The organism is Rhizobium sp. KNZ2-6A, assembly GCF_056755475.1.
In genome coordinates this window covers 114,037-223,814 of sequence record NZ_JBNDIC010000001.1, presented here as the reverse complement: position 1 = coordinate 223,814, position 109,778 = coordinate 114,037, and the positions used below count along the sequence as shown (strand labels likewise).

General features: G+C 60.8%; 115 protein-coding genes, 1 other RNA gene and 2 pseudogenes (2 of these 118 only partly in view). 52 read left to right on the top strand and 66 right to left on the bottom strand.

Features of this window, described 5'->3' with window-relative positions; genetic code table 11:
• From mnmA to ACPYOP_RS01045, 7 genes are all read right to left on the bottom strand, one after another.
• Nucleotides 1–878, bottom strand: the 5' portion of a protein-coding gene (gene mnmA / locus ACPYOP_RS01075) for a tRNA 2-thiouridine(34) synthase MnmA (RefSeq protein ID WP_481408534.1). It extends 322 nt beyond the left edge of the window; 878 of the gene's 1,200 nt are visible here — the first part of the coding sequence; the start codon lies at nt 876–878; its stop codon lies off the left edge, out of view.
• Between the two features lie 272 nt (nt 879–1,150).
• The gene (locus ACPYOP_RS01070; RefSeq protein WP_481408533.1) at nt 1,151–1,819 is read right to left on the bottom strand and encodes a CDP-alcohol phosphatidyltransferase family protein; all 669 of its coding nucleotides are present in this window, start codon (nt 1,817–1,819) and stop codon (nt 1,151–1,153) included.
• Between the two features lie 6 nt (nt 1,820–1,825).
• Nucleotides 1,826–2,227, bottom strand: a complete 402-nt coding sequence (locus ACPYOP_RS01065; protein WP_481408532.1) for a hypothetical protein — start codon at nt 2,225–2,227, stop codon at nt 1,826–1,828.
• Nucleotides 2,224–3,174 carry a phosphatidate cytidylyltransferase gene (locus ACPYOP_RS01060; RefSeq protein WP_481408531.1) on the bottom strand — a complete coding sequence of 317 codons (951 nt, stop codon included), beginning with the start codon at nt 3,172–3,174 and terminating at the stop codon, nt 2,224–2,226. Before ACPYOP_RS01060 ends, ACPYOP_RS01065 begins: the two co-directional genes overlap by 4 nt.
• Before the next feature lie 2 nt (nt 3,175–3,176).
• A complete protein-coding gene (locus ACPYOP_RS01055; RefSeq protein WP_481408619.1) occupies nt 3,177–3,824 on the bottom strand; it encodes a lysophospholipid acyltransferase family protein in 648 nt (215 codons plus the stop codon).
• A 206-nt stretch (nt 3,825–4,030) separates the two neighbouring features.
• Nucleotides 4,031–5,626 carry a phosphoglycerate dehydrogenase gene (serA, locus tag ACPYOP_RS01050; RefSeq protein WP_481408530.1) on the bottom strand — a complete coding sequence of 532 codons (1,596 nt, stop codon included), beginning with the start codon at nt 5,624–5,626 and terminating at the stop codon, nt 4,031–4,033.
• A 143-nt stretch (nt 5,627–5,769) separates the two neighbouring features.
• Complete coding sequence (locus ACPYOP_RS01045; RefSeq protein ID WP_481408529.1) at nt 5,770–6,948, bottom strand: phosphoserine transaminase; 1,179 nt, start codon at nt 6,946–6,948, stop codon at nt 5,770–5,772.
• A 265-nt stretch (nt 6,949–7,213) separates the two neighbouring features.
• Between ACPYOP_RS01045 and ACPYOP_RS01040 the strand changes: the two genes are divergently transcribed.
• Nucleotides 7,214–7,999 carry a glycosyltransferase family 25 protein gene (locus ACPYOP_RS01040; protein ID WP_481408528.1) on the top strand — a complete coding sequence of 262 codons (786 nt, stop codon included), beginning with the start codon at nt 7,214–7,216 and terminating at the stop codon, nt 7,997–7,999.
• A 110-nt stretch (nt 8,000–8,109) separates the two neighbouring features.
• Here the strand turns inward: ACPYOP_RS01040 and ACPYOP_RS01035 are convergent, their stop codons facing one another.
• Together ACPYOP_RS01035 and ACPYOP_RS01030 are read right to left on the bottom strand one after the other, a co-directional pair.
• Nucleotides 8,110–8,949, bottom strand: a complete 840-nt coding sequence (locus ACPYOP_RS01035; RefSeq protein WP_481408527.1) for an outer membrane protein — start codon at nt 8,947–8,949, stop codon at nt 8,110–8,112.
• A gap of 241 nt (nt 8,950–9,190) precedes the next feature.
• On the bottom strand, nt 9,191–10,039 hold the full coding sequence (locus ACPYOP_RS01030; RefSeq protein WP_481408526.1) for an outer membrane protein: 849 nt from the start codon (nt 10,037–10,039) through the stop codon (nt 9,191–9,193).
• 318 nt (nt 10,040–10,357) lie between these two features.
• On the opposite strand from ACPYOP_RS01030, the gene ACPYOP_RS01025 reads away from it, so the two are divergent.
• Nucleotides 10,358–10,912: an SH3 domain-containing protein gene (locus ACPYOP_RS01025; RefSeq protein ID WP_481408525.1), complete on the top strand. Its 555-nt coding sequence runs from the start codon at nt 10,358–10,360 to the stop codon at nt 10,910–10,912.
• A gap of 82 nt (nt 10,913–10,994) precedes the next feature.
• Here the strand turns inward: ACPYOP_RS01025 and glmM are convergent, their stop codons facing one another.
• The 11 genes from glmM to ybgC form a co-directional block, all read right to left on the bottom strand.
• Entirely contained in the window at nt 10,995–12,347 is a 1,353-nt protein-coding gene (gene glmM, locus ACPYOP_RS01020; protein WP_481408524.1) for a phosphoglucosamine mutase, read from the bottom strand.
• A 370-nt stretch (nt 12,348–12,717) separates the two neighbouring features.
• Nucleotides 12,718–14,661: an ATP-dependent zinc metalloprotease FtsH gene (gene ftsH / locus ACPYOP_RS01015; protein ID WP_481408523.1), complete on the bottom strand. Its 1,944-nt coding sequence runs from the start codon at nt 14,659–14,661 to the stop codon at nt 12,718–12,720.
• A 116-nt stretch (nt 14,662–14,777) separates the two neighbouring features.
• The gene (gene tilS / locus ACPYOP_RS01010; protein WP_481408522.1) at nt 14,778–16,109 is read right to left on the bottom strand and encodes a tRNA lysidine(34) synthetase TilS; all 1,332 of its coding nucleotides are present in this window, start codon (nt 16,107–16,109) and stop codon (nt 14,778–14,780) included.
• Nucleotides 16,110–16,114: 5 nt separating this feature from the next.
• Nucleotides 16,115–17,131: a tol-pal system protein YbgF gene (ybgF, locus tag ACPYOP_RS01005; protein WP_481408521.1), complete on the bottom strand. Its 1,017-nt coding sequence runs from the start codon at nt 17,129–17,131 to the stop codon at nt 16,115–16,117.
• 159 nt (nt 17,132–17,290) lie between these two features.
• Nucleotides 17,291–17,824 (bottom strand): peptidoglycan-associated lipoprotein Pal, encoded by a 534-nt coding sequence (pal, locus tag ACPYOP_RS01000; protein WP_120664904.1) that lies wholly within the window; start codon nt 17,822–17,824, stop codon nt 17,291–17,293.
• A gap of 152 nt (nt 17,825–17,976) precedes the next feature.
• Nucleotides 17,977–19,281 (bottom strand): Tol-Pal system beta propeller repeat protein TolB, encoded by a 1,305-nt coding sequence (tolB, locus tag ACPYOP_RS00995; protein WP_481408520.1) that lies wholly within the window; start codon nt 19,279–19,281, stop codon nt 17,977–17,979.
• A gap of 28 nt (nt 19,282–19,309) precedes the next feature.
• Nucleotides 19,310–19,741, bottom strand: a complete 432-nt coding sequence (locus tag ACPYOP_RS00990) for a hypothetical protein (protein WP_481408519.1) — start codon at nt 19,739–19,741, stop codon at nt 19,310–19,312.
• Complete coding sequence (locus ACPYOP_RS00985; RefSeq protein ID WP_481408518.1) at nt 19,741–20,982, bottom strand: hypothetical protein; 1,242 nt, start codon at nt 20,980–20,982, stop codon at nt 19,741–19,743. The genes ACPYOP_RS00990 and ACPYOP_RS00985 overlap by 1 nt, the downstream gene beginning before the upstream one ends.
• A gap of 9 nt (nt 20,983–20,991) precedes the next feature.
• Nucleotides 20,992–21,450 (bottom strand): protein TolR, encoded by a 459-nt coding sequence (gene tolR, locus ACPYOP_RS00980; protein WP_481408517.1) that lies wholly within the window; start codon nt 21,448–21,450, stop codon nt 20,992–20,994.
• Nucleotides 21,451–21,476: 26 nt separating this feature from the next.
• The gene (gene tolQ, locus ACPYOP_RS00975) at nt 21,477–22,196 is read right to left on the bottom strand and encodes a protein TolQ (protein WP_481408516.1); all 720 of its coding nucleotides are present in this window, start codon (nt 22,194–22,196) and stop codon (nt 21,477–21,479) included.
• Nucleotides 22,197–22,612: 416 nt separating this feature from the next.
• Nucleotides 22,613–23,068, bottom strand: a complete 456-nt coding sequence (gene ybgC / locus ACPYOP_RS00970; protein WP_481408515.1) for a tol-pal system-associated acyl-CoA thioesterase — start codon at nt 23,066–23,068, stop codon at nt 22,613–22,615.
• 136 nt (nt 23,069–23,204) lie between these two features.
• On the opposite strand from ybgC, the gene ACPYOP_RS00965 reads away from it, so the two are divergent.
• Genes ACPYOP_RS00965 through ACPYOP_RS00955 form a run of 3 tightly spaced genes read left to right on the top strand, consistent with a single transcriptional unit; the run spans nt 23,205 to nt 26,238 of the window.
• Nucleotides 23,205–24,425 (top strand): NAD-dependent epimerase/dehydratase family protein, encoded by a 1,221-nt coding sequence (locus ACPYOP_RS00965; RefSeq protein WP_481408514.1) that lies wholly within the window; start codon nt 23,205–23,207, stop codon nt 24,423–24,425.
• Nucleotides 24,425–25,288, top strand: coding sequence for a glycosyltransferase (locus ACPYOP_RS00960; RefSeq protein WP_481408618.1), 864 nt, complete (start codon nt 24,425–24,427; stop codon nt 25,286–25,288). The genes ACPYOP_RS00965 and ACPYOP_RS00960 overlap by 1 nt, the downstream gene beginning before the upstream one ends.
• Nucleotides 25,285–26,238 carry an NAD-dependent epimerase/dehydratase family protein gene (locus ACPYOP_RS00955; protein WP_481408513.1) on the top strand — a complete coding sequence of 318 codons (954 nt, stop codon included), beginning with the start codon at nt 25,285–25,287 and terminating at the stop codon, nt 26,236–26,238. The genes ACPYOP_RS00960 and ACPYOP_RS00955 overlap by 4 nt, the downstream gene beginning before the upstream one ends.
• Here the strand turns inward: ACPYOP_RS00955 and ACPYOP_RS00950 are convergent.
• The 8 genes from ACPYOP_RS00950 to ruvC all read right to left on the bottom strand — a co-directional run bounded on the left by ACPYOP_RS00950 (nt 26,183) and on the right by ruvC (nt 31,183).
• Nucleotides 26,183–26,746: a DinB family protein gene (locus tag ACPYOP_RS00950; RefSeq protein ID WP_481408512.1), complete on the bottom strand. Its 564-nt coding sequence runs from the start codon at nt 26,744–26,746 to the stop codon at nt 26,183–26,185. The two genes, ACPYOP_RS00955 and ACPYOP_RS00950, sit on opposite strands and share 56 nt — an antisense overlap.
• Nucleotides 26,747–26,755: 9 nt before the next feature.
• Nucleotides 26,756–27,265 carry an NUDIX hydrolase gene (locus ACPYOP_RS00945; RefSeq protein WP_481408511.1) on the bottom strand — a complete coding sequence of 170 codons (510 nt, stop codon included), beginning with the start codon at nt 27,263–27,265 and terminating at the stop codon, nt 26,756–26,758.
• A 6-nt stretch (nt 27,266–27,271) separates the two neighbouring features.
• Nucleotides 27,272–28,174, bottom strand: coding sequence for a metallophosphoesterase (locus ACPYOP_RS00940; RefSeq protein ID WP_481408510.1), 903 nt, complete (start codon nt 28,172–28,174; stop codon nt 27,272–27,274).
• Nucleotides 28,175–29,215, bottom strand: coding sequence for a Holliday junction branch migration DNA helicase RuvB (gene ruvB, locus ACPYOP_RS00935; protein ID WP_481408509.1), 1,041 nt, complete (start codon nt 29,213–29,215; stop codon nt 28,175–28,177).
• A gap of 100 nt (nt 29,216–29,315) precedes the next feature.
• Nucleotides 29,316–29,930, bottom strand: a complete 615-nt coding sequence (gene ruvA, locus ACPYOP_RS00930; protein ID WP_481408508.1) for a Holliday junction branch migration protein RuvA — start codon at nt 29,928–29,930, stop codon at nt 29,316–29,318.
• Between the two features lie 12 nt (nt 29,931–29,942).
• Nucleotides 29,943–30,356, bottom strand: a complete 414-nt coding sequence (locus tag ACPYOP_RS00925) for a type II toxin-antitoxin system VapC family toxin (RefSeq protein WP_481408507.1) — start codon at nt 30,354–30,356, stop codon at nt 29,943–29,945.
• A 2-nt stretch (nt 30,357–30,358) separates the two neighbouring features.
• Complete coding sequence (locus ACPYOP_RS00920; protein WP_004117336.1) at nt 30,359–30,610, bottom strand: AbrB/MazE/SpoVT family DNA-binding domain-containing protein; 252 nt, start codon at nt 30,608–30,610, stop codon at nt 30,359–30,361.
• Nucleotides 30,611–30,670: 60 nt separating this feature from the next.
• A complete protein-coding gene (ruvC, locus tag ACPYOP_RS00915) occupies nt 30,671–31,183 on the bottom strand; it encodes a crossover junction endodeoxyribonuclease RuvC (RefSeq protein WP_481408506.1) in 513 nt (170 codons plus the stop codon).
• Between the two features lie 189 nt (nt 31,184–31,372).
• Here ruvC and ACPYOP_RS00910 point away from each other — a divergent pair, with 189 nt between their 5' ends.
• On the top strand, nt 31,373–32,371 hold the full coding sequence (locus ACPYOP_RS00910) for an LLM class flavin-dependent oxidoreductase (protein WP_481408617.1): 999 nt from the start codon (nt 31,373–31,375) through the stop codon (nt 32,369–32,371).
• A gap of 68 nt (nt 32,372–32,439) precedes the next feature.
• Here ACPYOP_RS00910 and ACPYOP_RS00905 read toward each other — a convergent pair whose 3' ends face one another.
• The 3 genes from ACPYOP_RS00905 to ACPYOP_RS00895 all read right to left on the bottom strand — a co-directional run bounded on the left by ACPYOP_RS00905 (nt 32,440) and on the right by ACPYOP_RS00895 (nt 34,441).
• Nucleotides 32,440–32,877, bottom strand: a complete 438-nt coding sequence (locus ACPYOP_RS00905; RefSeq protein WP_481408505.1) for a DoxX family protein — start codon at nt 32,875–32,877, stop codon at nt 32,440–32,442.
• Nucleotides 32,878–32,979: 102 nt separating this feature from the next.
• Nucleotides 32,980–33,441, bottom strand: a complete 462-nt coding sequence (locus tag ACPYOP_RS00900; protein WP_481408504.1) for a tetratricopeptide repeat protein — start codon at nt 33,439–33,441, stop codon at nt 32,980–32,982.
• 25 nt (nt 33,442–33,466) lie between these two features.
• Nucleotides 33,467–34,441, bottom strand: a complete 975-nt coding sequence (locus ACPYOP_RS00895; protein WP_481408503.1) for an MBL fold metallo-hydrolase — start codon at nt 34,439–34,441, stop codon at nt 33,467–33,469.
• Nucleotides 34,442–34,765: 324 nt separating this feature from the next.
• On the opposite strand from ACPYOP_RS00895, the gene ACPYOP_RS00890 reads away from it, so the two are divergent.
• A complete protein-coding gene (locus ACPYOP_RS00890) occupies nt 34,766–35,539 on the top strand; it encodes a sigma-70 family RNA polymerase sigma factor (protein ID WP_481408502.1) in 774 nt (257 codons plus the stop codon).
• Complete coding sequence (locus ACPYOP_RS00885) at nt 35,536–36,330, top strand: anti-sigma factor family protein (protein WP_481408501.1); 795 nt, start codon at nt 35,536–35,538, stop codon at nt 36,328–36,330. Before ACPYOP_RS00890 ends, ACPYOP_RS00885 begins: the two co-directional genes overlap by 4 nt.
• Nucleotides 36,331–36,384: 54 nt before the next feature.
• Here ACPYOP_RS00885 and ACPYOP_RS00880 read toward each other — a convergent pair whose 3' ends face one another.
• From ACPYOP_RS00880 to ACPYOP_RS00845, 8 genes are all read right to left on the bottom strand, one after another.
• Nucleotides 36,385–37,131, bottom strand: coding sequence for a YebC/PmpR family DNA-binding transcriptional regulator (locus ACPYOP_RS00880; protein WP_481408500.1), 747 nt, complete (start codon nt 37,129–37,131; stop codon nt 36,385–36,387).
• Between the two features lie 135 nt (nt 37,132–37,266).
• On the bottom strand, nt 37,267–38,112 hold the full coding sequence (locus ACPYOP_RS00875; RefSeq protein ID WP_481408499.1) for an MBL fold metallo-hydrolase: 846 nt from the start codon (nt 38,110–38,112) through the stop codon (nt 37,267–37,269).
• Nucleotides 38,113–38,237: 125 nt separating this feature from the next.
• Nucleotides 38,238–39,062 (bottom strand): TIGR00282 family metallophosphoesterase, encoded by an 825-nt coding sequence (locus ACPYOP_RS00870; protein ID WP_481408498.1) that lies wholly within the window; start codon nt 39,060–39,062, stop codon nt 38,238–38,240.
• A 3-nt stretch (nt 39,063–39,065) separates the two neighbouring features.
• Nucleotides 39,066–39,653, bottom strand: coding sequence for a 5-formyltetrahydrofolate cyclo-ligase (locus ACPYOP_RS00865; protein WP_481408497.1), 588 nt, complete (start codon nt 39,651–39,653; stop codon nt 39,066–39,068).
• A gap of 104 nt (nt 39,654–39,757) precedes the next feature.
• On the bottom strand, nt 39,758–40,432 hold the full coding sequence (locus tag ACPYOP_RS00860; RefSeq protein WP_481408496.1) for an HAD family hydrolase: 675 nt from the start codon (nt 40,430–40,432) through the stop codon (nt 39,758–39,760).
• 197 nt (nt 40,433–40,629) lie between these two features.
• Complete coding sequence (locus ACPYOP_RS00855; protein WP_481408495.1) at nt 40,630–42,027, bottom strand: virulence factor; 1,398 nt, start codon at nt 42,025–42,027, stop codon at nt 40,630–40,632.
• Entirely contained in the window at nt 42,024–44,633 is a 2,610-nt protein-coding gene (gene mprF / locus ACPYOP_RS00850) for a bifunctional lysylphosphatidylglycerol flippase/synthetase MprF (protein ID WP_481408494.1), read from the bottom strand. The genes ACPYOP_RS00855 and mprF overlap by 4 nt, the downstream gene beginning before the upstream one ends.
• Before the next feature lie 466 nt (nt 44,634–45,099).
• Nucleotides 45,100–45,582, bottom strand: coding sequence for an SRPBCC domain-containing protein (locus ACPYOP_RS00845; protein ID WP_481408493.1), 483 nt, complete (start codon nt 45,580–45,582; stop codon nt 45,100–45,102).
• Nucleotides 45,583–45,655: 73 nt separating this feature from the next.
• On the opposite strand from ACPYOP_RS00845, the gene ACPYOP_RS00840 reads away from it, so the two are divergent.
• Nucleotides 45,656–45,979, top strand: a complete 324-nt coding sequence (locus ACPYOP_RS00840) for an ArsR/SmtB family transcription factor (protein ID WP_481408492.1) — start codon at nt 45,656–45,658, stop codon at nt 45,977–45,979.
• A 37-nt stretch (nt 45,980–46,016) separates the two neighbouring features.
• On the opposite strand, the gene ACPYOP_RS00835 is transcribed toward ACPYOP_RS00840, so the two are convergent.
• Complete coding sequence (locus ACPYOP_RS00835; RefSeq protein ID WP_481408491.1) at nt 46,017–46,880, bottom strand: helix-turn-helix transcriptional regulator; 864 nt, start codon at nt 46,878–46,880, stop codon at nt 46,017–46,019.
• A 100-nt stretch (nt 46,881–46,980) separates the two neighbouring features.
• Between ACPYOP_RS00835 and ACPYOP_RS00830 the strand changes: the two genes are divergently transcribed.
• Genes ACPYOP_RS00830 through ACPYOP_RS00820 form a run of 3 tightly spaced genes read left to right on the top strand, consistent with a single transcriptional unit; the run spans nt 46,981 to nt 48,889 of the window.
• Complete coding sequence (locus tag ACPYOP_RS00830; RefSeq protein ID WP_481408490.1) at nt 46,981–47,793, top strand: SDR family NAD(P)-dependent oxidoreductase; 813 nt, start codon at nt 46,981–46,983, stop codon at nt 47,791–47,793.
• 45 nt (nt 47,794–47,838) lie between these two features.
• A complete protein-coding gene (locus tag ACPYOP_RS00825) occupies nt 47,839–48,555 on the top strand; it encodes an SDR family oxidoreductase (protein ID WP_481408489.1) in 717 nt (238 codons plus the stop codon).
• A 31-nt stretch (nt 48,556–48,586) separates the two neighbouring features.
• Nucleotides 48,587–48,889 carry a CBS domain-containing protein gene (locus tag ACPYOP_RS00820; RefSeq protein ID WP_481408488.1) on the top strand — a complete coding sequence of 101 codons (303 nt, stop codon included), beginning with the start codon at nt 48,587–48,589 and terminating at the stop codon, nt 48,887–48,889.
• A 92-nt stretch (nt 48,890–48,981) separates the two neighbouring features.
• Here ACPYOP_RS00820 and ssrS read toward each other — a convergent pair.
• From ssrS to ACPYOP_RS00805, 3 genes are all read right to left on the bottom strand, one after another.
• A non-coding RNA gene (gene ssrS / locus ACPYOP_RS00815) (6S RNA) lies at nt 48,982–49,140 on the bottom strand.
• 66 nt (nt 49,141–49,206) lie between these two features.
• Complete coding sequence (locus ACPYOP_RS00810; RefSeq protein WP_120664939.1) at nt 49,207–49,584, bottom strand: cell division protein ZapA; 378 nt, start codon at nt 49,582–49,584, stop codon at nt 49,207–49,209.
• A 47-nt stretch (nt 49,585–49,631) separates the two neighbouring features.
• Nucleotides 49,632–49,907 carry a DUF4164 domain-containing protein gene (locus tag ACPYOP_RS00805; protein ID WP_015341018.1) on the bottom strand — a complete coding sequence of 92 codons (276 nt, stop codon included), beginning with the start codon at nt 49,905–49,907 and terminating at the stop codon, nt 49,632–49,634.
• A gap of 401 nt (nt 49,908–50,308) precedes the next feature.
• Here ACPYOP_RS00805 and tkt point away from each other — a divergent pair, with 401 nt between their 5' ends.
• The 6 genes from tkt to ACPYOP_RS00775 all read left to right on the top strand — a co-directional run bounded on the left by tkt (nt 50,309) and on the right by ACPYOP_RS00775 (nt 58,894).
• A complete protein-coding gene (gene tkt / locus ACPYOP_RS00800; protein WP_481408487.1) occupies nt 50,309–52,291 on the top strand; it encodes a transketolase in 1,983 nt (660 codons plus the stop codon).
• Nucleotides 52,292–52,355: 64 nt separating this feature from the next.
• Nucleotides 52,356–53,366, top strand: coding sequence for a type I glyceraldehyde-3-phosphate dehydrogenase (gene gap / locus ACPYOP_RS00795; RefSeq protein ID WP_481408486.1), 1,011 nt, complete (start codon nt 52,356–52,358; stop codon nt 53,364–53,366).
• A gap of 2 nt (nt 53,367–53,368) precedes the next feature.
• A complete protein-coding gene (locus tag ACPYOP_RS00790; RefSeq protein ID WP_481408485.1) occupies nt 53,369–53,953 on the top strand; it encodes a putative glycolipid-binding domain-containing protein in 585 nt (194 codons plus the stop codon).
• A gap of 577 nt (nt 53,954–54,530) precedes the next feature.
• Complete coding sequence (locus ACPYOP_RS00785; RefSeq protein ID WP_481408484.1) at nt 54,531–56,381, top strand: potassium/proton antiporter; 1,851 nt, start codon at nt 54,531–54,533, stop codon at nt 56,379–56,381.
• Between the two features lie 72 nt (nt 56,382–56,453).
• A complete protein-coding gene (locus ACPYOP_RS00780; protein WP_481408483.1) occupies nt 56,454–57,656 on the top strand; it encodes a phosphoglycerate kinase in 1,203 nt (400 codons plus the stop codon).
• Nucleotides 57,657–57,868: 212 nt separating this feature from the next.
• Nucleotides 57,869–58,894: a class I fructose-bisphosphate aldolase gene (locus ACPYOP_RS00775; protein ID WP_481408482.1), complete on the top strand. Its 1,026-nt coding sequence runs from the start codon at nt 57,869–57,871 to the stop codon at nt 58,892–58,894.
• Between the two features lie 185 nt (nt 58,895–59,079).
• Here the strand turns inward: ACPYOP_RS00775 and ACPYOP_RS00770 are convergent, their stop codons facing one another.
• Nucleotides 59,080–59,889 (bottom strand): SDR family NAD(P)-dependent oxidoreductase, encoded by an 810-nt coding sequence (locus ACPYOP_RS00770; protein WP_481408481.1) that lies wholly within the window; start codon nt 59,887–59,889, stop codon nt 59,080–59,082.
• 47 nt (nt 59,890–59,936) lie between these two features.
• On the opposite strand from ACPYOP_RS00770, the gene ACPYOP_RS00765 reads away from it, so the two are divergent.
• Together ACPYOP_RS00765 and ACPYOP_RS00760 are read left to right on the top strand one after the other, a co-directional pair.
• Entirely contained in the window at nt 59,937–60,317 is a 381-nt protein-coding gene (locus ACPYOP_RS00765; RefSeq protein WP_481408616.1) for a winged helix-turn-helix transcriptional regulator, read from the top strand.
• A gap of 134 nt (nt 60,318–60,451) precedes the next feature.
• Nucleotides 60,452–61,369: a PhzF family phenazine biosynthesis protein gene (locus tag ACPYOP_RS00760; RefSeq protein WP_481408480.1), complete on the top strand. Its 918-nt coding sequence runs from the start codon at nt 60,452–60,454 to the stop codon at nt 61,367–61,369.
• Between the two features lie 48 nt (nt 61,370–61,417).
• Here ACPYOP_RS00760 and ACPYOP_RS00755 read toward each other — a convergent pair whose 3' ends face one another.
• Nucleotides 61,418–61,579, bottom strand: coding sequence for a hypothetical protein (locus ACPYOP_RS00755; RefSeq protein ID WP_168838220.1), 162 nt, complete (start codon nt 61,577–61,579; stop codon nt 61,418–61,420).
• A gap of 226 nt (nt 61,580–61,805) precedes the next feature.
• Between ACPYOP_RS00755 and ACPYOP_RS00750 the strand changes: the two genes are divergently transcribed.
• The 4 genes from ACPYOP_RS00750 (at nt 61,806) to ACPYOP_RS00735 (ending at nt 66,414) form a co-directional block, all read left to right on the top strand.
• Complete coding sequence (locus ACPYOP_RS00750) at nt 61,806–63,080, top strand: MFS transporter (protein WP_481408479.1); 1,275 nt, start codon at nt 61,806–61,808, stop codon at nt 63,078–63,080.
• Nucleotides 63,081–63,108: 28 nt separating this feature from the next.
• Nucleotides 63,109–63,300, top strand: coding sequence for a DUF1192 domain-containing protein (locus ACPYOP_RS00745; protein WP_149634381.1), 192 nt, complete (start codon nt 63,109–63,111; stop codon nt 63,298–63,300).
• A gap of 385 nt (nt 63,301–63,685) precedes the next feature.
• The gene (gene rcdA, locus ACPYOP_RS00740; RefSeq protein WP_481408478.1) at nt 63,686–64,201 is read left to right on the top strand and encodes a protease adaptor protein RcdA; all 516 of its coding nucleotides are present in this window, start codon (nt 63,686–63,688) and stop codon (nt 64,199–64,201) included.
• 275 nt (nt 64,202–64,476) lie between these two features.
• Nucleotides 64,477–66,414, top strand: a complete 1,938-nt coding sequence (locus ACPYOP_RS00735; RefSeq protein WP_481408477.1) for a GTP-binding protein — start codon at nt 64,477–64,479, stop codon at nt 66,412–66,414.
• Nucleotides 66,415–66,491: 77 nt separating this feature from the next.
• Here ACPYOP_RS00735 and rpmE read toward each other — a convergent pair whose 3' ends face one another.
• The gene (gene rpmE / locus ACPYOP_RS00730) at nt 66,492–66,713 is read right to left on the bottom strand and encodes a 50S ribosomal protein L31 (RefSeq protein WP_034503571.1); all 222 of its coding nucleotides are present in this window, start codon (nt 66,711–66,713) and stop codon (nt 66,492–66,494) included.
• 174 nt (nt 66,714–66,887) lie between these two features.
• On the opposite strand from rpmE, the gene ACPYOP_RS00725 reads away from it, so the two are divergent.
• The 4 genes from ACPYOP_RS00725 (at nt 66,888) to ACPYOP_RS00710 (ending at nt 70,846) form a co-directional block, all read left to right on the top strand.
• Nucleotides 66,888–68,708 (top strand): ABC transporter transmembrane domain-containing protein, encoded by a 1,821-nt coding sequence (locus tag ACPYOP_RS00725; RefSeq protein ID WP_481408615.1) that lies wholly within the window; start codon nt 66,888–66,890, stop codon nt 68,706–68,708.
• 109 nt (nt 68,709–68,817) lie between these two features.
• Nucleotides 68,818–69,006, top strand: coding sequence for a YegP family protein (locus tag ACPYOP_RS00720; RefSeq protein WP_481408476.1), 189 nt, complete (start codon nt 68,818–68,820; stop codon nt 69,004–69,006).
• Nucleotides 69,007–69,254: 248 nt separating this feature from the next.
• A complete protein-coding gene (locus ACPYOP_RS00715) occupies nt 69,255–69,593 on the top strand; it encodes a YciI family protein (RefSeq protein WP_481408475.1) in 339 nt (112 codons plus the stop codon).
• Nucleotides 69,594–69,598: 5 nt separating this feature from the next.
• Complete coding sequence (locus ACPYOP_RS00710; RefSeq protein WP_481408474.1) at nt 69,599–70,846, top strand: RNA polymerase sigma factor; 1,248 nt, start codon at nt 69,599–69,601, stop codon at nt 70,844–70,846.
• A gap of 4 nt (nt 70,847–70,850) precedes the next feature.
• Here ACPYOP_RS00710 and ACPYOP_RS00705 read toward each other — a convergent pair whose 3' ends face one another.
• The 5 genes from ACPYOP_RS00705 to ACPYOP_RS00685 all read right to left on the bottom strand — a co-directional run bounded on the left by ACPYOP_RS00705 (nt 70,851) and on the right by ACPYOP_RS00685 (nt 75,959).
• The gene (locus ACPYOP_RS00705) at nt 70,851–71,882 is read right to left on the bottom strand and encodes a peptidoglycan -binding protein (RefSeq protein ID WP_481408473.1); all 1,032 of its coding nucleotides are present in this window, start codon (nt 71,880–71,882) and stop codon (nt 70,851–70,853) included.
• Nucleotides 71,883–71,885: 3 nt separating this feature from the next.
• Nucleotides 71,886–72,929, bottom strand: a complete 1,044-nt coding sequence (locus ACPYOP_RS00700) for a flagellar motor protein MotA (protein WP_481408472.1) — start codon at nt 72,927–72,929, stop codon at nt 71,886–71,888.
• 135 nt (nt 72,930–73,064) lie between these two features.
• Complete coding sequence (locus tag ACPYOP_RS00695; RefSeq protein ID WP_481408471.1) at nt 73,065–73,865, bottom strand: inositol monophosphatase family protein; 801 nt, start codon at nt 73,863–73,865, stop codon at nt 73,065–73,067.
• A gap of 195 nt (nt 73,866–74,060) precedes the next feature.
• The gene (locus ACPYOP_RS00690) at nt 74,061–75,299 is read right to left on the bottom strand and encodes a tetratricopeptide repeat protein (RefSeq protein WP_481408470.1); all 1,239 of its coding nucleotides are present in this window, start codon (nt 75,297–75,299) and stop codon (nt 74,061–74,063) included.
• Nucleotides 75,300–75,308: 9 nt separating this feature from the next.
• Entirely contained in the window at nt 75,309–75,959 is a 651-nt protein-coding gene (locus ACPYOP_RS00685) for a thiamine phosphate synthase (RefSeq protein WP_481408469.1), read from the bottom strand.
• A gap of 325 nt (nt 75,960–76,284) precedes the next feature.
• Between ACPYOP_RS00685 and ACPYOP_RS00680 the strand changes: the two genes are divergently transcribed.
• Nucleotides 76,285–76,545 (top strand): ArsR/SmtB family transcription factor, encoded by a 261-nt coding sequence (locus ACPYOP_RS00680; protein WP_034476040.1) that lies wholly within the window; start codon nt 76,285–76,287, stop codon nt 76,543–76,545.
• A gap of 170 nt (nt 76,546–76,715) precedes the next feature.
• On the opposite strand, the gene ACPYOP_RS00675 is transcribed toward ACPYOP_RS00680, so the two are convergent.
• Nucleotides 76,716–76,889, bottom strand: coding sequence for a YdcH family protein (locus tag ACPYOP_RS00675; protein WP_481408468.1), 174 nt, complete (start codon nt 76,887–76,889; stop codon nt 76,716–76,718).
• Between the two features lie 231 nt (nt 76,890–77,120).
• Between ACPYOP_RS00675 and ACPYOP_RS00670 the strand changes: the two genes are divergently transcribed.
• From ACPYOP_RS00670 to ACPYOP_RS00645, 6 genes are all read left to right on the top strand, one after another.
• The gene (locus ACPYOP_RS00670; RefSeq protein ID WP_068400531.1) at nt 77,121–77,324 is read left to right on the top strand and encodes a YdcH family protein; all 204 of its coding nucleotides are present in this window, start codon (nt 77,121–77,123) and stop codon (nt 77,322–77,324) included.
• Nucleotides 77,325–77,343: 19 nt separating this feature from the next.
• A complete protein-coding gene (purE, locus tag ACPYOP_RS00665) occupies nt 77,344–77,838 on the top strand; it encodes a 5-(carboxyamino)imidazole ribonucleotide mutase (protein ID WP_481408614.1) in 495 nt (164 codons plus the stop codon).
• Nucleotides 77,835–78,893, top strand: coding sequence for a 5-(carboxyamino)imidazole ribonucleotide synthase (locus tag ACPYOP_RS00660; RefSeq protein ID WP_481408467.1), 1,059 nt, complete (start codon nt 77,835–77,837; stop codon nt 78,891–78,893). Before purE ends, ACPYOP_RS00660 begins: the two co-directional genes overlap by 4 nt.
• Nucleotides 78,894–79,045: 152 nt before the next feature.
• Nucleotides 79,046–79,171: a type B 50S ribosomal protein L36 gene (gene ykgO / locus ACPYOP_RS00655; protein ID WP_003582204.1), complete on the top strand. Its 126-nt coding sequence runs from the start codon at nt 79,046–79,048 to the stop codon at nt 79,169–79,171.
• 89 nt (nt 79,172–79,260) lie between these two features.
• A complete protein-coding gene (locus ACPYOP_RS00650) occupies nt 79,261–79,890 on the top strand; it encodes a hypothetical protein (RefSeq protein ID WP_481408466.1) in 630 nt (209 codons plus the stop codon).
• 124 nt (nt 79,891–80,014) lie between these two features.
• Complete coding sequence (locus ACPYOP_RS00645; RefSeq protein ID WP_481408465.1) at nt 80,015–81,064, top strand: alpha/beta fold hydrolase; 1,050 nt, start codon at nt 80,015–80,017, stop codon at nt 81,062–81,064.
• Here ACPYOP_RS00645 and ACPYOP_RS00640 read toward each other — a convergent pair.
• Nucleotides 81,043–81,984 (bottom strand): LysR substrate-binding domain-containing protein, encoded by a 942-nt coding sequence (locus ACPYOP_RS00640; protein WP_481408464.1) that lies wholly within the window; start codon nt 81,982–81,984, stop codon nt 81,043–81,045. The genes ACPYOP_RS00645 and ACPYOP_RS00640 overlap by 22 nt on opposite strands.
• A gap of 110 nt (nt 81,985–82,094) precedes the next feature.
• Here ACPYOP_RS00640 and ACPYOP_RS00635 point away from each other — a divergent pair, with 110 nt between their 5' ends.
• From ACPYOP_RS00635 to ACPYOP_RS00620, 4 genes are all read left to right on the top strand, one after another.
• The gene (locus ACPYOP_RS00635; protein ID WP_481408463.1) at nt 82,095–82,487 is read left to right on the top strand and encodes a tautomerase family protein; all 393 of its coding nucleotides are present in this window, start codon (nt 82,095–82,097) and stop codon (nt 82,485–82,487) included.
• Nucleotides 82,488–82,492: 5 nt separating this feature from the next.
• Nucleotides 82,493–82,888: a cupin domain-containing protein gene (locus ACPYOP_RS00630; protein WP_481408462.1), complete on the top strand. Its 396-nt coding sequence runs from the start codon at nt 82,493–82,495 to the stop codon at nt 82,886–82,888.
• A 3-nt stretch (nt 82,889–82,891) separates the two neighbouring features.
• A complete protein-coding gene (locus ACPYOP_RS00625) occupies nt 82,892–83,464 on the top strand; it encodes a DUF4865 family protein (protein WP_481408461.1) in 573 nt (190 codons plus the stop codon).
• An 89-nt stretch (nt 83,465–83,553) separates the two neighbouring features.
• Nucleotides 83,554–84,525, top strand: a complete 972-nt coding sequence (locus ACPYOP_RS00620; protein WP_481408460.1) for a threonine ammonia-lyase — start codon at nt 83,554–83,556, stop codon at nt 84,523–84,525.
• Nucleotides 84,526–84,527: 2 nt separating this feature from the next.
• On the opposite strand, the gene ACPYOP_RS00615 is transcribed toward ACPYOP_RS00620, so the two are convergent.
• From ACPYOP_RS00615 to ACPYOP_RS00600, 4 genes are all read right to left on the bottom strand, one after another.
• Entirely contained in the window at nt 84,528–85,163 is a 636-nt protein-coding gene (locus tag ACPYOP_RS00615; RefSeq protein ID WP_481408459.1) for a LysE family translocator, read from the bottom strand.
• Nucleotides 85,164–85,478: 315 nt separating this feature from the next.
• Nucleotides 85,479–86,360, bottom strand: a complete 882-nt coding sequence (locus tag ACPYOP_RS00610; RefSeq protein WP_481408458.1) for an NAD(P)-dependent oxidoreductase — start codon at nt 86,358–86,360, stop codon at nt 85,479–85,481.
• A gap of 128 nt (nt 86,361–86,488) precedes the next feature.
• Nucleotides 86,489–87,928 carry a pyruvate kinase gene (pyk, locus tag ACPYOP_RS00605; protein ID WP_481408457.1) on the bottom strand — a complete coding sequence of 480 codons (1,440 nt, stop codon included), beginning with the start codon at nt 87,926–87,928 and terminating at the stop codon, nt 86,489–86,491.
• The gene (locus ACPYOP_RS00600; RefSeq protein WP_481408456.1) at nt 87,928–88,416 is read right to left on the bottom strand and encodes a DUF1036 domain-containing protein; all 489 of its coding nucleotides are present in this window, start codon (nt 88,414–88,416) and stop codon (nt 87,928–87,930) included. The genes pyk and ACPYOP_RS00600 overlap by 1 nt, the downstream gene beginning before the upstream one ends.
• A 204-nt stretch (nt 88,417–88,620) precedes the next feature.
• Between ACPYOP_RS00600 and ACPYOP_RS00595 the strand changes: the two genes are divergently transcribed.
• The 3 genes from ACPYOP_RS00595 (at nt 88,621) to ACPYOP_RS00585 (ending at nt 90,172) form a co-directional block, all read left to right on the top strand.
• Nucleotides 88,621–89,415: an N-formylglutamate amidohydrolase gene (locus tag ACPYOP_RS00595; RefSeq protein ID WP_481408455.1), complete on the top strand. Its 795-nt coding sequence runs from the start codon at nt 88,621–88,623 to the stop codon at nt 89,413–89,415.
• 28 nt (nt 89,416–89,443) lie between these two features.
• Nucleotides 89,444–89,749, top strand: a complete 306-nt coding sequence (locus ACPYOP_RS00590; RefSeq protein ID WP_481408454.1) for a DUF1244 domain-containing protein — start codon at nt 89,444–89,446, stop codon at nt 89,747–89,749.
• Between the two features lie 171 nt (nt 89,750–89,920).
• On the top strand, nt 89,921–90,172 hold the full coding sequence (locus ACPYOP_RS00585) for a DUF2312 domain-containing protein (protein WP_015341059.1): 252 nt from the start codon (nt 89,921–89,923) through the stop codon (nt 90,170–90,172).
• Between the two features lie 68 nt (nt 90,173–90,240).
• On the opposite strand, the gene ACPYOP_RS00580 is transcribed toward ACPYOP_RS00585, so the two are convergent.
• From ACPYOP_RS00580 to ACPYOP_RS00570, 3 genes are all read right to left on the bottom strand, one after another.
• Complete coding sequence (locus ACPYOP_RS00580; protein ID WP_481408453.1) at nt 90,241–91,293, bottom strand: NAD(P)H-dependent flavin oxidoreductase; 1,053 nt, start codon at nt 91,291–91,293, stop codon at nt 90,241–90,243.
• A gap of 283 nt (nt 91,294–91,576) precedes the next feature.
• Nucleotides 91,577–92,674: a branched-chain amino acid aminotransferase gene (locus ACPYOP_RS00575; protein WP_481408452.1), complete on the bottom strand. Its 1,098-nt coding sequence runs from the start codon at nt 92,672–92,674 to the stop codon at nt 91,577–91,579.
• 190 nt (nt 92,675–92,864) lie between these two features.
• Entirely contained in the window at nt 92,865–94,127 is a 1,263-nt protein-coding gene (locus ACPYOP_RS00570) for a flavin monoamine oxidase family protein (protein ID WP_481408451.1), read from the bottom strand.
• A gap of 333 nt (nt 94,128–94,460) precedes the next feature.
• On the opposite strand from ACPYOP_RS00570, the gene ACPYOP_RS00565 reads away from it, so the two are divergent.
• Both ACPYOP_RS00565 and ACPYOP_RS00560 read left to right on the top strand, forming a co-directional pair.
• Nucleotides 94,461–94,730 carry a hypothetical protein gene (locus ACPYOP_RS00565; RefSeq protein WP_481408450.1) on the top strand — a complete coding sequence of 90 codons (270 nt, stop codon included), beginning with the start codon at nt 94,461–94,463 and terminating at the stop codon, nt 94,728–94,730.
• A 114-nt stretch (nt 94,731–94,844) separates the two neighbouring features.
• A complete protein-coding gene (locus ACPYOP_RS00560; RefSeq protein WP_481408449.1) occupies nt 94,845–95,810 on the top strand; it encodes an IS481 family transposase in 966 nt (321 codons plus the stop codon).
• 8 nt (nt 95,811–95,818) lie between these two features.
• On the opposite strand, the gene ACPYOP_RS00555 is transcribed toward ACPYOP_RS00560, so the two are convergent.
• From ACPYOP_RS00555 to ACPYOP_RS00530, 6 genes and pseudogenes are all read right to left on the bottom strand, one after another.
• Nucleotides 95,819–96,520 carry a polysaccharide deacetylase family protein gene (locus ACPYOP_RS00555; protein WP_481408448.1) on the bottom strand — a complete coding sequence of 234 codons (702 nt, stop codon included), beginning with the start codon at nt 96,518–96,520 and terminating at the stop codon, nt 95,819–95,821.
• Nucleotides 96,521–96,530: 10 nt separating this feature from the next.
• A complete protein-coding gene (locus ACPYOP_RS00550) occupies nt 96,531–97,373 on the bottom strand; it encodes a glycosyltransferase family 25 protein (RefSeq protein ID WP_481408447.1) in 843 nt (280 codons plus the stop codon).
• Nucleotides 97,374–97,492: 119 nt separating this feature from the next.
• Nucleotides 97,493–98,110 (bottom strand): hypothetical protein, encoded by a 618-nt coding sequence (locus ACPYOP_RS00545; protein ID WP_481408446.1) that lies wholly within the window; start codon nt 98,108–98,110, stop codon nt 97,493–97,495.
• A 216-nt stretch (nt 98,111–98,326) separates the two neighbouring features.
• A complete protein-coding gene (locus ACPYOP_RS00540) occupies nt 98,327–100,279 on the bottom strand; it encodes a peptidoglycan L,D-endopeptidase MepK (protein WP_481408445.1) in 1,953 nt (650 codons plus the stop codon).
• A 175-nt stretch (nt 100,280–100,454) separates the two neighbouring features.
• Nucleotides 100,455–100,667, bottom strand: a pseudogene (locus ACPYOP_RS00535) (helix-turn-helix domain-containing protein); the annotation flags it as partial.
• A gap of 116 nt (nt 100,668–100,783) precedes the next feature.
• Nucleotides 100,784–102,035, bottom strand: a pseudogene (locus ACPYOP_RS00530) (sigma-54-dependent transcriptional regulator); the annotation flags it as partial.
• Nucleotides 102,036–102,255: 220 nt separating this feature from the next.
• On the opposite strand from ACPYOP_RS00530, the gene ACPYOP_RS00525 reads away from it, so the two are divergent.
• The 8 genes from ACPYOP_RS00525 to ACPYOP_RS00490 form a co-directional block, all read left to right on the top strand.
• A complete protein-coding gene (locus ACPYOP_RS00525) occupies nt 102,256–104,100 on the top strand; it encodes a M3 family oligoendopeptidase (protein ID WP_481408444.1) in 1,845 nt (614 codons plus the stop codon).
• Nucleotides 104,101–104,189: 89 nt separating this feature from the next.
• Nucleotides 104,190–105,350, top strand: a complete 1,161-nt coding sequence (locus ACPYOP_RS00520; RefSeq protein WP_481408443.1) for an aminodeoxychorismate synthase component I — start codon at nt 104,190–104,192, stop codon at nt 105,348–105,350.
• The gene (locus ACPYOP_RS00515; RefSeq protein ID WP_481408442.1) at nt 105,335–105,976 is read left to right on the top strand and encodes an aminotransferase class IV family protein; all 642 of its coding nucleotides are present in this window, start codon (nt 105,335–105,337) and stop codon (nt 105,974–105,976) included. Before ACPYOP_RS00520 ends, ACPYOP_RS00515 begins: the two co-directional genes overlap by 16 nt.
• Nucleotides 105,977–105,980: 4 nt before the next feature.
• Complete coding sequence (locus ACPYOP_RS00510; protein WP_120664992.1) at nt 105,981–106,265, top strand: YciI family protein; 285 nt, start codon at nt 105,981–105,983, stop codon at nt 106,263–106,265.
• A 262-nt stretch (nt 106,266–106,527) separates the two neighbouring features.
• A complete protein-coding gene (locus ACPYOP_RS00505; RefSeq protein ID WP_481408441.1) occupies nt 106,528–107,979 on the top strand; it encodes a homospermidine synthase in 1,452 nt (483 codons plus the stop codon).
• 180 nt (nt 107,980–108,159) lie between these two features.
• Nucleotides 108,160–108,546, top strand: a complete 387-nt coding sequence (gene omp10 / locus ACPYOP_RS00500; protein ID WP_481408440.1) for an outer membrane lipoprotein Omp10 — start codon at nt 108,160–108,162, stop codon at nt 108,544–108,546.
• Nucleotides 108,547–108,574: 28 nt separating this feature from the next.
• The gene (locus ACPYOP_RS00495) at nt 108,575–108,901 is read left to right on the top strand and encodes a hypothetical protein (RefSeq protein ID WP_481408439.1); all 327 of its coding nucleotides are present in this window, start codon (nt 108,575–108,577) and stop codon (nt 108,899–108,901) included.
• Between the two features lie 147 nt (nt 108,902–109,048).
• Nucleotides 109,049–109,778 carry the beginning of a 5'-nucleotidase C-terminal domain-containing protein gene (locus ACPYOP_RS00490; RefSeq protein WP_481408438.1) on the top strand. Its footprint extends 1,385 nt past the window's final position, so the window shows 730 of its 2,115 coding nt (coding positions 1–730); its start codon is at nt 109,049–109,051; its stop codon lies beyond the right edge, outside the window.

Below are 109,778 nucleotides of genomic sequence, written 5' to 3'. Positions count from 1 at the left end.
TGCGTTTCCAGCGCCTCCTTCGGGCCGACGATGACGCGGCGCGAGCGGGCGTCGAGATAGACGACATAGAGTGGCTCGCCTGTGGCAACACCGATGCCACGGCGCTGGCCGATCGTATAATGCAGGATGCCCTCGTGCTGGCCGAGCACGCGGCCGTCGAGATGGACGATCTCGCCGGCGAGCGCCGCATTTGGCTTCAGCTTGGCGATCACGTCGGAATACTTGCCCTGCGGCACGAAACAGATGTCCTGGCTGTCAGCCTTCTTGGCGACGACGAGGCCCATTTCCTCGGCCAGCGCCCTCGTCTCCGACTTCGGCATGCCACCGAGCGGAAAGCGCAGATAGTCGATCTGCTCCTGCGTCGTCGCGAAGAGGAAATAGCTCTGGTCGCGGTCGGCATCGGCAGGGCGATAGAGGGCGCGGCGATTTGGGTGCTCTGCGGATGGATTGGGACGCGAGCGGATGTAATGGCCGGTCGCCAGCGCATCGGCGCCGAGCTCCTTGGCGGTCAGCAGAAGATCGGCGAACTTGACCGTCTGGTTGCAGGCAACGCAGGGGATCGGCGTTTCGCCGGCCACATAACTCTCGGCGAAAGGATTGATGACGGTCTCGCGGAAGCGCTTTTCGTAATCGAGCACGTAATGCGGGATGCCGAGGGTTTCGCAGACACGGCGTGCATCGTCGATATCCTGGCCGGCGCAACAGGAGCCGGCGCGATGCACGGCAGCGCCATGATCGTAGAGCTGCAGCGTGATGCCGAGCACATCATAACCCTGCCGCTTCAAAATGCCGGCGACGACGGAGCTGTCGACACCGCCCGACATGGCGACGACGACACGGGTATCTTCCGGCCTCTTGTCAAAATCCAGTGTATTCACGGTCGTTGCCGCCAGTCTTGAACGATCTTCGATGCTGCCGAGCGGGTGACTTTTCTTCGAAACGTCGTCACGCTCTCATTATTTGATTTCGCATGATCTGATCCAAAAACCGCTGCACACTTTTTGGGATCATACTTCTTAACCGCCGGATGCCATGCAAAAGCGGCGAATTTTCATGCGGGGCAATGGGCCACGCTCTCCGCAGCCCGCCTATTTCTGCAGGGATATAGAAAGGATCGCTATCCGGCGCAAGGGGTCGGCAAAAGTGCGAATCATCCCTTGGCCCTCAAATGCAGGATCAAATTGCGGCTGCGCCGCAGGACTGTCACCGCCGATCCGGCGGCAACGACCCAAAGCGCGATCGTCAAAATCCAATTGCCGCCGCTCCAAAAAGCTTCGACAATGGAGAGGAGCGCGGCACCCGTGGCGACCGCCATGCGATGCTGCTTGGCCATAGGCCCGCCGAAATCGCTGGGATTGCCGGTGGCGCGTCCGAGTTCACGGACATAGGCCGTCAGCACAGCAAAAGCGGCGGCGGCCCAGCCGAGGCCCGGCATTGCGATGCCGTAGCCGATGCCGGCAAAGATGAGGATATCGGCGACACGATCCGGGAATTCGTTCCAGAACGGCCCGTCGGCCTCGCCCTTCCCGCCCTCGACCGCCACCATGCCGTCAAACAGGTTGCAGAGCAGGCGCAGCTGGCAGAACAAGGCTGCCAGGATCAGCAGGACCACACGCATTCCGGCACTACCTGCGGTGCCGGAGAGCCAGAACGAGGCCCCCGCCAGCGCTGCCATCAGCATGCTTGCCTGCGATATCCGGTTCGGCGTCACCGAAAGCGCGGTCATGCGCCGCGCCAGCGTCTGCGCCCATCGCGTGTTGCGGCTCGCCAGCGGCCGCCTGTCGCCAGTTCCCTTGCCTGCCTGGCCCTCGCCTGTCATGGCCCCTCACCCCTCATGATCTCGCAGCCTTCCGCCTGATATCGAATAATTGTAGATCGCCGCATAGCTGGAGGAGACCAGCAGCGGCACGGCGATGGTCTTCAGGATCTCCGGTGTACCGCTCAGCGCGTGGATGACGATCAGGATGGTCGCGGAGCCCAGACAGGCGATCAGCGGCGGCGCCCAAAGGCGCGCAAAGCCGCTGAACCGCCTCGACAAAGCCTCGACCACGGATTTCAGGAACAGCGTCAGACAACCCGAAAGCACGCCTTGCACGAAGCCTGATATCAAAGGGCGCGGCATCGGGTGCATGCGATTGGCGAAAACGGCCCAGCTGCCCATGGCAAGGAATGCGAAAAGCACATGCACGATACTGCTGCCGGCAAGCGCTTTCAGCTTCCCGCTCATGACAGCGACCACCAGAAGCGCACGAGATGGAAGAAGATCGGCGCGGAAAAGACGACCGAGTCCAGCCGGTCGATCAGCCCGCCATGCCCCTCGATGAGATGGCCCCAATCCTTGACGCCGCGATCCCGCTTGATCGCCGACATCACGAGCCCGCCGAAAAAGCCCATGATCGTGATGACGAAGGCGAGCAAGCCGGCCTGCCGCGGCGTGAACGGCGTCACCCACCAGAGCGCCGCCCCGATCAACGAAGCACTGATCACGCCGCCGACAAAGCCCTCCACCGTCTTCGACGGCGAAAGCCGCGGCGCGATCTTGGTTTTCCCGAAAAGCTTGCCCCAGACATATTGCAGGACATCGCTGAGCTGCACGACGATCACCAGAAAGGCGATCAGCAGCACGTTGCGGCCTTCATAGCCGGGAATATGCAGGGTCAGCAGCGCCGGCACATGCGAGGCGCAGAAGACACAGATCATCAGCGCCCATTGCACCTCGGCGATGCGCACCAGAAACCGCTCGGTATCGCCGCGCAATACCGCGATGATCGGCATGAAAAGGAAGGCGTAGACGGGGATGAAGATCGAATAGATGCCGTATTCCTCGGCCCAGAGCAGGTAATATTGCACCGGCAAGGCCACGAAGAAGGCCGCGGCGACCGCCCAGTGATCCGCCCGCTTCGTGTTGATCAGCGTCACGAATTCGCGCAGTGCCGCAAAGGAGCAGAAGGCGAAAAGCAGGATGACGCCGGCGCGGCCAGCCACAAAAGCGATGCCGATCAGCACCACCATCACCCACCAGGCCTTGATGCGCGCATTCAGGTTTTCGATTGCGGCGTTCGATCCGTCGGGCGACAGGCGCTGTTCCAGCACATAGCCGATGATGGAGGCAACGATCAGGACGCCGAAAATGCCGAGAACAAGATGGATCAGATCGGCGCTTGCCGCACTCATGCTCAATCTCCCGCCCGCTTCGGCGCCAGCGCCAGCAACGCTGCTTCAGCTCTCGCCAGGAACTGCGCCTTCTCCTCGGCCTCGCCGATATGCAGCGCCTCGCCGAAGGTAACGGTACAGATCAGCGGAATAGGCACGAACTCGCCCTTCGGCATGACGCGATTGAGATTGTCGATCCAGACAGGAATGAGATCGATATCCGGACGTGCCTGGGCAAGATGGAAAAGCCCGCTCTTGAACGGCTGCAGCGGCTGCTCGGTCAGATTACGGGTGCCCTCCGGAAACAGGATCAGCGAAGAACCGGCATCGAGCGCCTGGGTCATCTGCGTGACCGGATCCTCCTTGCGCGCCTCGCGATCCCGCTCGATCAGTACGGCATTGAAAACGTCGCGGCCGATGAAGCTGTTCAGCGGCGATTTCAGCCAATAATCGGCACCCGCCACGGGGCGCACGCGCCGGCGCAATCGCGGCGGTAGGACAGTCCAGATCAGAATGAAATCGCCATGGCTGGAATGATTGGCGAAATAGACGCAGCGGCGGGTTTGCATGCCGCTCTCGGGCCAGATCGCCCGGACGGCGGTGATGGCCCGCGCAAACAATACGATCGCCACGGAAGCGGGTTTGGCCAGCCACTCGATCGGCGTGCCCATCCCTTCCCCGAAAATATTCTTCCGCAATGCCTCCATGACAAAGAAATAGGCGCGTTTCATCGGCCTCGATAGTCCACAGGCTGACCTTATCCACAACCCTTGCAATCATGAAGGAAGCCCCGCGCAACTTGCCTCGCGCCGGGCTTCCGGATTGGCTCTTGGGAGGAGCGAAGTATGTGGCTGCCGCCCTTTGAAGGCGGACAGGTTCAGTCGACGGCAAACACCAGCGGCTTTGCCTGACGGATCGCCTGATGCGCCGTCAGCTTGGCAAGCACGTCATCGCTGAGCGGGCCGTCGACATAGAGCAATGCGATGGCATCGCCGCCCTGCTTGTCGCGTCCGAGCTGGAAGTTGGCGATGTTGACGCCGGCCGAGCCGAGCGTCGTGCCGATGAAGCCGATCATGCCGGGAACGTCGGTGTTGGCGATATAGATCATGTGGTTGCCGACATCGGCGTCAAGATTGATGCCCTTGATCTGGATGAAGCGCGGCTTGCCATCCGAGAAGACGGTGCCTGCAACGGAGCGCGTCATGCTGTCGGTGGTCACCGTCAGCTTGATGTAGCCGTCATAGACGCCGGTCTTGTCGCGCTTGACTTCGGCGAGCACGATGCCCTTTTCCTTGATCATGATCGGCGCCGAAACCATGTTGACGTCGGCAACCTGATTGCGGATCAGGCCGGCAAGCAGCGCGCTCGTCAAAGCCTTGGTGTTCATGTTGGCGGTGACGCCATCATAAAGGATCTCGATCTCCTTGATCGGATCGTCCGTAACCTGGCCGACAAAGGCGCCGAGAACATCGGCAAGCTTGATGAACGGCTTCAGGATCGGCGCTTCCTCGGCGGTGATCGAGGGCATGTTGATGGCATTCGAGACAGCGCCCTTTACGAGATAGTCCGCCATCTGCTCTGCGACCTGCAGGGCGACGTTTTCCTGCGCTTCCGTTGTGGAGGCGCCGAGATGCGGCGTGCAGACGACGTTCGGCAGGCCGAAGAGCGGGCTTTCCTTGGCGGGCTCGACTTCGAAGACGTCGAAGGCGGCGCCGGCGACATGACCAGACTTGATGGCGGCGGCAAGGGCTGCCTCATCGACCAGGCCGCCACGGGCGCAGTTGATGATACGCACGCCCTGCTTCATCTTGGCGATCGCGCTCGCGTCGATGATGTTGCGGGTCTTGTCGGTCAGCGGCACGTGCAGCGTGATGAAATCGGCGCGGGCGAAAAGCTCGTCGAGCTCGACCTTGGTCACGCCCATTTCCTCGGCGCGCTCCTTGGAGAGGAACGGGTCATAGGCAACGACGTGCATCTTCAGGCCGATGGCGCGGGCAATCACGATGGAGCCGATATTGCCGGCACCGATGATGCCGAGCGTCTTGCCGGTGATTTCGACACCCATGAACTTCGACTTTTCCCACTTGCCGGCCTGGGTCGAGGCATCGGCAGACGGAAGCTGGCGGGCGACGGCAAACATCAGCGCGATGGCATGCTCGGCGGTCGTGATCGAGTTGCCGAACGGCGTGTTCATGACGATGATACCGCGGCGCGAGGCGGCCGGAATATCGACATTGTCGACACCGATGCCGGCGCGGCCGACGACCTTGAGGTTCTTGGCCCCTTCGATGATCTTCTCGGTCACCTTGGTGGCGGAACGGATGGCAAGGCCATCATAATTACCGATGATTTCGAACAGCTTGTCCTTGTCCTTGCCAAGCTGCGGCTGGAAATCGACTTCGACGCCGCGATCGCGGAAGATCTGGACGGCGGTTTCCGACAGTTCGTCGGATACGAGAACGCGAGGTGCCATTGAGGCCTCCTGAAAAGGGTCAGCTACGACGAGCAATCCGGGAAAGGTACGAAACGGCTTTCCGTATGGAATTGCGTGAAAACAACGAGAATTTCGGGATGCTGGGCTCCGCCTTTTCGGCGGAGCCATGAACGCTCAAAGCCTCAGGCAGCAGCCTGGGAGAGCGTCGCCTTCTGCGTTTCGAAAGCCCAGGCAAGCCAGGGCATCAGCTTCTGCATGTCGGAAGCTTCGATCGTTGCACCTGCCCAGATGCGCAGGCCTGACGGCGCATCGCGGTAATGGCCGACGTCATAGGCGACGCCTTCCTTCTCAAGCAGTGCAACCAGGCCCTTGGCGAAATTCGCCTGGCCATCGGCATCGAGAGCGACGATATCCTTGTCGACGATCTTCAGGCACACGGAGGTGTTGGATTCCGTCTCCGCCTTGACGGCGAGATTGGCGATCCAGCCGTTGGCGGCAACGAAGTCATGGATGACCTTGGCATTGGCATCGGCACGGCCGACCAGCGCCTTGAGACCGCCGAGGTCCTTGGCCCAGAGGAGAGCGTCGATATAGTCTTCGACGCAGAGCATCGAAGGCGTGTTGATCGTCTCGCCGGTAAAGATGCCTTCGATCAGCTTGCCGCCGCTGGTCATGCGGAAAATCTTCGGCAGCGGCCAGGCCGGCTGATAGGTCGTCAGGCGCTCGACGGCGCGCGGCGACAGGATGATGATGCCATGCGCGCCCTCGCCGCCCAGAACCTTCTGCCAGGAGAAGGTGACGACGTCGAGCTTGGCAAAATCGAGGTTCTGAGCGAAGGCGGCCGAGGTGGCGTCGCAGATCGTCAGGCCCTTGCGGTCGGCGGGAATGAAATCGGCGTTCGGAACGCGGACGCCCGAGGTGGTGCCGTTCCAGGTGAAGACCACATCGCGGTCGAAATCGACAGCGGAAAGATCGGGCAGCTCGCCGTAGCCGGCTTCAAGCTTGCGGACGTCCTTGAGCTTCAGCTGCTTGACGACATCGGTAACCCAGCCTGCACCGAAGCTTTCCCAGGCGAGCATGTCGACGCCGCGTTCGCCGAGCAGCGACCAAAGCGCCATCTCGACGGCGCCGGTATCGGAAGCCGGCACGATGCCGATGCGGTAATCCGCCGGCACTTCCAGAATTTCGCGGGTGAGATCAATGGCCTGCTTCAGCTTTACCTTGCCGACCTTCGCGCGGTGCGAACGGCCAAGGGCCGCATCGGAAAGAGCATTAAGTGTCCAACCTGGACGCTTCGAGCATGGACCAGAAGAGAAATGAGTATTATTCGGACGGATGTCCGGCTTGGCGAGCTTAGTCATGATGCTATCCTCTCAGATAGAAAGCTCCTCGTTGGGGAGGAGTGTCCCGCCGCCGGGTATATGAGAAGCCGAGCGCAAGCGCAATAGTAAAATTTGCGGATGGCGCTCGATCACAGAGTCGTGCGAAAAGTTTGATGGTGCGTAAGTTCCGCACAATGAAATTCAGCCAAATTTGGCCATAGAAAAACTGGTTTTTATGCCGAAGCACAATCATATAAGGCTTGGCGCCCCCCGGTCGCGCCGATAGAAATAACAAGTGTGCTCAATGTCACTAACTGCGCTCGCCGAAACCCCGTTCATGCCAGCACAGACCGTGCCGGTCTATCTGATCAATATAGATCGCGCGACGGAGAGGTTGGCGGAGATCCGACGGCAGAGCGATGAATTCGGCTTCCGATTCGAACGCATCGACGGCGTCGACGGCGCCCTCATCCCGCGCGACCAATGGACCGATGTGGACCATGATCGTTTCCAGCGCCGCCACGGCCGGACTATCCTGCCCGGTGAATATGGCTGCTATCGCAGCCACCTTTTGGCACTGCGTCGGTTTCTTGCGAGCGACGACGCAATGGCCATCATCATCGAGGACGATGTCGCGCTGGACGCCGATTTCCTGGCGCGCGCCATAGCCGCAAAGGATGCCGCCCCCACCGCCGACCTGATCAAGCTCGTCAACCACCGCTGGAACGGCTTCCGTGCCACGATGCGCAGCCGGAAGGGAGACATCGTCGGTCGCTGCCTTTTCGGCCCACAGGGTTCGACGGCCTGCTATCTCGTCACGCGCCGCGGCGCCGAGAAAATCGTCAAATCGCTGGCGATCATGTCGTTGCCTTGGGACGTAGCCGTCGAGCGGGGCTGGGACATGCAGATCTCGATCTTCAGCACACGCGCCAATATCGCCGGCTTCAGCCGATTGCAGCGAACCACCATGATCGGCTGGCGCCGCGATTATCGCGCTGCCAAGTCTTCCGCGTGGCGGCGCATACCCGCCCACATCTTCCGTACCTTGGATTTCTTTCGCCGTATCAACTACGTGCTGACGACGCCATAGGGCAATTCCAGGAAAAATGCGCAGCGATTTTCCGCCCGGAATTGCCAGGAAATAAAGAAATAGGGCGACTCAGGGATTCCGTGAAAAGCTGAACCGCTCTGACCTCGAGCCTACCAGGTCGTGATCCTGAGCCCGATGCGGATTTCGTGGCGCGAGAGCGCGCCGTCACGGCCCATCGTGCCGCCCGCAGCCGAATCGGCGGCGGAAGAGCCGAACATGTCTCCGCCGGCGACGTGGGAGAAGCGATAACCAAGGTCGACCTTGATATTCGGCGCGACTTCATAGGCGACGCCCGCCATCAGCGCATAGGTCATGCGCCAGTCGCTGTCGCCCGGATAGCGCGCGCTGACCGAAGCCGCGCCACCGCAGCCGGAAGCACCGTCCACGCAGGAGCCGACGGCATTGACGCTGCTCCACGAGACGCGCGTCGCGCCCAGACCCGCACCGACATAGGGCGTAAAGCCGGCAAGCGTTCCGAGATCGACGTAGCCGTTGACCATCAGGCTACCGGCCCTGAAGGAGGAATGCGCCCTTGTGGAGCAACCGGTGCCCGCGGCGCCGCCAAAGCAGGACGAATTGCTGGAGACACGGCCGTCGAAATCGCCGCTGAAGAAATCTCCCGTGACATCGGCGCGAAACAGGTCGTTGAATTGATAGCCGACACCCAGGCCGCCGGAGAAATCGCCGCCGAAGCGGCTGGAATCGAAGCGGCTCGAACTGTAGTCGCCACCGGCTGGATCGTAAGCGCGGAATCTTGTGTTGCTGCGGCTGGCATTGACGGCATAACCGACATCACCGCGGACATACCATCCCTTCGCATCCTTGACGCTGACCTCGGGGACGCTGACCTCGGGCACCTTGATTTCCGGCGGCGTATCGCCCGCAAGAGCAACGCCCGCCGATGCGCCTGCCATCGCTGCAGCCAGCGCCAAAGCGTCAAAACGGATCATTACCCCTCGCCTTCCATCCTCGGGCGAATGCCCGCGCGTCGAATCGGTCGGCCCTCGCTTCCCTGCAAGCCCAGCAGAGAAGAAACCCTGCGGAAAAGCCGCCATTCTCATTTCATTAACCATAGGGAATTCATGGTTAATGAAGCTTTAAAGCGTGGAAGAATTGCTTAACGGGGGAGAGAAAAGAAAAAACCGCCCGGCGGAAACCGGACGGCTTTTCAAAGACTTGCGCGAACTACGCTTATTTGTAGACCGGCTGAGGCGGAATATCGGCCGGTGGCATGTAGCTTGCCGTCTCGCAGCCGCCGAAGGTGTAACGGGCACCGATGCGGGCTTCGTGCAGGTTCAGGCCCTTGTCGTAGCCGGGGCCGCCATTTTCAGCGAAACCGAACATGTCGCCGCCCTGGATATGACGATAGCGATAGCCGACATCGGCCTTGAGATTGCAGCTCAGATCGATGGAGGTACCAGCCATCAGCGCGTAGGTGAAGCGCCAGCTGCCGCGGCCGTTATGCGTAACCGACCCATCGCAGGAGTCCGGATTGGCGTCCGAGCAGGACGTGTTCTTCAGATTGCTCCACTTGACGTAGGTGCCGCCGAGACCACCACCGACATAGGGCGTGAAGATGCCGTAGGTGCCGAGATCGACATAAGCGTTGGCAAGCAAGCTGAAGGCCGTCAAGGATGCCACGTCGCGGGACGTTGCCGGAACGGAGGTGAAGTCCGGACCGCAGCCGCCGCAATTGCCTTTTGTCGAACCCTTGAAGTCGGACTTGAAGAGATAGTCGAACGTCAAGTCCGTGCGCAGGTAGTTGTTGATCTGATAACCGACACCGCCGCCGAGTGTGAAGTTGTCGCCGAGCGTTCCCCTATCGAAATCGACCAGGCTTGAGTTGGAGCCCTGGAAATAGTTGGCGCCGCGCAGCTTCGTGAAGGCATAGCCGACATCGCCGCGCAGGTACCAGCCGCTGGATTGGGCGACGGTCACCTCCGGCGCCGGCTGGACCGGTTCCGGTGTATAGAGATCAGCGGAAAAGGCCGACGTGCCGACAAGCAAAGTGGCAAGTGCTCCTATTATGGATTTCATCATCGCTTTGGCTCCAAATTTCTTGCCTTGGCACAGCAGATGCTTGCCAATCGAAAAGACATGACAGGGATAATGATGAAAATGAGTTAAAACCTGATTAACTACGAATATTTACCCTGTTTATTCAGAGACTATACTTTATTTAATATATTAGAAATTGATGATTTTACAATAAAGAGAATGAGATGCGGCCGTTTCACCTCCTCCCTTCTTCGTGAGGACATGCATCCCGGGCGCCGTAGAGCCCCGGATTTTTAAAGAATTGGCAAGAATAGCGCCATTACAGTGCGATGGCCGGGAAGCTAACTCAGGAGGAAGTCTTTGACTTGCCATCGGAAAATATGGGCCTGCCTGGGGCTCTTTATCCTCTTCCTGAGCCAGGCTGCTCTGGCCGGCGCGATGCCGATAAAGCCAGTCGCGGCCACCGCATGGAACAAGGGTCGTGAAACGGGATTGCCGATCCCTCGCTATGTTTCGCTGAGAACTCAAAAGGCACGCATGCGCGTGGGGCCATCGACCATCTACACAACCAAATGGATCTATACGAAACCCGGCCTGCCCCTGGAGATCATCGACGAATATGGCCATTGGCGGCAGGTCCGCGACGACGCCGGGGTCACCGGCTGGATGCATAGCGCCCTGCTCTCCGGCACTCGCACGGCACTGATCGCACCCTGGCTAAGCAAGAATGCCATGCTGCGCGCAGACCCCAATCCGGCCGCTCGGGCAGTTGCGGAGCTGCAGCCCCGCGTCCTGGTTTCGCTGCAATCCTGTAGCGGAACCTGGTGCCGTGTTTCGGTAAAGAACCATACGGCAAGAGGCTATGTCAGGCAGGAAAAACTCTGGGGCGCCTATCCCGGCGAAATGTTCCAGTAAGCCGCCCTGGCCTCACCGGCGGAAAACAAAATGGCCGCCTCGATGAGACGGCCACAGATTTGAAGATCCGGTATTTCCAGCCTCAGGCTGCCGAGCGGACGCTCGAAATCACGTCGATCAATCCGCCGACGATACGCTCGATCTGGCCGCGATCGTCGCCTTCCGCCATGACCCGGATCAGGGGCTCAGTGCCGGAAGGGCGGATGACCAGGCGGCCGTTGCGGGCAAGTTCGCTTTCCGCATCGGCGATTGCCTGCCGCACCTGAATGTCCTCCAGGGGCTTGCCGCCGGCAATGCGAACATTGCGCAGCAGCTGCGGCACGGGCTCGAAACGCCGGCAGACTTCGCTGACGGGCTTGCCGGTGCGTTTCACCGAGGCAAGGATCTGCAGAGCGGCCACGAGCCCATCGCCCGTCGTGCCATAATCGGACAGCACGATATGGCCCGATTGCTCGCCGCCGACATTGTAATTGTGCTGACGCATATGCTCGACGACATAGCGGTCGCCGACGGCAGTGCGGGCGAGCGACATGCCGCGCTCTTCCAGGAAACGCTCAAGGCCGAGATTGGACATGACGGTCGCCACGATGCCGTTGCCGCGCAGCGTCTGGCTATCGGCCCAGCTCTCCGCGATGGCAGCCATCAGCTGGTCGCCATCGATGATCGTGCCGGTCTCGTCGACGATGATGACGCGGTCGGCGTCACCGTCCAGCGCGATGCCGATATCGGCGCGCACTTCATCCACCTTCTTCTGCAGGGCGACAGGGCTGGTGGAGCCGCAATTCAGGTTGATATTCATACCGTTCGGCTCGTTACCGATGGTCACGACGTCGGCGCCGAGTTCCCAAAGGGCGGCCGGGGCAACCTTGTAGGCGGCGCCGTTGGCGCAGTCGATGGCGATGCGCAGGCCTTGCAGCGTGACGTCACGCGGCAGCGTGCGCTTGGCATGCTCGATATAGCGGTCATGCACGCCATCGATACGCTTGGCGCGGCCGATATTCTCAGCCTTGGCAAGATGCTCGGTCATGTCCTTGTCGAGCAGATCCTCGATCTTCATTTCAAGATCGTCGGACAGCTTGTAGCCGTCCGGCCCGAAAAGCTTGATGCCGTTGTCTTCGTAAGGGTTGTGCGAAGCGGAAATCATGACGCCGATGTCGGCACGCAGCGAACGCGTCAGCATGGCGACGGCAGGCGTCGGAATGGGACCGAGAACGAAGGCATCGACGCCGGCCGCGGTGAAGCCCGCCACCATTGCGTTTTCCAGCATATAGCCGGAAAGGCGTGTGTCCTTGCCGATGACGACGCGGTGACGGTGACTACCACGATGGAAGATCGTGCCGGCGGCGATACCCACGCGCATGGCAAGATCCGGCGTCATCGGATAGATGTTGGATTGACCGCGAATTCCGTCAGTTCCGAAATAGCGACGTTTCATATGCACTCCTGTCGTTGCTGCATCTTCGCGAGACATGCAGCGGCATCGGAAACACTGCTCTGAATCCAGAGACGCTTCGAGCATCGATGCCTGTGGCTCTTGCCACAGATTGTAAAACTCGGCACTTAAATTACCGAGACCGCCTATTACAACGCGTTACCATTAATAAGCACTAAAAAACCGCATTAGGTGGAGACGGACAATATTCCAATTCACAACATAAACTGCCCATATTACTTCCCCGCCTACGACGATTGTGTATCGCCGGGCTGCTCTAGCAGCGTCACCCTTGCCATACCGAAAGCAAAAGGCCAGCTCCCTTCTCAAGGCGCTGGCCTTTCGCATATCGAGATATAAGCACCTCGTTCCGTCAGCGCGGCTGCGGTTCGAAGCCGCCTTCCGGCTCGTCACCCTTAGCACCGAGCGAACCATCCTTCTTGGCGCCGGTCTTCGGAACGGCCGAGCCGCGGCTCGGCGGCGTGTCGTCGCCGAGGTCGCGCGCGGGCTTTTCACCGCGGATGAGCGCCTTGATCTCCTCGCCGGTCAGCGTCTCGTATTCGAGCAGGCCTTCCGCCAGGGTCACGAACTCATCGTGCTTCGAAGTGAGGATATCCTTGGCTTCACGATAGGCTTCATCGATCAGGCGGCGCACCTCGTTATCGATCTTCTGCGCCGTGGCTTCCGACACATTTTTCGACTGCGAAACGGAGTGACCGAGGAAGACTTCCTGCTGGTTCTCGCCGTAGGCGACCTGTCCGAGTTCATCGGAGAAGCCCCACTGGGTCACCATCGCACGGGCAAGCTTGGTCGCCTGCTCGATATCGGAAGATGCGCCCGAGGTGATATTCTCCTTGCCGAAGGTCAGTTCCTCGGCAACGCGGCCGCCCATCATGATGCAGAGGCGCGAGACCATCCACTTGTAGCTCATCGAGTAGCGATCGCCCTCGGGGAGCTGCATGACCATGCCGAGTGCACGGCCGCGCGGAATGATGGTTGCCTTGTGCAGGGGATCGGCGATGGCGACATTGAGCGCGGTAATGGCGTGACCGGCTTCGTGGTAGGCGGTGAGCTTCTTTTCCGCCTCGGTCATTGCCGAAGAGCGGCGCTCGGCGCCCATCATGATCTTGTCCTTGGCGTCTTCGAATTCCTGCATGGTGACCAGGCGCTTGTTGCGGCGGGCGGCCATCAGGGCGGCTTCGTTGACGAGGTTCATCAGATCGGCACCGGAGAAGCCGGGCGTACCGCGTGCCAGAACCTTGAGATCGACGTTCGGAGCCAGCGGAACGTTGCGGGCATGCACTTTGAGGATGCGCTCGCGGCCGACGATATCCGGGTTCGGCACCACGACCTGGCGGTCGAAACGGCCCGGACGCAGCAGCGCCGGGTCGAGAACGTCAGGACGGTTGGTGGCGGCGATCAGGATAATGCCTTCATTGGCCTCGAAGCCGTCCATCTCGACCAGCAACTGGTTGAGCGTCTGTTCGCGCTCATCGTTACCGCCGCCGAGACCGGCGCCGCGATGGCGACCGACGGCGTCGATTTCGTCGATGAAGATGATGCAGGGCGCATTCTTCTTCGCCTGCTCGAACATATCGCGCACACGGCTTGCGCCGACGCCAACGAACATTTCGACGAAATCGGAACCGGAGATGGTGAAGAACGGCACATTGGCTTCGCCGGCAATGGCGCGCGCCAGAAGCGTCTTACCCGTACCGGGAGGTCCCACAAGCAGAACGCCGCGCGGAATACGGCCGCCGAGGCGCTGGAACTTCTGCGGATCGCGCAGGAACTCGACGATTTCCTCCAGATCCTGCTTGGCTTCGTCAACACCGGCGACGTCATCGAAGGTGACGCGGCCATGCGCTTCCGTCAAAAGTTTGGCTTTGGACTTGCCGAAGCCCATCGCGCCGCGCGAGCCTCCCTGCATCTGCCGCATGAAGAACAGCCAGACGCCGAGGATCAGGAGCATCGGCAGCAGCGTGCCGAGATAGCTCAGGAAGCTCGAGGAACCGTCCGATTCCGGACGGGCGGCAACGGTGACGTTCTTGGACTGCAGGCGTTCAAGCAGGCTGTCATCGATGACCGGAGCGTAGGTCTGGAAGGCCGAACTGCCTTCGACATAGCTGCCGATGATGCGGTTGCCCGTAACGGTCACGTCGCGGACGCGGCCGGAATCAACTTCCCGAAGGAACTGCGAATACGGAACTTCCCTGGAGCCTGTTTGTGCCGGCGCGTTCTGGAACATGCTGAACAGAGCAATCAGTAGCAAGGCTATGATTGCCCACAGAGCGAAATTACGAAAATTAGGGTTCATCGAACTCCCCAGCACTGAAACTTCCGCCGCTTAAGCGACGGCATTACTTGATCCCTAACATAGGGTTGCGCCAAGCCGTTGCCAAGGCAAACCGCATCGCCGCATGTTTTTTCCGTCTATAGGACCGAAAGCGGCGGCCGCATATAGGCTTCACGGCCAAAAGCGATTGAGAGCCGATCTGCGAATGTGAGGTCGAATCGTGTCAAAAAGCGGTCGAAAGGCGCAAGATAGGGCACGACCGCAACCGACGCTGCCTTTGTCCCCGCTTCCGTCGCAATCAGCGGCATCGCTGCGCCGGCGCGCTGCACGGCCCCTTTCGGCAGATTCGATGGAAAAATCGTTATATTCTCCATTCCGGCGGCGCGCACGTTGACGAGCGCCCGGCCCAAATTGCTGATCTCGAAGCGGCCATCCCAATTGGCCTTTTTGCCTGGTGGAACCGATATCGGTGCGATATTGCGGCTTTCCCGCATGAGGTAAAGCCCATCGCGGCGCAGGTCGAAGACCACGCCGCCAGCCGTGCGCCGGCCGGGATTCCCGCCGTTCACAAATTCGAGAACACGCTCCATTTGCGCACGTCCCGGCGCGTAAGCCCTGCCACCGAAGACGGCGGCAAGGTAGGACAGGGCATAGGTGACGACGGCTTTGTCCACCGAAAGGCCGGATCGATCGATAACACAAAGCGCATTCGCATGGATGGTGACGTGTTCGTCCAGCCATGCGGCCGCTTTCCCGGACAGTGCGGCGCGGCCGGCACCGCCATCCCCCGAGAGCGATCCCGCCGGATCCGCTTCAAGTTCCATGCGCGTACGCACGCGCTCGTATCTCATATCCGCGTTGCTGGGGTCATCGAGCCAGGATATGCCGCGCATCGTGAGCCAGGCTCTGATGTCCATCCGCCGACAGGTGAGAAATGGCCTGACAATCCAGATGCGCCGGTCAAACAACACCGCATCGGCGATGCCGGTGCTAGGACCGTCCACCTCCTCCAGCCGGCGCTTGCCGCGCATGACCATGGTCTCGCGCTGATCATCCATGGTGTGTGCCGTGACGATGATATTGGCCGAAATCTCCTCGGCGAGACCGGCGAGCAATTCATAGCGGGCCTCGCGCGCCGCGGCCATAATGCCGGTTGCAGGCTTTTCACCCTGCCAGCGACGGGTAAAATGGGAAATGCCGCGCGACGCGCAGAGTGCTGCGACCTCTCGCGCTTCGTCCGCCGCGGCGGCACGCAAGCCATGGTCGATGGTCGCGGCGCTCAGGGTGATATCTCTGCGGGAATAGGATTTCAGCCGCTCGTCCAGGGCAATCAGAAGCCCGATGGAATCGCTGCCGCCGGAAACGGCAACCAGAATGTGAGCAGGCGTCGATAAGGACTGTAGGAATTCCGTCGCGGCGGCTTCTGGCATGAGGGCTGTGGCACCGCCGGTCACAGCGTCAGTAGACATGGCGGTCAGCAGGCAAGCCGCTTCTCTTCGCTGGCGACCTTGCCGGTCACGGCTTTCGAGGCCTTCGGGTAGCGCTTGGTCACTTCGCGAAGCGTGGCGCAGGCCGTGTCCTTGTTATCAAGGGCGGCAAGCGACATGCCGAGCTTCAGGAGCATTTCGGGTGCCTTCTCGGAGCTGCTATATTTCTGATGCGCATTGAGGAAGGTTTTGGCGGCATCATTATACTTGCCCTGCGAGTAGAGCGCCTCTCCGAGCCAGAAATTCGCATCCGCAGCCCGCGCGCTGCTCGGATAGCTGTCGAGATATTGGCGGAATTCCTGTTCGGCCACGCTGTAGTCGCCCGACAGGACATGGCCGTAGGCAGCCTTATATTGATCGCCTTCATTGCCGAGGGAAGCGGTCTGCGTTCCCGAGCCGGCACTCGGCGGCGCGCCCGAGCCATTGCTGGCCCCCGACATGGAGGAGCCGACCTGTTTGCCGCCCGGGTCGAACTGGATCGAACCAAGCTGGCTCGGCGGCTTGCCCGCGCCGCTCCCCTGTTGGGAAGCGACATCATTGTTCTGCGAATCACCGATGACGCCGGCAATATCATCCTGCTGCTGGCCGCCGGAGCCCGACGCGGGAACATCGGCCTCGCTCTTCTTCATCGCACCGCCCGCGGCCGGAGCACTGCCGCCGCGCTTTTCGAGCTGCTGGAAGCGGAATTCGTTGTCTTCCTGCGCCTTGCGGATCTGTTCCTGCATCTGCAACAGCTGATAGCTCATTTCCTCGACGCGACCGTTCAGCTGGCGCATCTGGTCTTCGAGCCGCTGCAGGCGAACTTCGGCATCACTGTTTTGAACATTGACGACCGGTGCCTGGCCGTATTGCGCTTGTCTCTGATACGCATTGCTGGAAGCCGACTGCGCGGAAGCATCGCGGCCTCCGAGGTGGATTCCAAACAGCGACAAGGCAGAAGCATCGCGCTCACTACCTGCAAAGGCAGCGAGACAAAGCATGCTCGCCACGACAAGTTTTCTCATATGGATCGTCCTGTCTCATTGATTCTTCGGGCCAAGGGCTCGAACAGGAGATTTTTACAATTGCTCTCAAAAAGCAACGGAGTTCGGCCAAAGTGTGGTCAAAAAAGTAAAGGCGGCCGGGAGGCCGCCTTTACTCATTCTCGACTGGCTTTTGACCTATCAGGAACCGGCGCCGTTGAGCACGGTGACAGCGCGGCGGTTCTGCGACCAGCAGGAAATGTCGTCGCAGGTCGCGACCGGACGTTCCTTGCCGTAGGAGATCGTCTTCATGCGCTTGGCCGGAACGCCGCGCGAAGCGAGATAGTCACGGGTAGCGGCTGCGCGGCGGGCACCGAGTGCCAGGTTGTATTCGCGCGTGCCGCGCTCGTCGGCGTGGCCTTCGACGGTGATCGCGTAGTTCGGATAGCGAGCGAGCCACTGAGCCTGACGGTCGAGCGTCTGGCCGGCGTCCGAACGGATCGAGGTGCTGTCGGTGTCGAAGAAGATGCGATCGCCGACATTGACCGTGAAGTCCTGCGGCGAACCCGGAGTTGCATTGCCGGCACCGTTCAGGCCGAGACCGTTGGCATCGTTCGGCAGGCCCTTCTTGGAAGCGCAGCCAGCCAGAGAAAGGCCAACGAAAAGCGCGATCATGATCGGGTTGCGGGCGAGGTTCTGCATGTGGCCAACGGCCGGGGTTGCGATGCGGCTCATGGCCGGTCTCTCCTTAAGTCTCTATCAGGGTTGCCAGACTGTAACCGGGTTCGGTTAATGCGATTTCAACAAATATGGTTAATGATGTCCTAAAATCGTCCCGAAAGGGTCCACTCACAGGACTTTGCGGCGATAAAGTGGCGAGCCCTTCACTACTCGAGAAGCGGCGACCATGCCGGGTCGGAAGCGAAGCCAGGCGTCGGGATCTTCTGTTCGTTATAGCCGGTCAGGTCGATCGAATAGAGCTGCGGGCCGCCGGAGCCGGCGGGCTGGCGGAAGAACATGATGACGCGGCCGTTCGGTGCCCAGGTCGGGCCTTCGTTATGGAAGCCCGTGGTCAGCAGGCGTTCCCCCGAACCGTCCGTCTTCATGACGCCGATGGAGAAGCTTCCGCCGGACTGCTTGGTGAAGGCGATGAGATCGCCGCGCGGCGACCAGACCGGCGTGGAGTACGAACCGTCACCGAAGGAAATGCGGCGCTGGTTGGAGCCGTCGGCACCCATTACGTAGATCTGCGGCTTTCCGCCGCGGTCGCTTTCGAAGGCGACTTGCGAGCCGTCGGGCGAATAGGACGGCGAAGTGTCGATCGCGGCCGTCGAGGTCAGGCGCGTCGTCGTGCGAGAACGCAGGTCCATCGTATAAATGTTGGCATTGCCTTCCTGCTGCAGGCTCATGATGACACGCTGGCCATCCGGCGAGAAGCGCGGCGAGAAGGTCATGCCGGGGAAGTTGCCGACCAGTTCGCGCTGGCCCGTCTGCAGCTGCAGCAGATAGACGCGCGGCTGCTGATTGGCGAAGGACATGTAGGTCACTTCCTGCCGGTTCGGCGAGAACCGCGGCGTCAGCACCAGATCGCTGCCGTCGGTCAGCATGCGCACATTGGCGCCATCCTGGTCCATGATGCCGAGCTGCGTCTTGCGGGCCGTCTTCGGGCCGCTTTCGGCGACGAAAACGACGCGGGTATCGAAATAGCCCTTCTCGCCGGTGATCTTCTGATAGATTGCATCGGCAATGATATGGGCGACGCGGCGCCAGTTATCCGGCTGGGCGAAAAACTGCTGGCCGATCATCTGGCTGTTGCCGAACGTGTCCCACAGGCGGAACTCGGCACGAAGGCGACCACCTTCCTGCGTCACGCGGCCAGTCACCAAAGCCTGGGCATTGATCGAGGTCCAGTCCTGGAAGCGCGGGGTCGAATCCGGATTGGTGATCTTCTCGATGAAGGCCTGCTTGTTGATCGGCGCGAACAGACCAGAGCGCTGCAGGTCGGCGGCGATCACGCCCGAGATCTGCGGGCCGAGCGTATCATTCGACAGAAGGTCGGTGATAGCGATCGGCATCGGCTGGACGTTGCCCTTGTTGATGTTGAGCTCGACCACGGCATAGGCCGGAGTAGCGAACGCTGCGGTCAGACCTGCCAGCACCAGCAGGAGACGAACGAGGGAGTTTCTGATCATATGTGCCAAGCCTTTCAGCATTAATTCGTCAGATAGCCGGGTCGAAGTTGATGGTAACTTCTTTCCAGTCGTCATATTGATCTGTTGGCAGGTTCTTGAACGGGGTAGCCGGAAGCACGGCTCGCATCGCGCTTGCCGCCATGGCTTGCTGCGTCGCCTTGGGGCCGCCGGTCACGGTAACCTTCGGCTCGCCCACAATCTCTCCGCTTCGGCTGAGCTTGAGATGCACCCGGACGCGGACATCTCTCGCTCCCTCCAGGCCCGGAACCATGTTCCAATTCTTCGCGATATCTTCGCGCAGGCTGTTCGTAGCCAATTTTTCATGCGGTTGCGCGGCGGCAGGGGCAGTGGCGTTCGACGCGTGTGTCAACTTGGGAACCGTCAGCATCATCCCCAAGGCCATAAGCAGGCTGAGGCCAATGTGCGGACAGTGATTTGTCATAGACTGCAATCCCAGCATCACAGCCCCAAGTCTCTCGGATCGAAGTTGAGCACCAGCTCGTTCCAACCATCCGCGCCGTCGTATTTATCCGGTGGCAACAATCCTCCGGCGTTCACTTCCTTTTGCAAATCGGTTCGGCTCTTTAACACCGCACGCTCGGCCGCACCCCTTAGGGCTTGCTGTGTCGTGGCCGGCCCACCGCTGACGGAGACTTCCGGTGCGCCGACAATCTGGCCTGACTTGTCGAGACGAACATGAACCTTGATCGTGACATCGCTTGCCCCTTCCATGCCGGGGACAACATTCCAGTTCTTACCAATCAGATCGCGCAAACCGTCCTTTTGGCTCTGACTGAGCTTGCCGCCGCCAAGCGATTTCATGCCGCCGCGCGAGGCAACCTGCGCATCCGCGCCGGCCGAGGCCGGCTTCGATGAACGCGCCGCACCGCCCTTCGACGATGTGTTGTTCAGCATCGCCGAGATGTCATCAGCGTTGAAATCGCTGGCGGGCGACTTGGCTCCCTTGGGCGTCTCGCGCTTCTTGTCAGCGTCCTTCTTGCCGTCGTCGGCCGACGTTGTCTTGCTCGTGCTCTGCGTCGTCGTTTTGTCCGTCGGCTTGGCGTCGGCGACCTTCACGTCCGGCTTCGGCGCCGGCTTGACTTCCGGCTTCTGCTCGGCGGTCTTCGGCGGCGTCGGCTGCGGCTTGATATCCGGCACAGGAATATTGTTCGGCACCGGAATTTCGGCCTGCTGGGTCGGCTGTTCGGTCGGCGTCGCATCGGCCTTCGGGGTCGGCGGTGTGACGTCCGGCTTCGGCGTTGGGGTCACGTCCGGCTTCTGCTGCGGAATGGCGGCCACTTCCTTCGGGGCGGCCTCGGTTTCCTTCTGCTCGATCGTCTTGACGTCGTTCGGCCGCGGATCGTCCTGCGGAACGGGCGCGTCGACCTTCTTCGGCGCTAACGCCGCCGTATCGCTCTCCGGCCGTTGGATCGGCACCACAGGGTTCTTGATATCGACTTTGTTCTCGCCGACATTCTGGGCGTTGGCGACCTGATCCTGCTTCGTGGTCTGCTTGCGCGAGACGTGGTCCGTCACCGGCGCCTTCTTCTCGCCCTGCTGGAGCTGGTCGGCAGTCACGATATCGACATCCATCGCCGTGCTTTCCGGCGTCTCCAGCGGCGCCGGCGCACTCAGTGTCACCATGGCGCCGATCAGCACCAGGATATGAATGACAGCTGATGTAGCAATACTGCGCTTCATGTCGGTTCGTCAGTGATCCGTTACTTGCTGCGTGACCAGGCCGATATTCTTGTAACCGGCTTCCTGAATGCGTGACATAACGTCGGCGATAACACCGTAAGGCGCTTTCGCATCGCCCTTTACGAAGATGCGTTCGCTATAGCCGGTGGTGGCGATCGCCTTCAGCTTGTCCGCGATTTCGGCGGCCTGGATCTGCGATTCGCCGATGAACACCTGCCCATCGGCCTTGATCGAGATCGTGATGGGCTGGGTCTGGGCGTTCAATGCACCGGCCTGCGTCTGCGGCAGGTCGATCGGCACGCCAGATGTCATCATCGGCGCGGCCACCATGAAGATGATCAGCAGCACAAGCATGACGTCGACCAGCGGCGTCACGTTGATCTCCGAGATCGGGCCGCCCCGGCCGCCGCCGCGACGACCGCCACGGCGTCCACCGCCGCCGCCATTTCCTCCAACAGACATTCCCATGCGAATACTCCGGTTCTGTCCGCGATTTACTGCGCTGCCTGACGCGGCTGCAGCTTCTCATCGATCTGGCGCGAAAGGATGGCGGAGAATTCGTCCGCGAAACCTTCCATGCGACCCGAGAGCTTGCCGGCATCGCCAGAGAACTTGTTGTAGGCGATAACGGCCGGGATAGCGGCGACCAGGCCGATGGCGGTCGCCAGCAGCGCTTCGGCGATACCGGGCGCAACAACCGCAAGGTTGGTCGACTTCGAACCGGCGATCGCCTGGAATGAGGTCATGATACCGACGACCGTACCGAAAAGACCGATGAACGGACCGGCGGAACCGATGGTTGCGAGTGAGCCGAGACGGGCGGTCAGATGTTCCGATTCGCGCGCCAGCGTCACGTCCATGGCGCGGTCGATACGCATCTGCAGGCCGATCGGCGAGCGGGCGCCGCGCTCGAAGGACTTCTTCCATTCGCGCATGGCGGCGACGAAGATGGCGCCGAGGCCGGTATTGTTGCGCTCCGAAAGCGTTCGGTACAGCTCTTCGAGCGACTGGCCCGACCAGAAGACCTGCTCGAAATGATCGAACTGCCGGCGCGCTCGCGCATAGCTCAGATATTTGTCGATGACGATCGCCCAGGTCCATACGGACGCTGCCAGCAAGCCGATCATGACGAGCTTGACGACCAAGCCCGCCTGCATGAAGAGCGACCAGAGCGTGATGTCCGGTGTGGCCGCCGCCAGTGCTACTTGTTCCATTGATCCAAAATCCCCGAATCCAAACGCCCGGCGCTAGACCGGGCGGCTAAAAGTGATCTCACAAGAATTGTTTGGCAGCCGCCGCTGAACGCCCTGGTCAAGCCTTCCAAGCTTACAACTGCCTTCTTGCCGTCAAATTTGGTCAAAGGAAGGCGTGCACCGCACAAACTCCGACATAACCAGTAAGACACTATTATGGTTAAAAGAATGTTAGCGTCGAAACATGAAGGATTTAACGGCGGCGAAGGTTATTCTAGCTCCAGGGAAGAACTGACCGGATGAAACCGGCGGCAAACGCAGACAAAGCTTGCGCGGCGAATTCCTTCACATAAAACTCAAGTTATTGCAAGCAGCCTGTTTTCAATCATGCTATATTTGCTCCCCCCGTCTGGCGCGGGAACACGCCAAATCCTTTGCTAGCCAGCGCTTTCCGATGCCGCCAGCATCTGCGCGGCGAGCTTTTCCGGCAAACGGCGCGGGCGCCCCTTTGCGTTGATCACGGCGATGATGACCTTGGCGGCGATCAGCAACGTATCGCCGCGTCGTATCTCCTGGGACAGCACCATCTTGGCGCCGCCGGCCTTTTCCGTGACCGTGCGGATCGTCAGCACGTCATCCATGCGCGCCGGCCCCTTGAAATCGATCTCCATGCGGTGAACGACGAAAACCAGCCCTTCCTCGTCGGCACTCAGAAGCTCGCGCTGTTCCACACCGAGGCAGCGCAGATAGTCCGTGCGCCCACGCTCGAGGAAATGCAGATAGCGCGCGTGATAGACGAGGCCGGAAAAATCCGTATCTTCGTAATAGACTCGCTGCATCAGCCGGTGGCTTCCGGCTTCCAGTTCCCCAGCAATCAGAAAGGGGCTGTTCATCGTTGCCGCATCTCCTTGAATGTCCGGCATCTCTTTGGCCGAAGTTCTGCCATCAAGCAAGCTTTGAACAATTGTCATAGACTCCGACTATCCGGAATGGTGCCGGCTAGCGGATCGGCGCAGAAGGAAAAATCTCATGAAAATAGCGGTTATGGGCGGCGACGGATTCATCGGTTGGCCAACCTCGCTCCATCTCTCCGACGCCGGCCATGAGATCCACATCCTCGATAATCTTTCCCGCCGCTGGATCGATACCGAACTCGGCGTGCAATCGCTGACGCCGATGGATTCGATCCAGGAACGCACCCGCATCTGGCACGCCGAAACCGGCCGCCGCATCCATTTCAATCTCATCGATCTCGCCAAGGACTACGAGCTTCTGAAGAAGTGGCTGGCCGAGCACCGCCCCGACGCGATCGTGCATTTCGCCGAACAGCGCGCCGCCCCTTATTCGATGAAGAGCGACCGCCACAAGAATTACACGGTCAACAACAACGTCAACGCCACGCACAATCTTCTCAACGCGCTTGTCGAGCTCAATCTCGACGCGCATCTCGTGCATCTCGGCACGATGGGCGTCTATGGCTATTCCACGGTGGGTGCTGCCATCCCCGAAGGCTATCTGCCCGTCGGCATCGATACGACCGACGGTCGCACCGTCAGCCAGGAGATCCTTTACCCCGCCAATCCCGGCTCGATCTACCATATGACCAAGTGCCTGGATCAGCTTCTCTTCCAGTTCTACGCCAAGAACGACGGCCTCAGGATCACCGACCTGCATCAGGGCATCGTCTGGGGCACCCACACGGAGCAGACGCGCCGGCATGAGCAGCTGATCAACCGTTTCGATTACGACGGTGACTATGGCACGGTGCTGAACCGCTTCCTCATCCAGGCGGCGATCGGCTATCCCCTGACGGTACATGGCACCGGCGGCCAGACCCGCGCTTTCATCCATATCCAGGACTCCGTGCGCTGCATCGAGCTGGCGCTGAAGAATCCGCCGGCCCGCGGCGCTCGCGTGGAAATCTTCAACCAGATGACGGAAACGCATCGCGTCCGCGACCTCGCCGACATGATCGCCAGGATGAGCGGCGCGGAAGTCGTCCGTCTGCCCAACCCACGCAAGGAAGCGCCCGAGAACGACCTGACCGTCAAGAACGACAAATTCCTCGATCTCGGCCTGGCGCCGATCACGCTCGAAGCCGGTCTTCTCAGCGAAATCGTCGACGTCGCCAGGAAATATGCTTATCGCGTCGATCGATCGCGCGTTCCGGCCATCTCCGCCTGGACCAAGGATCTTGCCGCGACGGTCAACCATGATCCCGAGGGCAAGAGGTTGAAATCCGTGTCATGATGCTCGGAAGCGAAATGCTGCAGGGCTTGCGGCCTCACAGCCGCCCCCGTGCCGGGCAAGCATTCGTGACGCTGATCACCAATGCCGATTACGCCATGGGCGCGGTGGCCTTGGCGCGCTCCATCGTTCGCAGCGGCACGAAGGCCGATATCGTCGTGCTCCATATAGCGGGAGTCGATGAAGACGACCTTGCTCCACTGTCAGCGCTCGACTGCCGGCTGGTTGCGGTCGAGCATCTTCCGCTTTCGGATGCCTTCAATGAGCGGCATGCCCGCGGCAATCTTCACACAGCGGCTCCCTTCACCAAGGGCCGCAAGCCCTCCTTCCACACGCCGCTCGATAATTTCTGCAAGCTGCGGCTCTGGCAGCTGATCGAATACGACACCTGCGTCTTCATCGATGCCGACGCGCTGGTGCTGAGGAATGTCGACCGGCTCTTCGACTATCCGGAATTTTCCGCCGCGCCGAATGTCTACGAGAGCCTTGCCGATTTCCACCGGCTGAATTCGGGCGTCTTCGTCGCCAAGCCTTCGCTTGCGACCTTCAGGCATATGCTGGAGAGCCTCGACCGCCCAGACGTCTTCTGGCGTCGCACGGACCAGACCTTTCTTGAGACCTTTTTCCCGGATTGGCACGGCCTGCCTGTATTCATGAACATGCTGCAATATGTCTGGTTCAGCATGCCCGCGCTCTGGGATTGGAACAGCATCTCGATCCTGCATTATCAGTATGAGAAGCCGTGGGAGGAAAACCATCCCAAGGCGGAACAGCTGAAACCGCTGATCGACCTGTGGCACAGCTTCCATACCGGCCGAAACATGCCCGATATCGCCACGCTCGCAAATCCAAGAGCGGCGGCATGAAAGTCCTGATTTCAGGCGGAACGGGTCTCGTTGGCCGATACATCGCCGAAGAGCTGCTGTCGGCCGGATACAAGGTTGCAATCGGCGGGCGCAACGCGCCGCCAGCCGGTCTCTTTTCGCAACCCGTCTCCTTCGTCCCCTTGAGCCTTGATCCAACGGAAAATCAGAGTGGCGCTTTTGACGACGCCTATTTCTTCGTGCATGCGGCCTTCAGCCATGTCGCCGGCAAATATCGCGGCGGCGAGGGGGAAGATCCAAAAGGCTTTCGCCGTTTCAATCTCGACGGCTCGGTCAAGCTTTTCGAAACCGCCAGAAAGGCCGGTATTCGCCGCTGCATCTTTCTTTCCTCCCGCGCTGTCTATGGCGATGGAATTTCCAAAGAGGAATTAACGGAGGCGACAAGGCCGATGCCGAACACGCTCTACGGCGAGGTGAAGCGCGACGCCGAACACGCGCTGTTTTCCCTGTCCTCGCCCGGCTTTGCGACCACGAGCCTCAGAGCGACAGGCATCTATGGCGACCTGCGACCGAACAAATGGGACGGACTGTTCGACGATTACCTGAACGACAAGCCGGTTCCTTCACGCGCCGGAACCGAAGTTCATGGCCGCGATCTCGGCCGCGCCATCCGGCTCTTGTTGGAGACGGAAGCGGGCCGGATTGATGGCGAGGCCTTCAATCTCTCGGATATTTTGACCGATACGCGCGAAATCCTGGGGCATCTTCAAAGCGCAACGGGCTGTCCCCACGCACTACCGGCGCCTGCGCCACAAGGTACTGTCAACGCCATGGATGCGTCGAAGATCTGCGCGCTCGGATGGCGAGGCGGCGGGAAGGCCTTGCTTCAGCAAACGATCGAAACGCTGGCGAAGACCATGCCGCCACAGGTCGGCCTCAGCGCATCAGCTTCGTTTCATCCCAACCAAGTGCTGCCAATTCCTCGCCCCTGAACCGCGCATCGTCGGCGACGATGAACTCGTCGAGCTGCGGCGGCGCGACGCTGGTTCCGGCCAGCATGGCATGGACCTGCCCACGATGATGCGTCTGATGCTGGAACAGATGGTTCAGCACATCGTCCGCCCTCTCCCGCTGGATACGGCCGCCGCGTTGGATATCGATGATCCGCATCGCGGTCTCCGGCGTCAACGACTCACAGAAGGTCACCAGCCGGCGATCGACATCCGACTGCTGCCGGCTCAACTCGTCCAGCCGGTCGTACGGCTCCTCGATGTCAAAAGCCTTCAGGCCCAGAGTGCCGCCTTCCAGCGCGTCGACATAGAACCAATCGACCGTCAGGATATGATTGAGGGTCGCCTTGATCGATGGAAAGAAACTGACCCGATCGGCTTCGAATTCGCCCGGCTGCAATGCCGCGCAGGCACGATGCAGGCGGACATTCGCCAAGGCATTGTTATAGCCAAGCTTGCGAAAGCTGCGAATCGGATCGAAAGCGGCCATCAAATCCCCCTAAGCCTTGTCGAGATCACCGTCCCGCCAGACCAGATGGCGGGAGGTCAGCGGCAGGTTTTCGATTTGCTCGGCGATGAAATAGGGCGGGATGTCGAGCGCCACCAGCGCCTCTCGCGTCGCCCGCACCCATTTGAATTCCAGATCGTTGTCGCCATCTTGAATGCGATGCACGATGTTCTTTGGATCGAACGGAAATTCGGTGGGAATATCCATCAGATAGTAGAGGCCGAGCTCATGCCAGTCGAGCTGCTCGTAATGGAAGAAATTCTCGACCGACCAGAGCAGGCGCCCGACCGTAACCTCAACGCCAATCTCCTCGATCATCTCCCGCCGCAACGTCTCCTCCGAAGTCTCGCCGATCTCCGCGCGGCCGCCGGGAAAAGTCCAGAAGTGTTCGTGCACGGCGCGATGCACCAAGACATAGCCGTCTCGAAACCCGAGGCCGGCAACGCGCATCTGGAAGCGCGCGCGACCGGCATTCAATCTGATGTGTTTGCGTTTCGGCATGTTTCCTTATCCCACATCGATCACGACGATTTCAGGCGGAACGCCGAGGCGAACCGGCGCGATGGAGCAGCCGAGGCCGCCTGAAACGATGATATGCCGCTCCTCCTCGACGATATGGCCATAAACATACCGGTCGCCATAGCGCGAGGGCGAATAGGGCGACCAGCCGAAAATCCTCACCTGTCCGCCATGCGTATGTCCCGACAGGGTAAGCGAAACGCGCTGGGGAACGGCGGGAAAAATGTCGGGTTCATGGGCAAGAAGGATCACGGGCGCATCGTCGCCGACCTGCGCCAGCGTGCCGCCGAGATCGTCGAGTCCCCTGGTGAAAGGACGCTTCCAACGCATGCTCCGGCGCAGCGCCAGCTGATCTTCGACGCCGGCAAGCCAGAAGCCTTGCCCGTCCTTCTCCAGGCGCGCCGCGCGGTTGGAATAGACCTCGATGCCGACAGCTTCCAATGCCCGATGGCTGAATGTCGGCCCACGGCCGGTTCTTTGCGCGCTCGAATCATGCCACCAATCATGATTGCCGACGATGGCGTGAACGCCGAGCGGCGCCTGCAGCTTTTCCAGTTCTGCCGCCCATAGGCGGTGATCGACCCGGGCGGTAATGAGATCGGTTCCCGACGTATAATCGCCGAGCAACAAAATAATGTCGCCGCCGAGTTGGTTTGCACGGTCACAGATGGAAGCGATGCGCTCGGCGCTCATCCAGGGTTCGCAGGCATGAAAATCGGCAAGCGCCACGATCCTGAGCTTCAGCCCCGGCGCCCATCCCGGAGGGACCAAGGCGTAGCGGGTGACATTGAGACGGACGACCGGCTCATACCCGAGGGCATATCCCCCAAGTGCCATCAATCCGAATATGCTGCCGCCGAAAAGCTTCAAAAAGGCACGACGGCCAAGCATTCAATCGTCCTCCCGGAACAACCCGAACTGCGCGGCCTCCAGATCCTTGGGTGGCTGCATGCCGAGATGTTTCCAGGCAATCGCGGTCAAAACACGGCCGCGCGGCGTGCGCTGAATGAACCCCTGCTGGATCATGTAGGGCTCGATAATATCCTCGATCGCATCGCGCGGCTCGGAAAGACCGGCGGCAATGGTTTCGATGCCGACGGGACCGCCGCCGAAATTGACGGCGATCATGTTGAGATAGCGCTTGTCGAGTTGGTCGAAGCCGACATTGTCGACCAGAAGCCGCGTCAGCGCCTCGTCGGCAATCTCGCGCGTCACCGCTTCGGCCTTGGCGACCTCGGCGAAATCGCGCACGCGGCGCAGAAGGCGACCGGCGATACGCGGCGTACCGCGTGCACGGCGCGCTATTTCGCGCGCGCCCTCATCCGTCATGCCGAGGCCCATCAGCCTCGCACCACGCCGGACGATCAGCTCCAGTTCCTCGACCGTATAGAAACTCAGCCGCACCGGGATGCCGAAGCGGTCGCGCAGCGGCGTCGTCAGCAGGCCGAGACGCGTCGTGGCGGCAACCAGCGTGAACTTGGCGAGATCGATCTTGACCGAACGCGCCGCCGGTCCCTCGCCGATGATCAGATCGAGCTGAAAATCCTCCATCGCCGGATAGAGGATTTCCTCGACGGCCGGATTGAGACGATGGATTTCGTCGATGAAGAGCACGTCGCGCTCCTCGAGGTTGGTCAGCAGCGCCGCAAGATCGCCCGCCTTGGCGATGACCGGTCCTGAGGTCGAGCGGAAATTGACCCCGAGTTCCTTCGCCATGATCTGCGCGAGCGTCGTCTTGCCGAGGCCGGGCGGACCGACGAACAGCACATGGTCCAGCGCCTCTCCGCGCCCCTTGGCCGCTTCGATAAAGACCTTCAGGTTGGCGCGCGCTTCCGCTTGTCCGGTGAATTCGTCCAGCGATTGCGGCCTGAGCGTCACATCGATGTCTTCGCCCCGCTTTTCCGGCGATATCAGACGTGCGGCTTCACTCATGTCAGAAGTTCCATTCCCGGTATGCGTTTTGCGGCTCCTGCGCCGAAGCTCGATCTCTCGAATTTGCGACAATAGTCAGGATTGCGGAAGGTGCAAAGCCTCACCGCGATAGTTCCTTGAGGCCGAGCCGGATCAGCTTGGCGCTGTCGGCGTCCTCGCCGGCCGCCTTCATCGCAGCTGCAACGGCATTGGCCGCCTGATCGCGGGAATAGCCGAGATTGGTGAGCGCGGAGACGGCATCGGCAACGGGTGCGGAGGCAACCCCTTCTCCCAACTCCTGCTTGAGCCCGATATTGATCGCATCGCCGGCCAGGGCCGGCGCCTTGTTCTTGAGTTCGGTCACGATCCGCATGGCGACCTTCGGGCCGACGCCGGGAGCCCGTGAAACGGCTGTGCGATCCTGCAAGGCAATCGCATTGGCAAGCTCGGCAGGCGTCAGCGTCGAGAGCAGCGCCAGCGCCACTTTCGCACCGACACCCTGAACGGTCTGCACGATGTTGAACCATTCGCGTTCCATGGCTGTCACGAAACCAAAGAGCCGTATCTGGTCCTCGCGGACGTAGGTTTCGATGAAGACAACGCAGGCCTCGCCGACGGAGCCGAGCTTCGACAGCGTGCGCGCCGAACAATAGGCGACATAGCAGACGCCATGGACGTCCACGAGCACATAGTCCTCGCCGATCTCTTCGATTGTGCCTTTCAGCTTGCCGATCATGGGTGATGTCCGTCAGGGATGGGTTTCGGGAGTAATGAGGTCGAGCGAGGGAAAGTAGGCACGGTAGCCCTTGGGATCTCGCGTCAACATGGAATAGCCGCGCACCGCAGCGTGCGCGCCGATCAGAAAATCAGGAAGAATGCGCTCTCTCCCGCCGCCAGCCTGACGATAAACTCTGAAAGCCGCCGCTGCGGCAAATGCGGCTGACCAGGGCAGGCTTTCACGGCGGAATTCGCTTTGCGGCAGTAGCTCGTCCACTTGATCCATACTGCCATAACGCACCGAGAATTCCGCGTAGATAATGGGGTTGATGACAACAGGCCCTCGCTTGAAAGCGGAGAAAACCTGGCCACTGGACCAACCATGCCAAGCTGAACCAGGTATCGCCAGATCAACCAACACATTCGTGTCGACGATGGTGACCATGATTACCGGTCACGCGTCATCGACATCAGCGCTTCGGCGTCGATATCCTGATCGCCGGTGCCTTCCAGGCGCTTGAGAGTGGCCATGAACCGATCGAGCCGCTGCCGATCCTCGATTTCCCGCTTACCATTCTTGGGCGAAACGACCAGCTTTCCATCCTCGACGGAAAATATGACTTCGCTGTTGAGCTCTATGCCCGCCAACTCGCGCAAGTCACGAGGAATGGTCACCTGTCCTTTGGATGTCACACGCATTCCTGCTCTCCAATCCTACGGTAAGAATTATCATTACCGCAAGAACAAGTCAAGAACAAACTACCCTGCCATTGCTGCCTGCCGCAGCCGGCTGGCGCCGCGGTTATGGGCATGGCAGATGGCGATAGCAAGCGCATCGGCCGCGTCGTTGCCCTTGAACTCGGCCTTGGGCATCAGGATCTTCAGCATCATGTGAATCTGCTGCTTCTCGCCATGGCCGACGCCGATGACGGCCTTCTTGACGGCATTCGGCGCATATTCCGATACCGGCAGGCCGGCGCGGGCCGGTACCAGCATGACGACGCCGCGCGCCTGTCCGAGCTTCAGCGTCGCCACCGCATCCTTGTTGACGAAGGTCTGTTCGACGGCCGCCTCATCCGGCTGATAGCTGTGAACGATATCGGCAAGCCCATCATGCAGCTGGCAAAGGCGGGACGCGAGATCCATCTCGCCATCCGACGTCACGGTTCCCGAGGCAACGAAGCGCAGGGAATTGCCAAGCGTATCGATGATACCCCAGCCGGTGCGGCGCAAGCCCGGATCGATGCCGATGATGCGAATCGTATTCTGCATGGGTCAACCTATCTTTCAGGCCTGACATGTGCCAGCAAAATGTGAACAAAACAAAAACAAGACACAGTTTGCGTGTCTGGGCGCTACGCCGAAAACATCGTGACGAAATTGCGGCATGGGGTTTGGAATGAGGCGTCGGCACTCCTACATGTGCAAGCGACCCTCCCTTCCACCACGCAGGTTCTTGCCATGGTTCCCTTTTCCATCCTCGATCTTTCGCCCGTTGCCGAAGGCAGCACGATCCGCCAGTCCTTCGACAGTTCGAAGCGCATGGCGCAGAAGGCGGAAGAGCTAGGCTACAACCGATTCTGGCTCGCCGAGCATCACGGCATGCCGGGCGTCGCCAGCGCCGCGACATCGGTCGTCATCGGCCATGTCGGCGCGGCAACCTCGCGCATCCGCATCGGTTCGGGCGGCGTCATGCTGCCGAACCATTCGCCGCTCGTGATTGCCGAGCAGTTCGGCACGCTGGAAGCCCTGTTTCCCGGCCGCGTCGATCTCGGCCTCGGCCGCGCGCCAGGCACGGACATGCGCACCGCACAGGCCCTGCGCCGCAATATCGAGGCCGGCGCGCAAAGCTTCCCCAATGATATCGTCGAGCTGCAGCATCTCTTCAGCCCCGCCGACGAGAACCAGATCATTCTGGCCGTTCCCGGTCATGGTGCCAACATCCCCATCTGGCTCCTTGGCTCCAGCCTCTACAGCGCCCATCTCGCCGCCATGCTCGGCCTTCCCTATGCTTTCGCCTCACATTTCGCGCCGGAAGCGTTGATGGATGCCATCGCCATCTACCGCGAGCGCTTCACGCCATCGGCCACGCTCGACAGGCCCTATGTCATGGTCGGCGTGATGGGCGCGGTGGCGGAGACGGACGAGGAGGCGCAATACCACTTCACCTCGGCACAGCAGCAGTTCGTCAATCTCCGCCGCAATGCGCGCGGTCCCTTCCCGCGCCCGCGTAGTGATATGGACGATTTCTGGACGCCGATGGAAAAGCTGAACGTGGAAAATACGCTGCGCTACGCCGTGGTCGGTTCGCCGGCAACAGCCGAAACGAAGCTCTCGCAATTCATCAAGGACACCGAGGCCGACGAGGTCATCATTTCGATGCCGATTCATGACATCGAGGCGCGCTTGAAATCGGTCGAGCTGTTCGCGGCGCTTCCTAGCTTTCAAAAAGTGTCCTGATTTTCGGGAAAAGCAGATTATCCGGTGAACCGATTTCGTATGTCCAGCTCACCGGGTGACCGACGGACTCAAGCCACGAGCCTCGTCTTCCAATGACGCCGGATGAGCATGTCGAGCGACAGCTTGCCGGCGCCGGCGACGATCAGCGCGAACATGCCGCCGGAGATCGCCAAATCCTTTTCGAAATGCAGCAGCTCGTTATGGCTGGCGAAGTTCGTGTGAAAGAGCATCGCCGTCAGCAGGCAGAACAGGCCAAGGCCGAATGCGGCCAACCTGGTCATCAGGCCAAGCGCAATGGCAAGGCCGGAGCCAAGCTGCAGCACGATGGTTGCAATCGCGATGGGGGCAGTGACGCCAAGCCTGGCCATGGCATCCAAGGCATTGTCGAAATTGCTGGCAAGTTCGATGCCCTCTTCCAGGAAGAGCAGCGACAGTAGTATGCGGCCGAACAGCAATGCCATATCGGTCATGTTCACAAGAACGGCACTCTCCTCTTCGAATTCCATGACCTATCTCCTTCCCGTCAAGTTCCATAGGTTTCCGATCCTATCCGGCGGCATCCCAACGACTTGATCGAATGGAATGCCGCCGGATCGGTTGAGGCCGAGTTAGTTGGTTGCCTTGGCTCCAATCGCTTTGGTCAGGTCCTCAAGCTCTTCGCAGCCCGCCGGGCAGAGCTTTGTGAGTGCGGCAAGCTGCTCGCGAGCCTTGGGCATGTCGCCGGTCTCGACATAGAGTTCGCCGAGGTATTCATGCGCGCCCTTGTGATCCGGCTGCAGTTCCAGGGCCTTGGTGTAGTAGGTCAGCGATGTCTTGAAATCGCCTGTTTTGCGCAGGGTGAAGCCCATCAGATTGTAGACATCGGCCTGCTGGTGCTCTTCGGCGATGTCACGAAGCTCGGCGAGCGCGCCTGTATAATCCTTCGCATCGATCTTGGTGCGCACCGACGTCAAATCCGGCGCATCGGTCGATTCCATATTGTCGACGGCGAAGGCGATGCTTGCCGTTGCGGCCGGCAGTATGGTGACGGCGCATAGGCCGGCGATCCCGAAAATAGCATTTCTGAACATGGTTCTTGCTCCTCTGTTTGGCCGCTCAGGCCTGGATGGTGGGGGCGAAGCCGTAGGCATTGCCGTCCTTGACGAAGGTTCCGGAGCCCGGGAATGGGAAATGGGAGCCGCAAATCCTGATCTTGTCGGTAATGACGCGATCGATCAGCTTGCGGCGGGTGGCAACTGCCATCGGCCCGTCCTGGTCGTAAGCGCCTTGCCAATCCGGATGCGGAGCGAGCAGCGCCGGCACATACATGATGTCGGCCGAGACCATCAGCTGCTCGCTGCCGCCATCGATGAGGAAGACCGAATGGCCCGGCGTATGGCCGTATGCGACCAGCATGTGCACGCCGGGCGCCACTTCGGCATTGTCGTCGACCAGCTTCCAGTTCTTCCATGTCGGGAAGACGGAGGCGATGCGTCGGCCCGCTTCCTTGCGGCCCTCCGCCAGCTTGTCGACGCGGCCGGGATCGGTCCACCAATCGTATTCGGCCGCGTTGACGATCAGTTCGGCATTCGGGAAGACGGCCGCATTCGTTCCCTTTTCCATCAGGCCCCAGATATGGTCCGGATGGAAATGCGAGATCATGATCGTATCGATCTTCCGATAGTCGATACCGGCGGCGGCCATGTTGGCAGGCAGATGCGTGGCATTGGTCTGCCACTGTCCGACACCGGAGCCGGCATCCATCATGATCTTCCGCCCACCGATATCGAGAACGACGACGGTCAGCGGAATGGGCATGAAGTCCGTTGTCAGGCCGGCCTTGGAGAGTGCTTCCTTGGTATCGTCGACCGAAGCGTTCTTGATGAAGGCCGGATCATGCGGCTTGCGCCAGATACCGTCATAAACGGCCGTGACTTCGATCGAACCGACCTTGTATTTGTAGAAACCGACCGTCGGTTCCAGCGGCGTTGCGGCAAAGGCTTGCGGGATGAATTCGAGCTTCGATGACAGCCCGAAGGCTGCCGCAGCTGCAGCCGTGCCGAGCACGACGCGGCGGGTCATAGCAAACATCGCAATATCTCCTCAGGGTTATGGCCTTTCGGGCCAGGCGGAGGTCGCAAGCCATCGCGGCCATCCACTGAGGAAGAAGATCGGAGGGCACGGGTACTTATTCCCCGCCGTACGAAGATTTCATGCAAGCGACTGAAATTCATTGATTATTATTGCGAGCGCGAATTTAGAGGGCGGGATCGCGGCCAGCCGTGTTGCGCATCTTCGATTTTTTCCATGCTGTCGGGAATAAAACCCGCGCGAGCGCGATCTATCCTTTCAGGCAACATTGCAAGCGCCCTATCCGAGGCATACAGTCGGCAGCGGCGTTTTGCGGGGATCACGATGACAGACGCCCGAATAACGAGTTCGATGACGCTCGGCGACGAGTTCCACGCATGGAGCTGGCGCCCGCCGCGGCACACAGCGATCGGCCGGCTGGCGCAGCTTCTGAACCGCCTGCTCACTTTCATTGCAGCATCGAAAACAGGCAGGCGCGTCGTCCTGATGACGGCGGCGGAATCATCGGCACATTCCGTGCGCTTGCCGCGCGCGATCTCCTCTCCCGACGAGACCATGCGCCGCTTCCAGCACACGATCATCCCGCATCTGGACGCCGCCTATAATTTCGCGCGCTTCCTAAGCCGGGACGCCGATGCCGCGCAGGATATCGTGCAGGAGGCATATCTTCGCGCCTATCGCGGCTTCGGCGGCTTTCGGGATGGCGATGCGCGCGCCTGGACCTTCACCATAGTCCGCAACTGTTACCATGCCTGGTTGCAGGAGGGCCGGCGCAAGGCCAGTTACGAACAGCCGATGACCGATGAAAGAGACCCGGAAGACAGCTCGCCCTCGCCCGATCCTGCCTCCGAAGAGGACACGCCGGAGGCGGCCTTCATCCGCAAGACGGAAACACAGCGGGTGCGCGAGGTCATCAACAGGCTGCCCGATGCGATGCGCGAAGTCCTGGTCCTGCGTGAACTGGAGGATCTTTCCTATAAGGAGATCGCCGAGATCATCGATGCGCCGATCGGCACCGTCATGTCGCGCCTTGCCCGCGCCCGCCGCGACTTCGGCGAGCTCTGGCGCAGCCTCGACGAAAAAGAGACGGCACGATGAGCGGCGGGAAGCACAATGATCACCGCGAGTGGGCGGACCTGCTGCATGGCTTCATCGACGGCGAACTGGACGCAGCCAATGCCGCCCGTTTCGAGGCGCATCTGGCGACTTGCCCGGAATGCGCCGACGAGATGGAGAATGCCCTGATGGTCAAGCGCCTGTCCGCACGCGTGGGCGTAAAATGGGAAGCGCCTGATGCCGTCCATGCCCGCGTGCAGGCGGCGCTTTCGCTGGAACAGGCCATGGCGGCCACCCACCAGATCGAAAGCCCATGGCAACGCTTCTGGCGGCTCATCCGCGAATGGAGCTTCGTGCCGTCGATTGCCGTCCTTGCCGCAAGCCTCATGCTCGTGCTCGTGCTGAACCTGCCGCAGCAGAGTCAGTCGATCGAGGACCAGCTTCTTGCAAGCCATGTGCGCTCGATGCTCGCCGACCATCTGACCGACGTGCTGACCTCCGACCAGCACACGGTCAAACCGTGGTTCAACGGCAAGATCGATTTCTCCCCGCCCGTAGTCGATCTGGCGGCACAAGGCTTCCCTCTCGTCGGCGGCAGGGTGGATTATCTCGATGGCCGGGTGGTGGCGGCGCTAATCTATCGCCGGCACGGCCATGTCATCAATCTTTTCATCTGGCCGGGCGCTGCGGGAGCTAAAACCAATGCCGAGAAGGAGGGCTATAATTTCGTCGAATGGCATGCCGACGGGCTGGTCTTTTGGGCTGTCTCCGATGTCGCCGCGCCGGATCTCGCCACCTTCCGCGACGATTTTATCCGCGCGACAGCCCCATAACGCAAAAAGCCGGCCACATCGCTGCAGCCGGCTTTTCTGAATGATCAGAAGGGATCAGGCCGAGAGCTTGGCCAGCACTTCTTCCGAGACTTCGAAGTTCGAATAGACATTCTGAACGTCGTCGTCGTCTTCGAGGCTGTCGATGAGCTTCATCAGCGACTGGGCTTTTTCTTCGTCGACCGGCACGTTGTTCTGCGCGCGCCAGATCGCCTTGACCGTTTCGGCTTCGCCGAGCGTCGCTTCGAGCGCCTTTGCAACTTCGCCGAGGGATTCGAAGGCGCAGATGATCACATGGCCTTCTTCGTCACTCTCGACGTCGTCGGCACCGGCTTCGATCGCCGCTTCCATGACTTTGTCGGCATCGCCCGCAGTCGGCTTGTAGGTGATTTCGCCGACGTGATCGAAGGAGAAGGACACAGAACCGGTTTCGCCGAGCGCGCCACCGGCCTTGGTAAAGATGGAGCGGACGTTGGACGCCGTACGGTTACGGTTGTCGGTCAGTGCTTCGACGATGATCGCCGTACCACCGGGGCCATAGCCCTCATAGCGGACTGCATCGTAATTCTCGGTATCGGCGCCGGAGGCCTTCTTGATGGCGCGATCGATATTGTCCTTCGGCATCGACTGGGCCTTGGCGTTCTGGATCGCCAGGCGCAGACTCGCGTTCATCGTCGGGTCAGGCAAGCCCGACTTGGCGGCGACGGTGATTTCACGCGCCAGCTTCGAGAACATTTTCGAACGCACCGAGTCCTGACGGCCCTTCCGGTGCATGATGTTTTTAAACTGTGAATGGCCAGCCATGGCACCCCTGTTCACGTCTTTTGTTGGAAATGGCCCGCCTTATAAGAGCGAAGCGGCCTTCATTCAAGCAAAAAGCCGGATAATGGGGATGGAGCACGCCGCATATCAAGACGATCGCCGCGGCGGCCGTGGCGATCAAAGCCCCTTGAGCACATAGATCAAGGGCTTGCGCGGCAAGGTCTTCACCGACACCGTGACACTTGGCGTCGGGGCATAGCCGACATCGAATTCCGGACCGAAAAGCGCCAGGAACTGATCGATCGGCGGACCCCAGCGATGCATGGGCAGGATGAGCGACGAACGCAGCCGCTTGACCACCCGGCTCATGCTGTCGGCCCCCATGGTCAGACCGCCGTCGACCGGCACCATCACGACATCGAGCCGGCCGATCTCGGCATATTGCTGATCGGTGAGCTCGAAATGCAGATGTCCGAGATGGCCGATGCACAGGCCCGCCACCTCAAAGATGAAGATCGAATTGCCGTTGGCTTCGACGCCGCCACCGCCCCAGGAGCGGATGTCGGTGACGACATTGCGGATCAGCGTGTCGCCGACGGTCATATGGATCTTCGCCGGCTCTCCGGGCACATCGCTCCATCCATGCAATATATATTTGATCGCCGGATCGGGCGTAGACGTGTAGTGCGTTATATGCGCCTTGTTCATCGTCACGACTTCGGGCGTATAGGGCGGCGGATAGGCGCCGCTATAGTCCGTGGCGATGGAAACGCCGCCGGGCGTTTCGATGAAGAGCGTCGCGTGGCCAAGGAACGTGATCTTCACATCACCATTGACGGAATCATTGGCAAACGTCGGACCGGGCGGAGAAAAGCTGGCGAATGTTGCCTGGGGAAGGGATTGCGCGATCGCCCGGCATTGGCTGGGCTGCGGACGGGTCGGCTTTTGCTGGGCATCCGCTGTGCCCATGCCAAAGAATATCATCAGGAAGAACGCGGCAAGGACAGGAAATCGCGGCATCATGCCATCCCCTCAAGCCAGACATTGGCGGAAGGATGCGGCATGACCCGAAACAGGTCCAGCAACAATCAGACGCGATTGCTCACAATCGCGTCATCGCATGATGATGATGAATTATCGTGCAGCGATCAGCGCCAGAAGTCCGGAATGGTCTCCGCAAGCCGTGGGCCGAGCCGCAGCGGCGCGATCTTCTCCGCCAATCCCGTCGCGTCGGAAATCTCGACGCCGACGCCGCAGATGGTCGCCGGGCCGGACGCCGCCTCGAAGCGACCCTTCGGCATCTTCGAGATGAAGCGGTTCAGCGGCTCTTCCTTCTCCATGCCAAGCGAGGAATCATAGTCACCGCACATGCCGGCATCCGACATATAGGCCGTGCCGCCATTCAGGATCTGCGCATCCGCGGTCGGCACATGCGTATGGGTGCCGACGACGAAGCTGGCGCGGCCATCGACGAAATGGCCGAAGCACTGCTTCTCGCTCGTCGCCTCCGCATGGAAATCGAAGACGATCGCATCGGCCTGTTCCTTCAGCGGACAGGCATCGAGAATGGCTTCAGCCGATTTGAAGGGATCGTCCAGCTCCGGATGCATGAAGACGTGGCCCATGATGTTGGCAACGAGGACGCGCGCGCCATTGCGGGCATAATAGAGACCGGAGCCGCGACCGGGCGTGCCGGCCGGATAATTGGCGGGACGCAGGAACTGGTCGTGGCGCTCGGAGAATACGACAGCTTCTTTCTGGTCCCAGACATGATTGCCCGTCGTCACGACATCGGCGCCGGCATTGATCGTTTCGAGGAAGATATCCTCGGTGATGCCGAAGCCGCCGGCGGCATTCTCGCCGTTGACGATGACGAAATCGAGCTTCAGGTCGGATACGAGCCCCGGCAGGCGTTCCCACACCGCGCTTCGTCCCGTCTTGCCGACCATGTCACCCAGAAAAAGCAGCCGCATTCGCTATCCAATCACTTCCGAAACGAAATTGAGTCCGCTCTCGGTCAAAATCGCGTCCAGACGGACATCATGCGGCTCAGCCGGTACTGATGGCACTTCTTGGCAATCGAATGCAATGCCGATCAGCTGGGGATTCAAGCCTTTTTGGTGCAAGCGGTCAATCGCGCGGTCGTAGTGGCCCGCCCCATAACCAATGCGGTGACCGCTTCCGTCGAAGGCTGAAAGCGGCACGAGCATGACATCGGGATCAAGCACCGCCGCATCGGGGCCAGGGCCGAACGTCCCAAATCCGACCGGAACCAGCGGCGCTCCCGCAACGAGCTCCCTGAAGACGATCGTACTGCGGTCGAGGATGACGGGCACGCAAAGCCGCGCGCCCCGCTCCCGCAGCCGCGCCATCAGCGGCCTTATATCCACTTCGGAGCGGATCGGCAGGAAGCCGGAGACAACCCTTCCCGGTTCGACATCGATGACGTCGCCGCCATGGGCAAGCATGGCAAGGCCCTTTTCGATACGCTCATCGGCCGGGATGGCATCGCGCGCCGCCAGGCATTCGTTGCGATATCGGGCTTTCAGCTCTTTAGGGGTCATCGGATCCTAGCGAAATTCATGAGATCACGAAAACATAATGAGCCGGCGGCCTATTGCAATGCGCGAAAGCGACATGCAAGCCCGCCGGCGATTGCGCGATGATATCAATCCTTATGAAGGATCGACATCAAGCCGTCGCCGGCGACGTGTGCCCTGACGTTTTCATAATTCTGCAGCATCGTGTGATTGGTCTCGATCGGATGCGAATGCGTGGCGGTGATAACAAGCACATCGGCACCCGCCGCCTCGCCCGCCTTGACACCGGCCAAGACGTCTTCAAACACTAGGCATTCCGAGGGGCTGAGGCCAAGGCGCTGCGCGCCGAGGATATAGCCCTGCGGATCAGGCTTGCCGACCTTCACGTCCTCGGCCGTGACGATGAAGCGCGGCACTGGGATCCCGGCAGCATCCAGCCGCGCCAGCGCCAGCCGATAGGGCGACGAAGTGACAATCGCCCAGCGCTCCGGCGGCAGTGACGCGAGGAAATCGACGGCGCCCGGCAGCGCGACGACACCTTCGACATCGGCAATCTCGGCCTCGGTGATCTTCAGCGCCTCCGCGACGGGATCGACGCCAGGCAGATTCAATTGGCCAATCGTATCAACACCGCGCTTGCCGTGCATGGTCGGCATGAATTTCTCGACATCAAGACCCTGAGCGCGCGCCCAATTGCCCCAGACGCGCTCGGCGGCCGCGATCGAATTGATGATCGTGCCGTCCATGTCGAACAGGAAACCGGAATAGGTCTTGGTGAAGGCGGAAGACGATGCGGCGGACAAGGATGGACCTTTCTGGATGTGACGGCGAGCGGCGGCGTGAAATCACCGCTCATGCAATGTGCCCCCTCCCGACTACCGGCAGCCGCGGCAAGAAGCAAATGAATGCTGCGCCGGGCGTCCAGGAAAAGGCATCTGCCTGCGGTAACGGGAAGACAGGAAAGGAGGCGCGGCAAGCAAGGATGCCGTTGCCATGAATACTATTCGCCAAGACGGCTCTTCAGGCCATTGATGATATGGTTCGCCAGGGCCTCGTAGTCGTCGTCGAAATGATGGCCGCCATCCATGGCGATGACTTCGGCGCCGGTGCCCTTCAGCACCGGGCATGCGACATCCTCGTCATCGTCCTTGCCGTAGACGCACTGCACCATCTTCGGGTTGACGGACTTGAGATCATTGACCGGATCGCCGCCCTTGCCCGCGCTCGAAGCGCCAAGCCAACCCATGACCGAGATCACATAGTCGACCTTTTGCGACAGCGACAGCAGCGACATCTGGACGATCTTGTCCTTCTCGGCCTGCTTCAGGCGGTTATAGCTCGCCGGCAATACATCGGCGCCGAAGGAATAGCCCACCAGTACCACATGTTTGACCTTGAAGCGCTTGGTATAGAAATCGATGATCCGGGCCAGGTCGTCGGCCGTCTGCTGCGGATCGCGCTCCGACCAGAAATAGTGCAGGGAATCGACGCCCACGACCGGGATGCCCTGATCCTGCAGGTAGCTGCCGACTTCCTTGTCGATATCGCGCCAACCGCCGTCGCCCGAATAGACGATCGCAAGCGTATCCTCGGTCGGCGTCGCTTCCATGACGTCAAGGGGAAGGCCCAGCGGCGACTTGGAGCTGTCGATCGACTTCATCAGGTCGGCGAGCGAAGCATCGAGCGCCGCATAGGTATCGGCACTGTCGGAATCCGTCGACTGGACGTCGGGATGTTCCTTCTGGATCTCCTCGACATGGTCGCGCCCGTCCTTTGGCGCGTTCGGCGTGAAGGTCACGAGGATCGGATTGGGCAACGCACCTTCCTGCAGGCCCAAGGAGACCATATCGCCATCGGTCTTCTTTTCGGCCGGCGTGCAGAGCTCCTGCTTCAGACCGATACCGGCTGTCGGATCGACCGCCAGCGTGCCGGCGACCGTCGCATCCGGCGTCTGAGCGGCAATGGTCAGCGCCATGGCGCCACCCGCGCCGACGCCGGCAATGATGGGCAGCTGATAGGTGCTGTCGGCGAACGAGCGCTGCACCTGCTGGCTCAGCGATTCCAGATCCGAGACGATGTAGATGCAACCGTCGTTCTGTTTGACATCGTATTTGTTGAGCGAGGCCAAAAAGGACGGATAGTCGATGCCGATGACCAGCGTGCCGTTGGCGACGAGTTTATCGGCGACTGCCTTTTCCTTCTCGCTCCAGCCGGCGAGGTCGGAGATCAGAATGACTTCGCTCGTCACCTTGCCTTGTGGACGCATGATATGCGGCGCCGGAATCATGCCCAGATCATATTTGGCGTCGTCGGCTTCGGCTCGTGCCGGGCCTGACACCAGAACACCCAGCGACACCATGCCCGCGAAAGCCAACGACATTGCGTATTTCAAGATCATTTCCTCACGACCCCCTTAAGTCCGCCTCCGATGAGGAATGTGGCATCCATCAACGCGATCATTGGACTGACACCTCCAGAAACAGCCAGATAGCGCGGCTGCCATTCGGGATGGAACTTGGATTTGAAGGCACGAAGCCCCTTGAAGTTGTAGAAGCGCTCGCCATGCTCGAAGACGGTCCCTCCGACCCTATCCCAAACCGGCGCCGATTCCCGTCTGGACATTCCCGACAGCGGCGCCATGCCCAGGTTGAAACGCAGAAAGCCCTGTTCCTTGAGGTATTCGAGAATCTGCACGAACAGAAAGTCCATCGAACCCTTCGGGGCATCGGGCGAAAAACGCATCAGGTCGACGGACCCCTCCTCCTTGGTCTCCGTCATCAGGATATTCGCAAAAGCGACGATCTTACCATCCTTCTTCAACACGCCGACGGGCTGCGAGCACACATAATCCGGATCGAACGCGCCAAGCGAAAAGCTCTTTTCCTTGGCATTGTGATCGGCCAGCCACGTGTCCGACACATGGGCAAGCTCATCCAGGGCTGCAGGTATATCTTGAAGCTCGATAACGGCAAATTCTAGTCCGTCGCGAACCGCGCGGCTCGCGGTCTGCCTGAGGTTGGCCCATTTGCCGCCCTTCAGCTCGAAATTGGCAAGGTTGACCACGGCCAATTCGCCGAGCTTGAAGGCGCGCAAACCGGCATCCGCGCAATAGGACAGAAGCGCCGGCGAAATCTGGTAGAACACCGAACGGCATCCTGCGGCGCGCGCAGCCTCGACGAAGCGCCAGATGAGGTCGGGGAGCGCCTGGCGCGGGCCGACCGGATCGAACAGCGCGATCCAGGAGCGGCCCTGCTTGCCGTACATGATGAAGGCATCGCCCTTTTCCGAGAACATGATGCTCTTGTCGCCCATGCGCACCAGATTGGCGTCGGCGACACCTTGCTTGCGGACGATTTCGACTGCGCGCGTCACCGCATCGTCGGTCACAGGCTCCAGCCGCTTTGTCGCGGGACGCAACAGGCTGAAGATCGCGATCGCCGAGGACAGGATCGAAATGCCAAGGGCTGCGCGAAGGCCGCGCGGCGCCTCGTCGGCAAACTCGAACTGCCACCAGAGTTCGTTGCTGTATCCGACATCGCGATAGACGAAAAACAGAACCACGACAGCGCCGATGCAGACGACCGCAATCGCCGTCAGCCATCCGGCGGTAAGCGTCTGGTTGAGCAGCGAAGCCGGCCGCTTGAACAGGCGGCGGCTGACGACAAGGCTGAAAACGAAGAAGGCGAGCAACCCGGCTTCGACGATGGCGATCGCCTTGAGCAGCGAGAAGAACAGCGCCAGCAGCGCCGAAAAGGTCGAGACCCACCAGGCACCGTCGAGACGCTGGCTGAGACCGCGCGCCGCGACGATGATCGCAAGGCCGAGAAGGCTCGACAGGAAATGCGCGCTTTCGACCAATGACAGCGGCAGGTAGCTGGAAAGCACGATCAGGTTCTGGTCCGGCGTCGGCGTCACGCTCGAAAAGACCAGCATCATGCCGAGCAGTAAGGCAAAAGCGGACAGCAGCTGCGGCATGAGACGGGCGCCAATGCGGCGCATGCTCGAAGCCACGGGATGATCGACGAAACGGCGCAGCTCCGCCACGGAGATCGCGGCAATCGCGATGACCAATGGGATGACGTTGTAGATGACGCGATAAAGGACCAGCGAACTCAGAACCGCATCCGCGTTCACCGAGCTGCCGAGCCAGGCGATGATGATCGTTTCGAAGATGCCGAAGCCGGCCGGGACATGGCTGAGCACGCCAAGACCGACGGCAATCGCATAGATGGCGAAGAAGCCCGGCCAGCCGATCGACGATTCCGGCAGCAGCACGTAGAGCACCGAGGCCGATGCGGCGATATCGAAGGCGGTAACGAGAAATTGCCGCGACCAAGTCCGCGAATCCGGCAGACGGACGGCGACCGGCCCGATGCGCACCTCGCGACCGTTGCGGCCGGCATAGACGACGAAGGCGAGTGCGGCGAGGATGGCAATGGCGACCAGCCGCAGCCACAATCCATTGACATTGATCAGCGGGCCGATCTCATCGGCGATAACAAGCAAGGCAATCGCACCGACGGCGGCCAGCCCAAGACCGAAGGCGAGCGTGACGAAGGCGATGACGCGGGTGATGTCATCGGGCGACAGGCCGAGCCGGGTATAGGCGCGGTAACGGATCGCACCCGCGCTGAGCGCCCCGAAGCCGGCCGTATTGCCGACGGCATAGGCACTGAAGGAAGTCAGCGCCACATGTGGGAACGGCAACCGCTTGCCGATATAGTCAAGCGCGTTCTGGTCGTAGAAGATCAGGGAAGCGAAGCTCAGGCCGGTGAACAGCAGCGCGAGCAGCACCGAAGAGATCTTCGTTGTCGTCAGGGCGTGTACGACGTCGTCATAGCGCACTTCATTGGTCAGGTCGTAGATCGCATAGGCGGCGATACAGAAGACGGCGACGGTGAGAACGGCGACGATCAGCGCGCGATAGCGGTTCAACAAGCCGACGAAACCGCCACGCTCTTCCAATTCCTCATCGGCATTTTCCAGATCGATTGGGCTCGACATGTTCTACCTGTTTATAGTGACCTTCGTCGGTCCCGATCGTTGGTGATGTTCAGTAACACCGACGATGCGTCTTCGTGTTACCGCATACACTTCTTTCGACAGGCCCGTTGTGACGCGCGCTCCCATCGTTCTGAATTTAGGCAATTTTGGCGCAGACCCCGTTCCACCACCAATGAATCTGTTATTATTTAAAGGATTTTGTCATTCACCCGGCTTTTGAGCTTATCCACACACAAAAGTGATCTTCCCACTCCCCTGATATTGCTCCCTATCAGGAATCCGCGACGCGGTCACCTGCCGGCGCCGCCGTTCACTCGGCGTTGCCTCGCACCCCAGGGGGACCGTCCAAGCCGGGTCGTTGGGAAAGACTTCTGCGAGGCAGCATCCGCAAGGCAAAATGAAACCGGCTGCCGGCACGGGTTGGTGCGGGCAGCCGGAAGCATGTTTTGGCGATATCGGAATTCCTTCAACGATCCGGCGCTTCCGCCGGCTCGCCGCGCATCTCGCTCAGGAAGAAGCCTTCGCGCAGGTTGATACCATATTCGACAAAGGCCTTCATGCAGCAAAGCATCTGCGTCCAGCCCTCGCAATTCAGATAGGTGCTGCGACGCCCGGCTTCGTCTTCGCGCCAGCCGGACTCCTCGATGACGACAAGCGTACCGCCATCGTCCAAGGCATCGAACGTCATCTCGACTTTCGTCCTGTAACGGACGCCATCCTCACCGGTACCGCCCTCCCAATGAAAGACGATGCGCTTGTTCTCCTCCACTTCATTGACTTCGACGGGAGCATTCTTCCACCAGATGACGGTGGTTCCCGCCACAAGTGGCGCGCTGGCGCCGCCGACGGTGGTGAAATAGCTCGAAAGCTTCTTCGGATTGACGACCGCATCGAAGACTTCGTCGACTTTGCGGCCGATCCGTCCTGAAATCTGAACGTTCAATGCCATGACATCTCCCCCGTTATCTATCTGTCGTGATCGCTCCATTGCGAGCAGCTCTATTATGTTATAAAAATATAACATGTCAAACGAATCGGATAGCGATCTCACCTTCAAGGCACTCGCCCATCGTCGCCGGCGCGAAATTCTGGATATGCTCAAGGATGCGCCGCGAACGACGGGCATGCTCTGCGATGCCTTCACGGATATGGACCGCTGCACTGTCATGCAGCATCTGAAAGTGCTGGAGGAGGCAGACCTCGTGATCGCCAAGAAGGACGGACGCGAGCGCTGGAACCATCTGAACAGCCTGCCGATCAAGCAGATCCACGATCGCTGGATCAGCGCTTATGCCGGCCACGCGCTCACTATCCTCGACCGGCTGAAATGCGATCTGGAAGGTTGAAAAGCAAAGTAATGGCTGCGGCCGACGGAAGCCGGGCTTATGTCGAGCCAACTCGGCGCAACAATTGCTCCAGCCTGTCGCTCGTTCCATCCTCGTCTAGCGGGGTATAGACCACCAGCTTCATATCGGCCCGATCCATGACGGCAAGCGCGGTATATTCGAATGTCATGAGGCCACCTTCAGGATGGCGCAGGCGTTTGTGACCGGTCAGCGGCCGCGACACGTCCTGCCTCGGCCACCAGGCGCGAAATTCCGGACTTGCCTGCGTCAAACCGGTGATCAGCCGCTCGAAATCCGGATCACCGGCATAACGAGCGCTGTCGGCACGAAACATCGCTAGCGAATTTGCCGCCACGATCTCCCAATCGACCAATAGCTGCCGATGGGCGGGATCGGTGAAGACCCGATGGATGCTGTTGCGCGCATCGCCCTGCAACCGACCATAATCTCCGAATATCGCGACTGCCGCTGCGTTCCAGGCCAGTACGTCCCAGCGCCGGCCGAGAACATAGGCGGGTTGACCTTTAAGGCTCGCAAGCATGCGCAGCAACGCGTCAGGCACATCCTCGGGTCCGTGCGAGGGAACCTCCGCCGACGGCCGGTCGCTCAGCGTAAAGAGATGCCGCCGCTCGGCCGGATCGAGACGCAGCGCGTCGGCCAAAGCCGAAAGAACCTCTGCCGAGGCACGCACATCCCTGCCCTGCTCCAGCCATGTGTACCAGGTGGTGCCGACGCCGGCGAGCAGCGCCACCTCCTCGCGCCTGAGCCCCGGCGTGCGGCGTCGAAACCCCACCGGAAGCCCGACGCTTGCCGGGGTCAATTTTTCTCGGCGGGAGCGCAGGAAGGCAGCGAATTCGCGGCGCCGGGCTTCGAGAATGGTCTGGTTCTGATTGATGGTCATCGCCCATCATAGCAGGATTAATACCAGGATAAAGTCGGAACTGTTTGTCGCCTCCGCAAGCTGCCAAAGTATCGGGCGTAAGCTATAGGAGGCTGTTGCGATGGACATGAGCGGTAAGACGATCCTGATCACGGGCTCGACCGATGGCGTCGGAAGGCGGGTTGCCGAAAGACTGGCGGAGATGGGTGCCACGGTGCTGGTCCACGGCCGCAACCGGGCGCGGGCCGAAGAGGTGGTCTCCGGCATTCGCGAGATAGGCGGCAATGCGGCCATTTATCTCGCCGACCTCTCTTCGCTGGACGAGGTCCGCGCACTTGCCGATGCTGTCGAACGCGACCATGAGCGCCTTGACGTCCTGATCAACAATGCCGGCATCGGCACCAGCGGCGTAGGACGCCAGGAGAGCCGCGATGGGCATGAACTGCGCTTTGCGGTGAACTATCTCGCCGGCTTTCTTCTGACGCGCCGGCTCCTGCCGCTGCTGAAGGCAAGCGCTCCCGCCCACATCGTCAATGTTTCATCGGTCGGCCAGCAGGCGATCGACTTCTCCGATGTCATGTTGACGCGCGGCTATAACGGCGTGCGCGCCTATTGCCAGAGCAAACTGGCGCAGATCATGTTCACCTTCGATCTCGCCGAGGAGCTTGCCGGCTCCGGCGTCACCGCCAACTGCCTGCACCCGGCGACCTATATGGACACGACCATGGTACGTCAGGCTGGCGTTGCGCCGATAAGCTCCGTCGAGCAAGGGGCCGATGCCATCCTCAATCTGGCCGCCGGCACCGCCCTGGAGGGGCGCACCGGCCTCTATTATGACGGACTGCGGCCATCGCGCGCCTCTGCCCAAGCCTATGACGCAACTGCGCGACAACGCCTGCGGACACTCAGCCAAAGCCTTACCCACCTCGCCTAAGCGTTAGCCTTCCCACAACTTCCTTACCCAGAAAGGAGACAACCCATGTCGTCCCAACACGCAGTTATTGTCGGCGGTTCATCCGGCATCGGCCTTGCGACCGCCGCCCATCTTCTCGAAAAAGGATACCGCGTCACGATCACGGGTCGTGACCCGGCGAAACTTCAGGCAGCCGCACAGAGCCTGAATGGCGATGTCACCGCCACCGTCATGGATGCGGCCGACTTTACCGGCCCTGCCAAAGCCTTCCAGGCAATCGGACCGCTAGATCATCTCGTCCTGGCACTGGGCGGCGGAAATGGGGCCGGTCCCTTCGCCACCGTCGATCTCGCCGATGTCAGAAAAGGTTTCGAGCAGAAGACGCTGGCGCATTTCGCCTGTGCCCAGGCTTGCCTTCCCCATCTTTCGAAACAGGGGAGCATCACCTTCGTCTCCGCCGTCTCGGCACAAGCGGCCATGCCAGGAACCGCGGGACTCGGCGCCATCAATGCCGCCATTGCCGCTTTGGCACCGATCCTCGCCGTCGAACTCAAGCCCATCCGGGTGAACTGCGTTTCCCCAGGGGTCATCGACACGCCCTGGTGGGATTTCCTATCCGCGGAGCAGAAAGAGCCGACCTTTGCCAGCTTCGCAGCGCGCACGCCGGTCGGCCGCGTCGGCAGCCCACGCGAGATTGCAGAAGCCATCGCCTTCCTGATCGGCAACGGCTTTACCAGCGGCCACACGCTGATCTGCGACGGCGGTATCCGCCTCGGCCAGTAATCCCCAGCACCATCGCCGGCCAACACCGGCGATGGTGCTTTCAGCCATTGCGGGCATCGGCCTGATCTCGCACGCCGACGCCCTGCGCTGGCAGAGCAAACCAGACCTGATGGATCAATCGCTCTACGACGTGATCTCAGATACGTCGCTCCCGGTCGCGCATGCCGACGATACTGTGGGACGCGTCGCCGATATCATGATCCAGTCCGATACCGGACGCGTTCCCGTCGTCGAGCCGCAGACTGGCCGCCTCGTAGGTCTCATTGCCCGCAAGGATCTGCTGCGTCTGCGCAGCGCGACGAACCGAGCCGAACTCGAGCGTGGTGTTACCTGAGATCGAAAGGTTAAGGGGAGGAGGAGTGGCGTCAGCGCGGCGCCTTCCTTGGCCATCAGCCGGGAAATTGGCGATCAGCCGGAGAAATTTGAGAGCGATCCACGACGACCGATGGATGTTTACGATCCTGGGTGCCTACAAACGTAGGTGGGCACCGTGTGTCCAGGCCCACAGGCCTAGTCAGGGACAGCTCCCTTTGGATCGAGTATGGCCCCAGGGATTGTGGTTCCTGTCGGGAAGCGCAGACCGCCCAAGCTATATAGAGCGAATTACGCCATCGCACCAGAGGTCCGCAGCTGGCATCCGCAGAAATAAACTTAAGCCTGCTCGGCGCCCGGTCGCTCCAGAAGCTTCTCGGTAATACCGTGAATGCGCATCGTCACCTCATCGATGACGCTTGCGAGCGTTTCCTCCGCGCGCGCATTGGCGGCCACGGTCGTATCCCGGCTGCTGGTCAGCGTTTCCAGCTCGGCCTCCAGCGAAGACACGCGCCGCGTCAATTCGCTCACCTCGTCCATGATCATGATGCCGGCCATGACGGTTACCCGGAGATCGCCGATTTCGCCGAACTGGCTCTTCAAATGCATGACATAGCGGTCGAAGCGATTGGCGAGATCCGTCAGATGGTCTTCCTGCCCCTCTTCGCAGGCCATCCGGTAGGCTTTGCCGTCGATCGTTACCGTTACTTGCGCCATTCGACTTTCCGATCACTGCCGCGCCGCGACGGCTGCCTCCCGAGGGATCAGCGGTCCAGCACGGCTCTTATGGTTTCCATCGCCGTAACCAGCCGGCGCGACACTTCACGATTGACCTCCTCGAGCCGGTTCGCACGGAACTCGGCCTGGTCCAATTCCTGGGCAAGGCGCGAACGATCGGCGTGAACCCTGCGGACCTCGCCTTCGATATCGCTTTGCGCCCGTTCCCGCTCGAACCGTCCATCGACGGCGCTCTCCAAAGTCGAGAGTGCCTGGCGCAATTGGGCGAGCGCCGCGTCCACCGTTTTGCCTGAAGGTGTCATACCCTTCGCTTCTCCGCGCAAGGCCCGAATCAAAACATCCGGCCACTTGTCTGATTTCGCAACAATATTCAACTCGGCAACAGCACGTCAATAAAGGCTGTCATGTGGCACCCCCCCTATTCTGTGGATGAATGCCGCCTTTTCCGGCCGCACAGGCCTTGTCGCACGATTGTCGTCTTTTGTAAAAGTGAACGGGCAAATGTTAAAAAATTGCCGCAGGAGGGTCGGATTGAGCCCTCGATTTGTTGACTTGCGCGCCCCAACTGCTATGTCTCAGCCGCCTGAGGCGACGTTGGAAATGACGTTCGGAAGAGCGTCGCCTTTCACCCGCCTTTCAACCGATGGCCCTCCTTCCCAAGCGTGTGGCCATCCCCCGAACCCGGAACATTGCGGAAAAACCCATGAACTCTCGCGAACAACACGACCGGATGGCGAATGCGATCCGTTTCCTTGCCATGGATGCTGTCGAGAAGGCCAATTCCGGTCACCCCGGTTTGCCGATGGGGATGGCCGATGTCGCCACCGTTCTCTTTGGCAAATATCTGCGCTTCGATCCGAAGAACCCCCATTGGCCAGACCGCGACCGCTTCGTGCTCTCGGCCGGCCATGGCTCGATGCTGCTGTATTCGGTTCTGTATCTGACCGGCTATCCGGACATGACGGTCGATGAGCTCCAGCGCTTCCGCCAGCTCAGCTCCAAGACCGCGGGCCATCCGGAATATGGTCATGCCACCGGCATCGAAACCACGACCGGCCCACTCGGCCAGGGCATTGCCAATGCCGTCGGCATGGCGATCGCCGAACGCAAGCTGCGCGAGGAATTCGGTGCCGACCTGCAGGATCACTACACCTATGCCATGTGCGGCGACGGCTGCCTGATGGAAGGCATCAGCCATGAGGCGATCGCGCTTGCCGGCCACCTCAAGCTCAACAAGCTGATCCTGTTCTGGGACAACAACTCCATCACCATCGACGGCGCCGTCTCGCTTTCGGATTCGACCGATCAGGTCGCCCGCTTCAAGGCCGTTCACTGGAACACGATCGAAGTCGACGGTCACGACCAGGCCGCCATCAGCGCCGCCATCGAAGCCGCCCACCAGTCCGACCGCCCGACGCTGATCGCCTGCAAGACGATCATCGGCTTTGGCGCTCCGAACAAGCAGGGCACCCACAAGGTCCACGGCTCGCCGCTCGGTGCCGAGGAAATCGCCGCGACCCGCGTCGCGCTCGACTGGCCCTACGAGCCCTTCGTCATCCCGAACGACATCCTCGGTGAATGGCGCGCCGCCGGCGAACGCTCCATCGGCACCCGCGAAGCCTGGGAAGGCCGCCTTGCCGCCGCCGACACAGCCAGGAAGGCCGAATTCAGCCGCCGCTTCGCCCATGAGCTGCCCGCCGGCTTCGACGCCGCCATCAGCGACTACAAGAGGAAGCTTGCCGAAACCAAGCCGACGGTTGCCACCCGCAAGGCATCGGAAGATGCGCTCGAAGTCATCAACGGCTTCCTGCCGGAAACGCTCGGCGGCTCCGCCGACCTGACGCCGTCGAACAACACCAAGACCAGCCAGATGAAGTCGATCACCCCGACCGATTTCTCCGGCCGCTACATGCACTGGGGTATCCGCGAACACGGCATGGCCGCTGCCATGAACGGCATCGCCCTGCATGGCGGTCTCATCCCCTACAGCGGCGGCTTCCTGATCTTCTCGGATTATTGCCGCCCGCCGCTGCGCCTCGCCGCCCTGATGGGCATCCGCGCCATCCACGTCCTGACGCATGATTCCATCGGCGTCGGCGAAGACGGCCCGACCCACCAGCCGGTCGAACAGGTCGCCAGCCTGCGCGCCATCCCGAACTTCCAGCTGTTCCGCCCGGCGGACGCAACGGAAACGGCAGAATGCTGGCAGATCGCCATCAAGACGACGAACCGCCCGTCCGGTCTCGCGCTGACCCGCCAGAACCTGCAGGCCGCTCGCACGGAATACAGCGAGAAGAACCTCTGCGAACTCGGCGCCTACACGCTGGCCGGCAATGCCGACGCCAAGGTGACGATCTTCGCTTCGGGCTCCGAAGTCGAACTCGCCGTCGCTGCCCGCGCGGTCCTAGAAGGTAAGGGCGTTTCCACGCGCGTCGTTTCCGTTCCCTGCACCGAACTCTTCTTCGAGCAGCCGGACGCCTACCGCAAGGACGTCATCGGCAACTCGCCGGTCAAGGTTGCCGTCGAAGCCGGCGTTCGCGAAGGCTGGGATGCCTTCATCGGGCCGGAAGGCGCCTTTATCGGCATGAAGAGCTTCGGCGCTTCCGCTCCGTACAAGGACGTCTACAAGCACTTCGGCATCACGACGGAGGCCGTTGTCGCCGCCGCTGAGGCAAAGCTTTCCTGAGGGCGCTGACAAGCGCTCTCAAATCCAATAGATAAACACCCTGAGTGAACGGGAGTGAATTTCAATGACTGTAAAAGTTGCTATCAACGGCTTTGGCCGCATCGGCCGTAACGTCCTGCGCGCAATCGTCGAATCCGGCCGCACCGATATCGAAGTCGTCGCCATCAACGACCTCGGCCCGGTCGAGACCAATGCCCACCTGCTGCGTTACGATTCCATCCACGGTCGCTTCCCGGCCGAAGTGAAGGTCGAGGGAGACACGATCATCGTTGGCGGCGGCAAGCCGATCAAGGTCACGGCGATCAAGGACCCGGCAACCCTGCCGCACCGCGATCTCGGCGTCGACATCGCCATGGAATGCACCGGCATCTTCACGTCTCGCGACAAGGCTGCCGCTCACCTGACGGCCGGTGCCAAGCGCGTCATCGTTTCGGCTCCCGCTGACGGCGCCGACCTGACCGTCGTCTTCGGCGTCAACCACGACCAGCTCACCAAGGAGCACCTGGTCATTTCCAATGCTTCCTGCACCACGAACTGCCTGGTGCCGGTGGTCAAGGTTCTTGACGACGCCGTCGGCATCGATCACGGCTTCATGACGACGATCCACTCCTACACCGGTGACCAGCCGACGCTCGACACCATGCACAAGGACCTGTACCGCGCCCGCGCCGCAGCCCTGTCCATGATCCCGACCTCGACGGGCGCCGCAAAGGCCGTTGGTCTCGTTCTGCCGCACCTGAAGGGCAAGCTCGACGGCACGTCGATCCGCGTTCCGACCCCGAACGTCTCGGTTGTCGACTTCAAGTTCGTGGCCAAGAAGGCAACGACGGTCGGCGAAATCAACGAAGCCATCAAGGCTGCATCGAACGGCAAGCTGAAGGGCATCCTCGGCTACACCGACGAGCCGCTGGTTTCCCGCGACTTCAACCATGACAGCCACTCGTCGATCTTCGCGACCGACCAGACCAAGGTCATGGAAGGCAGCTTCGTGCGTGTCCTGTCCTGGTACGACAATGAATGGGGCTTTTCCAGCCGCATGTCCGACACTGCCGTCGCACTTGCCAAGCTGATCTGATCATGGCGTTCCGCCCGCTCCTTCCGACGACAGTCCGCTGGCGTCCCATGGAAGGAGACGGGCTGGAACACCTGACGATCGCCCCTATCGACAATGCCGGCGCCGCGGCCATCCGCGCCGCCGGCATTATTATTGGCGGACGCGGCGGCACGCCCTACGGCGTTTCCTACCGCATCGACTGTTCCGCCGATTGGGCGGTTCTTTCCTTCTCCATCGAAACCACCGATGGACGCCGTCTCGCACTGAACTCGGACGGCAAGGGACATTGGTGCACCGGGGACGGCGTGGCCCTGCCGCAATTCGATGGCTGCATCGATATCGATCTCTACGGCTCGCCTTTTACCAACAGCCTGCCGATACGCCGGCTCGAGATGACGCCGGAAATCGGAACCGCCAGGCTCTCCATGCTCTATATCCCGTTCGACACCTTCGAGCCGGTGCGCGACGGTCAGCACTACACCTGCATCGCGCCGCAGAAACTTTATCGCTACGCCGCCGAAGACCGGGATTTCACCGTCGATCTTCCGGTCGACGAGGATGGGCTGGTGATCGACTATCCGACCTATTTCAAACGCGTGGATGTTTGAGCTGCAGCCTCGGTATCGATACCCTTGTTCATTCGGCGAGCAACGAGCATGGATCCTCGGGTCGAGCCCGAGGATGACGTGGCTTAAGGGTAGGCCAAAGACACATAGCGACTTTGGATATGCATTTCGCTGATCAACTGCGTGGTGACAGTGAAAACCTGTCTAAGAAAACTATCGTTTGCCCGTAGGCCTACCCAATACACCGTCATCCTCGGGCTCGACCCGAGGATCCACGCACAAGCCTTTCGGCGTGTCTCTAAAGCGTCGTGAGCACTAATCGCAATTGCCCTTCAAAACGCCGCAATCTTTGCCCTCCCTGCCCTGCTATGGTCCAGATTTACCAATAAATTTTGGGTGGGAAGTCTCCCAGGGCATTCCAAGCCGCTTCGCCGTTCTGGCAAAAGCGCATCACACCATGACGTCGCAGTCGTCAGAGCGGGCTTCAGTCGTAAAGCTCTCCTCTGAATAAGGCCATATTTGCCAATATGGCCGGCAAGACTGCATGATGGGATGACGAAGGGATTTCCGCATTCCGGGCTTTTGGCCCAGCAGCGGCGCAGGGAAAGGGGAAGACAAGGTGGAGGCATTTTACGTCATCGTGCTGGTCAGCACGGTCCTTGTTCTCATTGCGGCCTTTTCCAGCCTCCTCGCCTTCCGCTTTGGCGCGCCCTTGCTGCTGCTTTTCCTGATGATCGGGCTTGCCGCCGGCACCGACGGGCTCGGCATCGAATTCTCCAATAATTATCTCGCCTATATTCTCGGCTCGCTGGCCCTTGCCATCATCCTTTTCGATTCCGGCTACGGCACGCCGATCCAGGCCTTCAAGCTTGCCGCGGCACCGGCGCTGACCATCGCCTCCGTCGGCGTCATCGTCACGGCGGCGCTGTTCGGCCTTGCCGCCACCTGGCTGCTCGGCTTTACTTGGCTGCAGGGCCTTCTGCTCGGCTCGATCGTCGCCTCGACGGACGCCGCGGCCGTCTTTTTCCTGCTGCGCATCGGCGGCATCAATATCCGCGACAAGGTGCGCTCGACGCTGGAAGTCGAATCCGGCACCAACGACCCGATGGCGATCTTCCTGACGCTCGCCTTGGTCGAGCTGCTGGCAAGCGGCGAAGGCTACGCCGGCATCAACCTCGCCATGCTCGCCACCTTCATCCAGCAGATGGGGCTTGGCGTCATCCTTGGCCTGCTCGGCGGCATGATGATCGTGCTCATCGTCAGCCGGCTGGAAACCGATCGCGGCCTGACGCCGATCTTCGTGCTGGCGCTGGCGCTCCTCGTCTTCTCCTTCACCGGCGCCGTCGGCGGCAGCGGCTTCCTGGCCGTCTATGTCGCCGGCATCTATGCCGGCAATCGCAAGATGCCGGCCTCCGCTTCGATCAAGCGCTTCCAGGACGGCATGACCTGGCTTGCGCAGATCATCATGTTCCTCGTCCTCGGCCTGCTCGCCACGCCATCGCAATTCCCGGCCATCGCCATTCCCGCCGTGGCATTGGCGCTTTTCCTGATCTTCATTGCCCGACCGATCGCCGTGTGGCTCTGCCTGCTGCCCTTCGATTACACCCAGCGCGAAACCGGCTTCGTCGCCTGGGTCGGCCTGCGCGGCGCGGTCTCCATCCTGCTTGCCATTATGCCCATCCTCGGCAACCTGCAGGCCGGCCAGACCTATTTCAACGTCGCCTTCATCGTCGTGCTGGTGTCGCTGCTCGTTCAGGGCTGGACCATCAAGCCGATGGCGCGCCGCCTCGGCCTCATCGTTCCCCCGCGCATGGGAGCGATCGACAAGGTCGAGGTCGACCTGCCCGGCACGGTCAACCACGAACTTCTTTCCTATCGCGTCGTGAAGGATAGTCCGGTTCTGCGCGGCGAGCGCATACCGCGCTGGGCTATGCCTTCGCTCGTCGTGCGCGACGGCAAGTCCATGCGCTATCAATATGCCGGCCGCCTGCGCGAGAGCGATATCGTCTATCTTTTCATCTCGCCCAATTATTCACGGCTTCTCGACCGGCTTTTCGCCAGCCGCGCGCCCGTCGATCCCGATGACGCCGAATTCTTCGGCGCCTTCTCGATCTCGCCGCTGCGCCCCGCCGCCGATCTCGATGCGGCCTATGGGCCTGGCCTTCTGAGCGAACAGGAGAAGGGGCTCACCATCGCCGAACTCATGCGCCATCGCCTGGGCGGCAAGGCCGATTATGCGGATCGCGTTCGCCTGGGTGAGATCATTCTCATCGTCCGTGATCTCGACGAGAACGACCATATCCAGTCGGTCGGCATGTCGCTCGAAGCGGTCGAGCCGCCCGTCATCCTTCCGATCTTCATCAATCTCCACGATATTTTTAAGAGCATTCGCGCTCACCTGCAAAAGCGCCGGGAACACCCGGAGGACGGCGTTTCAAACGATTCAAATGCCGGAAAAAACGACGCCTGAATGGCCTTGCGTCTCCGATCATCCGTAGTATGGTCGGCGCACTTTTCGCCACCATCAACATTGGATCCTCCCATGGCAGCCTTCAAAACTCTCGACGATCTCACCGACATCACGGGCAAGCGCGTGCTCGTGCGCGTCGACCTCAACGTGCCGGTCAAGGATGGCAAGGTCACCGATGCGACCCGCATCGAACGTGTCGCCCCGACGATTCTCGAACTGTCTGAAAAGGGCGCCAAGGTCATCCTGCTTGCCCATTTCGGCCGCCCGAAGGAGGGCCCCTCCCCGGACCTTTCGCTCGGTCTTATCGTGCCCGCCGTGGAAGAAGTTCTGGACCATGCCGTTCTCTTCGCCTCCGACTGCATTGGCGCTCCGGCGGCTGACGCCGTTGCCAAGATGAACAACGGCGACATCCTGCTGCTGGAAAACACCCGCTTCCACAAGGAAGAGGAAAAGAACGACGCAGCCTTCACCAAGGCGCTCGCCGCCAATGGCGATATCTACGTCAACGACGCCTTCTCGGCCGCCCACCGAGCGCATTCCTCGACTGAAGGCCTCGCCCACCTGCTGCCGGCCTATGCAGGCCGCACGATGCAGGCGGAGCTCGAAGCCCTGGAGAAGGGTCTCGGCAATCCGATCCGCCCGGTCGTCGCCATCGTCGGCGGCGCCAAGGTTTCCACCAAGATCGACCTCCTAATGAACCTGGTGAAGAAGGTCGACGCGCTTGTGATCGGCGGCGGCATGGCCAACACCTTCCTCGCCGCGCGTGGCACCAATGTCGGCAAGTCGCTCTGCGAACACGATCTCGCCGACACCGCCAAGCAGATCATGATCGAAGCCGCGGCAGCCGGCTGCGCGATCGTCCTGCCGGAAGACGGCGTCATCGCCCGCGAATTCAAGGCCGGCGCTGATAACGAGGTAGTGGCGATCGAGGCCATCCCGGCCGATGCCATGGTGCTCGATGTCGGCCCGAAGTCGGTCGAGGCCATCAACGCCTGGATCGGCCGCGCCACGACGCTGGTCTGGAACGGCCCGCTCGGAGCCTTCGAAATCGCTCCCTTCGATGCCGCCACCGTCGCGGTCGCCAAATATGCGGCCGAATGCACCAAAACCGGCAAGCTGACCTCGGTCGCCGGCGGCGGCGATACTGTCTCGGCGCTCAACCACGCCGGTGTGACCGATGACTTCACCTATGTCTCGACGGCCGGCGGCGCCTTCCTCGAATGGATGGAAGGCAAGGTCTTGCCGGGCGTCGCTGTCCTGCAGTCTGCCAAGTAAACCGCTTCTGCGCCATGAATGATAAAAGCCGCGAAAGCCAAGACTTTCGCGGCTTTTCCATGAGTGCTAGGATGACATCCCAAACATTCAAACGGTTGAAATCATTTCAATCGTTTCAATTAGTTAGCCTGCCATTTCCCTCCTTCTACACTTCTGTTATCGCCGATCTATATTGATCCTGTCGCCGACTGAAATCGCCTTGGAGAAACAAAATGAGCGAACGAATTGAAGACATTGCCGTAAAGATGGTTGCTGGTGGCAAGGGCCTCCTGGCGGCGGACGAATCTACCGCCACGAACAAGAAGCGCTTCGACACCATCTCTCTCGTATCAACGGAAGAGAGCCGCCGCGACTATCGCGAGATGCTCTTCCGCTCCGACGACGCCATGAAGAAGTACATCTCCGGCGTCATCCTCTATGAGGAAACCCTCTTCCAGAAGGCTGCGGATGGCACTCCCTTCGTCGACATCATCAGGGCTGCAGACAGCATTCCCGGCATCAAGGTCGATGTCGGCGCCAAGCCTTTGGCTGGCTTCCCCGGCGAAACCATCACCGAAGGCCTCGACGGCCTCGCCGATCGCCTGGCGAAATATTATGAAGCCGGCGCCCGCTTCGCCAAGTGGCGCGGCGTAATCGCCATTTCCGACACGCTGCCGACCTATGGCGCCGTCAAGGCCAATGCCCACGCACTCGCCCGTTATGCCGCCCTTTGCCAGCAGGCCAAGATCGTCCCGATCGTCGAGCCGGAAGTGCTGATGGATGGTGAGCCCGGCACGCAGAGCCTCGACCGCAGCGAGGAAGTCACCCGCTGGACGCTGCAGATCGTCTTCCAGGAACTGGCGGAAGCCCGTGTCAAGCTCGAAGGCATGATCCTGAAGCCGAGCATGGTCATCGACGGCAAGAAGGCCCGCAAGGCTTCCGTCGAACAGGTTGCCGAGCGCACCGTCAAGGTTCTGAAGGAAACCGTTCCTTCCGCCGTGCCGGGCATCGCCTTCCTCTCCGGCGGCCAGTCGACCGAAGAAGCGACCGCGCACCTCTCCGCCATCAACTCCGGCTACGATCTGCCCTGGCACGTGACCTTCTCCTATGGCCGCGCCCTGCAGGACAGCGCGCTGAAGGCATGGGGCGGCAAGGCCGAAAACGTCGCCGCCGGCCAGCGCGCCTTCACCCATCGCGCCGAGATGAACTATCTCGCCGCAAAGGGCAGCTGGACGAAGGACAGCGAAAAGGCTGCTTGATTTCAGATAGTGGTTCGAATGGACAGAGCCCCGGTCGCGATGTGACCGGGGCTTTTTGCTTTTGCGCGATGCATATACGCCTGGAAAGCCCCTCATCCGGTCTTCCGGGCTTGTCGAAGGGATCCCCGGAAGCATTCCGCGGCGTGCGCCTTCGGCACGTTGCAGCCATCTCCAACAAACTCTTCCTAGATGGTCGGCAACATTCCACCATCGAGCCTCAGATTGACACCGGTTATATACGCGGCCCGCGGACTGACGAGGAAGGAAACAGCATCGGCTATTTCCTCCAGGGTTCCCACGCGGCCTGCGGGCACCTGGGTGAACATCGGAAGCACGGCCTGTTCGATCGTCTCCCACGGAGCGTCTTTCGCAAGTCCTTGCTCCACCGCAACCTCGCGAAACCGCGCGTCCAGCCTGGCGCTATGTATCGTGCCGGGCGATACCGTATTGACTGTGACCCCATCGACCGCGACCGCTTTCGCCATGGAGACGGTCATTGCGTTCATGGCGGCCTTGCAGGCGGAGTAATCCGGCCTCGAGGCGGGCGGCATCAAACCGGCCAGGCTGGAAATGTTGACGACCCGTCCCCACTTGGCTTGCCGCATTCTCGGCAGCAGCAGGGTCGTTACTCTGACGGCAGCGAGAACGTTGCGGTCGTAGGCGGACATCCATGAGGCGGGGCGACTGCTCGTCCAATCCTCCGCGTCACCTGAGCCGCCGGCATTGTTGATCACGATGTCTATCGGACCGGCAAGCGCTTGTGCCTCCTCGACAAGCCGGCGCACGTCGTCATCGATCGTGAGGTCCCCGACAACGGTGTGGGCGCGTCCTCCTTCGGCGATGATGTCTTGGGCGACCCGCTCCGTCTGTGTCCTGTCGCGGCCGTGGACGACGGCGACCGCCTTCTCACGAGCAAGCCCTCTGGCGATCGCTCCTCCTATGCCCTTGCTGCTTCCGGTGACAAGCGCTGTCTTCCCGTCCAGTTTCAAATCCATTGTCCGGTACCCATTTTGAAGTCGATACCGCACAAAAGGACAGAACGATGATCGAGACAATTACGCACTTTAAAGTGCCTGCGGAACGCGAAGACCGGTCCGTATGCCTTGGTCCGGACGGATCCGTGGCGCATGTCACCAGGATGCTTCGAATGATCAGCGGACGCTGGAAGCTTCCGATCCTGTTCCGCCTCTTTGCCGGGCCATCGATGCGCACCTCGCAATTGAAACGGGACATGCCGGGCATTTCTCAGAAGATGCTCACGCAACATTTGCGGGAACTTGAGAATGACGGCCTTGTCGAAAGGCGGGACTTTGGCGAGCAGCCGCCCCGCGTCGAGTATCAGCTTACCGACGCCGGACGAGGGCTCATGCCTGTCCTAATGGCCGCAAGGGAATTTTCGATACGTCATATCGTTGAAAGTTAGTTCCCCACCTGCGTTCGGATTTTATTCGAATTATGAGGACGACCTGAACTTGTCACCGGCACAAGTTCTCGCTTCAAGCCATGGTCGGGCAGCGTCTATATCCTGACAGTCCTATGAAAACATCAGGAGCCGCCATGAACACCGTCGCTTATGTCACCGTCGACGTCTTCACATCGGAGCGCTTTGTCGGCAATCCGCTGGCCGTGATCCCCGATGCCCGTGGCCTCGATAGCGGCGCGATGCAGAAGATCGCAGCCGAGTTTTGTTTTTCGGAAACGACCTTCGTGCTGCCGCCGGAAAGCCCTGATCACACTGCGCGCGTCCGCATCTTCACGCCGACGGCCGAAATCCCCTTTGCCGGCCATCCCAATGTCGGCACCGCTTTCGTTCTCGGGCAACAGCGGGAAATCTTCGGGAAAACCGCAGGCGACAGGCTGATCTTCGAAGAAGATGCCGGCTTGGTCGAGGTAACGTTGCTGCGCAAGGATGGCGCCGTCACCAGCGCAAGCATACGCGCGCCGGCAAGCCTGACGATCGGCGAAACAATTGCCGACGAATTGATTGCGCGTTGCGTCCAGATCGAGCCGCAAACGATCCGCAAAACCACGCATGCCCCGAGCTTCGCCTCCGTTGGCCTGCCCTTTGCCTTTGCGGAGCTGGACAGCCTAGAGGCGCTTGGAAAGGCAAGACCGAACGCGGCGGTTTTTGCCGAAGCGGCCGCGCGCCACAAAGAGGACAAGACCGGCTTTTCGCTCTTTCTCTACGTGCGCTCCGCCGAAAATCCGTGGCATATCCGCGCCCGCATGTTTGCGCCACTCGACAACGTGACGGAAGACCCCGCCACCGGCAGCGCCTCCGCGGCCCTCGGCGCTTATCTGACTTCGCTGCTGCCGGCACAGGATGCGGAAGTGAAAATCACCATCGAGCAGGGCGTGGAGATGGGAAGGCGCAGCCTCATCGGCGTCGAGGTCAGGAAAACTGCCGGCACGGTAAATGAAGTCTTGCTGTCGGGCAGCAGCGTCTCCGTCATGCGCGGAGAGATCCGACTTTAGGAAGCGGCGCATGCCGGGGCTGAAGCCCCGGATCCAGCCTGAAATATGCTAAAACGCCTCGTTGATGACCAGCGCCACCGTCCAGATGGCAAAGGCGAAGATGGCGATCTTCCAGAAATCAGCCCGGCGCTTCAATCCCGGCAAGCCCAGAGGCTTGATGATATGCACCGCCATGGCGAGCAGAAGCAGCACCGCTATGGCTTTTGTCACGCTCTTTTTCCCCATTTTCGCAAGAGTGAGAGCCGCCGCGACCAAAAACCGCTGCATAGCTTTCGCGTTCATGCTGTAATCGCCACAGGACGGACATCTTTCCGCGCCAACAGACTGTTTCTACAGGCCGATAGCGGCAATCCGGGACACAATCAATAGCGAAAACAGGCAGGGCGGAATCCTGTCTTATCGGTTCCTTAAGCGGAGCCGCATGAAGGTGGGGAGCATGAAAAGAAATATTTTGCCCGTACTCGCCCTGCTGTTCGGCACGCTCTTCCTCTTCACGGGAAACGGCCTGCATAGTCTGCTGCTGCCGGTACGCGGCACGGCCGAAGGCTACGCGACCACGACGCTCGGCCTGCTCGGCACGACCTGGGCCACCGGCTTCGTGCTCGGCTGCCTGACCGCGCCGAAACTGGTGAGACGCATCGGCCATGTCCGTGCCTTTTCGGGCTTCATCTCCGTCATCGCCATCATCGCACTGCTGACCGGCATTATCGTCGACCCGATCTGGTGGGTGGCGCTGCGCGCCGTCACCGGCTTCTGCACGGCCGGCACCTCGATGATCATCGAGAGCTGGCTCAACGAACGCGCCACCAATGAGAGCCGCGGCGCGATCTTCTCGCTCTATATCGGCATCACCCTCATCGGCGCCGTTGCCGGCCAGATGATGGTGCCGTTCGCCGATATCCACACGCCCATCCTCTTCATGATGTGCGGCATCTGCTATTGCGTCGCCATGCTGCCGACGACACTATCGACTGCCGCCTCCCCGCAGCCGCTCAAGGCCGTCAGCCTCGACTTGAAGGCGCTTTACCGCAATTCGCCGGTCGCCTCGATCGGCATCCTGCTCGTCGGCATCGCCAACGGCGCCTATGGCACGCTCGGCGCCGTCTTCGGCGCCAATGCCGGCCTTTCCCAAAGCAATATCGCGCTGATGATGAGCTTGACCATCTTTGCGGGCGCCGTCATGCAGCTGCCGGCAGGCCGCCTTTCCGATCGCATCGACCGCCGCTACGTGCTGGCGGGCATGGCCGCTGTCGCAGCGCTCGACGGCCTGCTGCTCTTCCTGGTGCAGCCCGGCAATCCCGCCTTCCTTATCGGCATGGTAGTGATCTATGGCGCGGTCGCCAACACCCTCTATCCGATCGCGGTTGCCCATGCCAACGACTTCGCCGCGCCGGAGGATTTCGTCAAGGTTTCCGGCGGCCTGCTGCTGCTCTATGGGATCGGCACCATCATCGGCCCGACGCTCGGCGGACCGGTCATGTCCTCCATCGGCCCCTACTCGCTGTTCTTCGTGACGGCCATCGCCCACGTCTTGATCACGGCCTATTCGATCTTCCGCAGCCGCATGCGCGCCGCCAAGCCGGCGGGCGATCGCGACGCCTATACGACCATGCCTTCAGCCAATGCACAGATGATCACGCCCGAGAGTATGACGCTCGCGCGGAGCGAGACTTCAAAAAAGGACGATATAACTGTAAATTACGGCACCTGATCCCCCAAAAGGGAAAGGAGGAGCCGAAATGAGCCTATTCGACGATGATCGTCCGCAGCAGCCGTCAGCCCATGAAATCGGCAGCGATCTGTCGCTGCTATCCGTGGACGAGCTGAAAAACCGCATAGCATTGCTCCAGGGCGAGATTGCCCGGCTGCAAGAGGAAATCGAAACCAAGGCATCCGGACGCAAGGCGGCGGAGAGCCTCTTCCGTTTCTGATGAGCTTGTTCCAACGCAGTTGGCGGTAGCCCAAAATCCGGCCGGCGCAGGCCGGATCAAGGCATGCTCAACCGAATATTAAGCTTTACGACATATTACTATGATCATCCAGATTCGCTCTGGACTCAGACAGTTCCTCCACTTGGCGAATTGGTCTGATTTTTCTCCCTGTTTTACCTTGAGAGCCGCTTTTGCGGCTCTTCTTTTTTCATCCTGTAACACCGCCTCCACCGAAACTGTGGAGATTAACCCTTTCTTAAGAATGGCCTTGCGGATTTCAGTTAAAACCAGCATCCTAAAGTCATAAAAGCGGATGCCGAAAGCTCTTAGGGACTTGACCGGCTTTTCCTGAACAAAAGTGTTGCGTGAAGCAGGGATTTATTCGATGTCGGAACTTGGGTTGAACACGATCAGCTTCGCTGGCCATGCCGCATCGTCGGCGCAGTTCAGGACGCTCTATTCTGAAGGCATGTCGCTGGTCGAGGAAACCGCAGGCTATCTCGACGGCCAGGGCCGTGCTGCCTCCAAGGTTCTGCCGCGCATGGCTTCCGTGCTCTATGCCGCCGAATCCATGCGGCTGACGACCCGCCTCATGCAGATGGCATCCTGGCTGCTGTTGCAGCGCGCCGTCAACAATGGCGAAATGTCGCGCGACCAGGTGCTGGCCGAGAAGAACAAGGTCCGTCTCGACGGCTTCAACGTCGATCGCAGCGCTCCGGGCTGGAGCGATCTGCCGGAAGCTTTCCGCGATCTGGTCGAGCGCTCGCTGCGCCTGCAGAACCGCGTCGCCCTGCTCGACCGCGAGATCTATCGCCCGACGGAGGCCGCCATCGTTCCGGACAACCAGAACAGCGTCAAGGCACAGCTGACCCTGCTGCAGACGGCCTTCGGCAGCAACTGAGCCGCAACCTATCGGCAACGAATTTGAACCGGTCGCGCCTGGCGCGGCCGGTTTCGTTTTGGCAGCCATCCACCGCTTCGAAGGATCTCACGCGAAGTTAAGCCCAGAGTAGAAACCGCGCAGAGCTTGACGGATTCCGCGAAACATCTGTAAAAAGAGCGCCTGCCTCTCAAACGGGAGACGGGCAAGCCGAAAACGAATCCGCGTGGAGGACCCAATGCGCCGACTCACTTCTCACGAAAATCAAATCCGAAATTCTGAGAAGATGATGGACCATGCGCACATTGAATCTGGGCATTCTCGCCCATGTAGACGCGGGCAAGACTAGCCTTACGGAACGACTCCTTTTCGACACCGGTGTTATCGACAGGCTCGGCAGCGTCGACGCCGGCAATACGCAGACCGATAGCCTCGACCTCGAAAGACAACGCGGCATCACCATCGCTGCGGCGGTGGTTTCCTTTACCATCGGCGATGTGGCGGTGAACCTCATCGACACGCCAGGCCACCCGGACTTCATCGCAGAGATCGAACGGGTGCTGCAATTGCTTGATGCCGCCGTAGTCGTCGTTTCGGCGGTCGAGGGCGTGCAGCCGCAGACCCGCGTACTCGTCCGGGCATTGCGACGCCTCGATATCCCCTTCGTATTCTTCATCAACAAGATCGATCGCCTCGGCGCGCGTTACGATGACGTTCTCGAGGATATCGCGACCCAGCTGGCAGTTCGCCCGGTTGAGATGTCAGATGTCAGCGATGCCGGCAGCAGGCTCGCCACCGTGGAAGCCGCCAATATCGGAAGCGATCCCCATTTCTCGCGCCTATGCGAGTTGCTTGCAGTCAATGATGAAGCGCTGCTGGCCGATTACGTGCTTCATCCGGAGCGCCTGACGAGACAAAGACTGGAGCGCGCCCTTGTCGCCCAGGTAGCAAAGTCTCTGATCCATCCGGCATTTGCCGGTGCGGCGACACGCGGCCTTGGCATCTCTGCCTTGATCTCGGCGATCGAGACCCTGCTGCCCAGCCGGCGCCCCGATCCTGATGATCCGGTCTCCGGAAAAATCTTCAAGATCGAACGCGGATGGGGCGGCGAGAAGCTCGCCTATCTCTATCTGGCGTCAGGCACGGTCGGAGTTCGTGACGATCTCGAACTCCCGAACGGCTTGGCAAAGATCAGCAGCCTTCAGCTCTTCCGTGATGGTCGGGCAGACAAGGTCACGCAGATCAGCGCCGGGCAGATCGCCAAGGTCGGCGGGCTCGCGAATGCCCGCATCGGCCATTGGGTCGGCACCGAGACGTCACTCGGCACCCTTCGCCACTTTGCGCCGCCCACCTTGGAGACCCGCATCCGCCCGATGCGCCCCTCCGAAAACGCAGCGCTCTGGCTGACCCTTGGCCAGCTCGCCGAGCAGGATCCACTCATCAACCTGCGCGCCAACGAGGAAACCGGCGACATATACGTCTCGCTCTATGGCGAAGTGCAGAAGGAGGTCATCCAGGCAACGTTGTCGAGCGAGTTCGGCCTGGATGTCGTCTTCGAGGAAAGCACCGTCATCTACGTCGAGAGGCTGGTCGGAACCGGGAACGGACTGGAGCTGATATTCAAGGAGCCCAATCCGTTTCTCGCAACGGTCGGATTGCGCGTCGCGCCACGGCCGGAAGGCGCCGGCAACAGCTTCGCCCTGGAGGTGGACGTCGGCCAGATGCCCGCAAGCTTTTATCGAGCGGTCGAGGAAGCTACTTTCGAAACGCTGAAGGAAGGACTTTTCGGATGGCAGGTCATCGATTGCCACGTCGCCATGACATCGGCGCGGCAGAGTTCTCCGGCCACAACGGCGGTGGACTTCCGCAAGCTGACGCCGCTGGTGCTGGCATCGGCGCTTTCGTCCGCACGCACGATTCTCTGCGAGCCCATCGAGCATTTTCACATCGAGATACCGGCAACGGCGCTCACCGGCGTGCATAGCCTGCTGGCAAAATCCGGCGCATCGATGAAGAAATCGATGATCGACGGTGGGCTGGCGCGGCTGGAAGGCACGGTGGCGTCGTCGATGATCCAGAATATTCAGAGGCAGCTGCCCGGATTGTCGGGCGGAGCGGGCGCCTTGGATCACGCCTTCGACCACTATGCGCCACTATCAGGCCCGCCGCACTTGCGGGAGCGCGCCGGCGTAAACCCATTCGATCGCGCTGATTATCTGCGGTGCGTGCGATGAGGCCGCCGGTGCCATGCGCCGAACACAAAAAAGCCCGGCGAAACCGGGCTCTTTTCAAACGGCAAATCGCAGAGCGATTAGATGCCGAGACCGCCGAAGCGCTTGTTGAACTTCGAAACGCGGCCGGCACGGTCCATCATCTGCTGGTTGCCGCCCGTCCAAGCCGGATGGGACTTGGAGTCGATTTCGAGGTTCATGACAGCGCCTTCAGAACCCCAGGTCGAGCGGGTTTCATATTCGGTGCCGTCGGTCATGACTACCTTGATCGTGTGGTAGTCGGGATGAATGTTGGCCTTCATAACAATCTTCCTGTCATGCCAGGGTCCATTTGTCGCAAGCCATTGCGGCAACCGAACCGATTGAATAAATGAAGCCGCAGTCCGTTAAAGGCCACGGCTTCCAATTAAGATGGCGTGCCTATACATGAAGGCAGCGGCGATAACAAGGGGCGAAACGTCGAGTCCCTTGCTGATATGGGGATTGGAGACGACTTGTCAGAAACTGGCCAGGCAGAGGAAAAGAAAAACCGTTCAATCCGTCCCCTTGGACGACTGACGCCATATCTCAGGCGATATCGTGGCATGGTGTCCGGAGCGCTTGTCTCGCTCGTCCTCGCAGCCGTCACCTCGCTCGCCCTTCCCGTCGCCGTCCGCCGTATGATCGACCATGGCTTCGATGAGGCCGACCGCGGATTGGTCGACAGCTATTTCATCGCGATCATGGGCATGGCCCTGGTGCTCGCCGCGGCGAGCGCGCTGCGCTACTATTTCGTCATCTCCATCGGCGAGCGTATCGTCTCCGACATGCGCCGCGAGGTCTTCGACCACGTCACGCGGCTGTCGCCCTCCTTTTTCGACGTCAATCAGTCCGGTGAAATCGTCTCGCGGCTGACGGCCGACACGACTCAGATCAAATCCGCTGTCGGCGCTACCGCCTCCGTCGCGTTGCGCAACCTCATCCTCTGTCTCGGCGCCGTGATCATGATGATCGTGACCAGCCCGAAGCTTTCCAGCATCGTCCTGATCGCCATCCCGATCATCGTGCTGCCGCTGGTCAGCTTCGGCCGTTCCGTGCGCAAGCGATCGCGTGCCGCGCAGGATACTTTGGCGCAGGCATCCGCCTATGCCAATGAGACCATCGCGGCCAACCGCACCATACAGGCCTATAATGGCGAGATCGCCGCTTCCCAGCGCTACGGCAACGCGGTCGAGGATGCCTATCAGGCGGCGCGCGCGGCAATCAAATCCCGCTCGCTGCTAACGGGCTTCGCCATTGCCATGATCTTCGGCAGCATCGTCGCCGTTCTCTGGGTGGGTGCGCAGAATGTGCTCGCCGGCACCATGTCGGCCGGCACGCTCGGCCAGTTTCTGCTCTATTCCGTCATCGCCGGCTCCTCGCTCGGTTCCCTGTCGGAAGTCTGGGGCGAGCTGTCGCAGGCCGCGGGTGCGGCCGACCGCCTGGGCGAACTGCTTGCCGAGGTTTCGCCGATAGCCGCTCCGGCCAATCCCCTGCCTTTGCCGCAGCCGCCGCAAGGCCGCGTGGAATTCACCGACGTCCACTTCTCCTATCCGTCGCGGCCCGGAAGATCGGCGCTGCATGGGCTCTCCTTCTCGGTGAAGCCGGGCGAGACGGTCGCGATCGTCGGGGCTTCCGGCGCCGGCAAGAGCACCATTTTTTCACTGCTGCTGCGCTTCTATGATCCGCAGAAGGGCGGTGTCGCCATAGATGGCGTCGACGCTCGCGATGTTCTGCCGGACGCCTTGCGCGAGCGCATCGCCATCGTACCCCAGGATACGACGATCTTCGCCGCCTCCATCCATGACAATATCGCCTTCGGCCGCCCGGATGCCTCTCGCGAGGACGTGCGCGCCGCCGCCATCGCGGCACAGGCGGACGAATTCGTCTCGCGCCTGGAACAGGGATATGACACGCAAGTCGGCGAGCGCGGCGTAACACTCTCCGGCGGCCAGCGGCAACGCATCGCGATCGCCCGTGCCATCCTGAAGAACGCGCCGATCCTGCTGCTCGACGAGGCAACCTCCGCCCTCGATGCGGAAAGCGAAACCCTGGTGCAGAAGGCCCTGGAAGGCCTCATGGAAACACGCACCACCCTCGTCATCGCCCATCGTCTGGCAACCGTGCTGAAGGCCGACCGCATTCTGGTGCTCGATCAGGGCCGTATCGTCGAGGAAGGCACGCATCAGAGCCTGATCCGCCACGGCGGCATCTATGCGAAGCTCGCCCGCCTGCAGTTCGATGCCGGCATAGAGGAGCACATGCTTATCGCGAAATAGTGTGTGCAGTGTTCTGTTGCCGCGAATACAACCATATGGAAATAACTTTGAAGTTGCGCTAGATTTTCCGCGTTATCCCGCGCTGACGCGATTCTAGGAGACGTGAACCATGTATAAATTTGAAGTCTACAAGGACAAGGCCGGCGAGTTTCGCTTCCGCTTCAAAGCCTCGAACGGCGAAACCATGTTCGGTTCCGAAGGCTACAAGGCGAAGGCTTCGGCTCTGCACGCCATCGAATCGATCAAGGCTCATGTCGGCGGCGCAGCCATCGACGACCAAACCACCGCAACCGCCTGAGGCTTCGCGTCAAGCATCCGCTGTAAAGCCATCTGCGGCCGGCTGCCCTTGGGCATGCCGGCCGTTTTGATTTTTCGGCGAAGAATTTCAAAAAATCTTTTCGCGCGTGTCGAATTCGCCCGGGCCCGCGGCTCATTATATCGAAGCGGCAGGAAGCCGTTTTGCCAGCGGTGTTGTATATTCCGGCATTCAGCTTTGTGGGTTACGCCGTCCGGCCATCGTCAAACTGCAAATGGGAGACTTATCTCATGCAATATGCTTTGATCATCCGTGAATCAGCCGAGGATTTTCAGCGTCGCGCCGATCCAACCTATAAGAACGGCTGGATCGCCTACACGCAGGCGCTTGTCCAGGCCGGCATCATGACCGGGGGCGCGGGATTGACCGCGCCGGAGACAGCAACGGTCGTCCGTCGCCAGGGCGAAGACCACGAGGTAAAGGACGGTCCCTTCCCTGATGGCAAGGAGCAGCTTGGCGGCTTCTATCTGATCGACGTGCCGGATCTCGATGCCGCGCTGGAATGGGCCTTGCGCATTCCGATCTCCCAGCAAGGCTCGGTCGAGATAAGGCCGCGATTGCAGATGTAGCCATCATGGCATTGGATGCCCGACGCGCTGCCGAGCAGGCGGCACGTCAATCCTACGGCAAGCTGATTGCTTTTCTCGCCGCGCGTTTCCGCGACGTGCCGGCGGCCGAGGATGCTTTGTCCGATGCGATCGCGGCAGCGTTGAGTACCTGGCCGGAACGCGGCATCCCCGACAATCCGGAAGCTTGGCTGCTGGTTGCAGCCAAGCGCAACCTCCTTCGCCGGGTCAGGCACGAGAATGTCAGGGCCGGAGCGCGCGACAGGATCATGATGGCCTTCGAAGAAGCGGAGGAACGCATGAACGCAGGCAATCCCACCTTTCCGGATGAGCGCTTGAAGCTTCTCTTCGTCTGCGCCCATCCGGCTTTGGATCGCTCGGCTCACACACCGCTGATGCTGCAATCCGTACTGGCCGTCGATGCAGCAACCATAGCCAAGGCCTTCCTCGTTTCGCCGCAAGCCATGGGCCAGCGGCTGGTGCGGGCAAAAATCAAGATTCGCGAGGCGCATATCCCGTTTATCGTTCCGGACCGGTCCGTGTTGCCGGACCGATTGGAAAGCGTGCTCTCGGCGATATATGCCGCCTATGGCCTCGGCTGGGACGGGGTCGACGGAGAGATCGGCAAGCAAAGATCCCTAGCGGATGAGGCCATCTGGCTCGGCCGCACTCTGCTTGCGACCCTGCCCCAGGAGCCGGAGGCCATGGGCTTGTTGTCACTCATGCTCTACAGCCAGTCCCGTCGTGATGCGCGGCGCGACGCGAATGGACGATATGTCCCTCTCGACCAGCAGGAAATGGCCCTTTGGGATGCCGAAATGATCGTCGAGGCCGACAATCTGCTGCGAAAGGCCGGTGCATTCGGGCGTTTCGGTCCGTTCCAGTGCCAGGCCGCGATCCAGTCCGTGCATGCCGACCGGCGACGCTCCGGCGCGACCGACTGGGCCGCACTGGCCAAGCTCTATGAAGCGCTTGTGATGATGAAGCCGACAGCCGGCGCGCGCGTCAGCTACGCGGCGGTGACGGGCAAAGTGAAAGGTCCAGCCGCAGGGCTGGCTCTCCTTGACCGGATAGCCGAGCGCGAGATCGTCAACTATCAGCCTTATTGGGCCGTGCGCGCCCATCTACTGACCGAAGCTGGAGATACGGAAAACGCCTCCAGTGCCTACCGGACCGCGATCGGCCTCAGTGACAGCGAAGCCGTGCGGCAATTCCTGCAGGCACGCCTAGACAATATCGCATCGCCGGGGCGATGACCGCTTATTTTTCCGTCAGCTTCAGCTCGATGCGCCGGTTGGTGGCACGAGCATCTGGCGTATCGCCGGGTGCGATCGGCTGGAATTCGCCGAAGCCGGCTGCAACAAGCCTGTCGGCGGGAACGCCTTGCGAGATCAGGAACTTGACGACTGCGATGGCGCGCGCCGACGACAGCGCCCAGTTGTCCGGATAGCGGCCACTGCCCGAAAGCGGCACATTGTCCGTATGGCCATCGACGCGCAGCACCCAATTGATCTCGGGCGGGATTTCCTTGGAAAGATCGATGAGAGCCGCAGCGAGCTTGGTCATCTCAGTCTGACCGGCCGGATTGAGATCGGCCGCTCCCGACGGGAACAGCACTTCCGACTGGAATACGAAACGGTCGCCGACGATGCGGATATTGTCACGATCGGAGAGGATTTCGCGCAAGCGGCCGAAGAAATCCGAGCGGTAGCGGTTCAGCTCCTGCACGCGCTGCGCCAGCGCCACGTTCAGCCGCCGCCCAAGATCGGCGATCTTCACCTGCGACGACTGATCCTTGGCCTCGGAAGCCTGGAGTGCTACCTCCACGGCCGCGATCTGGCTGCGCAGCGCGGCAATCTGCTGATTGAGGAGATCGACTTGGGTAAGAGCCCGCGCACTCACCTGCTTCTGCTCGTCGAGCTGCTGCGACAACGTACCGGCCCGCTGCTCGGCGGCCTGGCTGCTGCCTGAACCCGCGGCAAGCAGAGACTGCAGGCGCGAACGTTCGCTTTCCGCCGATGAAAGAGAGGCCTGCAGATTGGCGACGGTATCTTCCAGATCCTGCTTGCCGTTCTTTTCGAGCGCCAGTTGCTCCACCAGATCGTTGATGCGGCTGTTGAGGCGGTTGAGCACCTCGTCACGCCCGGAGATTTCACGGCTGAGGATGAATTGGCCGACGACGAAGACCGTCAGCAGGAACATGATCGCCATCAGCAGCGTGGAGAGCGCATCGACGAAGCCGGGCCAATAGTCGACGCTTCTCTGGTGGCGTCGGTTGCGGGCGAGCGCCATGGCTTACTTGCTCCCGGTCTTCTCGGTATGGCCGATGCGGTCGGCAAGGCGGTCGAGCGTGCGGCGCATCGATTTCGCCTCTTCCTGCTGCGCCTCGATCCAGTCGCGCAGCATCTGCTGTTCGTTGCGCATGTTCTTGACCAGGCCCTGAATGCCCTCGGCGAGATTGGCCATGGCGGTTACCGAGCGCTGACCGCCGCCTTCCTCGGCGATCTTGCGCAGATAGTCCGACAGCGCCCGCACATCCTCCGAGGAGGCACCGGCCGCGCCTTCGATGACGGGGGCGATATCGGAGCCGACATCGGTAACCGACGAGAGCCAGTTTTCGAGCTCGGTATAGAAACGGTTCTGCGCGCGGCCGGCCTGCAGGTCGAGGAAGCCGAGGATCAGTGAGCCGGAAAGGCCGAGCAGCGACGACGAGAAGGCCGTGCCCATGCCGACCAGCGGGCCGGAAAGCCCGCTCTTCAGGGCGCTCAGAATATCGCCGCTGCCGCCGGTGCCGGCATCGAGGCCCTGGATGACGTCGTTGATCGAGCCGATGGTGCCGATCAGACCCCAGAATGTGCCGAGCAGACCCAGAAAGACCAGCAGGCCGATGAGATAGCGCGAGGTATCGCGCGATTCGTCGAGGCGCGTGGCGATCGAATCGAGAATGGAGCGCAGTGTGGCGGTGGAGAGCTGCATCGCGCGGCGGTTGCCGAGCAGCGCCCGCATCGGTGCGAGAAGCCGCGGATTGCGGCCGACTTTGTCCGCATTGCCGACGGCGCGGAAATGATTGAACCAGCGAACCTCCGGCCTCAGCATCAGCACATGATTGAAGACCAGCAGGATGCCGACGGCCAGAACGCCCAGGATCAAGCCGTTAAGGCCGGGATTGTGCAGGAAGGCGACCTGAGCTTGACGGAAGAGGATGGCCACGATGAAGCCGACGATGATCAGGAAAAGAACCATCGTCCAGAAGAAGGCCATCGGGCTTGAGAGCTTGTAGGTGTAATTGCCCGATACGTTGTCGGTCGATCCCAGGTCCGACAGATTCACATTTTCCATCACACGCTCCGCCACCGCATTTTCCGCAGGCGGAGACTAGAGCAACATTGTGCCGAATTGAAGAGACGGAAAGCACAAAACAGTCCGTTGGCAACAGACTGTTTTGTCATTCGAAAAAGCGAACGGGGGAACGGCTTACTTCGTCGGGATCGGACGCTTGACCACTTCGGCGAGCGCCTTCTGGATGTGCTCGTTGCCGCAGATGATCGAACTGGTGCCGAGCATGTCGTTACCGCCATGGAAATCCGAGACGAAACCGCCGGCTTCACGGATCAGCAGAATGCCCGCCGCGACATCCCAGGGCGAAAGGCCGGTTTCCCAGAAACCGTCGAAACGGCCGGCGGCGACATAGGCAAGATCGAGCGATGCGGAGCCGAGGCGGCGCACGCCGGCGACTTCGCCCATGACGTGGCGCAGCTCCACCAGAAACTTGCCGTGATTGCCGCGGCCGAGATGCGGAATGCCGCAGCCGATGACGCTGTCCGACAGCACGCGGCGCGAAGCGACGCGCAGGCGACGGTCATTAAGGAATGCGCCGCCGCCGCGTTCGGTCGTATAGAGTTCGTCGGTCGCCGGATTGAAGATGACGCCGGCAACGATCTCGTCGTTGCGCTCGAGCGCGATCGAAACCGCGAACATCGGAATGCCGTGCAGGAAGTTGGTGGTGCCGTCGAGCGGATCGACGATCCAGCGATGCGCGCCATCCGTGCCCTTGACCTCTTCGCCTTCCTCGCCGAGGAAACCGTAGGTCGGACGCGCCTTCATCAGCTCGTCGCGGATGATCTTCTGCGCCTTCAGATCCGCCTGGCTGACGAAATCGCCCGGCCCCTTCACCGAAACCTGCAGGTTCTGCACTTCGCCGAAATCGCGGCTGAGCGACTTGCCTGCCTTGAGGGCAGCCTGAACCATGACATTGAGAAGAGCAGAACGGGCCATCGGGTTTCCTTGGATAATGCAGAATGCGCTGACCGGGCGGCCCGAAAGCAGGCCCCGACGGAGCGGGAGCGTCAGCGGAAATAAAGATTGGCGGCCTCAAGACCATAAAATCGGGGGAATTTCAAGTGGTGAGGCTATGGCACGCGCAAACTCACCTCACATCAGGCCCGCTGCGGCTGGTTTCGACCTCGGCTGCTACCGCGCGCGACGATACTTGTTCGCGGCGTCGATGGCCGCTTTCTGCTGAAAGTCCTCGATGCCCTGATAGAAATCCTCAAGCTCCGCATCCTTCAGACCGGCGCGGCGGGAAATAACATACCAGGTGGCCGCAGCCACCGGATCCTGCTTCGTACCGATGGCGTTGATATAAAGGTGCGCCAGCTTGTTCTGGGCGACGACATTGCCGCGAAAGGCGGCGACCCGCATCCAGTTGAAGCCGTTTTCCAGATCCTTGCCGCCACCAATGCCGTTGATGAGCCAGAGGCCCATATCGAGCTGCGCGGTGTCGAAGCCTGAATTGGCGGCGCGCGACAGCCACTCGCGCGCGCGGGCCTTCTTCTCCGGCGGCAGGTCTGGAAGGTTGAGATAGAGCTGCGAGACGGCATATTGCGCGTCGGCGATACCCTGCTGGGCGGATTTCTCATAATAGGGAAGCGCCATTTGCAGGCCCTTCGCGCCGGGATTTTCGGCCGTCAGCATCTGTGCCACATTGAATTCGGCCGAAGCCTGCCCGGCTTCGGCAGCCTTCCTCATCCATTCATCCGCCTTCTTCTGATCGCGGGGCACGTCGCGGCCTTCCATCAGGATCAAGGCGTATTTGAACATCGAGGTCGCATCACCGCCATCGGCAGCCTTGCTATACCAGAAAGCAGCGTCCTTGGTGTCGCGCTTGACGCCCAATCCCTGCGACATCAGCTCGGCAATGAGGGTCTGCGCGGCGGGATCACCGAGCTGCGCTCGCGGCAGCGCTCTCTGAAAGGCGGTCAGATAATAGCCGCGCTGAAAGGCGCCGTAGGCGTCGTCGACCTTGCCCTTGAAGGGCTTTTCCGGCGGCAGGGCGGGCAGATTGGCACCCATGCGCTCGAAGACGCCGACGCCTTCCGAGGGCTTGATGTCGCCGTCGGCCTTCGGCTCGCTACCCGGCTGGATCTTCTCGGTCTTGAAGGTGCCGGCATCGGCACCCAAGGGCCGCGTCACGATGCTTTCGTTGGTCGCCGGCGCATCCGGCACGGAGGATGCGTCATCGGACTGCGCCTGATCATCGGCCTGAACCTTGTCATCGGGCCGCGCCCCCTTCTCCGCCGGCGCCTTAACACCCGGCAACGACGTAGCGCCATTATCCGATTGCGCTGCAGCCAGCAGTGGAAATATCGTCAGCCCGGCCGTGAGCGCGACAAGAAAAGGTTTATGGCGGAATCGAGGCTTTGACGACATGAACCGCTATCAATCCTCAAACCGTGGCGCTTTTTCGTCCAGAAGCGCATTCACTTGCGCAACGATGGACGGAGCCGCTGCGGAGTCGGCAAAAACCGCTGTGCGCAACGCCACGAACTCTGCACCCGTCAAGGCCACTTCGAGCGCCGATTGCGGATCAGTGCCACCCATGACGATACAGGGGATTTCGACCATCGAGGCCCACCATTCGCCGAGCGCCAGGTTCTTCGGATGCGCCTCCGGCTTGATGTCGCCATCCAGCTTGCCGAAAAAGATATAATCCGGTCGCAACTCGCCAACCTCCAGCGCGCCGTGCCTGTCGGCAGCGCTTCCGCCGACGATCAGCTTCGGCACGAATTTTTCGACGGCTTCGGTAAGCTCGGTAATATTTCCGGCAATGTGCAGCCCGTCGGCCTTGGCCCTGCCCGCTACTCGGCTGTCGCCGGCAATCAATGCCGCGGCGCCTGCCGCCTGTACCACGGGCACCAGCTTTTCCGCATGTCTTTGGAAGGTGCCATCATCCAGCCCGTATTGGGGAATGATCACCGAGGCGACATCCCCGCCCCTCAGCGCATCGGCCACGACCTTCGCCTGCTGTTCGATATCGGCGATATCGGGAACGATGAGAACAAGGCGGCAACGATCTTCGGGCGCGGTCATGCGGGCTTCCATGGTTTCGGCTTCCATCGTCAGCGATGGCGCACCGGTTCGATAGTCGTGAGTAAATCCGTTAGCTCTTTCTGACAAGGGGCAGCGGCTGAAACGGCGATCCGTGGCGTAAATCCGGACATTCTCGGCGCCGCTGGAGCATGTCGCGCAAAAGTGTGCAGCGGTTTTACGAAAACCACATGCGAAAAATCAAGAATCTAAAGCGCACAGAGCGAATCTGAAAGATCGCGACGCGCTTTAGTAAGCCTATCGCGCAATATATCATGCAGCGCACAATTAACTTGCCGCCCTTTGGTGTTTGACGTAGCTTTCCGCCATGTCGACCATGGACCCTTTCGCAGCCATCGCGGATCCGAACCGGCGCTATCTGCTGGAGGAATTACGCCGCGCACCCAAAACGGTCAACGAACTGGCGCAGGGCCTGCCGATCAGCCGCCCGGCGGTTTCGCAGCATTTGAAAGCGCTGCTCGACAGCAATCTCGTTTCCGTCACCAATGAAGGTACGAAACGCATATATGCAGTCAACAGCCGCGGTTTCGACAAGCTGAATTTATGGCTGGATCAGTTCTGGTCCTGAAATCCTTGGCTTTCGCGGCTTCAGGAAAATTGCGCCAACTTCTACCTCAAACGCTATGATGTTGGCGCATCCGTTTTGACGGAAATGCTCATCGATCCTGGCTGGGAAATTTTCGATCTGCCTCTGTTGCCCCCAAGATCGATGGCTTCTTGAACTTTAAAACCGTTATGTCAGTGAACTGACGAACGCAGACGTTGGATTTCGTCCTTGACGCGCAGTTTCCTGCGTTTGATGTCGGCTATTTCCGTATCATTCATAGAGGGAGATGACAGTGCCACATGCAGCGCCTCCTCGAGCGCGACATGTTTCTTTTCGAGCGATTCAAGATGAGCTTGAACAGTCATATGACCCTTCCTTCCTCTTTGAGAGCCCTGACCATCCATTCGCCAAGGCTCTAGGTGTCAACCCTCCCACTGTGCCATAATATCGAGGCTTTGTCGAAGGCGAAAACGTGGCCTATAGGCGGCAAATTCGTGATGAAGGATAACTTCCCGTTATCGCCATTTGGTGATAGGAGCTTGCGGGATTCACGAGACGGAACGAATACGATTCCGCTATATGCTGGGGAAATGAACATGGCCGATCAGGAACAGGCGGAAATCAGGCTGATCGTGGCGCGGCTGCGCCAGGAGCACGAGGATTATGATACCGCAATCAATGCCATGATCCAGACGGGCTGCGATGCCCTTCGAATCCAGCGCATGAAGAAGAAGAAGCTCGTCATCAAGGACAAGCTGACCAAGCTGGAAGACCAGATTATCCCCGATATCATAGCGTGAGGAGCACAAAGCAACGATGATGACCGAAAGACCGCCTGTCGCCATCATCATGGGAAGCCAGTCCGACTGGGAAACCATGAAGAATGCCGCGGACACCTTAGAGGCGCTTGAAATCACCTATGATGCGCGCATCATCTCGGCTCATCGCACGCCCGACAGGCTGGTGAATTTCGCGAAGGGCGCGAGGGACGAAGGCTTCAAGGTCATCATCGCCGGCGCCGGCGGCGCGGCGCACCTGCCGGGCATGGCGGCATCCATGACGCCTCTGCCTGTCTTCGGCGTGCCGGTGCAGTCCCGCGCGCTGTCCGGGCAGGACAGCCTCCTCTCCATCGTCCAGATGCCGGCCGGCATTCCCGTCGGGACGCTGGCGATCGGCAAGGCCGGTGCCGTCAATGCCGCCCTTCTTGCCGCTGCCGTCCTGGCGCTCGGCGATGAAGAGATTGCCGACCGGCTCGACGAATGGCGCGCCCGCCAGAGTGCCGCGGTCGCCGAATATCCGATGGACGACCAATGAGCGCGAAGACGATCGGCATCATCGGCGGCGGCCAGCTCGGCCGCATGCTGGCCATGGCGGCTGCACGCCTGAATTTCCGCACCGTCATCCTCGAACCGCAGACGGATTGTCCCGCAGCCCAGGTCGCCAACGAGCAGATTGTCGCCGGCTACGACGATGCGGCCGCCCTTGCCGAGCTGGCCAGACGCTGCGATGTCGTGACCTATGAATTCGAGAATGTCCCGGTTTCCGCCGCCGAGGCGCTTGCCTCGCAGATAGCCGTCTATCCGCCGCCGAAGGCGCTGGAAATGGCGCAGGACCGGCTGACAGAGAAGCGGTTCATCAACGGCTGCGGCATTCCGACGGCCCGCTTCCACGCCGTCGATAGCCAGGCCGATCTCGAAAAGGCGCTGGCCGATTTCGGCGGACAAGGCGTGCTGAAAACCCGCCGCCTCGGCTATGACGGCAAGGGGCAACGCGTCTATCGCTCCTCAGCCGATAGCGCCGAGGGCGGCTATGCTGCCTTGGGCAACGTGCCGCTGATTCTCGAGAGCTTCGTTTCCTTCGAGCGCGAGATATCCATCATCGCCGCACGCGGGATCGACGGAGCGGTCGCCTGTTACGATCCTGCCGAAAACATCCATCGCAACGGTATCCTTCACACCTCGACGCTGCCGGCCAATATTTCCGCGCAGACGGCGATCGCCGCTCGCGAGGCGGCCGAGAAAATCCTCACAGCTCTCGGCTATGTCGGCATCATCGGCATCGAATTCTTCGCGCTGGCCGACGGCAGCCTGATCGCCAATGAAATGGCGCCGCGCGTGCATAATTCCGGTCACTGGACGGAAGCCGCCTGCGTCATCTCGCAATTCGAGCAGCATATCCGCGCCGTCGCCGGTCTGCCGCTCGGAAATCCCGAGCGCCATTCGAACTGCGTCATGACGAATCTGATCGGCGACGACATCGAAGCTCTGCCGGAATGGCTGCGCCTTGACGAGACGCTGGTACATCTCTACGGCAAGACCGAAGCGCGGCCGGGCCGCAAAATGGGGCATGTCACACAGCTTCTGCGCTGAGAGCCGTGGGAAAAAGCCCCTGACATGGTTGACAGGCCCAGTATGACAGGGTATTTGCTCCCCACCCTAAAGAGCGCGCCCCGAGCGCGCTTTTGATTGTTAAAGATACGGGCGAATGTGACATTCCCCCTCGAACATCGCGGATCAGAAAAATGAAGATCAAGAATTCGCTCAAGTCGCTCAAGGCGCGTCACCGTGACAATCGTCTGGTTCGCCGCAAGGGCCGCATCTACATCATCAACAAGCTGAACCCGCGCTACAAGGCTCGTCAGGGCTGATATAGCGCGGCTCGGATCCTTTGGATCGGAGCTCAGTTTTAGTTGATCGCATCAAATTTGGTTTTGATCTTCGACATTGGCGGGCTACTATGCCCGCCATGCGAGTTTTTGCTTTGCCATATCTAGCCCTGCCGATTCTGCTGGCTCTGACGGCCTTCGCCCCCCACGCGACGTTGGCGGATGAACCGAGCATAGTGGAGAAGAAGGGTCCCAGTGATTCCTCCGGCAGCCTGTCGCCGAAGCAGCAGCTCAACAATCTCTTCACGGCGCTGAAGCGCCAGCGTGATCCCGATCAGGCAAGCCTGATCGCAGATCAGATCAACGCCGAACTCAGCGATTCCGGCAGCGCCACGATCAATCTCCTGATGCAATGGGCCGGCAAGGCCATCCAGGACAAGCGCAATGCCGCCGCCATGGACTATCTCGATCAGGTGATCTCGCTGAAGCCAGACTATGTCGAAGGCTGGAATCGTCGTGCGACGCTGAATTTCGCGATCGGCGACTATCGAAAGTCGATGGAAGACATCAATCAGGTCCTCCGGATAGAGCCGCGCCATTTCGGCGCGTTGGCCGGCATGGCGGCGATCCTGACCGAAGGCGGCAATGATGCGCTCGCGCTCAAGGCTTGGGAGCGCTTCCTGGAAGTATATCCGGCGAATCGGTCGGCTCAGGAAGAAGCCGGTAAGCTCTCGGAAAAGGTTGCCGGCAGCCGCACCTGATATCGTAGCCGAAGGCTCTCCCCTTCTGAAATCGCATTGGCCTTCATCGAAACCAAATTGGAAGGGATGAAAAGCCGCAGGAATGCGCTAGATTAGTGTCTTACGATATTTGATCCGTGCCGCAATGTTCGATTCTCTTCTCGCCGCCATTGTCATGCTCCTTGCCGCTGCTGCGGGCTTTTCCGCCTACAAGACACGCGCCATCGAGCAGACCTATCCCAATATCGGCGAACTCACCGATATCGGCGGCTACCGCCTGAACGCCGTGCATCTGCCACACCCGGCGACAGCGGACCTGCCGGCTCTGGTCTTCATCCACGGTGCCAGCGGCAATCTGCGCGATCAGTTCGAGGCCTTTGCGGCACCTTTGAGTGGCCGCGCTGAAATGCTGTTCGTCGATCGTCCCGGTCATGGCTATTCCGAACGCGGGACCGCCGAAAATGCCCTTCCCTCCGGCCAGGCCGACGCTATCGCCAGGCTGATGGATAGGCGCGGCATCAAGAGTGCCGTCATCATCGGTCATTCCTTCGGCGGTGCCATCGCCGCCGCCTTCGGCATGCGCCATCCCGAAAAGACCAAGGGCCTGCTCTTCCTCGCTCCGGCGACTCACCCCTGGCCCGGCGGCGTCGACTGGTATTATACGCTCGCCGCCATGCCCGTCTTCGGTTGGCTCTTCACCCAGCTCTTCGTCATTCCGATCGGCCTACGTCGGGTCGATACCGGTACGCTCAACATCTTCCACCCGAACACGCGACCGATAGATTATATCATGAAGACGGCTCCGGAACTCGTGTTGCGGCCACAGACCTTCCGCAACAATGCAATCGACGTGGTCAATCTCTTTGCCTATGTCTCAACTCACGCACCGCGCTACGGCGAGATCAAGGCGCCCACCGTCATCATCACCGGCGACAGCGACGATATCGTGCTGGAGGAATTGCATTCGCGCGGGCTTGCGCGGGATATCGCCGGTGCCGAACTCATCACCATCCGCAATCTCGGCCACAAGCCCGATTATGTGACGACGGATGTTGCGATCGCAGCCATCGAACATCTGGCAGGCCAGCCGCGCGACCTGGAGATACTGGCGGCCGAGGCCGAAATCCGTATAGCCAGCCTGCCGAAGGAACCTTCCGAATCCCGCGCCGTCTCTCAGGCCGTAACGACATCATAGTCTGGCGTATCCTCGAATATCCGGCTTTGCTGCACGGTGTCGACCGTCTGCCGTACGGCCTGCAGCATGATTGATGCCAGCCGTTCCGTTGCCGGGCTCGCCTCCGCCTCGGCGCGATGCAATACGAGATCGAGCTTCGGCAGGGCCGGTAAACCGGCCTCCCCCGGCGTCAGCTGCCGTACCTTACTTGGTAAGCCGAGCGGGGTGCGCAGCGCCAGGCCGAGGCCTGCCGCCGTGGCCGCCCAAAGGCCGCCGAGGCTCGGGCTGACGAAGGATATCCGCCAGCCGATGCCGGCGCGATCGAGCGCCTTCGTGGCGATAGTCCGCAGCAGACAGGGCGCCTCGAGCGAGGCCAACGGCATGATCTCGCCGCTGTCGGCGTGCCAATGCACCGCGCCATTTGCCGGACCGACCCAGCAGAATGGTACTTCGGCGATACGATCGGTATGCGCCGTGCGAAAACCGTCACTCCAGGCAAGCGCCAGATCGAGCTTGCCAGACGTCACGCGCTCGACCAGCTCGGCATTGCGCACCACACGCGCCTCGATGCGCACTTTTGGATGCGCGCGTGCGAAACGGCCAAGCACCTCAGGCAGCAGCGTTTCTCCGAAATCCTCCTGCAAGCCGAGCCGCACCCAACCTTCCAGCTCCGTCCCATGCAGCGCCGTGGCCGCTTCGTCGTTCAAATCAAGCAGCCGCCGTGCATAGCCAAGCATCGCCTCGCCGGCCTCCGTCAGCGCCAGTCCTCGCCCAGCCTTGCGAAAGATCGGCGTACCCGCCTGCTCTTCCAGCTTCTTGAGCTGGGCGCTGATCGCAGACGTCGAACGCCCGAGTCTGTCGGCTGCCTTGGCATAGCTGCCAAGATCCATACCGGTGACAAAGCTGCGCAGCACATCGAGATCGAAGATAATCTTCCGCATGGACAATCATCCATATTTTTGGGACTATAAATCCAGAATTATCTGATTTTCAGGATTATTATCTGCTGGCATTCTATGCTCGTCAAGTGACACGGAAACAGGAGCATCCCATGCCATTCACCCGCATCACCCTTCTGCGCGGCAAGTCGCCGGAATATCTGAAGGCGCTGTCCGATAATTTTCACCGCGCCATGGTCGAAGCCTTCGACGTGCCGCCAACCGATCGCTTCCAGGCCATTCATCAGTTGGAGCCGCATGAACTCGTCTTCGATCGGACTTATTTCGCCAGCACTCCGCGCTCGGATAATTACATCTTTTTCGACGTCACGATCGGCAAGCCGCGCAGCACCGAGGTCAAGAAAGCCTTTTATCGTCGGGTCGCCGAGCTGCTTGGCGATGCACCCGGCATCCGTCCCGAGGACATCATGATCACCATCACGACGGCGACGCGCGAGGACTGGTCCTTTTCCGACGGCATCGCGCAGATGATCGAGCAGGTTTGAGAAACATGCCTCAGACCACATCCACCCCATCGCCCGCCATTCACCGTGCCGGCACGAACATGCGATCATCACCCGAGGGCATCGCCACCGCTTCCTTCTGGGTGGAGCCGCTCGTGGAGAATGGTGAGAATGGCGGCCTGACCGCGATGCGCTGCGCCCTCGAGCCTGGCGTGATGACACGCTGGCACACGCATCCGCACGGACAGATCCTCTATGTTCTGTCCGGCATCGGGCTTGCAGAACGTTTCGGCGGTTCCGCCGAAGAGTTGCGGGCCGGCGACTGCATCAGCTTCGCACCGAACGAACGCCACAGGCACGGTGCGGCAGCGGAAAGCACCTTTTCCTATATCAGTATCCAGGCGGCGCAGGATGGCAGCGCCGTGACCTGGCTGGAGGAATGAGCAATGATCGCCATGCAGTATAACTTTCCCCTTCCCGCGGATTACGACATGGCGATTATCGATCGCCGCATCCGCGACAAGGGTCCCCTGCTCGACAATCTCCCGGGCCTGAAGTTCAAGGCCTATCTCACAGCGAGAAAGGGCGATGTGATGACGGGAAGCCGGGAAAATCTCTACGCTCCCTTTTACGTCTGGCAGCAGGAGGAAGGCATGAGCGACTTCGTCTGCGGCCCCGGCTTCGTGGCCTTGACCGAGAGCTTCGGCCGCCCCCGGGTCAACACATGGATCGTCTGGCACGCCGATACATCGGCGGATATCCGCAGCGCCGGCTTCGCCGCGCGTGAGGTGGTCGCAATCGACGCCGAAACCTCGCTTGCCGAACTCCGCGCGAACGAGACCGAAACCGCAGCACAATCCATATCGAATGGCGGCGCCCTCGCCTCGGTCGTGGCTTTCGAGCCGACCTCTTGGACGCTCGTGCGCTTCCGCCTCTTGGCCGAGCCGCCCAAACATCCGGCTCGATCCGGTCTGCAGAGCTATAATGTCGGGCATCTCTCGCTGCCTGGCGCTGCCTGAAGTGTCACGGAGACAATCTCCTTGTTTCAAAGGAAAGCGGCGCGCTTTATGGATGGAAAACCTTTCTAAATCAGAAGAGTGATCCCTCCATGGTCGATATCGCAATGATCGAAGCCGCCCGCACTCGCCTCGGCGGCCGGGCTCGGCGCACGCCGCTTCTCTCCTCGCCCTTTCTCGATGAGATTGCCGGGCGCCCCCTGTTCGTGAAAGCCGAATGCCTGCAGCATTCCGGCTCCTTCAAGTTTCGCGGCGGCTGGTCGGCGGTCTCGGCGCTGGAGCCGGCCGTGCGTTCGCGAGGCGTCATTGCCTTCTCGTCCGGCAACCATGCGCAGGGCGTTGCGCTGGCAGCAAAGCTGCACGGCATCCCCTCGGTCATCATCATGCCGACGGACGCTCCAAAGCTGAAGATCGCCAATACCCGCGCCTTCGGCGCCGAAGTCGTGCTCTATGATCGCGTCAAGGAAGATCGCGATGGGATCGGCGCGCGAATCTCAAAGGAGCGTAACCTGACGCTCATCAAGCCCTTCGACGAACCGCAGGTGATCGCCGGCCAGGGAACGACGGGACTGGAGATCGCCGAACAGGCGGCCGAAGAAGGCATCGAGGCTGCGAGCGTACTGGTTCCCTGTGGTGGTGGCGGGCTGACCTCGGGTATCGCACTGGCGCTCGAATCCCGCGCGCCGGGCTTCAAGGTGCGCCCGTGCGAACCGGAAAATTTCGACGACACCGCCCGTTCGCTCGCCTCGGGCAAGATCGAACGCAATGCCGCGCTGCAAGGCTCGATCTGTGATGCCATCATCAGCCCGCAGCCGGGCAACATCACTTTTCCGATCATGAAACGCCTTTGCGGACCCGGCCTAGTTGTCACGGATGAAGAGGCACAAAAAGCCATGGCGCTCGCCTTCACTCGGCTGAAGATCGTCGTGGAACCGGGCGGCGCCGTCGCGCTGGCTGCGGCACTCTTCCATAACAAAGATATCGACGGCGATACGGTGATCGCCGTCACGTCGGGCGGCAATGTCGACCAAGAAGTTTTCGAGGCGGCACTGAGCCGTCAATAACCTTAGTTCACGGCGCGACGATAAAGCGCCAGCGAGCCGGCAAGAGCCAGCAGCGCGCCGCCACAGGCGCGCTCGAGCCATTTCGCCCCTTCCGATTTCAGAACACGAACGGCCTGCGAGCCGAACACCGCATAGCCGAACATGATCGTGAAATCGAGCGCAGCAAAGATCGCGCCAAGAACCACATATTGCTGCAGCTGCGGCGCGGAGGGATCGATGAACTGCGGCAGGAAGGCCGAGAAGAAGAGATAGCCCTTGGGATTGGTGACGGCGACCATGAAGCTCTTGAGGCCAATGGCAAAGGCCGTGCCCTTCGGCTGGCTCGCGCTCGCCTGCAACGCGCCGTCGATGCTCCCCTTCGAACGCAGCATCATGATGCCGAGAAAGGCGAGATAGGCTGCACCCACCCATTTCAGGGCCGAGAACCAGAATTCGGAAGCCGCAAGCAGGGCACCAAGGCCGATGGTGACGGCGCTGATCAGGACGACATCGGACAGCACCGCGCCGACCATGCCTGGCAAGGCGCGCCTGACCCCGAAACGCGAACCATTGGTCAGCGCCAGAAGCACGGTCGGCCCCGGCGTCGCAATACCGATAAAGGAAACGGCGGCAAAGGCGAGCAATGTGGTGAGATGCATGGGGTCCCTCCTCTTGAAGTAAGGGAGGTTTGCATGTGGTGGGGTGGTTAGCAAGTGTCTGCTTGCTTCCAGTCTGCCGCACCTCTGATACCCCCCTCTGTCGCTGCCGCGACATCTCCCCCACAAGGGGGGAGATTGGTAGCTCGCGGCACCGATGGTCTTCAAATGAACATTGAGTTCGCAGAATCTGCTGTTTATCGATTTGGGAAGAACGGGCAGCAGGCTCCTAACGATCTCCCCCCTTGTGGGGGAGATGTCACGATAGTGACAGAGGGGGGTGCTCCACAAACTCGAACGTCGATGGGACGCCCCGATTTACCCCACCAATCCCGCATCCTTCGCAGCCAGCGCCCCGATGGCCGACCAGTCCAGCTCCTCGCCGCCATGGGCAAGCAGGGTCAGGAAGCGATCACGCAGCAGGCTCGCCAATGGCAACGGCACATTGAGCGCCTCGCCGGCAGCCAGTGCCAACCGAACATCCTTCTGCCCGAGCGGTGCGGTGAAGCCGGCCGGCTGGAACTTGCGATCGGCGATCAGCCCGCCATAGGTCTTGTACACAGGCGCGTTGAAGAGCGTCGATGTCAGCAGATCGAGATAAGCATGCCGGTCGACACCGCCCTTCTCCACCAACGCCATGGCTTCACCGAGCGACTCGATGACGGCGGCGATGAGGAAATTGCCGCTGAGCTTGACGAGATTGGCGGCCTTCGGCTCCTCGCCCAGCACGAAAGTACGTTGACCAATCGCCTCGAAGAGCGGCGCGACTGACTGGATGGCATCGGGCGAACCCGCTGCAGCAACGAAAAGCTTTGCCGCGGCGGCAGCTTCCGGACGGCCGAAGACGGGTGCGGCAACGAAGCGCTGGCCAGCGGCGGCATGTTCCCCGGTCAGCCGTTCGGACATGGCAACGCTGATCGTGCTCGCGGAGATATGAACCGCACCCTTGCCAAGGCTCGCAAGGACGCCGCCATCGCCGTGAACGACGGCCGACAGCGCATCGTCATGGGCAAGCATGGTGAAGACGGCCTCACCGCCGCAAGCCTCCGCCACCGTTCCGGCAACTTTCGCGCCCTCGCCGGCCAGAGCCTCTGCCTTGTCCCGCGAGCGATTATAGACCGTCACCTCATGCCCAGCCTTGACGAGATTGACCGCCATGGCGCTGCCCATGTGACCCAATCCGATAAATCCGACTTTCATTGGCATATCTCCTTCTCAATCCGCCTGCTCAGGGGGATCGCAGGCGCTTCGGCTACAAGAAAAAACCCGCCGTCTTTCGACAGCGGGTTTCGGATATTTCAGGGTGCTGCCGGCTCGGATGTCGGCAATCACACGCCGGACTGGCCGTCCGAACCGATATAGGCAATGCGCAGCATGTTGGTGGCGCCGGGCGTACCGAGCGGCACGCCGGCCGAAATGATGATGCGGTCGCCCGGCTTGCCGAAGCCTTCTTCGGCAACGATGCGGCAGGCATTGTTGACCATGTCGTCGAGATCGGTCGCATCATGCGTGACCACACAATGCATGCCCCATACGACGGAGAGGCGACGCGCCGTCTGGATGATCGGCGACAGCGCCAGGATCGGAACCTGCGGGCGCTCGCGCGAGGCACGCAGGCCTGTCGTGCCCGACGAGGTGTAGCAGACGATGGCGGCGAGCTTCAGCGTTTCGGCGATCTGGCGGGCGGCGAGCGAGATCGCATCGGCGCCGGTCGCTTCGGGAAGGGCGCGCTGGGCATAGATGATGCCCGGATAATGCGGCTCGCGCTCGATGGTGCCGGCGATCGAGGCCATCATGGAGACGGCTTCGACCGGATAGTCACCGGAGGCGGATTCCGCCGAGAGCATGACGGCATCGGCGCCTTCGAAAACGGCGGTCGCAACGTCGGAGACTTCGGCGCGGGTCGGAACGGGCGCGGAGATCATCGATTCCAGCATCTGCGTGGCGACGACCACCGGCTTGCCGGAGCGGCGGCAGGCGCGGATCAGCTGCTTCTGAATGCCGGGAACGGCCTCCAGCGGCATTTCAACGCCGAGGTCGCCACGGGCCACCATCAGCGCGTCGGAAAGCTCGATGATTTCCTCGATGCGCTCGACGGCCTGCGGCTTCTCGATCTTCGACATCAGGCCGACGCGGCCATGGGAGATCTTGCGGACCTCAATCAGGTCTTCGGGGCGCTGAATGAAGGAGAGCGCTACCCAATCGACTTCGTTGGTGGCGAGAACGGCATCGAGGTCGACGCGGTCCTTGTCGGTCAGCGCACCGACGCCGAGCAGCGTATCGGGCAGGCTGACGCCCTTGCGGTCCGAAATCTTCGAGCCCGAAATGACCGTTGTGACGATGCTCTTGCCATCGCACTTCTCGGCACGCAGCGCCAGCTTGCCATCGTCGATCAGCAGGCGATGGCCGGGCTGGACCGATTCCAGGATTTCAGGATGCGGCAGGAACACGCGCGTGTTGTCGCCAGGCGTATCCTGATTGTCGAGCGTAAACGTCTGGCCGGGCTTGAGATCGACCTTGCCTTCGGCAAATTTGCCGACGCGCAGCTTGGGACCCTGCAAGTCGGCGAGAATGCCGATCGGACGGCCACAGCGGGCTTCGACGGCACGAATACGCTGGATCAGCGTGCGCATCACATCATGGCTGGCATGGCTCATGTTGATGCGGAACAGGTCCGCCCCAGCCTGATGGAGCTTCTGGATCATCTCCTCAGAAGAGGAGGCCGGACCGAGCGTTGCGAGGATTTTGACTTTGCGGTTGCGTATCATCAATTCTGGCTTTCTTGGCTGCCCGAGGTATCGGAGAGCTGAACCATCCAGCTCGCCTGACGCCCCGTGTCGTATTCCTTGAACCCCATCTTTTGGTAGCCACGAGCGTAGCAGTCCTTCACGCCTGGGATTTTGAATTCATTTTCCGCCACGCACATTTCGACGTCGCCCGTCCAGCGGCCGCCGCGAGCCGCATCTTCTGCGTAGAGATAATAATAGCGGGACTGAAGCGGCCCCTCGATCAGCGTGGCGCAGGTGGTCGCCGGAACCTGCCACCATCCCTCCGTCACCCAGCCATCCTTCGCGCGATAGCCGATCGCGACACCGACGAGATTTTGCGTGCCGTTGCAAACGCGGAAGTCGGCATGAGCCGCATTTGGCATGAGGAAGAACGGCGCTGCCGCGGCGAGAATGAGGAAGGCGATTCGGGCGAGCGGACCTGACCGCTTAACGAAACGTGGCGCGACTTGGCTGGACACGGCTTCCAATTGGCTCCCGGTTATTCGTTGTTGCGTCTTCTTGCGCCGCCATCCCATGAATGTCAACGCAACTCTAATCGATTATATTTTCTTCACGGAGTGGTAACGACGCCCCGCGCCGCTCCTCATCCGATCGAAGCTGCAAACCTTGCACCTTCCATCCACACATGCAATCAAACAAAGAGTTGAAAATTTCGATAACCGACAATCCGCATGACCGACTTCAGACCATTCGAAATCATATCCGGCAATCGTGACAAAGGCATGGTCATTCTCGGCGATCACGCCATGCGGCATCTGCCCGAGCGCTATGGCAGCCTCGGCCTGCCGGAAGCCACCTTCTCCCGCCACATTGCCTATGATATCGGCATCGAAAACCTGTGCCGCAATCTCTGCGAGAGGTTGGATGTGCCGGGTGTGCTCGGCGGTTTTTCCCGCCTGCTGATCGACCCAAACCGCGGCGAGGACGACCCGACCCTGATCATGAAGATCTCGGACGGCGCAATCATCCCAGGCAATCATCTGATCACGGATGAAGAGTGGAACCATCGTATCCAAACCTTCCATCGCCCCTACCACAATGCCGTCGACGAGACGATTTGTGCGGTGGCCGACATGACGGGAAAGGCACCCCTGGTCCTGTCGCTGCACTCCTTCACGCCGGCATGGAAGGGCGTTCCTCGGCCCTGGCATGCGAGCGTGCTCTGGGACAGCGATGATCGCGCCGTCGTGCCGCTCCTTGCAAAGCTCGGTGCCGATACCAATCTCGTTATCGGAGACAATGAGCCGTATGACGGTGCCCTGCGCAACGACACCATGTTCCGCCATTGCATGATGAAGGGCATTCCGCACGCGCTGCTGGAGGTCCGGCAGGATCTGATCAGCGATGAAGCCGGTATCGCCGAATGGACCGACCGGCTGGCACCGATCTTCGCCGAGATCAACGCCGATCCGGCTCTGCATGAGTATAAACGCTACCCTTCGCGCACCGGTCCTTACAAGGCATGACGCCGCGAGTGAACCGAGGAGAATAGAGATGACCAGGCTCACCAAGGAACAAGAGACCGAGCTCGAGGCCGCCGCCTTCCGCCGTCTCGTGGCACATCTGCGCGAACGCGGCGACGTTCAGAACATCGACCTGATGAACCTTGCCGGCTTTTGCCGCAACTGTCTCTCCAACTGGTATCGTGAAGCGGCCGAAGAGGCCGGCCTGCCCGTCAGCAAGGACGAGTCGCGCGAGATGATCTACGGCATGCCCTATGAGGATTGGAAAAACCTGCACCAGAAAGAAGCCTCGCCTGTGCAAAAAGCCGCTTTCGAGCAGAACAAGCCAAAAGATTAACCGTCCCTTCACCAATCCGGCTTGACCTTGCGCGCCATTCGCGGCACGTCAACTGCCCGATCCAATTCGAAATACCCGCGCAGGCCGTGAAGCGATGTGCCGTATCGGTGCCCCACCGATCTCATTGCGACCGGCTGCAAGCGACCCTTTGAGACCCACTAGGAGAAGTGCATGGAAGAGAACAGCGTCGAGAACGTGGCTGCGGCGGAACTGCGTCAATTCATCGAGCGCATCGAGCGCCTGGAAGAAGAAAAGGCCGCGATCGGCAGCGACATCAAGGATGTGATGGGCGAAGCCAAGGGCCGCGGCTACGACACCAAGGCGATCCGCACCATCATCCGCCTTCGCAAGAAAGACGCGAATGAGCGTCTGGAAGAAGAATCCATTCTGCAGACCTATATGGCTGCGCTCGGCATGGAATAATCAAGGCGCTCATCAGCCTTGCGAGACGATCGGGAGCCGGCTTGCCGGCTCCTTTCTTTTTGAGCGAGTTACTCTGCGAAAAGGCGACCGATCAGCTCCGCGGTGCTGCCCTGCCAGAGTTCGCCCTTGCCGGTTCCCGACCAGAGAGAGAGGAAATCCGGCGATCCCTTTGCCGTCGATGCGCCGCGCATGTCCCGGGTGAACTTGTTTTGTGCGGGAAAGGGAAGAATAGCGTCCGGCTTCCCGTCCATCTCATCCATGAAGCGATTTTCGATGCCGCGTGCGAAGCGGCCCGAAAAGGCGCGTGTCGTGCGCGTCCTGCGCTCGGAGGTTTCGACAAGCTTCCTGCGATAGGGTGCCGATGTTCCGGCTTCCGCGCAGGCAAGGAAGGCCGTGCCCATCTGGACGGCCTGCGCGCCCGCCTGCAGCGCGGCCCGAATATCGCCAGACGTCATGATGCCGCCGGCGGCGATCAGCGGCAGACGGATGACGCCGACGCATTGCGCCAGGAGATCGCGCATCCCGATTTCCGGATCCGCTGCCCCGGCATCGAAAATGCCGCGATGCCCACCCGCTTCGAAACCCTGCAGCACGATCGCATCCACGCCGCTGTCTTCCAGAGCCCTCGCCTCCTCAAGCGTCGTTGCCGTGCCGATCAGCGGAATGGCAGCCTTTTTCGCTTCGCGGACATGGTCGGTGGAGAGCAGACCGAAGACGAAGCTGAAGCAGGCAGGCTTGACGCGTAGAACAGCTTCGAACTGCGCGTCGAAATCCTCCTCATAGGGAGCCTCAAGCTGCGGCGAAGGCAGTTCCAATTCCTGCCGATAGCGAGCGGTCGCTTCCACGGCGCGTTGAACGCGCTCGGCCGCAACGTCGGCGATCGAATGTGGAATGAAGAGGTTGATCGAAAATGGCTTGTCGGTTCGCTGGCGCACCTGGTCCGCAAAGGCTTCGATGGCCGCGTCATTGGAATAGGCGCCTCCCATGGCACCGAGCGCGCCCGCAGCCGACGCAGCCGCCACGAGCTCCACCGATGAAGGACCGCCAGCCATTGGCGCGACGATCAGCGGGTGCTTCAAACCGAGTTGACGAAAGAGATTGCTGTCCGCGGCAGCCGGCATATCCATCTTCCTTTCGGGAGTGTCTGTTCCGTCTCAATGCAACATAGGTGCGGGCACGGCGCTTTCCCAGGATCGGGCGAGAGCGTTGCTGGATCTCACTCCAGCACCGTTGCACCCGGCTCGTCGCCGGGACGTTCACTGACATTGGTCATCACAACAACTCCGACGGTTCGGGTGACTATGCGATCTCAAAAGTCAGAGCCCGGCGGGGGAGCCGATATGCATTTCCCGCCGGGCATCGATCAAAGTCCGGTTAAAGCCCGACGCGGATCTGCGTTTCCCCTCAGAACAGGCGGTCCAGCCACTCATGCTTGTCGGGCGCGCGGCCGAACTGGATATCGGTCAGCGCGGCCTTCAGGCGCAGGGTCGTAGCACCAGCTTCACCATCGCCGATGGTGAAGCCGTACTTGCGGCCCTTCAGCTTGCCGATCGGCGTCACCACAGCTGCCGTGCCGCAGGCGAAGGCTTCGCTCAGGCGTCCGCTCTCGACATCGGCCTGCCACTGCTCGATCGAATAGGGCTCTTCGCGAACGGTCAGGCCCATGTCGCGTCCGAGCTTGATCAGCGAGTCGCGCGTGATGCCCGGCAGGATCGTACCGCCGAGCGGCGGCGTCTGCAGCGAGCCGTCCTTGAAGACGAAGAAGATGTTCATGCCGCCGAGCTCTTCGATCCAGCGCTTTTCGACGGCATCGAGGAAGACGACCTGATCGCAACCTTCACGCTGGCCTTCGGCAAGTGCGGAAAGGCTTGCGGCGTAATTGCCGCCGCATTTGGCAGCACCGGTGCCGCCGGGAGCCGCGCGCGTGTAATTCTCGGAAAGCCAAAGCGTAACCGCCGACCCGCCGCCCTTGAAGAAGGAAGCAACGGGAGAGGCAATGACGCAAAAGATGTAGTCGGTCGCGGGCCTTGTGCCCAGCGCGACTTCCGTGCCGATCATGAACGGCCGGAGATAGAGCGAAGATCCCTCGGCGGTCGGAATCCACGCGCGATCGATCTTGACCAACTCGCGGACGGACTCGACGAACATATCCTCAGGCAAAGTCGGCATCGCCAGCCGCTCGGCCGAATTGTGGAAGCGCCGCGCGTTGGCGCTCGGGCGGAAGAGTGCCGCACCGCCATCGGGCAGATGGTAGGCCTTCATGCCTTCGAAGATTTCCTGCGCATAGTGAAGCACCACAGTCGCGGGATCGAGAGCCAGCGCCTTGCGCGCCTCGATCTTGGCGCCATGCCAGCCGCGATCCTGCGAATAGCGGATCGTCACCATGTGATCGGTGAAGATGCGGCCGAAACCCGGATTTTGCAGCAGCGCTTCGCGCTCGCTGGCCGTTGCGGGGGTCGAGTTTTTCTCGACGTCGAAAGTCAGTTTGCCGCCGTTGCTCATGGCTCCTCCAATGCTTCATTTATCGCGGCTTTCACCGCCCATCTCCCGAAGGATGGTTTAAATCAAATCGGGTGGTATTTGATTGCGTTTACGCCTGTTCCGGCGCAAGTTTAAGAGTGATTTTCAGAAATTCATGGGCAAATCGCCATTTCCCGCCCGCGACCGGCGCGCCCCTTTCCTCAACCTCCTGTCACAGCGCTTTAGCGGCGGCTTCAGCGGCGGCAGCGCCGGTCTCATAAGCACCATGCGCCGTCGAATATCGCGCTCTCGAACAGGCTTCGCCGGCGAAGAACAACCGATCGTCCCGGGCGGCGGCCAAGACCCCGCGAAGATCGGACGCACCGGGCCTCGCATAGGAATAGGAACCGCCGACGAAGCGCTCACCCGCCCATGCGGATATGATGAGGGGCGACAGTTTCGCGCCGACATCCGAACCGAAAACGCGCTTCAACTGTTCCACCGAAAAAGCAAACATCGCCTCCATGCCTTGCCGTTCCAGATCAAGCGCAAGATCGCCGGCAAAATAGGCTTCGATGACAGGTGCGCCGAACGGCTTCAGCTGATAGGCGCCTGTCCGGCGGCTGTGCTGCGATCCCATGACATGCGTATCGTCGGGAAACATATCGGGGTCGGCGATGCGAATGAAGAGCTTGTTGGCCAGCCCGAGCGGCAGACGCGACGCGGCCTCGATCTTTTCGGGCAGCGGCGGCCAGAAGGCGATGCGTTCGGCAGCGAGCACATTGGTGGAGACCGTGACGATGACGGCCTTTGCCCGCAGCTCGCCCTTGCTCGTGGAAAGCACGACATGGCCGGCACCACTATGGTCGATGCGGCTGACCTCGACGCCAAGGACGGTCGGCACCGGCAGGCCATAGGTCGCAACCAGTGTTCCGTAGCCCTGCCGCACCCGCCAATCCGGGCCGGGACCGGGATCATAGCGGCCAAGATCGATCACGGATGACTTATCGAGCTCTCCCCCGGTCATGAATGCCCCGACAGCATGAATCCGTTCGCTCCATGGATCGTCGGGCGCCACCAGGGTCGAAAGATCCGCATCGTCCTCGCCTTCATAGGCATAGGCGCGCTCGAAAAATCCGTTCACCGCCGCTCCGGCAGCCTTTACCTCGGGATCGTCCTGCTCAAGCCGATGCCCGCCATCGCTCCAGGGCGCGGGCGTGCGATCGACGGTCAAGCCGACCTCTTCGGCGATCCCGGTCCAGGCGTTGGTTCGCGCGCCATGCAGCCAGCCGCAGCCGAGATCGAGCGCGGTTCCATCCGCGCCGAACGGATGGATGGTACGAGCGCGGCCACCGACCCGATCGGAGGCTTCCAGCAATAGGATGGAGAGATCCGGGCGAAGCCGCTGCAATTGCCGGGCAGCGCCCACACCGGCGGCTCCGGCGCCGATCACAGCGACGTCGACCTCGCCGCCTTTCCAGGACTCGATGGGCATTCCAATTCCTCTGCGCACTAGCGCCCGAGAGCGATCCGGCCGCGCGCGACGATAGACGATAAGAGGCCCGCCAATCCGCCAGCGCGAGCACTCGCTTTCATCTGTAGCCGACCTCGACGCGGCATGTAAACGGGCGCGACGACGGCGATACCAAATTGCCGCATTGAGCTGAAACGGCGAATGTCGTACGTGCTTCATCCAGACAGATAATGGAGAGAGATCATGCGCAAGCGGGTCTTCGCAACAACACAACGGCCGGTGCGCAGTTCATGCGCCGTCCCGTTGATGTCCTCAGCTCCTACTCTGCCTGGATACTTAGTTTTGGAGGCAAGGATGCCGACACAGCTCAATAAGACGGCGGCGGGCCGCCGCGCCACGTTCAAGTCCCGCCGGCAGACGCCGATGTTCACCAAAGAATGGTCCATTCCGGCGATTCTCACCGTCTTTCTGCTCGGTGTCTGCGGCCTGATCGCCTATTTCACATGGACCCTCATGCCGCCGGCAACGCCGGTAAGGAACCATGTCGGCAGTCCCATCACGCTCAGCGACACCAGCAGCCAGCCCGTCGCGGAGCCCGCTCCAGCACCGAAAAGACAGCCATAACCGGTGCCGCCGCGAATTAGAGCATTTCCAGGAAAAGCGAAAAAGCTCTAGGTGTGTAGTCCCCGAGTGTGATGGTGCATCATTGATCCTGAGTCGTCAGGAAGAGGATGCATTATGGGAAGTATTCTTCACGGCAGCGCCCGCACGACGCCGCGTCTTCGAGCCGAACTCCAAGCGTCGCAAGAAAGCACCCGGTCCCTTGCCGCCCGCTACGGCCTGAACCCGAAGACCGTCGCCAAATGGCGGGAGCGGACCACGACGGCCGATGCGCCGATGGGGCCCAAGTCACCCAAGAGCACAGTGCTGACACCGGCTGAGGAAGCCATCGTCGTAGCTTTCCGGCAGAAGACGCTGCTGCCACTGGATGACGTGCTGGGCTGCCTGCGCGATACCATTCCCCACCTCAGTCGCAGTGCGCTGCACCGCTGCCTGCAACGCCACGGCATATCCCGACTGCCCGTCGAGGAAACCAAGGAGCGGCGTAAGCGGTTCAAAAGCTACGAGATCGGTTACGTCCACATCGACAGTTGCGAACTGCGCCATGCCGACGGGAAGCTGGTCATGTTCCTGGCCATCGATCGGGTTTCGAAGTTCACCCATGTCGAGTTCCATGACTGCGCCGGAAAAATGGAAGGCGCGGCCTTCCTCCGGAACGTGGTGGATGTCTTCCCTTACAAGATCCATACCGTGCTTACCGACAACGGCATGGCCTTTGCCGACCTTCCGAAAAACCGCACCGGCCCCAGCCGCCGCTTCCTAGGCCCGCACATCTTCGACCGTGTCTGCATCGCCAACGGCATCGAGCATCGGCTGACCAAGCCCTACCATCCTTGGACGAATGGCCAAGCCGAGCGGATGAACCGCACCATCAAGGACGCCACCGTCAAGGTCTACCACTATGACGATCTGGATAGTCTCAAGGCCCATGTCCTGGCCTTCGTCACCGCTTACAACTTCGCCAAACACCTCAAGGCGCTGCGATGGCGAACACCCTATCAGGCAATCTGCGACGCCTGGACAAAGGACCACTCAATCTTCAAAATTAACCCGCACCAGCTCATTCCGGGACCGCACACCTAACGACAGCCCTATCCGAGAATGCATTTCCGAACGAAATGCATCCAGCTGTCATTGCGCCGGATGGTTGCGCGCGGCAAGCCGAACGGATCGTCGGCCGATCGCGCGCGGCCGCGGCGGGTCGTCGTCGCGGCACTATAGCCCGCCTCATAGGTCAGCACCCGGTCGAGCGGCGTTTCGTCGCCATAGGGGAAGCAGAAGGACGAGATGCCCTCGTCGAGCAGGTCTTCCAGCAGCTCGCGCGAATGCGTGATCTGGCGGCGCGCCTCTTCCATCGGCAATCGCGGAAGGCGCACGTGATCGAGCGTGTGCGATCCTACCTCGTGCCCCAGGCTATGCCAGTGGCGCAACTGCTCCACCGACATGCAGGGCGCATGCGCCACGCCGATGGGCGTATCCCAGACGTTGCTGCCGCCGATCTGGTTCACCACCACGAAATTCGTGGCCGTGAAGCCGAATTCCTGCAGTACCGGCAAGGCATTCTCATAGACATTGGCATAGCTGTCGTCGAAGGTGATGGCGGCGACCTTGCCGGTTTTTTCACCCCGGATGTAGGGCATTGCCTCACGCAGCGTCATACCCTGAACGCCAAGCCTTTTCAGCCATTCCATCTGGCGATGGAAGGCTTCGGGATGGACGACCATACTTCTGAACGGCGCCTTGCGCGACGGCGGCACCGCAATCTGATGATAGGCGAGAATTGGAACGGTCACGATTGGCGTCTCAGATGAAGCGGCGTGAACGGAGGGCTATTTTCGCGCGATAGAGGGGCCGCAGCACCTCCCTGGAAAGCCGCTCCGCCAACGTCCTGTCGCTTTTAATGGTGCTGCCGCCGAGCTGCGGGGAAATTTCATGCACCCCGCCCGGCAGGACCGCCAGCGGGGATACGCGGGTGAACCAGCTCATCTGCACGGTCGTATCCACGGGCCGATCAAAAACCGCTGTCGCCTCCAGCAGGCGGATGGCCGCATCGCGGCTGACAAGCTGGGCCACCATGCCGAGACCGATCCGGGTCGGCTGAATGACATTGGTCTGCCCCTCGGAGAGAACGCACGTGCCGTGCTCCTTGCCCATGCGGAATGGGAAACGAATGAACGAACCCGGCTTCAGGCAAGCCTTGGCTGCGGCAAAGGCAGTCCGGAACGCATCGTCGACCTCGACGTCATCCTCGAAGACGAGACCGGCGTCGATTCCCTGCTCGACGATGGCAGCCCATGCCTTGCGGTGCGACAGGAAACAGGCGATTTCGCCAATGCTCATTTCGAAGGGATAATATGGCTTCTGCAGTCGGCGGCGATAGACGCGCTCGACCTCGTTGTCCGTCAGCTTGCGGCCGTCGACCGCTTCGATGATCTCGCTTGGCACCGGAAGCCTGGCCGCAAGCCGCTCGACCTGAGGCATGCGGTCGCGGGCGCGCTCCAGATGGATGATGAAGCCGCGAATGACGGGCTGTTTGGCTTCTTCCAGTCTCGCGCCGACGGAACTGGACGCATGATCGAACTCGAATCCCGTATGAGATCTTTCGAGCGGCATCGCCGAAGACGGGTTGAATTCGTAGGTTTGCATTGAGAATACCTCGGTCAATTTCGCGAGGCTCTAGCAACCGTGAATGAAAGCGGGCTTAGGCAAGCCTGAGCTGAAACTGAAAACGGTTGTTTTCGATCGATCTGACAACTGAAAGAAGGTTAGACGAGCAGGCTGATGCGCCCGCTCGCCATCTTGTCGTCGACCCAGCGGCGCTCATCCAGCCAGGCATGACGCTTCCATCCTTCCCAGCTGAAGCCGCACAGCTTCACGTCCCACTCGTCGGCGGGCAAACGCGACAGAACATAGCGGATGCCGAAAAAACCGGTGCTCGGAAAGAGTTGGCGCATCCGGCATTCGCTCACGCCAAGTTCCGTACAGCCTTCAATATAAAATTGCGGCGGCATGATGCGGATCTCCTTGCCGGCAGCGCCGACAAGTTCGATCGTCCGCATCGTCCAGTCGCCTCTCCTGCCTTTCAGGCGCGAAAGGAAATTGGGCTTGGGGTGATATTTGCTGATGATGGCGGGATGGTAAGCAAGCACGACCTCCTTTGCGGCCTTGAAGGTGGCGCTGGTCAGGAAGGCCGGATCCGTCAGCCGGCGTTGCATCGGCTTGCTCGAGGCTGCGAGCATCAGAATATCGGTGCGCGATCCGCTCATCCCGATCGACGCCTTCGGCTCGTTGAAGCGCATCGTGAAATCCGCTCTATCCACGATCTCCGAGAGATCGCGCGGCAGCTTGCCATTGCCGATGATGATTGCCGTCTTTCGGTTCAAACGCGGATATCCAGCCTTGCAAAGACTGCCGCCCTAATCCGGCTGAATGAAGTGACGCTGAATGACGCGTGAGGCCAAGATGAATAAAGGCTGACTTGAACCTGAAAACGGATGCGGTGTCACCTGCGAGCAACAGCACTGCATCTCCGCTATATCCGCCATATGCAAAGGGAGCCCAAGCGGCTCCCCAGAACTGCATGGAGCAGAAATCTCAGCCTATTCGACCGAATTGAACTTCTTCACCTGGAGGAAATTCACGGCGGAACCGCTGAAACGTTCCGGATCGATCGATGCCGTCTGCATCTTGAAGCCATCCGTATAGACGGCGGTCGGCTGGGCACGCAGCGTCGGGCTGACGAAACGCGGCGCCTTGACCGGGCGATTGACGATCTCGACACGGGCCTTGGCGATCGCCCACTGCGAAATCATCTTCTCCGTCAGGGTCGGCGCGGTCGTCACGGTAGCCCGGCCAGCATCGGCCACTACCGCATCCTGCTTGCTCGGACGCGAACCCTTGGTCGCGATGCCGGCGGCAATCGGACGTTCCTGCGGCGTCACCGTATCGAAGCTGTCATTGAAACGACGGCTGCTGGCTTTGACCTCGTTGCGGATCGGCGCGAGCGCCGCCACCTGCATCGGCATCTGCTGCGCGGGTCTCTGCTGCGGCAGGACCGAAGCGATAGCCTGCGCGGCACCGTTTCCGCCCGCGGCTCCATCATTGACGGGCGCGATCTGATCTTTCGAGGCAACATCGTTAAGCGGCGGCGCTACCGCAGCATTCGCATCGGACCGATCGGGTCGGCTCTGCTCGAGAGCGGCGACGACCGAGGGCGAAAGCGCGGCGACATCGGCCTCATCGTCAATCCCCTCCTGATCCGCGTCAGCGGATGCCAAAAGGTTTTCAGCAAGTTCGGGGCGCTGTGCCGGCACGGGTACGGAAGCGACCTGACCCTTCATGTCAGCCTCGGCCGAGGCCAGCTCGGCATCGCCAGGCGCACGCCGATCGAGCAAGGCCGGAACGGGTACGTGATAAGAGCGAAGATCGGCATATTGCTGCTGATCGTCCGTATTCGGCATCGCGGCGGCAAGCGCGTCCTGCGCGGCGTTACGCGACGGCGAGACAAGCGCGGACGCAACATCGCTGCCGGCAGGCTGATTGCCGAAGGCCGGACGAACCTGCGGAACGGGCGCGTTTACGCTTGCAACCTGAACTTGGGCCGGAGCTTCGACCGGAGCGGCGCTATCGTCACCCTCGTCGCTTGCGGCCGGAGCCGGCTGACCTTTACGCGTAGCCGAAGCGACGGCCACCGGTGCTGCCGCTACGCCGCTTTCCGCATTGTCCTCTTCCTCATCCGCACCGCCGCCGCCAAACAGGCGGGCAAAGAAGCCGCGGCGCGGCGACGAGGAGCTGGCGATCTGGATATCGTCGGACGACATGCGGCGCTTGTGATCGGCGACTGCCTGCTGATAGCCCGGCAGCGGCCGGCCGTCTGCCGGAATGTGCATGGTCTTGCCGTCCGGGAACAGGCGGACGAGATCCTGGCGATCCATGCGCGGCCAGGCGCGCACGCCGCCAACGTCCATGTGGACGAAGGGGGAGCCGGAGGTCGGATAATAGCCGACGCCGCCCACCTGCAGCTTCATGCCGAGCTCGCGTAGCTTGGTGAGCTTGACGTCGGGAATATAGAAATCCATCGCGTTGCCGAGCATGTGCTGGCTCTTCTTGGCAACGCCGGTATGGGAGGAACGCGTGCGCAGCATCTCGTTGGTGCCGGGCGAACGGAAGCCGCAAATCACGTAGATGAATTCATGCGAACCGCTTTCGCGGTAAACTTCCCAGATCAGGTCGAACAGGCGCGGATTCATCTTGGTCGGCTGATTCTTGCGCCAGTCGCGCAGGATGCGGTTCAGCTTCTCCAGGCCGTCCGGATCGAACTTGCCATTGCGCTTATAGGTGATGACGGCCTTTTCGCCGGTGTGGACGTAATAGATTTTGAGGCTGCGGGTTTCGCCACCGGCCTGCGAGGGAGTGCCGACGAAAACAGGGGTGGAAACGGCCAAAGCAAGGAGGCCAACGGCTGCAACCTTGGCCACCTTGCGAAATAAGTCCGAGCACGCAGAATGCCAGCTCAAGCTTTTAGGCTTGGTATTTCCACTCAGATTCGGCAATTCGATCCCCGTCCGACAGACAATGTCGCATCGTGTTCCAAATGGCTGTCAATTGCGGTGACACGATGGCAAAAATGCCACACATGGTCGCCCTCTTCATACATGGTGAACGATGCACTAACAAGTGCTTTACGACGGGTAACAAAATATGCTTGCTTAAACGTTAAATGGCCTCTCATGCGGCGTTTTTTTGCGGGTCATCCGGGTCTATGCCATAGTCCTTCAACTTCCGATAGAGAGTTGAGCGCCCGATACCAAGCTTCCTTGCCACCTGACTCATCTGCCCGCGATAGAATTTCAAGGCAAATCGGATCAGTTCTTCCTCGACATCCGCCAGTTTTCTGACATCGCCTGATGTGTTGGTGCTGACGATGACATTGTCGGAAGCGCTCTCCGAAGCATCACTTCCCGGAAGAGAGGAGGTTGCAGCCGCACCCTGAAGAAGGGCGTGTGCGGTCCGTTCCGCTCTCTCGGTTGCGATGACATCCGCCGCGTGCGCGTGCGAATTATCCACAACTAAAGTCGGATGCTCGGCAGCGAAATAGCCCGGCAACTGCGCGGCGATCTGCGGAAAATCGCTATCGAGCAGTTCCGGTCCTTCAGACAGGACGACTGCGCGGAAGATCGCGTTTTCGAGCTGGCGGATATTGCCCGGCCAGTCATAGGCCGTCAGCAGCGCAAGCGCGTCGTTGCTGATCCCGAGCGGATGGTCGAGCTTCTGCTCCAGCGCGAACCGGTCTACGAAGGCGCGTGCCAGATGCGGAATATCTTCCTTGCGGCGGCGCAATGCCGGCATGGTGATCGGGAAGACATTGAGGCGATAGTAAAGATCCTCGCGGAACCGCCCTGCCTTGACCTCCTCGATCAGATCCTTGTTGGTCGCCGAGATCAGCCGGACATTGACCTTCTGCGCGACGCGCGCGCCGACGGTCTCGATTTCGCCCTGCTGGACGGCGCGCAGCAGCTTGACCTGGACCTCCAGCGGCAGATCGCCGATCTCGTCGAGGAATAGCGTGCCGCCATCGGCTTCCATGAACTTGCCGACATGGCGCTCAGCCGCACCCGTGAATGCGCCCTTCTCGTGGCCGAAAAGGATACTTTCGACGAGATTGTGCGGAATGGCGCCGCAGTTGACCGTCACGAACGGCTTGCCGGCCCGGTCGCTGGCAGCCTGGATGGCCCGCGCGACCAGCTCCTTGCCGACGCCGGATTCGCCTTCCAGCACGACCGGGATATTCGATTGCGCCGCGCGATGGGCAAGGTCGATGACGCGCATCATCGCCGGGCTTGCCGAGACGATATCGTCGAAGGTGATACTGCTCGAGCGCGACTTGCGCCCGGCACGAGCCTTGGCCTCGCGCTGGTCGAGCTTCAGGGCGTTTGCGATCGATGCCGCAATGCGCTCGGGCGATACCGGCTTGACGACGAAATCGAAGGCACCGGCCCGCATGGCCTGCACCACGGTGTCGATGCCGCCCTGCCCCGTCTGGACGATCACGGGCAGATCGATGCCCATATCGTTCAGTGCGCCCAGGAACTCGATGCCGTTCATCTCCGGCATCATGAGATCGAGCACGATCACATTGATCTGATCGCTGCTGCGCTTCAAAACTTCAAGGCCGAGACGGCCATTCTCTGCCAAATGGGCGACGTGTCCGTGCCGCTCGATGGCATTCTTCAGCAGACGGCGTTGAATCGGATCATCCTCAACAACGAGAATCTGCGCGCCTCCCTTGGCGCTATTGTAAACGGTCATTGGTGCCTCACTTCATGCGAAACCTGAAGCGAACACTCGCAGAAAGGCTTGAACACGAAGTTTTGCCAAATCATCGCATTTTAATCATTATGACGAATGTAATATCGCTTATGTTTCAAGCGCCAATGCAGGGAAATCAGGCCTTGCGGCATGCTTTTCAGCCGAATAGACACGAACGGACCGGACGTTCCGTAAAATAAAAGCAGAGGAAATATCGCCCATGAGCCCGACCTCGCTCCGTCAATCCTTTAACTTCTCCGCAAGCCAGGCCGCCGGCCAAGCGCTTGGCGACCTGCCAGCCTGGAAGCTCAGCGATCTCTATCCGTCCGCCACCTCGCAGGCCTTCCTCGATGACATGGAAAAAGCCGGCAAGATGGCCGTTGCCTTCGAGGAAAAGTGGAAGGGAAAGCTTACCGATGCCGCCGCCAAATCGGGCGATGCCGGTATCGGCGCCGCCCTCAAGGAGTATGAGGCGCTTGACGACATTATGGGCCGCCTCGGCTCGTTCGCCGGGCTCACCTACTTTTCCAATACGACCGATCCGAACAACGGCAAGCTCTATGGCGATGTCCAGACAAAGCTCACGGACTATTCCTCCCATCTTTTGTTCTTCCCGCTGGAACTGAACCGCATCGACGACGCTGTCATGGACGCTTGCATGGCGAACGACCCCGCTGCTGGCCACTATCGCCCCTGGATCGTCGACCTGCGCAAGGACAAGCCGCACCAGCTCGACGATAGGCTGGAGCAGCTGTTCCTGGAAAAATCCATGACGAGTGCCGCTGCTTTTAACCGGCTGTTCGACGAGACGATGGCGGAGCTGCGCTTCGAGATCGACGGCGAGAAGCAGCCGCTGGAAGTCGCCTTGAACATGCTGCAGGAACAGGACCCCGAGGTGCGTCGCAGGGCCGCCATGGCGCTTGCCGAAACCTTCAAGGCCAATCTGCGCACCTTCACGCTCATCACCAATACGCTCGCCAAGGACAAGGAAATCGCCGATCGCTGGCGCGGCTTCGAGGATATCGCCGACTCGAGGCATCTGGCCAACCGTGTCGAGCGCGAGGTGGTGGATGCGCTGGCGGCCGCCGTGCGCGAGGCCTATCCGCGCCTCTCGCACCGCTATTACAAGATGAAAGCCAAGTGGCTCGGCATGGATCAGATGAATTTCTGGGACCGCAACGCGCCGCTGCCGGAAACGCCCAATGCGCTGATCCCTTGGAACGAGGCGAAGGATACGGTGCTATCAGCCTACGGCAGCTTCTCCCCGGAAATGGCAGATATCGCCAAGCGCTTCTTCGATGAAGAATGGATCGATGCCCCGGTGCGTCCAGGAAAGGCGCCGGGCGCTTTTGCGCATCCGACCGTGCCGTCGGCCCACCCTTACGTTCTCGTCAACTATATGGGCAAGCCGCGCGATGTCATGACGTTGGCCCACGAACTTGGCCATGGCGTGCACCAGGTGCTGGCGGGCGGCCAGGGCGCATTGATGTGCCAGACGCCGCTGACATTGGCCGAAACCGCCTCCGTCTTCGGCGAGATGCTGACCTTCCGCGCGCTCCTCGACAAGACCACCGACAAGCGCGAGCGCAAGGCCATGCTCGCCCAGAAGGTCGAGGACATGATCAATACGGTCGTGCGCCAGATCGCCTTCTATGAATTCGAGCGCAAGGTGCATACCGCCCGCAAGAATGGCGAGCTGACATCGGACAATATCGGCGAGCTGTGGCTCTCCGTGCAGGAGGAGAGCTTGGGCCCGGCGATCAAGATTTCCGAGGGCTACGAGACCTATTGGGCCTATATCCCCCATTTCATCCACTCGCCCTTCTACGTCTATGCCTATGCCTTCGGCGATTGCCTGGTGAACTCGCTCTATGCGGTCTATCGCAACGCAGAAAAGGGCTTCCAGGACAAGTATTTCGAACTGCTCAAGGCAGGCGGCACCAAGCATCACTCCGAACTCCTGAAGCCTTTCGGCCTCGACGCCACCGATCCGTCGTTCTGGAGCAAGGGACTGTCGATGATCGAAGGGCTGATCGATGAGCTGGAAGCGCTAGATAAGAACTGAGCTTAAGAGAAGCAGGACAGGCACGTTCGCCATTGCTGCAGTTTTGTGCCTGACAATCGACATAACAACGACCCGATAGACACCCGCGCATGGCCGATGCCATACCCTACGTCCTCTTCAGGGACGACAGCACAGGGCAGGTGATGATCTTCGCCGAGCCGGCCGAGATCATCATGGCCCATACGCGTGCGCAGTTTTTCGATGCGCTGGATCGCATGGAAAAGGCCAGGCGAGAGGGAAAATGGCTGGCCGGCTACATGGCCTATGAGGCTGGGCATCTCTTCGAGGAAAAGCTCACGGCCTTTGCCGAGGAAAACAGGGAAACGCCCCTGCTCTGCTTCGGGGTTTTCGCCGCACCCGCCGCCGACGGCCATCCGCTTGGCCAGCCGGCACAGCGCCTGGAAAACCAGGAATTCCTAACGGAACCGAAAGCCGCCTGGAATTTCGAGATATATAAGGAACGCTTCGACAGGCTGCATTGGCATCTGCGCCAGGGTGATTGCTATCAGGCGAACCTTACCATGCCGATCCATGCCCGCTGGAACGGCGATCCCCGCGCCGCATTCTGGTCGCTGATCGAACGGCAGCCGGTGAAATACGGCGCGCTCGTCGATCTCGGCGGGCCGATCATCCTGTCGCGCTCGCCGGAGCTTTTCTTCCGCACGGATGAGGACGGCTGGATCGAGACGCATCCGATGAAGGGCACCGCCAAGCGCGGCAAGGATGCCGCCGAGGATGACGAGATCATCGCCGCCATGCTGGCCGACGAAAAGACGCAGGCCGAAAACCGCATGATCGTCGACCTGCTGCGCAACGATATCTCGCGTATCACCGAAGTCGGCACGCTCGACGTTCCCAGGCTGTTCGAGATCGAGACCTATCCCACGCTGCACCAGATGGTGAGCCACGTGCAGGCCAGGCTGCTTCCCGGCATATCAATCCGCGATATCCTCGCAGCGCTCTTCCCCTGCGGCTCGATCACCGGCGCGCCGAAGATGCGGGCAATGGAAATCCTGCATGAGCTCGAAGACACCCCCCGCGACGCCTATTGCGGCGCGATCGGCATGATCTCGCCGACCGGCGCCATGCGGTTTTCCGTGGCGATCCGCACGATCACGCTTTTCGAAGACGGCCGCGCGGTGTTCAATATCGGCGGAGGCATCGTCTTCGATTCGACGGCGGAAGCGGAATACGAGGAATGCCTCCTCAAGGCGCGCTTTGCCGTGGGGGACCGATGGATCGACCGGTAGAGGATTTTTCCCTGATCGAGACGCTGCGCTACGAGCCGGAAACCGGCTTCGTCCGCCTGCGCCTGCACCTCGCCCGGCTGCAGCGCTCCGCTCGCCGCCTCGGCTTTTCAGCGCCGAAGAACGTGCTCGGAAAACTCGAGCAGGCTGTTGCCGGTGCAGCCACGCCCTTACGGGTTCGGCTGACGCTGGACCGCGAGGGGCAAACGGCGGTGACGACCGCCCCCTTTACTCCGCTGCCGCCCGACACCATCTGGCGCGTCCGCATCGCCGCGACCCGGCTCGATTCCACCGACAAGCTGCTGCGTGTCAAGACCACGCGCCGTGGCGTCTATGAAGCGGCGCGCGCCGAATATCGGCCCGATGAAGCGGACGAGGTGCTGCTGCTCAATGAGAAGGACGAGGTGTGCGAGGGGACGATCACCTCGGTCTTCATTGAGGATGGTCCGGACGCGCTGCGCACTCCGCCGATTTCCGCCGGCCTGCTGGCGGGCGTCCTGCGCACCGAACTTATCTGCCAGCGCAAGGCCCGCGTCGGCCGCATCCGCCTTGATGACCTGAAAGACCGCACCCTTTACGTCGGAAACTCCCTGCGCGGCCTGATCCGCGCGCAACTCCTATGGAATTGATCGAATGTTCATCCTCTCGCTCACCTATCTCAAGGGCAATGACGAAGCCGACAAATACATGGAACCGCATATGGCCTGGGTGAAGGAAGGCTATGCCAAGGGGTGGTTTCTAGCCTCCGGCCGCAAGGTGCCGCGCACCGGCGGCGTCGTGTTCGCCCGCGGCGAGCGGACGGAGCTGGAAGCCTATGTCGCAGCCGACCCCTTCACCATCCATGGCATCGCCGTCTACGAGGTCCAGGAAATCGCCCTCACCACCGTCACCGATGGCTTGGAAGCCTTAAAGGCCTGATCGACGAAGGCGGCCGCCGGAGCCCAGTTCCCGCTAGGTCAGTGAAAACAAACCTTGAAGGCAACAAACTCGTCGCATATGGCGTGTATGTTGGCCTTCTTGACTTTGTTCGGCTAACCCTGAACAGCTCTTTATTGTGACATCAAATTATGATTAGAGCCGCTCATCTCGCGTTTTCGCGCAAACTCTGCCAGCGCTTTCGCGCAAACTCTGATTGAATTTCGCAAACCGAACGGCGTCCTGCCTTTCGAAGGAGAAAAGAATGACGGAAAAGAACTATCCGGTATATGCCGAAATTACCGGTCCGATCGTGATGATCGGCTTTGGCTCCATCGGCCGCGGCACCCTGCCCCTGATCGAGCGCCATTTCAAATTCGACAAAAGCCGGATGGTGGTCATCGACCCGCAGATGGATGCCGAGCACCTGGCGATCCTCGAAAAGCATGGCGTCCGTCATATCAAGGAATATGTCACCAGGGATAATTACAAGGATCTCCTGAAACCGCTCCTGACGGAAGGCGGCGGCCAGGGCTTCTGCGTCAATCTTTCGGTCGATACCGGCTCGCTCGACTTGGTCAAGCTTTGCCGCAAGCTCGACGTGCTCTACATCGACACCGTCGTCGAACCCTGGCTCGGCTTCTATTTCGACAAGAGCCTGAAGAACGCCGACCGCACCAACTATGCGCTGCGCGAAACCATGCGCAAGGAAAAGGCGAAGAACCCAGGCGGTGCGACGGCCGTTTCCACCTGCGGCGCCAATCCGGGCATGGTCTCGTGGTTCGTCAAGCAGGCGCTCGTCAACCTCGCCAAGGATATCGGCCTGAAGTTCGAAGAGCCGGACCAGCACGATCGCGAAGGCTGGGCCAAGCTGATGAAGAAGGTCGGCGTCAAGGGCGTTCACATCGCCGAGCGCGACACGCAGCGCACCAAGCATCCGAAGCCGCTCAACGTCTTCTGGAACACCTGGTCGGTCGAAGGCTTCATCTCCGAAGGCCTGCAGCCGGCCGAACTCGGCTGGGGCACCCATGAAGAATGGATGCCGAAGAATGCCAAGAAGCACAAGAAGGGCTGCCAGGCCGCCATCTATCTGGAACAGCCGGGCGCCAACACCCGCGTCCGCACCTGGTGCCCGACCCCCGGCCCGCAGTATGGCTTCCTCGTCACGCACAACGAGTCGATCTCGATCGCCGACTATTTCACCGTGCGCGACAAGGACGGCGAAGTAACCTTCCGCCCGACCTGCCATTACGCCTATCATCCCGCCAATGACGCCGTGCTTTCGCTGCACGAAATGTTCGGCAATGGCGGCACCGCGCAGCCGGTCCATCACGTTCTCGACGAGGACGAGCTCGAGGACGGCATCGACGAACTCGGCGTGTTGCTCTACGGCCATGCCAAGAACGCCTACTGGTACGGTTCGCGCCTGTCTCTCGAAGAGACCCGTCGCATCGCTCCCGACCAGAACGCCACCGGCCTGCAGGTCACTTCGGCCGTGCTCGCCGGCATGGTCTGGGCACTGGAAAACCCGACGGCCGGCATCGTGGAAGCCGACGAAGTCGACTACAAGCGCTGCCTCGAAGTGCAGCTGCCCTATCTCGGCCCGGTCGAAGGTCACTACACCGACTGGACGCCGCTCGATGGTCGCCCGGGCCTCTTCCCGGAAGACATCGACACCAAGGACCCCTGGCAATTCCGGAACATTCTGGTTCGCTGAGAGTAACAGCGTTCGTCTGAGCAACGCTTCAATGCCCGCACAGGTCGTGCGGGCATTTTTGTTACGCAAGCCAGATAAATCAAGCAGATCGGCGGTGAAGCCTTGCTTTAGCCCGATGGTCGCGGCATCTTCCTTGCAACCGATGCGCCTCTGGTCCGCCCTTATTCGCGGGAGACATTTATGAAGATAAGAACCTTGCTTGCCCTCGTTGCTGCCACCGCGGCCCTGTCCGCCTGTGTCGATTTCGGCGGATCCAGGCCGCCGCCGATGGGGATGAACACCGGCGCCCAGCCGCGGATGAACTCGGTGGAAGGCAGCTGGGCCGATTCGAACGGCCTGAACTCGACCTTCAACGCCGGCCGCTTCGAAACGCACACCACTGATGGCACGAACCAGCAGATGGCCTCGGGAACCTACACGACCGATCCGTCGGGCACGATCCAGATCAACCTTTATTCGAACATCAAGCGCACATCGTCGAAGGTGAATTGCTTCCTGGCCAATCCAGGCCAGCTCAATTGCACCTCCGAAACCGGCGGGCATTTCTCGCTCAATCGCCAGGGCTGACATGAGTCCACTGGAGGGATAAGGCATCATGCGCGGCATGCTGCTGGTCCTCTATCTGGCTCTTATCGCAGCCTTCCCCGTCGCCCTCCTGGCGACGGTTCTTCCCGTCAACACCTATCGGGCTCAGGGTATCGAGGCGCTCGATTGCGACGGGCCGATCAGCGTCCTCACCTTCGCCTTGCCGGCCTTGCTGATCTATGGCGCCGGCGCGATCGTCCTCTACCGGAAGAGGAAACTGCGCTTTCATCTTGCAGCTTCCCTTTGCTGCCTGCTCGTCTTCTGCGCCGTCGGCTGGAATGCCGCTGCGGCATTGCGGGAATCCTACGGCCTCTCCTCCGCAGAGGCATGCGCCTGATCCGTCGGCCCATCTCGCCGCTTGCAAAAATCCTAATGAAGCCAACAGCTTTTGCTTGCACTCGCTTGTCCGTGATGAAAACATCGGGGCGGGGGGCCGCCGTGAGGCACAGGCGGGCCGGATTGCAATGACCAACAGGAGACACAGATGAAGCAGCCCTTCGGAGTGGGCCTTTTGGCCGCCACGCTGCTGGCGCTCAGCACCAGCGCCGCCTTCGCGGACTATCAGCTCAACATCCTGCATTTCAATGATTTCCATTCGCGCGTGGAATCGATCAACAAGTTCGATGCGACCTGCACCGCAGCCGAGGAAGCCAAGAACGAATGCTTCGGCGGCGCAGCGCGGCTGAAGACCATCATCGATCAGCGGCGCGCCGCACTTGCCGGCCAGAATGTGCTGGTTCTCGACGCCGGCGACAATTTCCAGGGCTCGCTGTTCTACACCACTTACAAGGGTGCGGCCGAAGTCGAATTCCTCAATAGCGTGAAGATCGACGCCATGACGGTCGGCAATCACGAGTTCGATGATGGCGAAGGCCCGCTTGCAGCCTTCCTCGATAAGGCACAGTTCCCGGTCGTGACTGCCAATCTGGTGGTCGACGATCAGTCGAAGCTCGGCCAGCGTATCAAGAAATCCATCGTGCTCGATGTCGGCGGCCAGAAGATCGGCATCGTCGGCGCCGTGACGACCGAAACGCCAGAGCTGGCCTCGCCCGGTCCGCATGTGAAGATCACCGACGATGCCGCCGCCATCAGCGCCGAGGTGGATGCGCTGAAGTCGCAGGGCATCAACAAGATCATCGCTCTCACCCATGTCGGCTATCCCCGCGATGTCGAGAAGATCGCCAAGATCGCTGGCGTCAGCATCGTCGTCGGCG

Excerpts from the sequence above, each read along its gene's own strand:
- ruvA (WP_481408508.1), bottom strand. The coding sequence starts at position 29,930 with ATGATCGGCAAGCTGAAAGGCACAATCGAAGAGATCGGCGAGGACTAT.
- ACPYOP_RS00670 (WP_068400531.1), top strand. The coding sequence starts at position 77,121 with ATGGCCGATCAGGAACAGGCGGAAATCAGGCTGATCGTGGCGCGGCTG.
- ACPYOP_RS00855 (WP_481408495.1), bottom strand. The coding sequence starts at position 42,027 with ATGATCTTGAAATACGCAATGTCGTTGGCTTTCGCGGGCATGGTGTCG.
- ACPYOP_RS00635 (WP_481408463.1), top strand. The coding sequence starts at position 82,095 with ATGCCATTCACCCGCATCACCCTTCTGCGCGGCAAGTCGCCGGAATAT.
- ACPYOP_RS00865 (WP_481408497.1), bottom strand. The coding sequence starts at position 39,653 with ATGACCCCTAAAGAGCTGAAAGCCCGATATCGCAACGAATGCCTGGCG.
- ACPYOP_RS00825 (WP_481408489.1), top strand. The coding sequence starts at position 47,839 with ATGTCGTCCCAACACGCAGTTATTGTCGGCGGTTCATCCGGCATCGGC.
- tolR (WP_481408517.1), bottom strand. The coding sequence starts at position 21,450 with ATGGGAATGTCTGTTGGAGGAAATGGCGGCGGCGGTGGACGCCGTGGC.
- glmM (WP_481408524.1), bottom strand. The coding sequence starts at position 12,347 with ATGAAACGTCGCTATTTCGGAACTGACGGAATTCGCGGTCAATCCAAC.
- ruvC (WP_481408506.1), bottom strand. The coding sequence starts at position 31,183 with ATGCAGAATACGATTCGCATCATCGGCATCGATCCGGGCTTGCGCCGC.
- ACPYOP_RS00835 (WP_481408491.1), bottom strand. The coding sequence starts at position 46,880 with ATGACCATCAATCAGAACCAGACCATTCTCGAAGCCCGGCGCCGCGAA.
- ACPYOP_RS00580 (WP_481408453.1), bottom strand. The coding sequence starts at position 91,293 with ATGCCGGCTGCCGCGGACAGCAATCTCTTTCGTCAACTCGGTTTGAAG.
- ACPYOP_RS01060 (WP_481408531.1), bottom strand. The coding sequence starts at position 3,174 with ATGAGTGCGGCAAGCGCCGATCTGATCCATCTTGTTCTCGGCATTTTC.
- ACPYOP_RS00955 (WP_481408513.1), top strand. The coding sequence starts at position 25,285 with ATGAAAGTCCTGATTTCAGGCGGAACGGGTCTCGTTGGCCGATACATC.
- ACPYOP_RS00890 (WP_481408502.1), top strand. The coding sequence starts at position 34,766 with ATGACAGACGCCCGAATAACGAGTTCGATGACGCTCGGCGACGAGTTC.
- ACPYOP_RS00760 (WP_481408480.1), top strand. The coding sequence starts at position 60,452 with ATGAACACCGTCGCTTATGTCACCGTCGACGTCTTCACATCGGAGCGC.
- ACPYOP_RS00630 (WP_481408462.1), top strand. The coding sequence starts at position 82,493 with ATGCCTCAGACCACATCCACCCCATCGCCCGCCATTCACCGTGCCGGC.
- ACPYOP_RS00750 (WP_481408479.1), top strand. The coding sequence starts at position 61,806 with ATGAAAAGAAATATTTTGCCCGTACTCGCCCTGCTGTTCGGCACGCTC.
- ACPYOP_RS00515 (WP_481408442.1), top strand. The coding sequence starts at position 105,335 with ATGGATCGACCGGTAGAGGATTTTTCCCTGATCGAGACGCTGCGCTAC.
- ACPYOP_RS00675 (WP_481408468.1), bottom strand. The coding sequence starts at position 76,889 with ATGACTGTTCAAGCTCATCTTGAATCGCTCGAAAAGAAACATGTCGCG.
- ACPYOP_RS00590 (WP_481408454.1), top strand. The coding sequence starts at position 89,444 with ATGACCAGGCTCACCAAGGAACAAGAGACCGAGCTCGAGGCCGCCGCC.
- ACPYOP_RS01040 (WP_481408528.1), top strand. The coding sequence starts at position 7,214 with ATGTCACTAACTGCGCTCGCCGAAACCCCGTTCATGCCAGCACAGACC.
- ACPYOP_RS00765 (WP_481408616.1), top strand. The coding sequence starts at position 59,937 with ATGATCGAGACAATTACGCACTTTAAAGTGCCTGCGGAACGCGAAGAC.
- ACPYOP_RS00660 (WP_481408467.1), top strand. The coding sequence starts at position 77,835 with ATGAGCGCGAAGACGATCGGCATCATCGGCGGCGGCCAGCTCGGCCGC.
- ACPYOP_RS00595 (WP_481408455.1), top strand. The coding sequence starts at position 88,621 with ATGACCGACTTCAGACCATTCGAAATCATATCCGGCAATCGTGACAAA.
- ACPYOP_RS00775 (WP_481408482.1), top strand. The coding sequence starts at position 57,869 with ATGAGCGAACGAATTGAAGACATTGCCGTAAAGATGGTTGCTGGTGGC.
- ACPYOP_RS00960 (WP_481408618.1), top strand. The coding sequence starts at position 24,425 with ATGCTCGGAAGCGAAATGCTGCAGGGCTTGCGGCCTCACAGCCGCCCC.
- ACPYOP_RS00895 (WP_481408503.1), bottom strand. The coding sequence starts at position 34,441 with ATGTTTGCTATGACCCGCCGCGTCGTGCTCGGCACGGCTGCAGCTGCG.
- ACPYOP_RS01070 (WP_481408533.1), bottom strand. The coding sequence starts at position 1,819 with ATGACAGGCGAGGGCCAGGCAGGCAAGGGAACTGGCGACAGGCGGCCG.
- ACPYOP_RS00870 (WP_481408498.1), bottom strand. The coding sequence starts at position 39,062 with ATGCGGCTGCTTTTTCTGGGTGACATGGTCGGCAAGACGGGACGAAGC.
- ACPYOP_RS00710 (WP_481408474.1), top strand. The coding sequence starts at position 69,599 with ATGGCATTGGATGCCCGACGCGCTGCCGAGCAGGCGGCACGTCAATCC.
- ACPYOP_RS00910 (WP_481408617.1), top strand. The coding sequence starts at position 31,373 with ATGGTTCCCTTTTCCATCCTCGATCTTTCGCCCGTTGCCGAAGGCAGC.
- ACPYOP_RS00690 (WP_481408470.1), bottom strand. The coding sequence starts at position 75,299 with ATGTCGTCAAAGCCTCGATTCCGCCATAAACCTTTTCTTGTCGCGCTC.
- ACPYOP_RS00880 (WP_481408500.1), bottom strand. The coding sequence starts at position 37,131 with ATGGCTGGCCATTCACAGTTTAAAAACATCATGCACCGGAAGGGCCGT.
- tolQ (WP_481408516.1), bottom strand. The coding sequence starts at position 22,196 with ATGGAACAAGTAGCACTGGCGGCGGCCACACCGGACATCACGCTCTGG.
- ACPYOP_RS00840 (WP_481408492.1), top strand. The coding sequence starts at position 45,656 with ATGTCAAACGAATCGGATAGCGATCTCACCTTCAAGGCACTCGCCCAT.
- ybgF (WP_481408521.1), bottom strand. The coding sequence starts at position 17,131 with ATGAGAAAACTTGTCGTGGCGAGCATGCTTTGTCTCGCTGCCTTTGCA.
- ACPYOP_RS00950 (WP_481408512.1), bottom strand. The coding sequence starts at position 26,746 with ATGGCCGCTTTCGATCCGATTCGCAGCTTTCGCAAGCTTGGCTATAAC.
- tkt (WP_481408487.1), top strand. The coding sequence starts at position 50,309 with ATGAACTCTCGCGAACAACACGACCGGATGGCGAATGCGATCCGTTTC.
- rpmE (WP_034503571.1), bottom strand. The coding sequence starts at position 66,713 with ATGAAGGCCAACATTCATCCCGACTACCACACGATCAAGGTAGTCATG.
- omp10 (WP_481408440.1), top strand. The coding sequence starts at position 108,160 with ATGAAGATAAGAACCTTGCTTGCCCTCGTTGCTGCCACCGCGGCCCTG.
- ACPYOP_RS00650 (WP_481408466.1), top strand. The coding sequence starts at position 79,261 with ATGCCCGCCATGCGAGTTTTTGCTTTGCCATATCTAGCCCTGCCGATT.
- mprF (WP_481408494.1), bottom strand. The coding sequence starts at position 44,633 with ATGTCGAGCCCAATCGATCTGGAAAATGCCGATGAGGAATTGGAAGAG.
- ACPYOP_RS00925 (WP_481408507.1), bottom strand. The coding sequence starts at position 30,356 with ATGGTCACCATCGTCGACACGAATGTGTTGGTTGATCTGGCGATACCT.
- ACPYOP_RS00510 (WP_120664992.1), top strand. The coding sequence starts at position 105,981 with ATGTTCATCCTCTCGCTCACCTATCTCAAGGGCAATGACGAAGCCGAC.
- pyk (WP_481408457.1), bottom strand. The coding sequence starts at position 87,928 with ATGATACGCAACCGCAAAGTCAAAATCCTCGCAACGCTCGGTCCGGCC.
- ACPYOP_RS00565 (WP_481408450.1), top strand. The coding sequence starts at position 94,461 with ATGCCGACACAGCTCAATAAGACGGCGGCGGGCCGCCGCGCCACGTTC.
- ruvB (WP_481408509.1), bottom strand. The coding sequence starts at position 29,215 with ATGAGTGAAGCCGCACGTCTGATATCGCCGGAAAAGCGGGGCGAAGAC.
- ftsH (WP_481408523.1), bottom strand. The coding sequence starts at position 14,661 with ATGAACCCTAATTTTCGTAATTTCGCTCTGTGGGCAATCATAGCCTTG.
- tolB (WP_481408520.1), bottom strand. The coding sequence starts at position 19,281 with ATGATCAGAAACTCCCTCGTTCGTCTCCTGCTGGTGCTGGCAGGTCTG.
- ACPYOP_RS00830 (WP_481408490.1), top strand. The coding sequence starts at position 46,981 with ATGGACATGAGCGGTAAGACGATCCTGATCACGGGCTCGACCGATGGC.
- ACPYOP_RS00560 (WP_481408449.1), top strand. The coding sequence starts at position 94,845 with ATGGGAAGTATTCTTCACGGCAGCGCCCGCACGACGCCGCGTCTTCGA.
- ACPYOP_RS00610 (WP_481408458.1), bottom strand. The coding sequence starts at position 86,360 with ATGAAAGTCGGATTTATCGGATTGGGTCACATGGGCAGCGCCATGGCG.
- ybgC (WP_481408515.1), bottom strand. The coding sequence starts at position 23,068 with ATGAACAGCCCCTTTCTGATTGCTGGGGAACTGGAAGCCGGAAGCCAC.
- ACPYOP_RS01035 (WP_481408527.1), bottom strand. The coding sequence starts at position 8,949 with ATGATCCGTTTTGACGCTTTGGCGCTGGCTGCAGCGATGGCAGGCGCA.
- ACPYOP_RS00705 (WP_481408473.1), bottom strand. The coding sequence starts at position 71,882 with ATGGCGCTCGCCCGCAACCGACGCCACCAGAGAAGCGTCGACTATTGG.
- ACPYOP_RS00620 (WP_481408460.1), top strand. The coding sequence starts at position 83,554 with ATGGTCGATATCGCAATGATCGAAGCCGCCCGCACTCGCCTCGGCGGC.
- ACPYOP_RS00805 (WP_015341018.1), bottom strand. The coding sequence starts at position 49,907 with ATGACACCTTCAGGCAAAACGGTGGACGCGGCGCTCGCCCAATTGCGC.
- ACPYOP_RS00585 (WP_015341059.1), top strand. The coding sequence starts at position 89,921 with ATGGAAGAGAACAGCGTCGAGAACGTGGCTGCGGCGGAACTGCGTCAA.
- ACPYOP_RS00575 (WP_481408452.1), bottom strand. The coding sequence starts at position 92,674 with ATGAGCAACGGCGGCAAACTGACTTTCGACGTCGAGAAAAACTCGACC.
- ACPYOP_RS00885 (WP_481408501.1), top strand. The coding sequence starts at position 35,536 with ATGAGCGGCGGGAAGCACAATGATCACCGCGAGTGGGCGGACCTGCTG.
- ACPYOP_RS00945 (WP_481408511.1), bottom strand. The coding sequence starts at position 27,265 with ATGCCGAAACGCAAACACATCAGATTGAATGCCGGTCGCGCGCGCTTC.
- ACPYOP_RS00685 (WP_481408469.1), bottom strand. The coding sequence starts at position 75,959 with ATGACCGCGCCCGAAGATCGTTGCCGCCTTGTTCTCATCGTTCCCGAT.
- ACPYOP_RS00790 (WP_481408485.1), top strand. The coding sequence starts at position 53,369 with ATGGCGTTCCGCCCGCTCCTTCCGACGACAGTCCGCTGGCGTCCCATG.
- ACPYOP_RS00640 (WP_481408464.1), bottom strand. The coding sequence starts at position 81,984 with ATGCGGAAGATTATCTTCGATCTCGATGTGCTGCGCAGCTTTGTCACC.
- ACPYOP_RS00780 (WP_481408483.1), top strand. The coding sequence starts at position 56,454 with ATGGCAGCCTTCAAAACTCTCGACGATCTCACCGACATCACGGGCAAG.
- ACPYOP_RS00875 (WP_481408499.1), bottom strand. The coding sequence starts at position 38,112 with ATGATGCCGCGATTTCCTGTCCTTGCCGCGTTCTTCCTGATGATATTC.
- ACPYOP_RS00625 (WP_481408461.1), top strand. The coding sequence starts at position 82,892 with ATGATCGCCATGCAGTATAACTTTCCCCTTCCCGCGGATTACGACATG.
- ACPYOP_RS00725 (WP_481408615.1), top strand. The coding sequence starts at position 66,888 with ATGGGGATTGGAGACGACTTGTCAGAAACTGGCCAGGCAGAGGAAAAG.
- ACPYOP_RS00920 (WP_004117336.1), bottom strand. The coding sequence starts at position 30,610 with ATGCGTGTGACATCCAAAGGACAGGTGACCATTCCTCGTGACTTGCGC.
- ACPYOP_RS00700 (WP_481408472.1), bottom strand. The coding sequence starts at position 72,929 with ATGGAAAATGTGAATCTGTCGGACCTGGGATCGACCGACAACGTATCG.
- ACPYOP_RS01045 (WP_481408529.1), bottom strand. The coding sequence starts at position 6,948 with ATGACTAAGCTCGCCAAGCCGGACATCCGTCCGAATAATACTCATTTC.
- ACPYOP_RS00810 (WP_120664939.1), bottom strand. The coding sequence starts at position 49,584 with ATGGCGCAAGTAACGGTAACGATCGACGGCAAAGCCTACCGGATGGCC.
- purE (WP_481408614.1), top strand. The coding sequence starts at position 77,344 with ATGACCGAAAGACCGCCTGTCGCCATCATCATGGGAAGCCAGTCCGAC.
- ACPYOP_RS00770 (WP_481408481.1), bottom strand. The coding sequence starts at position 59,889 with ATGGATTTGAAACTGGACGGGAAGACAGCGCTTGTCACCGGAAGCAGC.
- ACPYOP_RS00820 (WP_481408488.1), top strand. The coding sequence starts at position 48,587 with ATGGTGCTTTCAGCCATTGCGGGCATCGGCCTGATCTCGCACGCCGAC.
- ACPYOP_RS00520 (WP_481408443.1), top strand. The coding sequence starts at position 104,190 with ATGGCCGATGCCATACCCTACGTCCTCTTCAGGGACGACAGCACAGGG.
- ACPYOP_RS00985 (WP_481408518.1), bottom strand. The coding sequence starts at position 20,982 with ATGAAGCGCAGTATTGCTACATCAGCTGTCATTCATATCCTGGTGCTG.
- ACPYOP_RS00735 (WP_481408477.1), top strand. The coding sequence starts at position 64,477 with ATGCGCACATTGAATCTGGGCATTCTCGCCCATGTAGACGCGGGCAAG.
- ACPYOP_RS00715 (WP_481408475.1), top strand. The coding sequence starts at position 69,255 with ATGCAATATGCTTTGATCATCCGTGAATCAGCCGAGGATTTTCAGCGT.
- ACPYOP_RS00845 (WP_481408493.1), bottom strand. The coding sequence starts at position 45,582 with ATGGCATTGAACGTTCAGATTTCAGGACGGATCGGCCGCAAAGTCGAC.
- ACPYOP_RS00905 (WP_481408505.1), bottom strand. The coding sequence starts at position 32,877 with ATGGAATTCGAAGAGGAGAGTGCCGTTCTTGTGAACATGACCGATATG.
- ACPYOP_RS00900 (WP_481408504.1), bottom strand. The coding sequence starts at position 33,441 with ATGTTCAGAAATGCTATTTTCGGGATCGCCGGCCTATGCGCCGTCACC.
- ACPYOP_RS00615 (WP_481408459.1), bottom strand. The coding sequence starts at position 85,163 with ATGCATCTCACCACATTGCTCGCCTTTGCCGCCGTTTCCTTTATCGGT.
- ACPYOP_RS01030 (WP_481408526.1), bottom strand. The coding sequence starts at position 10,039 with ATGATGAAATCCATAATAGGAGCACTTGCCACTTTGCTTGTCGGCACG.
- ACPYOP_RS01055 (WP_481408619.1), bottom strand. The coding sequence starts at position 3,824 with ATGGGCACGCCGATCGAGTGGCTGGCCAAACCCGCTTCCGTGGCGATC.
- ACPYOP_RS00720 (WP_481408476.1), top strand. The coding sequence starts at position 68,818 with ATGTATAAATTTGAAGTCTACAAGGACAAGGCCGGCGAGTTTCGCTTC.
- ACPYOP_RS01065 (WP_481408532.1), bottom strand. The coding sequence starts at position 2,227 with ATGAGCGGGAAGCTGAAAGCGCTTGCCGGCAGCAGTATCGTGCATGTG.
- ACPYOP_RS00550 (WP_481408447.1), bottom strand. The coding sequence starts at position 97,373 with ATGCAAACCTACGAATTCAACCCGTCTTCGGCGATGCCGCTCGAAAGA.
- pal (WP_120664904.1), bottom strand. The coding sequence starts at position 17,824 with ATGAGCCGCATCGCAACCCCGGCCGTTGGCCACATGCAGAACCTCGCC.
- ACPYOP_RS00680 (WP_034476040.1), top strand. The coding sequence starts at position 76,285 with ATGTCGACCATGGACCCTTTCGCAGCCATCGCGGATCCGAACCGGCGC.
- ACPYOP_RS00645 (WP_481408465.1), top strand. The coding sequence starts at position 80,015 with ATGTTCGATTCTCTTCTCGCCGCCATTGTCATGCTCCTTGCCGCTGCT.
- gap (WP_481408486.1), top strand. The coding sequence starts at position 52,356 with ATGACTGTAAAAGTTGCTATCAACGGCTTTGGCCGCATCGGCCGTAAC.
- tilS (WP_481408522.1), bottom strand. The coding sequence starts at position 16,109 with ATGTCTACTGACGCTGTGACCGGCGGTGCCACAGCCCTCATGCCAGAA.
- ACPYOP_RS00745 (WP_149634381.1), top strand. The coding sequence starts at position 63,109 with ATGAGCCTATTCGACGATGATCGTCCGCAGCAGCCGTCAGCCCATGAA.
- ACPYOP_RS00695 (WP_481408471.1), bottom strand. The coding sequence starts at position 73,865 with ATGGCCCGTTCTGCTCTTCTCAATGTCATGGTTCAGGCTGCCCTCAAG.
- ykgO (WP_003582204.1), top strand. The coding sequence starts at position 79,046 with ATGAAGATCAAGAATTCGCTCAAGTCGCTCAAGGCGCGTCACCGTGAC.
- rcdA (WP_481408478.1), top strand. The coding sequence starts at position 63,686 with ATGTCGGAACTTGGGTTGAACACGATCAGCTTCGCTGGCCATGCCGCA.
- ACPYOP_RS00570 (WP_481408451.1), bottom strand. The coding sequence starts at position 94,127 with ATGCCCATCGAGTCCTGGAAAGGCGGCGAGGTCGACGTCGCTGTGATC.
- ACPYOP_RS00990 (WP_481408519.1), bottom strand. The coding sequence starts at position 19,741 with ATGCTGGGATTGCAGTCTATGACAAATCACTGTCCGCACATTGGCCTC.
- serA (WP_481408530.1), bottom strand. The coding sequence starts at position 5,626 with ATGGCACCTCGCGTTCTCGTATCCGACGAACTGTCGGAAACCGCCGTC.
- ACPYOP_RS00525 (WP_481408444.1), top strand. The coding sequence starts at position 102,256 with ATGAGCCCGACCTCGCTCCGTCAATCCTTTAACTTCTCCGCAAGCCAG.
- ACPYOP_RS00505 (WP_481408441.1), top strand. The coding sequence starts at position 106,528 with ATGACGGAAAAGAACTATCCGGTATATGCCGAAATTACCGGTCCGATC.
- ACPYOP_RS00965 (WP_481408514.1), top strand. The coding sequence starts at position 23,205 with ATGAAAATAGCGGTTATGGGCGGCGACGGATTCATCGGTTGGCCAACC.
- ACPYOP_RS00495 (WP_481408439.1), top strand. The coding sequence starts at position 108,575 with ATGCGCGGCATGCTGCTGGTCCTCTATCTGGCTCTTATCGCAGCCTTC.
- ACPYOP_RS00940 (WP_481408510.1), bottom strand. The coding sequence starts at position 28,174 with ATGCTTGGCCGTCGTGCCTTTTTGAAGCTTTTCGGCGGCAGCATATTC.